Consider the following 113,904-nt stretch of genomic DNA (forward strand, 5'->3'; position numbering starts at 1 on the left):
CTCCAGCGCCGCCTCGGCGAGCAGCTCGCCCGGAGAGAGCTTGCCGTGGGTCTCCAGAGCCCAGGCCTCCTCGGCAGTGCAGTCGCCAGTGGAGGCTGGCCCGGTTGGGAAGTCCGTGGTGGACATCGTCAGTTCTCGGTGAGGGCGGCGGAGATGCCAGATGCAAACGCACGCGCCGTGAGGCCAATGCGGTCGTGGAAGCTGGCGCGCGACCGGTACTCGTAGGTCGGCAGGTCGTCGAACCGGCTCGAGCGGAGATCCTCGAAGCTGGAGATCCCGTCCACGAGGCCGAGCCCTAATGCCGCGTCCGCGGTCCAGACCCGTCCGGTGAAGAGTGCGGGATCGTCCCCAAGCTTGCCGGCGCGGAGCTCACGGACCTGGGTGGCGAAGATCTGCCCCATGTCCTCGACCAGGGCCTGGTTCAAGGCGTCCTGCTCGGGCGTGTTCACCGACCACGGGCTGTTGCCGCTCTTGAGGGGGCCGGAGGTGTAGACGCGTTCTCGCAGACCCAGTCGCTCAGCGAGCGTGGCTGCGTCCAGGTTGCGCATCACGGCGCCCAGCGAGCCCACCAAGGCATAGCGACTGGCGAATACCTCATCGGCATGGGCTGCGATCAGGTAGGCCGCAGACGCCCCAAGGCCGTCGACGACCGCCAGTACCGGGACGGCGCGGCCGTCGGCTCGGCACGCGGCGAGGGCAGACCCGATCTCATCGGCGTCAGCGGGGGAGCCGCCGGGCGAGTCGATCCGCATGACCACGGCAGTCGTGAGCTTCGACTCGCAGGCGCGGCGGATCAGGGGCACCACGCGATCGGCGCTACCGGACTGGCCGGAACCAATGACGCCCTCGATCGGGATGACCGCGACCACCTGGGTGGATGGCCCGCGGCTCCAGCCCAGAAGCGGGGCGTACAGCAGGACCCACATCGCGACCACGCCCACGGCCACCAGCAGGAAGCTCGCTCGCTTGATCGTCCGCCAGCGACGTTCGGACTGCTCTTTCTCGACGAGATGGGACGCCAGGCCGTCGAGGAAAGTCCGGGTGTCTCGTGCGAGGTCGACAACCGCGCGATCGCGTTCTGACATCGGTGCGGTATCCGGGTCCGTCCCGCTCTGTGGGGAATTCATAGGGCGCCATCGTCCAGTTCGGGTGGCTGCTCGAGCTTCTTCAGGCGCCGGGTCACGACCTTCAGCGCGTCGTCGACCTCGGTCAGCCTCAAGAGTGCCTCACGGATCTCTCGTGCCTTCAGCTCGTACTCCTTGACCAGTTCCTTGGACCAGGCAGGTGCCGGGCTCGTCAGCTTCGACAGGTCGTATCCAGACTCGCCCCGCTTCTTGCCTGAGACGTCGGATCCACCTACGAGCTTCCGCCCCCGGTAGTGCTGGTTCTGCCAGAGGATCTGGATCGAGCGGTTGTCGTTCCTCGCCCTGACCACGAGCGCGAGAGCGATGAAGGAGTCGCCTGCTGACAGCTGCAGCTCCGTCCGCTTGTCGCTGTACTCCTTGGCGAGTTGCTGAGCCTTCGACAAGGCCTGTTCTCGGATCGACTGCACGACGATGGCTGCCTCCTCGAACAGGTCGACTTCTTGGAGCTGAGATGGAGCGACGTCAAACATGGCGCTGTGCCCTTAAATATCTATAGGTCATTGGACCGCAATGACCGATAGCGTCAACGGATGTGCTGTGCCCTATATCTATAGGTCATAGCGTTCGATTCGCAAGTTCTGAGACCGTACTTATTCAAGCCCCGAAACTGGCTGTCCAACGTGGGCGGTGTTGAACACGTGTTCGACACGTGTTGAACACGTGTTCGACAAAAAGGGGCCCAGCCGAGGTGTCGGTGCCACCGGAGAGAGCCGTGTTGAACACGTGTTCGACACATCGCGGCGCGTGTTGATCACGTGTCCGACAATTTAGGGATTTTGTCGCACACGTGTTCGACACGAGACACGCAACCTAGCCGTATCGCGGGCAGGTTGCGCACCCAAGAGGAGTGGCGCGGCATCGATCATGGAGACCACTCCACCGAAGGATGTCTCACATGCTTTTCATGGGCCTGGACCTCGGATATTCGTCTGCAAAGCTAGCGTTCGGCTCAGGCCGAGATCCTGAAATCGTGCAGCTCCCCATCGGGGCTGCGCCTCTAGACCGTTGTGGTCTGTCGATCGACGGATCGGTCACTCGTGGTGGCGGGCATGAAGTGATGATCAATGGCGAGCAATGGCTGGCCGGTATCGATCCCTCCCGCATCTCGAACTTCGTGCAGTCGATGGACGAGAGCTACAGCAGCACGGATGAGTACAGGGCGCTGTTCTATGCAGCACTGGCTGAAGTGGGCAAGACCCACATCGACGTGCTTGTCACTGGGCTTCCCGTCTCCCACTACCGCAACCAGGCCCACAAAGATCAGTTGCTCCGTTTCATGGAGGGTCGACACCACGTGCGACCGGACCTGATCGTGACCGTGGCCAAGGCGATCGTGATTCCCCAGCCGGCAGGCGCATTCACGGCCAACCTGGTGGAGATGGCCAAGGGTCGGACCAAGCACACGATCACGGGCAACAGCTCGGTCCTCGTGGTGGATCCGGGTCACTACAGCCTCGACTGGTGCATGTTCTTGCACTCAATCCGGATCGATAGCTCGTTCTCCACCTCACAGGCAGGCGAGCGGGTCGTCCACGTCGCAGCCGAGCGTCTTTCTGAGAAGCACGGCATCAAGGTTCGGCCTGCCAGGCTGCAGGAAGCGGTGCTGACTTCGGCTGGCCCACTCCAGATCGGGAGCCATGAGATTGACTTCTGGCCAGCGCTGCACGAGGCAGCCAAAGAGATCGTGGAGTTCAACCTGCGCAAGATCCGAGCGAACATCCGTTCGGTGATGGACGAGCGCGGTATCGATCTGATCCTTGTCGCCGGCGGCGGCGCCGAGCTGTTCGCCAAGCCTCTAGCCGAGGCATTCCCAGAGGCAGAGGTCGTCAAGCTCAGCCAGTCGATCACGGCCAACGCCCGTGGGTTCTACGCGTACGCGACACAACAGGCCCAGGCTCCGAAGGTTGCTTGAGAATGGCGAGGTCGGAGCGAACAATTCGCACTCTCAGTTTTTCGTCCGGGCATCAGCTCGGGCCGGCCTTGGCCGCTATCGGTTTGCCGGAGGTTCCGAGCGTTCTCGAAATTCGTCAGTTGCTTGAGCTGGGTATCGCAGCAAAGAAGGCGGGCTTCCTCTGTGCACGAGGCAAGGACAATCAACTGACCCTTGTGCAATCGGTGGCTGCAGATCCAACACCGCGACTGACAGCCCCTGCGGCGATGCAACCTGTCACGGCACACGCATTGCATGAAACGCCACTGCCAGCGAGTGCGACGCAGGCTCCGGCGACTCATGCGGTGACGCAATGTGACACCGATCACGATTCGCAACCAGCGGCTCTTCAGACCGACGAAGAGCTGCCGATAAGCCGCGTTGACGCTATGCCTTCAGCCAGCCTTGGGACCAACCAAGGATCCGAGGGGGCTGACGTCGACGAGCTGGAAGAGGGTGCGGGGGATACGCAGCTCTTCGATGGCCGGACGCGCGATCTTCTGCGCCAGGTCATGCAGTTCGATGCGTCTTGAATTGGAACTGAAATTGGACGTTCAACTTGCATCACTGAGGATGCGTAGCAAGGGGCTCTAGGATGATTGGGGGAAGTCTGGGGCCGGTTTGCCCCACGAGCGTTCGACGAGACATCGTCGCGCTCAACCAAAAGTGGATCAGCCGCGAGTCTGATCTCGCACGCGACATCAATTTGGCGTCGCCGTCGCCTTACGTGGTCGAGGAACTGAGTCCACGGGTGATTGGTGACCGTCGTATCGCACTGGGTGTCGCTCGCGCGGGCGCGGTGTTGTTCCGTCCAGTGGATGAGGATCGAGTCGGCGCTGCGATACACGCCGTCCTGGAGGACGACGACGCCGATTCGCTGCACGTCCCCCTCTCACCGGCCAACGGTGCAGCCAACTTCGCGACCCAGTATTTCCAGTCGCTTCGCGAAGTCAGCCGTCAGGACCCAGTTCTGGCTGGTCTCATCTTCCGGGTAAAACCGTCAACGCTCCGTGTGCGGAACCTGAGCCTGGCACAGATCGCGAAGCTCACTCATACGCATGACATCCAGTTCCGGCCGATCCAGGCCGACGCGCTCTCCTCCCTGATGCAAGCCGGGCGCATGAAATCCCTCCGCCCGGAGCAACAGGCAACCCTGCGTGGCTGGACGTTGCTGGCGGATGAGACACCAGAGCTTCCAGCCATCGAACGTATCGCAGAGCCGGCGCTGGCCAGCAACCGGATCTCGCAGCTCTACAACATTCTCCTTCTCGGGTCGGTGGGCTGCCGCCCGCGGCTGATCCACACCCTGACCCACGCCCGTCGGGTCGAGATCCAGACCACGATGCAGCAGGCCGGGTACGACACCTCTGACCCGGGTGGTCGTCGGTACTCCCGCACGGCCTCGCTAATCGAGACGCCACGCGCGCATGTGATCTCCTCCCTTTTCCTGCGCAACTACATCCGCGCACGGGCTCTCTATGGTGTGCCCGAGGAATCGTCCGTGATTTCCCCGGATGCTTTCGCCCGCGCCATGCTGGCCTCGATGGCTGCAGACGTCGTCGACAACATCGACCCATACCTCGCACACATGACCGTCAGGCTCTATCACGAGCAAGAAGTGTCCATGCGACGCTGCACCAGTTGCCGCTCCCACTACCTGTGCTGCGACAACCCCGTGGAAGTTCGGGGCGAGGTCGTGACGGGCGACTGCCCGGTGTGCCGCGAGATCGAATCCATCCGCACGGGCTCCCCGGTCTTCCGACTCTCCGGTCGTCGCTCACGCCTGAGTGAAGTGGTCGCTGGCTTCGGCACGTAATCCAGTCAGTGTCCAACCTGCGCGTACGCCGCGCAGGTTGGACGCCTGAAAGCTCTTGAGGCCCGAGCATCATCTCGGGCATGAGGCGCAATCTAATCGCGGCGGCCACTGCCGTCATCGTGCTCGCAGGCCACACGGCCTACGCCCAGGACGCGTTCTATAAGCGTCGTACGGAGGGCTGGCATTTCTACGTCGATCCGGCGAAGGAAGAGCCTGCGTCGCCGGCGCCTGCGCCATTGCCACCGCAGCCCATGGATCCGCCGGGTCCGGAGGTGCTTTCGTCGGCGTGGCTGCGCGACAACCTGCCGGTCTTCCGCGACCGGGCGATCGACAACCCCACGCCCGAGAACGTCGAGGTACTGGCATACCTCCAGCGCCTGGCGGTGGATCGGTCCGAGCGCTTCTCCCAGATGTGGCAGCGAGTGGTCACCTCGAATCCGTCCCTGGATGAGACGGCGCGATCGCCGATCAGCTCTTTCCAGCAGGCTGCGGCACGAGAGCAGGTGAGCATCGCAAAGCAGGAGGTCATGGCCCGGATCGCCGATCGCGCCGGCATCTGGTACTTCTACATGTCGACGTGCCCGTACTGCGCCCGCCAGGAGCCGGTGCTCGAGCGCGTAGCTCGCAACTTCGGGCTGTCGATCCTTCCCATCAGCCTGGACGGCGGACCACCGCCCACCTGGCGCGACGTGGCGTTCGTCAGCAACGATGGCCATGCTCAGCAGCTGGGCGTGATGGTGACACCGACCCTGGTGGTGGCCGACACCGTCACCGGCGAGCTCCACAACCTCGCCGCAGGCCTGCGAACCGACCAGGAGATCGAGGAGCGCCTGCTCGAGGTCGCAGTGATGAACGGCTGGATCTCGGAAGACGACTACGAGCGCGCACGCCGCGGCGAGCCGAGACGCTTCATCAGTGATGGCTTCGCCAGCACGCAGGGCCTACCCGAGGATCCCGCGGTTTTGCTCGAGTTCCTTCGCAACGCATCGATCAATGGCACCGAAGGCGGCAACAGCACGCCGTGGGTGGTCGCACCGCCGTCTGGAGGCACGCAATGAAACTCCGTCCCCATGCCGTCCTGGTAGGCCTGGCCCTTGGGCTGGTGTCGACATCTGTGTCTGCCGACGCGGTCAACGAGCGCATGCGCCAGATGTTCGGCGCCCATACCAACGTGACCCGCCCAGGCGTGGTGGAAGGGGCGACGCGAGGGGTGATCACCGGCGGCAACGTGACCGTCCGCACCCCGATCCGGTCGATGTCGGGCTTCACCTTCGATCCGCCGAACATCTCGGCCGGTTGCGGCGGCATCGACCTCTACGGCGGCAACCTGAGCTTCCCGGACAAGGAGCAGTACGTCCAGATGGGTCGCGCCATCATCGGCAACATCGGCGGCGCAGCCTTCCGCATGGCGCTCAAGCAAACGTGCGAGCTGTGCGACTCGATCATGTCTTCGATCCAGGAGACAGTGAACATGCTCAACTTCGATGACATGTCGAGCTGTCAGATCGCGCAGCAAATGACCTCGGCCGCACGGAACAAGGAGAACCCCTTTTCCTTCGCCGCCGAGAGCGGGCAGAACGTGGCGGCCAGCTGGCGGGAAACCGCAGGCATGGCCAAGAGCAAGTTCGACGCCTACCGTGCCGGCCCGGGTGAGAAGTCGCCGGTGGGGGACGTCATTGCCGCGTCACCCGAGATGGCCAAGGCCCTGCAGGGCAATCTCGTATGGGACGCGATGCGCGAAACGGGCATCGTCGAATGGCTCGGCGACAACCGCACCGCGCGCGAGGAGGTGCTTTCTCTGTTGGGCACCGTGGTCGTGTGCGCGGAGGCCTCGTCCGAATGCCCGCAGACGACCGGCTCAGGCGACACCGGCGCCTTCACTTTCCAGCCGACGCTCACACTCAGCGAGTACGCAACGCTCGAAGCCGGCGCTTCGGAGGAGTACGACATCTACTCATGTGCGCAGGAGGAATGTCTGAAGCCGACTGTCGCGAAGCGACGGTTTGGAAAGACGGCGGCACAGCTGGTTGTTGATGCCTTCATCGGTACGCCAGACCAGTCCGGCCTGATTGAAAGGATCACACTTCCTGGCGATCAGGCAGTCGCCATGAGCGGTCTCGAGCGAACGATCGTTGCGTCAAACAACGCACTTGCCGCGATGGTGTTTCGTTGCGCGAAGTCCGGCGAACGAGGGATGGGTGAGGCCCGGTTCATCGTGGAGGCGATGGCGCCTCAGATCGCTGCAGAGTCCCTGCATCTCGCCCTCGTGCAGACCATTCAACAGGCTCGTCGCTACCTCACTGAGAACGGCCAGAACATCGGTGCAGGTCCCGCGATGGATCTTCTCGACAAAACACGAGCTGACCTTGACCGTCAGCTGGCCATGATCCAGACGCGAACCAAATCGAACGACATGGTTGCCAGGTCAGTCGAGCTTTGCTCCGGCTCCGCACTGGTCTCGCATCTCGGCCTGGGGGTCTGACCATGGAAATCCTGGTCATGGGCGACGGCAAGTTCGTATTCGCCGTGCTCAATGCCGTTGCCAGCGTCAACAGCTACGGCCAGCTTGGTGCGCTCGGCGGGATGCTCGGTCTGTTGCTCATGGTAATGCGCGGCATCATGACCCCTTCGGGGCCGTCGGTGAATCTCGCTCCAGTGCTGGCCTCCATCGTCATCTTCTGGGTCATGTTCATCCCTCGCGTGGATAGGGTGAGCGTCTCCGAAGTGATGCCGGCACCGGGTCAGGCGACGCCCAGGACTTTCGTCGTCGACAACGTCCCATTTGGCCTGGCGGCCACCGGTTACATGGTGTCGAACATCGGCATCAAGGTGACAGGCCTCTATGACACGATCATGGGCCGCGCCACAGACAACACCCGAGTGGGAACAGGCGGGCTCGGCCGGAACCTGATGCTGATCTCAGGCCTGCAGACGATGATCAACGATCCTCGATTTGCAGACACGGGCACTGGCACTGGCGAGTATTCGAACTATCGCCGGAACATGTTGGCCTTCATCCAGGATTGCGTCCTTCCTCCTGCGCAAAATGGCCATGTGCTGCTGAACACCGTTCTGCAGAGCCCCATCGAGGACGGGTTATTCGGTAGCGCATTTGGCGGCGATCTGAGGCCCACCCGCTGGGTGAGCGGCCCTCCTGGGGCGCTGGATTCTCAATACCTGACCTGCGCGGGAGCACAGTCACGGCTGGAAAGTGGCCTGTCAACCAACGCACTTCCGGCTGGATTCGACAATGCTGCGGAGGCTCGTGGTTCAGATATGCGGTCAGAAGAAATCATGGGCGCATTTGCATCGTACGCAGGCGAAGGTGGCCTCAATGCCCAGCGAATGATGGCGTCGCACATGGTGTCGTCCCTCGTGTCGGAAGCTGCGCTCCGCGGTTCGTTGAGCCCCCAGGACGCCCAGGCCGTCACGATGCTGGAGGAGGCCTCACTTCGGCGCAGCGTGTCGTGGGCGGCCGAGGAGAACCTGTTCATTCGCGTTGCCCGACCCATGCTGGGATTCTTCGAAGCACTGTTCTATGCCTTGGGTCCGATCATGGCCTTCGTGGTGATGCTCGGACCTGCCGGCTGGGGCCTGGTGGTCAAGTACATGATGCTGACCGTCTGGGTCGCGCTCTGGTTCCCAATGCTCAGCATCGCGAACCTCTACTCGAACATGCGCATGGAGGCCTACTTCGAACAGATCGGCAACCTGGCGAACACGTCCCCCCATCAGCTCGAGATGATCGCCAATGAGGCAATCAGCACGCTCGGCGCGACATCCGCGCTCGTTGCCGCGACACCAGCGCTGGCCATGTCGCTGATCTACGGCGGCGCCGTCTCGATGTCGCACCTGGCGGGTCGCCTGCAGCACAACGATGTGGTCGATGAAACCAAGATGACGCCGCAGGCTTCGACCATCGCGCCTGTGGTGCAGGGCGGTTCGTATGCGCAGGCCAATGATGCCCATGGCGTTGTCCGCACGGGGGCAGCGGGCATCACACTGGCGTCGGGTCAGGATCTAACTCGCTTGGCCTCGTCCACGCAAACCGAAGGCCATCGTCTGATGGCCTCAGGCTCGCAGGCTATCTACCAATCTGCCGAACTCCAGGCTGCGCTTCGCAGCGACTCTGGACATGCTTGGGCAACCAATGAGTCCAGTCAGTACAGCAACCAGTTCATGGAGCAGCTGCGCCGAGGCAGCGGAACGGATGCGGCGAAGGCGAATGCCTACAACTACTTGAACTCCCTGGACGAAGCGACACGGCGAAATGTCCTCCATAACGTTGGTACGAGAGGGTCCGCCTCGGTCAGCGTGCAGGGGGGGACACCGGGAGCCGGGGCGTTGGGTATCGGCGTCACAGGGCGGGTCACTGCCGAAGGCTCTGTCGGGTACAACGAGGTTTCCGATCAATCGAGTGGCCGGGGAACCACCAACTCCCATTCGCAGGCGGCTACCGCAACGCTGAGGGAAATGCTGTCGAAGGATACGGGCCTGCAGACCGCTGCTGCCGCGGCGGTTGGTGCTGAGTATCGCCAGCTTCGGTCCGAGAGCGGGTCGACCGGCATCTCTGCAGCGGATGGACAGCGGATGGAGACGGCTCTGAGCGAAATCTCTGAAGGCTCGCGGATGTATGCGCAGGGTTTGACGATGTCTAGTCGATCGGGGGTCATGTCCAATGTCGAAGTGTCGCAATTGGCAAGGAACATGCATGCCAACGGCGACTTCGGAACCTACGGCGCACGTGCTGCGGATATCGTCGCGGCGTCAGGTCTCGATGCTGCGTTGAAAAAAGAGGACTGGATCAACCGCCTCAACAACTCGAACGTCGTTGGTTCAAACGGGCAGGCCTACAGCAGGGAGCAAATCGCAGGACTAGCCTCGATCCTTACCTTGGTTCAAAACTCCGACACGATTGCGGCTTCCCAGATGGGCGCTGCTGCAGGTGTCGCTACGGATGTCCTGTCTCGCAACACTGCTCTCGGCGGGTTGGTAACTGGGGACGTACATGCCAACAGTGGTGTCGGAGGTAGGGCAGAAGATGCTACGGGTCTCTTGGATGGAACGTCGGGACTGTCCGGTGCCCCTGGTGTGAGCCGTGGTGGAATTTCAGGCCAAGTCGCTGGCTTGGGCGCGGCGGCAGATGCCACCTACAGCACGGTTCAAAATGAGGCCACCACTCGACTCGGAGAGCAGGGCGTAACTGGGGCCAGCCAGGTAAACATCGAGCAGCGATACGCGAACCAGTCGGGAGAGATTGATACTGTCTTTAGTCACCAACTCGAGTCCAATCCTGCCAAGGAGAACCTCGGGCGACTCCAACCGGAAGCCCCCCCAACCGCTCCCGTCCGAACATCCGCACCAACACTCGACGACGTCCGCCAGATGGAGATGCCTCAACCCACTCGGAACTGATCACACCGCCCCGTGCGGACGTACGAGCACGATCGCTCGAAATCTGGAGGAAGAGCTATGAACACCTACGACCGATACACCGATATGGCAGCTAGCCACAGTTCCACCTACAACATGGCACTCACGTTTTTCGTGATCCTCATGGCTGTGGCACTGGTGTTCGCACTGGCCACCGCTTTCAACAACCAGCGGCTGGAACGCGAGAAGCATAAGTTGGATGTTGAGCGGAAGCTCCAGAGCGCAGAGTCGTACGAGGCAAACGCTCGAGTTCGCATTACGAAGGCTGAGATGGGCACAAGCCAGGCACAGGCTTTGACCACCGCCGTTAGGATGGGAGTCGAGTCTGAACTGCGCACCGTAATGGACGACAGGGGCGTTGAGACGCTTGCCGGAAATGAGTACGAGTACGCGACGACGCCTGCCAACAGCAATACTGTTAACGACGCTGGGCTTGATGTCTACGCTGAGTGGCAGGATGCGATCTGCCGTACCGTCGAAGAAGTTGAAGACGAAGACAATCGACTTATCAGGGAAGCACTTTCCTGAGTTTCAACCTGCCTCGAAGGCAATTCAGACGGGGGGCCAATTGGCCCCCCGTTCTTTATAGTGAGTTGTAGTGGACGTGATGCAGGCGTATCCCGAGTTCTCCTGGTAGATTGGATCCACCATACTGAGACCTGTCGGCCATTGACGTCCGACATGGGATCAGTCAAACGGCCGAGCAAGCCATAGGAGCAGTCACCTGCTCAGCTTGATCATCGGAGAACGGCATCGCCCGCAAACCGGTCTCGCCTGCGAACGCTAGGGCACTAGATGCACCGGTAACGACACGGTTGCCTGTGACCCGCTCAGCCATCCGCGCATTGAATTCCCCGGTCCGCGGCTCTCCGCCGCAGATCCATGTTCTGCAGACGATGCTGGAAGTACAAGTGGACCACGTACTGCCGGAGGTTGCGCGCGTTAGCGCGATGACTCGCTTCCCCAATACGGCCCCGTCATGAACAGCCCTTCTTCGTCGACCTCAAACGCCGGATCACGACTGCGCTCGGGCTCGTCGAAGCACGTACTTGTCTCTGCATCGACGTCCTCCACCGGCCGGACCGTCGACAGAGCATCGGGCTCGGCCTGGGAGAAGATGTCGATGTCTACCGGCATCCCCTGTGCACGACCACGCCGGACAATGGGCTTGCGCATGTCCGCCATGAACTTCGCATGCGCCGCGTCATGGAGGCGTCCGACCTCTTCCAGCCATTCCTCGCTTTCCTTCAGACGCTTGTCCAAACGGTCGAAGCGGTCGCTGAACTCATGTCGCCGGGCAGGACGAAAGAACGTGATGTAGATCTGGTAGGCCAGTCCTACGAGAAGGACGGCGCCAAAGATATAGGCGTGGAGGATGGTCATTGCGTAGCTCCATAGCTGCGGCGACCTGAGTGGTCTCAGGACGTGAGTCTCGCTGGCTGAGACTCATCTCAAGCTCTATCAGCTTGCTTGCCGGACGAAAGTTAGAGACGGGCTTATTTTGCACCGTGGAGCCGCGGATGTTCGAAAGAGCGACGGGACGCACGCATCGGCGCCCGCTGGTCGGAGGAGCAGTGCGTAGGGCGGTGTCTCGAGAAGTTCGATAACCGCCCCCGGCCTCGTTGTCCTCAAACGGATAGCAAGCGTGGTCACCACGATGCCCCCGTGCTCTCAGTGGTCGCGACAGTGGTGAAGCACGATGGACGCCAGGAAGCTGCAGACCTAGGGCCTCCATATCGCCAGAGGATGCTCCCAGGCGGCTCTAGCCTGTGCGGGCACGACCATGCGCGTAACACGTCTCCACCGCAAGGTCACCTAGCCACACCGCCTCCTGCTCCAGCGCGAGTCCTTGCCTCTGCATGGAATCCATCAAGGCGTGCACGCGGTAACGCGCAGCGGTGCCCTTCAGGCCCTTCGCTGCGATCTCGAAATGCGTCAGCGTCTTTGACCAAACCTCAGCGGATCCGAAGCGTGCCAGCATTGCTTCCCATTCGGGCATGAGCCAGAACTCGACATCTTTGTTCACTCCCGTCCTGGACAGCCGGCTGAACTGGTGCAGCCCGACGCCGTCGTAGTCTGAGAACAGCACCAACCCATCGTGGCGCCGACTGGCTGACAACCAGGACAGGAGTCGGCCGTCGAGGATGCCGCCGTAGTACGCAACGCTTCCCTGGGCGTCAGTTGGCATCCAGGAGAGGTCGTCGAAGTTGGTCTGGTTCTCTACCAGCCACAAGCGTCCGCTCGTCCTCCAGCCATCTCCGGGCTCCACAGCCAGCGCTGCCGTGCCGGTGAGGTTGCAATGCGCCACGAGATCGAGCGTGGCGCCTTCTGCATTCGTCCAGAACGCGCCGCCGGCGGGGGCGGGGCGCATGAGCAGGTGGTAGATCGGCATCCGCTGCCGCCGTGCCTTCGAATCCCGCCTCGTGGCGATATTGCGAGTGCGCAGCGGCATCCCTTCCGGAACCTCATCGGGAAGCATCGGCCGAAGCTGCGTCAGGGTGAGATCGACGATCTCCCGCCGAGTGATCTGATACGCGCTGCCCGCACTCTTGACGATCCGCGCGATCGCGTTTGTGCGGACCTCGTAGGACTGCAACTCGGATCGCTGTGGGGGTGAGAAGCTGCTGACCGGGAGCTCGCCTCCTGCTGCGACAAGCTTTGCCAGGCTCGTGGCCAGGACGCGGGATGCTTTGCTCATGCAGGTTCCGGTGCCGGCGCCGGCACCGCTTCGGTTGCCTCGATCAACTGCCAGCGCTGCCGGCTGATCTGGCTGGCCTTGCCGACATTGTCGATCGGGATGCAGTATCTGGCAGTCGTCAGTGGGAGCGGGGAGGCAAAGATCAGCGCGAAGCCAAAGTCACGCGCCGCTTCGATAAGAGACCTCTGGTTCGCAGGATCCAGCGTGGCTGCCTCGTCGAGGTAACAAACCGCCTGTGCGGGACTGCGCTTGTCGCGCATGAGGTGCAGCATCGCCAGGCCGATCACGAGCTTGGCCATCAAGGTCGTGCCGAGTGAAGCGCTCGCCTCCAGGCCATCGAACGATTCAACGGCCTGGCCCTTCTTTGCGACCTTGAATTCCAGCCGGAACAGGTTCTCCAGCTTGAGACCATTGTTCTGCTGGCCCTCCTTGATCAGGATGGACTTCGCCCGATTGAGTGCATCGTCTCCAAGGACGCCCTTCTGATCGAACAGCGCCATGGACTCCCCATGGTCAGCGTGGTCAGCGGTCTCGCGCAGCTTGTCGATCGCGCCTACGAGCTCAGGCACCTCCACCAGTTCCAGCTTGAACACCGCCAGGTCGGACACACGGCGCTGGGAGATGAGCTTATTGAACTCGCGCATCTTCATGCGCATCTCGTCCAGGCTACGACGCAGGTCCACCAGCGCACTGGACACGTCGACCACCGCCAACCGTGCTGCTCTCTCCAGGGTCTCGGCCTCATGGGGCAGGGCACCCACGAAGTTGGCCATGCGCTGGATCTCAGCCTCGATCCCGGAGTCGCTCGTTCCCAGGAACTTGGTCAGTCCCCCGGCATGCGCCTCGCTGACGCCGGTCTTCAGGGAGGAGGTCAGCGCCTGAAGTGCCGAACAGTCGTTGATGTAGCCCTGCAGGGCAGTGGGAAGATCCCGAAGGGCGATGCGGATTCCTTGCACCCATTCGTTGTGGGGCAGGTGGGGGAGATTGTCATAGAGCGGCCCGGTGTCACGACGCCCGCCGCGCAGACGTTCCACCTCCGCGTTGTCGGTATCCAGTGCGCGGATCGCATTGGATATGCGGTCTTCCTCAGCACGCAGTTCTGCACCCGTGGCCTTGATCATCTCAAGCTTGCCGTCCAGCTCAACGAGATCCTGAAGCAGGGTTTGCAGCAGCTGCTTTCGCTCGACACTGGTGGCCATCAGGCTCTGGTATTCGTCGAACCTGATCAGCTGGCCCTCGACGTCCTTGATCTCCGCCTCCAGCGCCTTGCGACGTTGCACAGCCTTTTCCATGGACTGAGCGGTTTCCAACTCGGAACGCGACCTGGCCAAACGGTGTGTCATCTCCGACACCGATTGCTGCAGATCCTCCCGACTGGCGGGTGGAGGTGCGGGCGCGAGCGCGCCGGCGTCGATGTCCAGACCTGGCAGGCGGACGCGCTCACCGTCCAGCGTAGACGTGGTTGCCTTCGCGAAGATCTCCGGGTCGAGTCGGAATCCATCCGGCGGTAGGGTCAGCAGGGAGGGATGCGCCAGCCTTGCCAGCGTGCCAGCTCCCTCCGGACCGATTGCGTCCACGAGTTGCAGGTAGAGGTTGTCGTCAAACGACGCGAGCGCTGCTTGCGCATCGCCCAAGCGTGTCTCGACGTCGGTGATCTCGCGCTCGATGGCCGCGGGCGGCCTCGAAGTGGCATTGCCGATGCGCGTGACCAGCTGATCGCGGTCATCGGACACCGACGAGAGCCGTTGCTCAAGCAGGTCGCGCCGATCGATCAGTGCGAATTGGTCTGCCAGTTCAGCATGCCGGCGTTGCTCTTCTTCGATGGCTGCGATGCGTTTGGACATGCCATCCCGCTTGAGCGCCAGTTCTGCCTGCCTGCTGCCGTGAGTGTCGAGCTTCTCCCGGACCTCGTCGCGCTTCATTTCCTGAGCCGACCGATCGGTCTTGTAGTTGACGGTCCATTGCCGCAGAAGGTCGTCGACGATCGGCTTGTGAGCGAGCACCTTGCCTCGCAGGGTGAGCAGCTCGGCCAAGTCATCACCCAGACGCAGGACGTGCTCTCTCATCCGAACCGCCGCTTCGTACTGTGCGCGGTCAAGGTCCACCTGTTCGAAAGCGCGATCCCATGCCGCCTGGAAGTCGATGCCCGCATCGGTCAGTTCGTGCTTGAAGATCTCGAGCAGGAACCGCTTCACGTCGGCAGAGCTCAGCTTGTCCAGCCGCAGAGTCCGGGTCAGCACGGTCTGGAACACGCCCAAGTAGCTCGAATGCTCCAGCCGGAACAGGTTGAAGTTCGGCTCGTGGTCGGCGCGCTTCCGGTTGCGACCGTACAGCCCATCACTGAACTCGCCGGGACTGTACGTGTGGATGATGCGGCCCTTGGCGGCCATGTGTGCCCTGAGCTGCGGCTGCGCCACAAGACCACCACCCTCGGCGCGGAAGTCGTCCAGGTTCAGCGAGCCCTTGTAGGCGATGTACTCGTAGTCGTGGGCATGCCCCTTGCCGACGCAGCCGATCACCACCTCCCCATCTGGCAGCTGCAGCTGCGCAAGGACGTAGGAGGCATTGGTCGGGAAATAGAACCGCCGGCTGGCCTCTCGTGAGTGCTCACCGAAGTTCATTCTCGTGCCGTCTGCGATCAGGACGAACTGAAGGGCGTTGATCAGCGACGTCTTGCCGGCGTTGTTCGGCCCGACCAGAGAGCACGCATCGTCCAGCGGCAGCTCCGCGCGGGAATATTTGGCGCTGTTGAGCAGCCCTAAGCGCTGCAGTCCATTGAGGATCATGGTGCGTCGTCCTCGAGCACGGAGGCCGCGGCCTCGTCTTCGGCCGCCAGGGCTTCGAAGCAGTCGAGATAGCGCCAGGCCGCGGGCAACAATCGCCAGCGCCCCGGCCCGTCCTGGGCGGCGAACCCATACGACACTGCGCTGCCCATCGTGGCCACGAGTGCGTCGCTGGAGGCGAGGCCTTCGGCTTCGAGCATCGCCTGGCTTTCCTTCTGGACCTCCTCAAGGAGGGCGTTGTCGATGAGCCACTCATGGAACCGCGTCAGGCTCATGCCCTGGTCGGCCTTTCGCTCGAACAGCGCCAACATCAGCAACGCCAGTTTCCGAGTCTTGTTGGCCATATTCGCGGCCGGCTCCTCGGTGTGGAACCACGCGAATCCCCGCGGATCGATCTCGAGCTGGTATCCCAATAGCGCGAACAGTGACCTGTACGTGTCCTGCTCCCGATCAAGCTCATTCCACCAGGCCCCATCCTGCAGCCGATTGACGTGCCGGCCTCGATTCAGGGTCGCGAACAGGTCTCGGAGGTGATCCAGCTTGGCGAGTTGTTGCAGAGCACTCATTGGAGATCTTCCTTGGCGGGGCGCACCACGACAGGGTGGTGTCCGACGCGAATCGTTTTGAGATCCAGCCAGGACCGTGAATCAGACAGCTCGACAGCCTTGCCATCATCACGCTGGGCAAGAGCGTGGAACGCAGAGAGGATGGTCACGTCCTGCCAATCCGGATTGCGCTCGGACACCCAGGCCAGCAGGTCATCGGCGCCTCCGTCGGCCTCGAGCCCGGCACGCAGTGAGGCCAGGTCGACCACGTCCAGCGGCGCGCCGTCGTTGCCTTCGCTCTCCTCGGGGAACTCGATAATGGGTGGCTGGTAGTTCTTGGCCACCGCCATGAGATTGATCAACTCCGGTCCAGCCGTGATCTTGTGAAAGGCCTCGCGAACAGCGACAGGTAGGCGAGCGGTCGTAAGAACTCGCTTCGCCCCCTTTTTGCGGACCAGTCCCAAGACCGTGCCCACAGCTGCTGCGAGCGTCGAGTGCTCGCGGATCTCGTTGCGGAGCGGGAGGAGGGTGCTTGTGCAGTGCTGCATCACCTCTCGCCCGAGCCTGCGCAGCTCGCGGGCTTGATAGGCGGCATCTCTCAGGATGCGGGTCTCCGTCACCAGGTGCCCGTGGGTCGTGATGAGCACCTGGACCGCGGCATCAAGCGCGTCGCCGGCTGCAAGCAGGTGCTTGTGGAAGATCCCGCCCGGACCCGAGTCCATCATCGCCACCATAGGATCGACGTACTGGTCGTAGGCCTCCAGCACCTGGTGATAGCGCACGGCCAGCGGCAGGCTCGGATCCATCGCCTTGGCGCGCTCGGCGACCTCGAGGATGGCGTGACGGTCCTGATCCAGTTGAGTGCCGATGTCGTCGAACTGCTGCCACAGCTGCCTGGCCGCGGCGACCATCCCTGAGCGATTCACCTGCTCCGTAGCCTCCTGGAGGGTCGCCGTCGCGGCATGGATGCTGTCGATCCTCACCTTGATGATTCCAGACAACCCGAGATCGCGCTCGCGGGTGAGTCGCTGCACGTAGGTCAGGACGTCCGGATGTACGCGTCGGCGATCGGAGCGGGGCAGGCGCTGCACCAGACCCCTATCCGAGAGGTCCTGCAGCACGCCCGCGTGGTCGCCCGACGTTCGTGTGGGGAACGCCCGTGCGATGACGCGTTCGATCTCCTCGAGCTCGAAGGTGCCAACTTCACGGGAGTGCGCACACAGGCGCTCCATCACGTCCCAATGCTGGGCCAGTGCCGCCGTCATTGCCTTGGGGCTGTGTGTGGACATGGCTACTTCGGGTCCAGATGACGATCCATCTTGCTATACCGCTCTGGCACCGGAAGTCGAATGGGCGTCATCTTTAGGGGCGCTCGGAGTACATGTGCCGGGAGTGGCAAACCGAAATGGTCCGCCAGTGAATCACGGCTCATGCATCTCGAAAGCTAACGGAAGACGATCGCATCAGGTGAGACCTCGCACCGCGGACTTTTCCTGTCCCGCGACCCGTTTCACGGGGGGATCGCCCTGCACTACACTTAGGCAAGCGGTAGACCCGCACTCTCAATCGGACGGAACAGGGGTGATAGCGATGGCGCTGTTTAAGAGCAGGAGCGTTGATCCGACGCGAGCTGGCGTGGTGCCCTACGGTGGGCAGAAAAGTGGTGGCGGTCACGACCACAGAGGTAATCGGGGAGAAGATCGCACGCCTGCTCAGAAGGAAGGCGACAAGAAGCGCCGGAAGTCCTGATGCTCTGGAACCTCACTCCACGAGCAAGGAGCGCGCGATGAAGTGCCCACATTGTGATTCGCCGTCGGTCCGAAAGCATAGTGTTGCGAAAAAACCCTTTGCGATCACGGGGGGCGTGGCGGGTGCGTGCGGAGGCTGGGCAGGGGGCGTGGCGGGTGCAACTGCGGGCGCCAAGGCTGGACTTTCCTTGGGTAGATTCGCTGGCCCGAAAGGTATCGCGGTCGGTATCGCGGCAGGTGCAGTTATCGGGGGGGTGATGGGTGCCCTTGCCGGCGGCGCAGCCGGGGTCGCGACCGGAGCGGCGGCAGGAAGTGCCGTCGACGAGCATGTACTCGAAATCGATGAATACAAATGCGATCGCTGCAAGAAAACCTTTACCCGCTGAGGAACAATGCAAAACGGTGGCGGTTTAGATTTTGGCTTTCCAAGTACCCGTGGAGCTTCTTTTCAGCAACAGTTAGTCCAGATGCGTAATCCATAATAGGGGAAGCACATGAAGCAGTTCATCCTGTTTGGACTCCTCGCTTGCCTGGTCGCACCGACTGCAGTGGCGCGAGAGCCCGTCATCGATGTGTCCAAACCTCAAACGATCGATGTCTGGGACATGGCGTGGATGACATCACTGCCCCGGTCGGAATGGAATATGAAAGGGATCCTGGCCGCGGGGGTCAACGGAGGCCCAGGATCAATCGCATCGATCCAGTCAGCGGAGCTCAGGTCGCCATGATGGGCCACAACCAAAGCTTGGCGGCTGGGCGCTTCTACCCGGAGGATCACCAATTTATCCCCCCTGTTCTCGAGGGATATACCCATGTCAGGCGAGGGCAGGGGCAGTGGCTGCCGGCGTCTTCCCGCGGCATCTCCACCTGTGACCCTCGCTACATCGTCCTCGCTAAAGCCGGACGAAATGACGCACCCGACGCCGTTCCCAGCGACTGTCTGAGAATGGAAGGTCAAATCGTCGGCGGTCGACAGCTTGTCAACCCGGACGCTGTGGATGCCATGAATGCGGCGGCGAGCAGGGAAGAAGCAGTTGCCTCCTATCAGGAGCGCGTCAGTGTGCTCAGCGCAACCGACAAGTATTACTTTCGCGGGGAGGGTCATTGGGTAGGCGTCGAGGGTGGCGTCATGCTCAAGCTTTCAAAGCAAGCCTTTACGAACAATCTGGGCTTCCTGGCGGGTCCTAACGTCGTTACCCGCATCTACGGGGTGGGAACACACAGGGTTGACCCGGGCGACCTCGCGTTTTTCATTCCGTTGACCGCCGAGGAGATTTCGAGCCAGGCGGGTCCGAGCTGGAATGCCCGCGACAACTACTTCAATCAAAACTGGAGTGCTGTCTTCTATCGCGTCACGAGCGTGCGGCCTTGTCGCGGCGACATGTACCTCATCAATGTCGTCGTGGATGAAGTCCGATACCACTTGGGTCGGGATGCGAGCGCGCCGTACCGCTCATGGCTGCCGGGCAGCGAACACACCTTGCCGACCGGGGTTCCGAAGAGCGCCCGCGCCAGTAGTCCTGAAATGGCACCCGAGCAGTTCTGCACGACATAGCTCCAATCAGTACAGGCCGGCGTGCTTGACCGCAGGAGCACGCACAGCGCCCCGGGGGTGACGGATCCGGTAACGACGTGGATGCAATCAGGCGCCGCCGAAGGGTACTCGCCAGTGGAGGTCACGAATCGTGCTTCGAGGATCGACTGTCAGCCGAAGCCAAGCAAGCAATCGCGGGGTAGACCGCCTATTCGCAAGCGGCCTCGTATGCGGCTTCGCCCAGCGATTCCGGCAGTACGGGCTCCCGCTCAATCTCCCACGACTCGAGCGTCACTGAACCGACAACTGCCCCCGCAGCGTCCCGAGCGGCCATAGTCTTTGTCGACACTTCCCTTGCCCCGCAAAAATAGGTGTTGTGATTTGTCAGCTCAACGTAGCTTCCGTAATCCCCTAATTCCTGCGGTTGGGCGTGCAACATCCTGACCCACACTTGCACCTGCCCACGCTCAGAGACTTGGGTTTTCGTATCGAATTCGATAGAAACCATGTCATCTTCATAGACGGTCAACCATCTGCTCGGCGTTCTTTTGCCGGCTTCGTCAGCGTGTTTAGCAGCCCATTCGGCCGATTCCATTGCCGCTTTCGAGATCCCGTCTGGCTCGCCGCCAGGGGGGTTGGCAAAGGCATGGACAGGGAGAATTGCGCACAATCCAGTCATGAGCACCCAACGGAACATCGAGTTACCCTGCACGTGTCGTCTTTGCATTTGGTCCTAGCTCCAGTTTGAGACTTCCCAGTTGTCCCCTGCGCAGGCGTGGTCGACCCGAGTGTTCGTCATCGATATCCATGTGCCACCTTGAGCCATGCCAGGCAACCTGACAGTACCACCGGATTCCGCAGCGCGGCGGGCTCGATGCGTCAAAATGAAACGTGTTTCGGGAAGCCTTGGACGTGCGAAGATGGCGGGCTGGCGCCGCGTCAGCGCTTGAGCTTGCGGAGGGCATCGCGGCGGTTCTTTCCGGCTCGTGCGGCCAGTTCGCGCTCGGCGTAGCGGGCAGGCATCTGAGGGGTTTTCCATCGGCCTGCTTGCATGATGGCCGCCAGGTCCATGCCGGCCCTGGTCATGTCCTGGGCCGCACCCACGCGTGCGGAGTGACCCGATAGAGCCTTCGCGATCTCGTTTTTCTTGGAGACCCGCTCGTAGATACGGCTGACCTCGCGCACGTTGAGGGGGCGCGTGGTGTCGATCCGTTGCCCTTTGAACCGGGGCAGGGCGTGGAAGACAAAGGTGTTTTCCTGATCCCGATGTTCGTTCCACGCGCGAAGTAGGGTGGCGGTTTCCGGTGTCAGGTAGGTCATCTCACCCACACCTTCCTGATCCGTCTTCGACGAGTCCAACAGGTACGTCGCCCCACCTTCCTCGTCCACGTCGAACGTGATGTTCTCCCATAGCATCGCGACCATCTCCGAAGAACGCGCGAGCATGTCGTAGGCGCAGGCAACAAATGCCGCGTCGCGGATGGATCGGGCGTCGTCCGTGTTGATGCTCTCCCGCACCAGTTCCACCTCCTCGGTGTTGATGCTGGCTGCCTGGTGCTGGCGCTTGTTCAGCCGGTTGCGGCGCCGATCGCGCCACAAGTCTTTCCAGAGGTGCGTGTCAGTCGGGTTCGGGCACTGCCAGAACCTCGACGCTTCGCCAAGGGTGAACAGGATGTGCTCGAGGGATGCACGCTGGTAGCCGGCGTCAATAAGGGCGTCTATGAACTCGCTCAGGTCCTCGAAGCTGATCGGCATGGCCACGCGATCGCGCTGCGCGCAGAATGCCGCCCAGTGCCGCCAGTCGGAGCGCATGCCCCGCCGGCTGTTCTCGGCGTAGGGGTCGACGTTCTTTTCGAAGTGGACCTTTAAGGTCTCCACGGCGTTATCGATCTGCTCCTGTGTCAGCTCAACACGAAGGCCGGGGATCTGCACGGGGAGGTCGGATTGAAGGACAGGTCCATCCAAGGCGCCGGATGCGTCCGGGAGCTCACGAAGGGCCATCGCCAGCCCGGAGGTGGGCTCCAATTTGGCCTGGCCCGCCCGTGAGGGGAGGAAGGGTGATTTGGCCCTGCTGCGACGCTTCGCGGTCATATCAGGTCCCTGTACGGCGTCCCCAAGCTCTTGAGCTCGTCATAACGGTGCAGGCTCATCTTCTCCGGCCTGCGAAGGCGCAATGCCACCTTTGTTTTGGCCAGCCGCCGACTGGACTGCGCGAAGAAGTCATAGACGCATGTCCCGTCACGTTCGACATCCGCCCTCCTAACGACCCGCTCGACGTCGAAGGCCACATCGATGTCGCCAAGAACGGGGGCGTCCGTCAGATAGGACCCGAAGACAGCGAGCTTGCTCACCCGGTGCCAGTAGATGTGGGGGTTGGCTTCGATCTCCTGCACCTTTTGGAGTAACAGTGCGATGAGCTTGTCGGCCTCTGACCGCGGGATTCCATGATTGGGGTTCAGCCGAGATACGTGTAAAAATGCCCCATAGAATCTATTTTCCCTCGTAGATTCATTTGGTTGCCGGTTTTTTTTGGGTGCCCGATCCGTCAGCGCGATCGGGTCGCAGTTGCGTCATCAACTGCTCCAGCGTGGTCAAACGCACGCCGGCCCGCAACGCCTCGACCTCTGCCTGTTCGCGACGCTCCCGCTCCTTCGCCAGATCGGCGCGAGCGCTGTCCAGTTCGGCACGGACAGTCTCCAGTAGTTGGGCGTCCTGCGCCCAGCGCGCCTGCAAGGCCTGGTGCTCAGTCGCCGTAAGCCGCAGCGCATCCAGTTCCTGAAGTTGCGCGTCTGCGGCTTGCAGCGCTTGCGCCAGGTCACGCTCCAGGCGGGTGTGGCGCTCCAGCCACTGACTGTTATCGCGGTTGAGCTGCAACAGCTCGTGGTTCTTGACCATCAGCACCTCGTTGGCTTGGCGCAGGGCCACCTGCAGCTCCTGCACCTGGTGCTCGTGGCGGCGCTGCTCCTGCTCGCGCTGCTCTTTCATCGAGGTCCGGTAATGCTCCAGCGCCTCACGGGCGTGGGCATGCTTCTCTTCCAGCGATTTCGCATGGGCCTCGTGCTCGGCCACACGGGCGATCAGGCCGGCGATGCGTTCGCTGAGCTGCGCGACCTCCGTCACCTGTTCGGCCAAGGCCTGCTGGGTAGCGGCGTGCGTTGTCTTTTCCTCGTGCAAGGCGGTTTCAACGCGCTGGAGCTGGGCGCTCAGCGCTTCCGCTTCCTGCTGGGCACGCTCCAACGACTGGCTACGCTCATGCAGTTGCGCCTCGAAGCGCTGACGAGCCTCGGTGACGACCGCCTCGGCCTCCTCGTACAGGCGCCCGGAGAGCCGGCCGACCAGATCCTGCAAAGCATCGCTGACCGCGACCTTGGCGCCCAGGCCTTGCCCTTCCTCTTCCTCCAACTCCTTCAGATAGCGGTGGATCGTGGTCTTGGAACCGGTGTTGCCCAACGTCACCCGCACTGCGTCCACCGAGGGGTGCTTGCCCTGCGCCCGCAGCGTATCGCGGGCCTTCTGGATGTCGCTCTTGTACAGGCCGCCGCGTGCCATCGCGCTCTCCGACTATTTCGTAATGTATTACATACCACGACATTACATACCAATCAAGTTACGGAACGGGCAATAATTTGACCGTATTTTGAAGCGGGATAATAGTGGTTTATCCCGTGTCAGCCGCCTGAGGCCTGCACCAGGGGGGGCATTCAGTACGAAACTGGAATGTGCCGCCGCGTGCTAGCGCTCGGTAAGCGCTGCATTTTCCGTTTGTCAGAATCATGGCCGGCAGCGTGCTGACGAGAAGCAAAAGCGGTCAAGGGCGCGCAGGCTCTCTTCATGAGCCCTGCCGCGTCTAGCCAACGTGGGTTCGGTACGCCAACAGCCGCAGCGCATTGAAAACCACGAGCAAGGTGGATCCTTCGTGAATAGCGACTGCTGGTCCGATCCCCAAGCCCAAAATCGTTGCGGGCACGAGGAAGGCGACAATGCTCAGGCTGACGAACACGTTCTGACGGATCACCTTGCGCGTGTGACGGCTCAAGTCCACCGCAAATGGCAGGTGGCGGAGGTCATCGGCCATCAGCGCGACATCCGCAGTCTCCAGGGCGACATCGGAACCAGCGGCGCCCATCGCAATGCCGACCGTGGCGCTGGCCATCGCAGGCGCGTCGTTGACGCCGTCACCCACCATCGCGACCTTGTCCTGCGCGCGCAGCTTGCGGATGGCTTCCACCTTGTCCCCGGGCATCAGGTCGCCCCAGGCTTCATCAAGGCCAACTTCCGATGCAATCGCTTCCGCGACCCGTTGATGGTCGCCGGAGATCATGATCATGCGGGTGATTCCGAGTTCGCGTAGTTCCTTCAGCGCCTCCGACGCACCGTCGCGTGCAGTGTCGAGGAGGCCAATGGCGCCCAGATCGCGCTCCCCCTGCCTGACGACCATTGAGGTGCGTCCGGCGCTACGCAGTTGCGCGATGGCGGCCGCCGCGGACTCGCCCAGCGGTGCGACGCCGTCGGCGCCGAACATCTCGGCCTTGCCGATCCAGACCGTCTCGTTGTCGAAGGTGGCAGTGACGCCGCGTCCGATCAGATTCTCGAGCCCGCTGGCGGCCGGGATCTCGCGCCGACCCAGCCGCTCGCGGCCATCCCGGGCGATTGCTGCGGCCAGCGGATGGTCGCTGAGCGATTCGACTGCGGTCGCAACGATAAGCAGTTCCTCTTCCGTTACTCCGCCAACGGGGATCACATCGGTGATACGTGGACGCCCTTCGGTCAGGGTGCCCGTCTTGTCGAAGGCCATCGCGCTCAGCGAACCGAGTTCCTCCAAAGGCGCGCCGCCCTTGATCAGCACGCCGCCGCGGGCCGCGCGGGCAATGCCTGACAGCACCGCGCTGGGCGTGGCGATGGCCAGCGCGCAGGGACTGGCGGCCACCAGCACCGCCATCGCGCGGTAGAAGCTGTCCCGGAAGGGTTCGTCGACGACCACCCACGCGAACAACAGCAGGAAGGCCAACACAAGCACCGCAGGTACGAAGATGCGCTCGAACCGGTCGGTGAAGCGCTGGGTCGGCGACTTCCGCGTTTCGGCCTCGCTGACCATCTGGACCACTCGCGCCAAGGCCGAATCGGTGGACTTGCGCGTGACCTCGACCTCGATTGCGCCGCTGCCATTGATGGTCCCGGCGAACACCCGTGAGGCGGCATCGACGCTATCCGGCCGTGTGCGCGCGGTCGAGGGGTCGTCCACGGGCCGCTTGTCAACCGGGATGCTTTCGCCGGTCACCGGTGCCTGGTTCACGCTGGAGGTACCGAGTACGAGAAAGCCGTCGGCGGACAGGCGTTCGTTCGGCTTGATCAGGACGACATCGCCGACAACCAGTTCTTCAACTGCGATCTCCTGTATCCGGCCGTCGCGTCGTACGGTCGCGGTGGCCGGGGCGAGCTCAGACAAGGCCTCGATGGCGCGCTTCGCCCGGCCCATCGCATAGTGTTCGAGGGCGTGGCCCAAGCTGAACAGGAACAGTAACAACGCGCCTTCGGCCCACGACCCGATCGCCGCGGCACCGGCTGCGGCCACCAGCATCAACGTGTCGATCTCGAAGCGCTTCAGGCGCAGGTTGTCGATCGCCTCACGGAGCGTATAGAAGCCGCCGAAGAAGTATGCCGCCACGTAACAGACTAACGGCAGCCAGGCAGGCGCGCCGGCAAAGGACTTGTCCATCAGGAAGCCAGCGAGGAGCAAGCTGCCGCATACCAGCGAGAAGATCATCTCCGTGTTCGGCCCCAGCAGCCCCGCATGTGCGTGCGACTCCCCACCGGTGCCATGCAAATGGTCGTCGCCCTCACGGTGGACGTGGCGCGCCTCATCTTCTCCATGTGCATGTTGATCGTCATTCAGAGTCTTTACCGGGACAACCTGCATGCTGGCTAGCACGTTCAGGATGCGCGATTCGGACACCTCACGGCGGTCGAACTCGACATGGACGATGCCCGCCGCGCTGGCCTCGGCTTCGAGTACGCCCCCAAGCGACCTGAGCTGCTCGGCGACGGTGCGCGCACGACGCTGGTGGCCAATGCCCTTCACTTCCCACAGAGCATGACCGTAGCGTTCGCTGATCGCCGCGCCGGCACGCTCGACCATCTCGCGGATGCGGGCGAGTGGCACGACGTCCGGGTCATGGTGGACGCACAACTGCGTCGGCGTGCCGTCCGATCCCGCGCGCAAGTGCACCTGCACAATGCCATCGCGGCTTTCCAGGTCGTGAATCAGCCGCCTGACGCAGGCGTCGGACTCGTCCGGCACCTGCGGTAGCAGGATCTGCAGGTCGATGCGGAGCTTTCCGGTCATTGTTGTTCTCCCACGATTCGAGCGCTGGTGTCGCGCCTGCGCAAGCGTCTTGTGCATAGACCCGTCGGCAGGCCACGGCGGCATGGCCGAACTCTATCCATCGGATCGCTTGTTCTCGCGGACGCTCTGCAGGATCTCGATGCCGCCTTTGAACGCGACAGCAGCAATCAAGGCACCTGCCACCAGGTCCGGCCAGGACGACCCGAGCCAGAGCACCAGTACCCCGGCCACGACCACGCCGCCATTCGAAATGAAGTCGTTGAAGCTAAAGGTCTCGGCCGCCTTCATGTTCACGTCGTCGGAACGGAGGCGGCGCAGCAGCACCAGGCACCACAGATTGATGGCTCCGGCGACGAGCGCCAGTCCGATCATGACGGGGCCGAGCGGCTCGGCCCCATACATCCATCGCCGGACCACGTCCGCCAGCACCATACCCGCGAAGATCAACAGAAGGACCCCCGACACGTTCGCCGCTCCCCGCTTCCAGGTGGGGCGGCGCTCGAGGGCAAGGTAGCTCAGCAGATAGACGGCCGCATCCGAACCGTTGTCGAGGGCATTGGCGAGCAGCGCGCTGGAATCGGCCACCCAGCCTGCCACCCCCAGTCCTGCGAACAGCGCGAGGTTCCATAACAAGACCTGCCGCAGAACACTCCTTTGCCGGGCCAGATTCGGGGTCATGTCGCGTGCCGCTTCGGACGATGCGCGATGGCCCGCGCCGCGAAGGTGGGCAGCACCACCAGCGTCAGCACTGTCGCCGTGATCAACCCGCCGATGACGACGGTGGCCAGCGGCTTCTGCACTTCGGCGCCGGCACCGACCGCGATCGCCATTGGAATGAAGCCGACGATGGCCACCAGCGCCGTCGTGAGCACGGCGCGCAGACGGTTGGCGGCGCCGGTGGTCGCCGCTTCCAATGGCGCATCTCCAGCCTCGAGCCGCTCGCGGATGGCCTGCATCAGGACCAGACCGTTGAGCGTGGCAACACCGGAGACCGCGATGAAGCCCACCGCCGCCGTCACCGAGAACGGCATGCCGCGCACCAGCAGTGCCAGTACGCCTCCGACCAGTGCCAGGGGCACGCAGAGGAACACCAGCGCTGCCTCGCGGATCGACCCGAGTGCCATGTAGAGCAAGCTGCCAATCATCAGGAACACAATAGGGATCACCAGAGCCAAACGTGCTTCGGCACGCTGCAGGTTCTCGAACTGGCCACCCCAGTCCAAGTAGACGCCACTAGGCAAGGAAACGTCTGCAACGGCGGCCTGGGCTTCCTGGACGAAGCCGCCCAGATCCCGGCCACGCACGTTGGCCTGGACCACGATGCGGCGGCTGCCGTTGTTGCGACTGATCTGGTTGGGACCTTCGCTGACAGCGATGCGCGCGACCGAGGACAGCGGCACCACGGTGCCGTCGGGCGCGACCACCGGCAAGGCTGCGAGCTGCGCCGGATCGTTGCGTGCGTCCTCTTCAAGCCGTACAACCACGTCGAAGCGGCGATCGCCCTCGAAGATCTGGCCGGCCGCGGTGCCACCAACGCCGGTCGCCAGCGCCTCGCTGACGTCAGCCGCGCTCAGGCCGTACTGCGCCGCCGCCGCATGATCGACCCGCACGGTCAGCGTAGGCAAGCCAGAAACCTGTTCCACGCGAACGTCGGCCGCGCCGTCGATGCCGCGCAGATGGACCGAGATACGTTCTGCGACCGGCTGAAGGACGTCGAAGTCGTCGCCGTACACCATCACAGCAAGGTCGGTGCGCACGCCGGAAATCAGCTCGTTGAAGCGAAGTTCGATGGGTTGGCTGAACTCGAACGCATTGCCAATCTGTTTGTCGACAATGGACTCAAGTCGGCCGATCAGCGCTTCCTTGTCCACCGACCTGTCCGGCCACTCGGCTTTCGGCTTGAGCACGATCACGCTATCGGAGATGTTGACCGGCATCGGATCGATCGCGGCCTCCGCGGTGCCTGTCCGCGTGAAAATCGTCTCGACCTCCGGCTCGCCGGTGATGGCTTTCTCCAGCGAAAGTTGCATCGCCAGCGACTGCTCCAGCGAGGCGGAAGGCACCCGCAAGGCCTGCATCGCCAAGTTGCCCTCGTCGAGGGTCGGCATGAATTCCCGGCCCAACGAAGCGAATGCGGCGAAGCCGATGGCGAGCATGGCGACCGCCCCGATCAGCACGCGGCGCGGCCGCATCACCGCAGCGCGGATGACCGGTTCGGCCTTGCCGCGCACGAAACGGATGATTCGGGTCTCGTGTTCGCCGTCGTGCTTGCCTTCGTGGCTGTTGTCCTTTTCACGCGGCGGCGCTGCTGGCGCGGGCCGGGGCTTGGGATCACGCACGAACAGCGCGGCCATCGCCGGCACGAAGGTGAAAGAGAGGATGAACGCGCCGACCAGGGCCAGCATGAAGGTCGCGGCCATGGGCTGGAACGTTTTGCCCTCCACGCCCTCCAGCGTGAGGATCGGCGCGAACACCAGGAGGATGATGAGCTGACCAAACGCCGCCGGTCGCACCATCTTGCGTGCTGCCCGGATCGCCACGCCCACTCGCTCGCCTGCGGAAAGTGCGCGTCCCAGTTCGGCCCGTTTCTGGCCGAGCATGAGCAGGGTGGCCTCGATCACGATCACCGCACCGTCGACGAGGATGCCGAAGTCGAGTGCACCCAGGCTCATCAGATTGCCGCTGATCCCGAAGCGGTTCATCCCGATCACCGCGAACAGGAACGACAGCGGGATCACCAGTGCGGTGATCGCCGCCGCCCGTATGTTGCCCAGCAGCAAAAACAGCACCACGATGACGAGCAGTGCCCCTTCGGTCAGGTTCTTGGCTACCGTCCTGACCGTGGAATTGACCAGCACGCTCCGGTCGAGCACCGGCTCGGCGACGATGCCCGGGGGCAGTGAGCGGTTGACTTCGGTCAGGCGCTCCGCGGCCGCGAGTGCCACCGTGCGGCTGTTGCCGCCGGCGATCATCAACGCCGTCCCGAGCACCGCTTCGTGGCCGTCCCGCGTCGCGGCACCCAGCCGTGGCGCCTGTCCGATGCCGACGCTGGCCACGTCCGCGACGCGGATCACAAGGCCGTCGCGATTGGCGACCGGCGCCTGTGCCAGATCACCGACGGTCTGCGCCAGCGCATCTGCCCGAACGATCAGGCCTTCGCCAGCGCGCTGGACGATGCCCGCACCGGCCTGGACGTTGGCGCGTTCCAGCGCCTGAACCAGCTCGCCCAAGCCGATGCCGTAGGCCGCCAGCCGCTCGGCATTCGGGCGGACGGCGTATTCCTTGACGTAGCCGCCGATCGTATCGACACCGGCAAGGCCGGCGGTGGAGCGCATCTGCGGTGCGATGATCCAGTCCTGCACCGTGCGCAGGTAGGTTGCGCGCTCCTGTGCCGTCGCAAGCCGGTTGCCTTCCGGAGTCAGGTAGACCTCTTCGGCCTGCCAGCCAGGCTCGTTCGGCTTACTGACGTTCGCCGGGTCGAACGGCACGTAGTCCACCGTCCACATCAACACCTCGCCGAGGCCGGTGGTGACCGGCGACATCATCGGCGTCACGCCCTCGGGAAGATCCTCCTGCACCTCGCGCATGCGCTCGGCCACCTGCTGGCGCGCGAAGTAGATGTCGGTCTGGTCGGTGAAGATCGCCGTGACCTGCGAGAACCCGTTGCGCGAGAGCGAGCGCGTACTGGTCAGTCCGGGGATGCCCGCCAGCGCGGTTTCAAGCGGATAGGTGATCTGGCGTTCGATCTGGCCCGGGGCGAGCGCGGGCGCAATGGTGTTGATCTGCACCTGCCGGTTGGTGATGTCCGGAACCGCATCGACGGGCAGCCTGCCGAGCTGGAACAAGCCGTAGACAGCGATGACCGCCGCGGCGAAGACCACGGCCCATCGGAAGCGGACCGCTGTTTCGATAATGATCTTGAACATGTCGGGTCCTCAGTGGCCGTGTTCGGCCTCGCCCTTGGCGAGTTCGGCTTTCAGCAGGAACGCGTTGCTGCCAGCGACGCGCTCGTCGCCCGACAGCCCGTTGAGGATCTCGACGCGGTCGCCTGCGCGGCGGCCTGCGAGCACAGGGGTTACGCGGAAGCCTTTTTCATCGGTCACGAACACAACCGAGCGACCTTCCACCGTCTGCACGGCATCGACCGGCACGGTCAGCGTGTCGTCCTGGCCTGCCGCCACCACGACACCGGACACCGGTGAACCCGCTGGCGGCAGCGTCCCGGATTCAGGGCGTGCACGGATAATCGCCATGCCGCCCTGTTCGCGTACGTCGGCGGCCACGCCGATCACGACGGCGCTGAAGCTCTCCGTGGCCCCGGTAACTTCGATGCGCGCATCAGGCGCGATCTGCGCGGCGAGCGCGGGCGGCGCGGAAAAGACCAGTTCGGTCTGCGCAGGATCGGACACGTTCGCCACGAGGTCACCCGCGGCGACGAAGCCGCCTGGCGTCACCTGCACCGCGCCGACGATGCCGGCCACGGGAGTGGTGATGGTCACGCGGCCGCCTGCATCCGGTGAGCCGGCCGCGGCGACTTGGGCCGCGGCAGCCCGCGCAGCCGCATCGGCTGCCAGCGAGCGCGCGCGCGAGGCTTCGAGTTCCTGCCGTGCGACCACGCCCTGGGTGACCAAGGACTGGTCGCGCTGATACACCAACCGGGCCGCCTGGGCCTCCGCGCGTGCGGCATCGGCGCCTGCCCGCATGGTCGCCGCTTCGCCGCTGACGATCACGGCGAGCGGCTGGCCGGCGCGCACGGGGGTGCCAGGCGCCACGACGACGCGCTCAACGCGGCCGCCAACGGAGGCTGCAACGGCAGCCCGGGCGCCAACGGCGGACTCGACGCGACCGCTCAGGCGTGTCTCGCCGCCACCGCCGCGGCCCAAAGCCACGACCTGGATGCCCGACGCTTCGATCTGCGGTTGCGTGAGGACCACCAAGCCTTCTTCGCCCTCGGCCTCTTCATCGCCATGTTCGTCTTGGCCGCCACCGTCGACATGACCCGCAGGGCTGGGGCCAGCGTCCTGCCCGCCGGTGAGCTTCGCAATGCCGTAGCCTGCGAGGACGGCGAACAGGAGCGCCGCGGCGAACATCATCAGTCGCCTGGTATCGGTTCTCATCGGGAATCTCCAAACGGGGCGCGGCCTTCCAGGCGCGCCAGGTCGATTTCGGCACGGACGCGCGCGATCCGCGCGTCCACGGCGGCGTTGCGCGAGGCGATCAGCGCCGCACGTGTGCTGCGAAGTTCCAGCTGCGAGATACGGCCGGCCTCGAAGCCGATGCGGGACAGGCGATAGGCCTCTTCGGCGGCTGCGACGCCGTTGTCGGCGGCGCGCGTGCGGCTGCCGGACGCGGCAAGCGCCGCCACGGCGGCAAACCGGCCTGCTCGCGCTTCCTGCTGCTGCGCGATCAGTCGGGCTTCGGCGGCTCGCTCCTCAGCGTAGGCAGCGCGGATACCGCCCCGGTTGCGATCGAACAGCGGGACGGTCAGTTCGATGCCGACCGTGAACGCCTCATCGTCGGTGTCACGATATCGGCGCATGCCAAGAGAGGCGTTGACATCCGGGCGGGCGCGGCGCCTTTCGACCGTCACCAGCCGACCGGCGGTGACGAGTTCAGCCTGGGCGACCTGGACCGCCAACGGATCGGCGTCGCCTGCTTGCGGCGTCCCCGGCGCGCGATCAAGCAGGCTCGCGCCGATGGCCTGGACCGGCCGGTCGAGCAGGGCTATCGCCGACAGCCGCGCAAAGGCGGCGTCCCGAAGGGCGCTGGCCTCATCAACCGCAGCCCTGGCGGACGCGACCTCACTCTGCGCCTGGATGTCCCGCAGGGTGGCTTCACGCCCTTGTTCGACCATGGCGGCGACCCCGCGCGCATCCTGCTCGGTCAGGGAAAGGGCCTCGGCCGCGAGCTCGTGTCGCCGTGCCGCGGCTTCGGCCTCCGCGTAGACCAGCGCCACCTGAGCTGCGACCTGCCAGCGGACTTGTTCGCGTCGCAGGCCCGCAGCATCGGCGTCAGAGCGCGCCGCCTGGACCCGGGCGCTGCGCTGGCCGAACAGTTCGAGAGGTTGGTTGATCGACAGGGTCGTTTCGGCGTTGCCGATGCCGTTGTACGGACCGGTGCCGTAAACGTGCTCCATGTCGTACGCGATGGAGGGGTTGGGCAAGGCGCGCGCCTGGTCGGCGCGGGCGACGGCCGCGTCGTATCGGGCAACGGCCTCGAGCGATGACGGCAGTGCGTCGAGTCGAGCGATCAGATCTTCGTAGGTCGGGGCGGTATCGACGACCGGTTCGACCGCCAACGAGGGCGAGGCGAACAGCAAGGCAGTCACCAGCAACCCGACCGCCAGGAGCGGTCGGACAAGTTGCGTGAGCATGGGAACTCCAGAAGCAAAAGTTGACGTGGGAGCCCGTCATGACGGGCACGGCACGTCAGCTCTGCGGAGGTCTCATCGGTCCTTCGGACAGCGCAGATGCACGACCTGGGTCATGCTGTGCGTGCTGAACGACGTGCGCGGCGGGGTAAACAACGGCGGCACTGCCGAAGAAATTGGCTGTCGAATGATGGCAATGGTTGTGGACACAACCACCATGCGCGCTGTCCGGAGCGTCGCCCTCACCAGCCTCATCCTGGGGCGCTGGTCCAGCGTGATCGCTCGTTGCGTGAGTGTCGACTTCGAACGAGCAAACGAAAGCATCGGCCACAGGCACGATCACCATCACTGCGACAAGCAGCGCGGCGATAAAACCTCTCAGTCGGAGAAGGGGACGGTACATCTTTCGCAAAATATCAGGCTCGCGTATCCGGATACAATTACAACGCCGGTCGAAGACCTCAACCGACTGCAGGCCCGCCACTCTCTTCCTGGCACGACACGCATCTGGTGCCACGGAGTTCCTGCCGCGCACCGCGCATCACTCGGACGGCGGATCGCAGAAACAGCAGCAGCAAGGCGGAGGCGATTACCAGGTCCGGCCAGCCCGCCCCGAACACCCACACCGCAAAAGCCGCCAACAAGACCGCGCAGCCCTCATAGATATCGTTCCGGGAGCACTCCCAGGCGGAGGACAGGTTGATGTCGCCGTTTCGATGCGGGGTCAGCAGCCAGAGGCAGAATGCGTTGGCGGACAGGTTCAGCACCCCCGCCAGTCCCATCGCCTCGAATACAGGCACGCCGGGGTTCTTGAGCCGCCACGCGATCTGGGCCGCGACCGCAACTGCTGCGCCCAGGATCAGCAGCCCTTTGAGGAAGGCAACTTTGGCTTTGGTCTGCAGGGACGAGCCAACGACGGCCAGGCTGACCGCGTACGTGAGGGCATCGCCAAGGTTGTCCAGCCCACCTGACAGCAGTGAGGAAGAACGGCTGAACCAAGCCGCGCCCATCATCATGACGAAGGTGGCGAGATTGATGGCCAGCACGATTTTCAAGGTGCGTCGCTGTGAGGCTTGCATCGACGCCACATCCACGATATTTCCACAGTCGCCGCAATCAGACATCACCAACTCCGTTAGCCAATATCAAGACTTCAATCGCGATCAGCTCGATCGCATACACCGGTTGCGTCCACTAGCAGATCCAGTCCATTGGCGGCCAGGCCACAGGGTTAGGCAATCCTCCAGCCAATGAAGGCCATCGCGGCATTCGGCACCAGTGCAATCCACAGCGCGCCCTTTTCCCGGGATTCCCTGGTCTGGTGGCAGTGAGGGTCGACTCAGGGTAAAGTCCGTAGCCGCTACAGACTCAAGCGGGGTGCCCATGAAGATCAGCGAAGCCGCCGCCGCCAGCGGCTGCCACCTGGAAACCATCCGGTACTACGAGCGCGTGGGACTCATCCCATCGCCGAACAGGACCGGGAGCGGCTATCGCGCCTACACCCTGGCAGACGTGGAGCGGTTGCGGTTCGTCAGCCGCGGGCGCGAACTGGGTTTCAGCCTGGAGGAGATCCGCAGCCTGCTGCGCTTGAACGACGATCCGAAGCTGTCGTGCAGCGACGTCGATGCGCTGGCGCGCGTGCACTTGGCCGACATCCATCAGCGGATCGAGGCGCTGACCCGCATGGCGGGCGAACTGGAGCGAGTGATTGCCCAGTGCGCTGGCGGCGAGCGCGGAACATGCACCATCCTGGGGGCACTGCGGCACACGGGCCACGATGTGACTTCGTGCGCCGATCCGGGGTGCCGCCCATGACCTTGGAACGGTACCTAAAGGCCGCCGAACGCGAGAACACGCAGCGCAGCTACGCCTCGGCGCTGCGGCACTTCGAGGTCGAATGGGGCGGCCACCTGCCAGCCACGCCGGACAGCGTGGCCCGTTATCTGGCCGATCACGCCGCGCTGTTGGCGAACAACACGCTCCGACAGCGGCTAGCTGCGCTGGCGTCCTGGCATCGCGAGCACGGGTTCGTCGATCCCACCCGCGCGCCATTGGTGCGCAAAGTGCTCAAGGGCATCCAGACGGTGCACCCCTCGGTGGAGAAGCAGGCCGAGCCTTTACAACTGACCCGACTGACGCAGGTCGACGACTGGCTCCGCACTGCGATCTCGGTCGCCCGCGAACGCGGCGATCGCGCGGACGAACTGCGCCATCGCCGCGACCGATCCCTGATCCTGCTCGGCTTCTGGCGCGGCTTCCGCGGCGATGAACTGATCCGCGTGCAAGTCGAGTACTTGCACCTGGTCCCTGGCGAAGGGATGACCTGTTTCCTGTCGCGCAGCAAAGGCGACCGTCAGGCCTTGGGCACCACCTACAAGGTGCCGGCGCTATCGCGATTGTGCCCGGTGACTGCGATCGTGGATTGGACGACCACGGCCGCCCTGACGGAGGGGCGGCTGTTCCGCGGCATCGACCGCTGGGGGCGTGTGAGCGAGACGCCGCTGCACCCGAATAGCCTGATCCCGCTGCTGCGCCGCCTGCTGACCGCCGCCGGGCTTCCGGATGCGGAGGAGTACAGCAGCCACTCCCTGCGTCGCGGGTTCGCCGGTTGGGCCAACGCGAACGGCTGGGACGTGAAAGCATTGATGGAATACGTCGGCTGGCGCGACGTGCACTCGGCGATGCGCTACCTCGACGGCAGCGACCCATTTGCGCGCCATCGTATCGAGGCGAGCCTGCCGCCGCCTGCGTTACCTGCACCTTGACCAAATGAGGCTTCAATGGCGTCGATCGAACGGACCGCGTATCCCCAGTTCAAACGCAATCCCGTCGTCCGCGAATTGGTCGTCGCCTACACGCCCACCGACGCCGAACTGACCTTCATTGCCGACAATGCCCGGCAACCCGGCCATCGATTGATCTTGGCAATCTTGCTGAAATCTTTCCAGCGACTGGGCTATTTCCCCGCAATCGATGAAGTGCCCGCAGGGGTCATCCGGCACCTCCGCAATGCGCTGCGGTTCCGGGTCCAGATCAAGCCCGCCGACATCGCGCCGAACAAGCGCTACCGCTATTTCCAGCGGATCCGGGCCTATCTGCAGGTCCGGGCCTATGCCGACGGCGGCCTCGACGTGGCGGCCCGTGCCATCCATGAAGCCGCCGCCGTCATGGACAATCCGGCCGACCTGATCAATGTGGCGATCGAACAGCTCGTACGCGACCGGATCGAGTTGCCCGCGTTCTCCGCCCTGGATCGCCTGGCCCGCCGAGTTCGCACCCTGGTCAATGGCCGTTACTTCGCCCTCATCGACAAGCGGCTGACGGCGGACGAGAAGCAACGGCTGGACGATCTGCTGGTCGTCACCGACGCTCGCATCAAGAGCCCGCTGCAGGCCATCAAGCGGCTGCCGAAACGATCTTCTCTGCAGCACTTCCAGGAACTGCTCGACCACATCGCGGCGTTGGACGAGTTGGTCGGCAGCGAACGGCACCTGGCGGACGTGCCGGAACTCAAGCGCAAGCACTTCGCCGCCGAAGCCCGGGTACTGGACGCTGCCGAGTTGCGCGATTTCGGCCCGGCCAAACGACACGCGCTGCTGCTGTGCCTGATCCATCGCGCCCGGGTGCAGACCCGCGACGACCTAGCTGAGATGTTCATCAAACGCATGGGCAATCTCCACAACCGCGGCAAGGAGGAACTGGAGCGGCTGCGTGCGCGCTACCGCGAGAAGACCGAGGCCATCGTCGCCACGATGTCGGATGTGATCCAGGTGCTCGACCGTCACCCGGGCGACACCGACGCAGGACGGGAGATTCGCCGCCTGGTCAGCACGCGCGGGGGCGTCCAGACCCTGCAGGCTGACTGCGATGCCATCGCCGCCCACAGCGGCGACAACCACCTGCCGCTGCTGTGGCCGTTCTACAAGAGCCACCGCGCCACCATCCTGCGCATGGTGCGCATGCTGGACCTGGAATCCACCACCGAAGACCGTTCGTTGATCGACGCGATCGAGCTGATCCTGTCGCAGGAGCGTGCCCGCGGCGACTGGCTGGACGAACCGGTCGATCTGGCGTTCACGACCCAGCTCTGGCGAAAGACCATCACCCACCGCACCGAGCAGGGCGAGGAACGCATCCACCGCCGCCTGTTCGAGGTGTGCGTGTTCTCCTCACTGGCCAACGAACTGAAATCCGGCGACGTGGCCGTGCGCGGTTCGGAAACCTACGCCGATTACCGCGAGCAGTTGCTGCCCTGGGAGCAGTGCGAGCCGTTGCTGGACGACTACTGTCGCCAAGTGGGTTTACCGGCCTCCGCGGTGGGATTCGTCAATGCCTTGCAGTCCAAGCTGATGCAAGTCGCGGACCTGACGGATCAGGGTTACCTGGAGAACGGCCAGGTGATCATCGGCGACGACGGGTTTCCGGTGCTCAAGCGCCACAAGGCCAAGGACATGAGCAGCGGCGCTCGCGCCCTGGAGACCGCGATCCTCGACCGCCTGCGCGAGCGCAGTGTCATCGAGATCCTCTGTGACGTGGCGCACTGGACCCGCTGGCCGCGGCATTTCGGACCGCTGTCCGGGTCCGACACCAAGATCGACCAGCCCACCGAACGCTACGTGCTGACGGCGTTTACCTATGGTTGCAACCTCGGCCCGGCCCAGGCCGCACGGCATCTGCGAGACGCTGCGTCGGCGCACATGCTGTCGTTCGTCAATCGCCGTCACGTGGATGCGAACAAGCTGGCAGCGGCCTGCCGCGACATCATCAACAGTTACGCCGGCCTGCAGCTTCCCAAATTCTGGGGCGATGGCAAGCGCGCCGCGGCCGACGGCACCAAGTACGACCTGTACGACCAGAACCTGCTGGCGTCGTACCACATCCGTTATGGCGGCTACGGCGGCATTGCCTATCACCATGTGTCCGACACCTACGTGGCGCTCTTCAGTCACTTCATCCCGTGCGGCGTCTGGGAAGCGGTGTACATCATCGACGGGCTGCTGAAGAACACCTCCGACATCCAACCCGACACCGTCCATGCCGATACCCAGGGTCAGTCGCTGCCGGTATTCGGGCTGTCGCACTTGCTGGGCATCCAGCTGATGCCGCGCATCCGCAACTGGCGCGACTACCGGTTCTTCCGTCCGGACGAGGACAGCCGCTACGAGCACATCGATGCGCTGTTCCGGGAAGATGTGGACTGGGACCTGATCGAGACCCACTGGAAGGATCTGATGCAGGTCGTGCTATCGATCAAGTCCGGCAAGATCGCGGCCTCGACGCTGCTGCGCAAGCTGGGCAACTACAGCCGCAAGAACCGCCTGTACCAGGCCTTCCGGGCACTCGGTGCTGCGGTGCGCACGTTGTTCCTGCTGCAATACATTTCCGATCGCGAGCTACGCGAACAGATCACGGCCTCCACCAACAAGGTCGAAGCCTATAATGGGTTTTCGAAGTATTTCTTCTTCGGCGGAGAGGGTGTGATCGCCGATAACGACCCGCTCGAACAGGAGAAGGCGGTCAAGTACAACGACCTGGTCGCCAACGCCGTCATCTTTCATAACGTGGTCGAACAGACCCGCATCATCAAGACGCTGATGCGAGCGGGTTGGAAGATCACCCCGGAGGACGTGGCGGCGCTCAGTCCCTACGTGACCAGCCACGTGAAGCGGTTCGGCGATTACCTGATCGACGTGGACGCGCTTCCGGAACCGTACGAAATCGAGCTGGCCCTGGCGGCGTAGCGTGGGTCAACCGGTACTGCCACAGCAGGGACTATGTTGCTGGATGGGCGGGCACGGTACCGTGCCGTAGGAACAGAACACGCAGCAATCGCCTGTTTTCGGGCGCAGGAGCGTGTGGCAGGCCGAGCACTCGTAAAAGAATTGGCACGCCGTAGTGGGCATGGTTTCGGTCGCCTGGTGCCCGCATGTCGGGCACGTGAGCGTGCTTTGCAACTGCACCTCAGCCACCGTTCGCTTTCGCCTTTGCAGTGGCTGGAAAACCGGCGTCGGTGATGGCCTTCGCGATGGCGGCCGCGTTGGTGCGCTCGGCATCGAATGCCACCGTCACGGTGGCGGCTCGGGTGTCAATACGCTTCGCCGTCACGCCCGGCACTGTATCCAACGCCTTTTCGATCGTGATGCTGCACGCCGGGCAGGTCATGTTCTCCACCTGCAGGACGACCTGCTTAGGGGTAGCCGCCCAAGCCAAGCCCATCCATGCCGTGAATACCAAACTGAGAAGAATCTTGCGCATGTGGGACTCCTACAGGAACCAACCGATGTAGTAGGGAAAGAGCAGCAGCAGAGCGATCAGGCCGGTAGCGATCCATAGCCAGCGCCGGCGGCGTCGCAATCGCGAGGGATCGACGCAGGCGCCGTCGATGCGACAGCGCGAGGCCGGGCCATAGAGCATCCAGAACGCCCAGCCCAGGCACACCAACGTGGCCGCGCTGAACCACGGACGCCACGCGTCCAGGGCAGTGAGATTGGCGATCCAGGCACCGCTGATACCCAACAGGACCAGCACCAGGGGCACGACGCAACACACGGACGCGCCAATGGCCGCGACGGCGGCGCCCAAGAGGGCGGGCAGGGAGGACTGTGGGGGAGGTTGGACCATACCGGCATGATAATCTCCGTACCTAAGTACGGAGTCAAGCTGATGGCCACCCACGTAATGACAATCAGCCGGCTGGCCGCGGCCGCTGGTGTGCATGTCGAAACGGTCCGTTACTACCAGCGGCGAGGCCTGCTGCCGGAGCCTGAGCGCCCAATGGGCAGCGTCCGCCGGTACGGGCCCAACGAAGTCGGCCGACTTCAGTTCATTCGCAGAGCACAGGCGATGGGGTTCAGTCTCGACGAGATAGCGGGGCTGTTGGAGGTCAAAGGCCAACGCGCTTGCGAGCAGACTCGGCGGCTGACCGAACAGAAATTGGCCGAGGTACGGCGGCGTCTGGATGAGCTACGACAATTGGAAGTCGACCTTGAGCATTTGGTGGAGGAGTGTCGCCACGTGGTGACAGGCGCACCGTGCCCGACGCTCGATCTTCTGGCGCAACCGGCCGAGAAGAAAAATATCGGCTAAGTTATTACGACGAAAGAATTATTTGAGTTCTGTGGGGCATTTTTACGCGTATCTCGGCTGAACCCCATGATTGAGCGCCGCAGCGCCGATACGGATCAAGGGAAGCTCTGCTTTGAAGACGCCCGGCTCATTGGCGGCGCTGACCATGCCAGCGGCTTGTAACCGCGGGAGCAGCTCCGCCGCCGTGCGCGGGCACCCTAGCGCTGCGACAAGGTCCGCCGGCTTGAACTGCGGGTGGTCGGGGTCGCACCGGTCCAAGAGCTTTTGCACACCAGTTCTCAGCACCGTGGGCTCGAGACCGAACACCTGTCGGCCCGGTGTCAAGCGCATGCTGAGCCCGGCTTATCCGGGAGCCTGGACCAGACGACGTCGTAAACGAACGCGGCGAAGCGCTGAAGCTCCGTCTCCGTGCGCCCCGACGAGCGGTCGATTGCGGTATTGAGGGGTCCGCCTTCCAGGCGTAGATTCGAACCTGTCAGGCGATCGAACTCTGCAACGAGCGTATCGTCGGCTGTGCAGGCGCGGAGTAGATCGGCGAACGCCGCAGCGTCGGCCGGCGACTGGAACTGCAGCAGCGCTTGATGTTCCTGGGTGGTGTCGATTCCCATCCTGTTTGCTCCTCGGCGGCGACGTGGCCGCACTACGACCCCTTTAGCGGATCCAGCACTGGCTGGACGGACGGAATTCTATCCGTTTTTTCTACGTCCTACAGTATCCATTGTCAGACGTATCTGTATAACGTAATACGTAGCGTTTTACGCTTGCAAAAAAGGCCAAAAGCAGGTACGGTGGCGCCGTCAGCGCGGTCACGCGTTACGGGGAATCGTTCGGATGGGACGCGCCGCGTCTATACAGCAGGAAGAAGTCTGGGCCGTCATCGGCCGCCTGGTGCGCGCCGGGCGCACGCCGACCCATGTCTCGATCCGCCAGCTTCTGTCGAGCGACAAGCAGGACGGCAGCACGCGGGGCAGCCCGGTTGTCATCCAACGCTACCTCGACGAGTGGTGGTCGACGTACAGCGGTAGCATCAGCCAGCTCCTGGATGGCGTGCCCCCCGAACAGGCCATCGCGACCCATCGGATGGCGCAGCAGTTCGAGTCCTTCGCCAACGCGAATATGGAACGGATCCAGTCGGAATCCAAGCGCCAGCAGCAGGTTCTCGACGAACGGCAGGCCAGCCTGGATCACGTCGAGCAGGATCTTGCGCGGCGCGAACGTGATCTCGAGGTTCGCGAGCAGACCCAGCGAGACCACATCACCCACCTGGGGACGCGCCTGACCGAGGCCGAGGAGCGCGTGCACGCGCTCCAGCACCAGCTCCTCGAGGCCGCGCGCACCGGCACCGCGGCCCTGTCGCGTGCCGACGAACTCGAGCGCGAGCTCACTGCCAGCCGCGCGCGTCTGCAGGCGGAACTCCAGGCCGTACGCCAGGAACTCGCCGACCGGGACGGTGCCCTTGCCGCTGCGCACGAGGCCCTCGCCACACTTCGCGACCACACGCAGCAGGAGGCACGGGCCGCTGCCGAGAACCTGGCCAATGTCCAGCGGGCCCGCGGCGAGACCCAGGTGCGGCTCGAGGCGGCGTTGCAGGCCTTCGATGCCTTGCAGCAGGAGCGTGCGGCCGAACAGGCACGGCATCGGGACATTGAAGGCCAGCTTCGCCAGCAGCTTGCAGCGATCCGAGAGGAAGCCACCGCCGCGACAGACCGCCTCGCCGCGACCGAGAAGGCGCGCAACCGCCTGGACATGCAGTTGGAGCTCAACGCCAAGCTGCTCGCACGGGCGCAAGACGCCAAGTCCGAGGTGGAGGGCAAGCTCAAGGAGATGTCGAGCCACCTGGCCACGGCGCACGCCGAGATCGGCAAGCTCGCCGCGGCCGTGCGCGACGCAGCGGCGGCGAGACCGGCTGTCGAGAGTTCCGTTCCCCCTGCCCCTGGCGCTCCCTAACCCGCCACACGAGGTGCACGACGTGTTCGAGATCGACCACAAGCAACGCTGCGACCTCGGCCAGCTGCATGCCTTGGCCGGCGGCGCCCCCGCCCGTGCGCCCGCGGCCTTCCTCGATAGTGACGCCGGCCTGCGGGCCTACAGCGAGCTGGGTGTGGCAGCCGCGCCGCCCGGGACCTGGCACCCCCTGCCGATTGCCCTCGCCTACGCTGGATGGCTGGACCCGGCACTGGCGGCCCGCCTTGCACAGGCCACCAGCCAGCGGATCGCCTCCCTGCTGCCCGAATTCGCCGCGGCGCGGGCTCTGGCTGTCCAGTGCGGACTCGACGGCAACCAGGCCATCCTGTCGGCGGCTCGCGCGGTCCAACGCACCAGCGGCATCGATCCCGTCGCCCTGCTGGGCGTTGTCGGCCTGCGCTCGGACGATGTGCACTTCAGCGCGACCGAACTCGGCCGACATCTAGGACAGACGGCTCGCGAAGTGAACCAGCGCCTTGCCGAGTTGGGGCTACAACAGCGCGTGGGCGCCACTTGGTCGCCGACGCACGAGGGCCGTCAGCACGCCGTGGTCCTCGACGTCGGTAAACAGCACGGTGATGGCGCTCCCGTCACGCAGCTGCGCTGGCGTGTGTCCGTGCTCGGCTTGCTGCGACCGAACGATCTTTTGGCGACCGACAACGAGCGCAAGACAGGAACCTGAAAGAGCTTCACTGGACGAAACCGGGACGGACTAAGGAGAGACCATGGCCCTCATCAGGTGCCCCGAATGCAGTAGGGAAATCAGCGACAAGGCGCCGGCGTGCCCTCACTGCGGCCTACCGGCGGATGCGGAACATGTAGGCCGCGTACCTGCACACGCGTCGAGCGTGGCCCCTGTCGCCACACCTCCGCCCCATCAGCCGTCCAAGCAAGGGCTCACCAAGCAACCCCTCAGATGGCCGGAAATTCTGGTCGCCATCATGGCCGTCATGATCCTCGTCGCCGTCGTGGGCGCAATGATGACGGACAGCACACAAAGCGCTACGGCGCCTGCGACACAAACAGTTACACCTTCTCCCCCAGATCCGGCAGCCGAGCTGGCGAGCCTTGTGCGTGCCATCGATGACGAAGGGGCAAACAGACGCGCCCGGCTAGCGTCGGCCCGCCTTCTTGTCGCCCGCCATCCCACGGCGCCTGACCGCCAACGAGCTGAGGCGCTGATCGCCCAACTGGAGGCCGAGATTGTCGAAGAAAGCCGCGGCGCCCAGTGGAGCTACTTGACCCGCACGGACGACATGAGTGGTCGCCAATCCAAGTCGGCCCGGGTTCGCAGTACAAACAGCTTCCAGTTCGGCTTCCCGTACAACGAGCGCCAGCACGCGACACTGACGCTCCGGCGTCACCCTCGCCACGGGAATGACGTCATCTTCAGCATCGAGCACGGGCAGATCCTCTGCCACAGTTTCGACAGATGCCGTGTGCGAGTGCGCTTTGATGATGGTCCGATGAGGACCCTCACCGGGACGGAGCCAGCCGACAACAGCGCGGATACCGTGTTCATTCCGGGCTATAACGACTTCGTACAGCGCCTTGGGAAGGCGAAGACGGTCCGGATAGAAGTGGACATCTTCCAGGAAGGCGCGCTCGTTGCCGAATTCAATGTGGACGGTTTCAAGCACGACCGTCTCAGATAGCAGGTCTCAGGACAAAGGGTGCGATGTATACGGAACTCGGCGGACATCTCGGAGAGAGTGCGCGCTGCAGGTAACCGCCGCCCGCCCGGACGCCGGGCTGATGGCCGGCGTTCGGCGGGCGTGGCGTGGCATGGCTGGCGCACTCTGGCCGCGCGACGTTCGCATCCGACCGTCGCGGGCCAACGACTGGACCAGGTGAAACGCTACGACGACGGGCCATTAGTCGCGGCGCCGCTTTCCATTCCATCGACTGGCTAGGGCATCGCCGGCACCGGCGGCCCGTTGTCAGCGTCCGGAGAGGTACTCCTCGACGGCTGCTGCGGAGTTGCCGACGGCATCCACCGCTTCCTGCAGCTTCTCCTTGCTTACGCCGAACTTTTCGGACCAGTACCGCACTTCATGGTCTTGTCCCATTGCTACACGCGCACGGTCCTGGGGCCCTCGGTCATCGGTATTGTCTGCCATCGAAAGGTGCTCCGGTTGGTGGTGTGCGGACCGTACAAGGCACCTTGTTAGACAGGCGTGGTCAAGCGTTTGCTGCGAGTCACAGCGATTCGATCGAGGCCGACATGACGGAAGAATTTCCGCCCCTCCTGCACACCGCCGTCTCGGATGCGGCGCTGCGTTTGGGTCGCGCTCTCGACCTGATGGAGTGGCCCAATGGCGAATCCAACGGACCTGCCAACGAGCTCAACGCGCTCAGCAGCCCTTTTTCTCGCTAAAAGTTTTGAAACGGCTCCAACCCCGGACACCCCGGACACAGTGCTGTTTCACAGGGGTTTTTTGTGCAGTCCGGGGTTGTTTTTGCCACTTTGCAACCCCGGACCTCGGACTGCATTTCCCGGCTTTCTGCGTACCGGTTCGCATTAGAGAACCATCCTAGACGCCGCTGCCACCATCTCAACCCGCCGCCTGCACGCAACTTCACCCAGCCGCTTGCGCTTCATCCACGACCACGTCTGGGGCAATCGCTCCCGGTTCTTCTTCGCGTATCGCCATGCCGGCCAAACCCCAGGCAGCTTCAAGTCAATATCAGCGCCGTTCTCCAAGAGACGCAACGCTTTCTCGTCTTCGCCTTCTTGGCAGAGTTCGATCAGCCAAAGGGTGCGCTCGTGAATATCAACACCCACAGGCAGTACGCCGCAGAAGCGGTAGACAATCCAACGGATGAGTGCTTCTTTGGACTCGTTCCTGCTTATTGCGTCCAGCGTTTTCACGTTATCGAGCATGACCAAGTCGGCAACAATGAAATGTCCCACGAGGATTCTCATTGGCTCGTCCCAACCCAAAGATCCAAAGGCCTCCAAGGCTCGAGCTACCAGATCGGCGTTGGAAAGCGCTGGGGGCGGGGTATTCATAACCAAATTCCCTGCTGGCAGCTGCGCTTCATTCTTCATCGCCATCCTCCCCTTGGTCCGCGTACGCCCTGGCTACGTCATCCGCCCTTTCCTTCGTGCCGTGAACAACCCTTACGTCGTGCAGTTCGCACGCATTGCAGTAGGTCGGTCCTGCGCCGTCGTCGCTGGTGAATTCCCAGGCCTGGTCCTGGATGTTCCACATGGCCCAGACCATGATTTCCACGTCCTGGCTGCCGCAGTTTTCGCAGTAGTGAACGGACTTACTCATGGTCCACCTCCAGCACCTGGGCCACACGCACGAGTTCGCCGCGCAGCGTGCTGGCGACGTAGTAGCGAGTCCCCCTGGGGATGGTCAGGCATGCCACGTGCCCGTTCAGCGAAACATGGACGACCGGCTTTCCATCGGACTCGTCAAAGAACAACACCGAGAACCCCGCTGGCCGCCAGCGCCCGCGAAGTCCCCGCCCCCGCCGAGCATGTCGATGCCGATGGCCCCTATGTGTTCCGCGACGGCAGCGGCGTGCAGGCGCGCTGGATCTGCGAGGACAAGGTGATCTCCCGCCAGCTCGGCGATGGCGACGGCACGCTGCCGGTCGAATGCGGCTATCCACATCCGCTGGCGCTGCGTCCGCCGACGACGCCTGCGCTGGCGATCCCGCCGGCGGCGCCGCGCATCGTCGCGGTGTCGGACATCCACGGCCAGTACGACCTGCTGGTGCGGCTGCTGCGCGCGCACCGGGTCATCGACGCACAGGATCACTGGACGCTCGGCACCGACACGCTGGTGGTGGCCGGCGACGTGTTCGACCGCGGGCCGCAGGTGACCGAGGCGTTCTGGCTGCTGTACCGCCTGCAGCAGCAGGCCGCGGCCGCCGGTGGCGCGGTGCATTTCGTCCTCGGCAACCACGAGACGATTGTGTTGTACGACGACCTGCGTTACGTCAATCCCAAGTACCTGCGCAGCGCGCAGCTGCTGGGCCGCAGCTACCCCGAGCTGTATGCCGCCGACAGCGTGATCGGGCAGTGGCTGCGCACCCGCCCGGTGCTGCTGCGCGTCGGCGACACGCTGTTCCTGCATGGCGGCATCGCCCCCGAAGCGCTGCCACTGGCACTGGATCCGGCGCGCACCAATGCCGCCTACCAGGCCTCGCTGGGGCGCCCGCGCGCCGAGGTCAAGGCCGATCCGGGCACCGCGCCGCTGTATGACGGCAAGACCAGCCCGATCTGGTACCGCGGTTACTTCGACGGGCGCCTGGACACGCCTGGCGTGCAGGGCGTGCTCGATCAGCTCGGCCTGCAGCGCATCGTGGTCGGGCATACCTCGATGCCGCACGTCAGCACGTTCCATGACGGCCGCATCATCGCCATCGATGCCGACATAAAGGAAGGCAGCAATGCCGAGCTGCTGTTCATCGAGAACGGCGCGCTCAGCCGCGGCCTGCTCGATGGCTCTCGCGTTCCACTGGCGCAGGGTGTTATTGAGGAATCCACGCACTGAGCCGGCACCGGGCGTCGCATTTTGCGACAGGCCCGGCGCGCCGCACCCGGCACTTTTCCGTCACATATCACTCACACTCTCACTTGCGAACGCCGATCTCAGCAGGACATCCGGGGTTGACCGGCGAACAAGCGCAATCAGCGCACATTACACGTTTTTTCACGGATTGTTCACACCTCCGTCATCGCTTTTCGGATAACGGTACCCGGGCGCATCGCCGCACATCAGGAACTGTCGGGCGATGCGTTAACAGGCGGATGCAGACACCGCGACCGGCTTCGACCCGGCTTCGACCCGGTTGCGCGTGGTGCTTTTTTCTCCTTGGATCGGGCGATGAAACCACGAACACTTGCCATTGCGATGGCCCTTGCATTGGCACCCGGATGGGCCAGCGCACAGGATTCGGTAGCCACCCTGCGCGAAGAGATCACGCAGGTGCAGAACCATCTGCAGGCCTTGACCGAACGCCTCAACGCGCTGGAGCGCGGACAGGGCACCCAGGCACAGAGCGGTACCCCCGCGCCTGCGACAGCGCCACAAACGGCACCCGCCTCGTCCGTAGTCACCACCCCGCCGGCAGCCGCCGCCACATCGATCGCGCAGCTGTCCCCGTCGCGTTCGGCGGCCACCACGCAATCGGAGCTGCCGCCACGTGATTCGGTCGCCGACCCGTCCACCGCGGCATCCCGACCGGACAATGCGCCCTCTCCCACCGATCCGGAGCTGAAGGGTTTCTTCGCCATCCCCGGCACCGAGACCATGATCCGCCTGGGCGGTTACGCCAAGCTCGATGCGATCGCCGATGGCCGCGCCGCGGGCGACACCGAACAGTTCGTCACCTCCTCCATTCCGGTGGGCGGTCCGCACCGCGACGTCTCGCATTTCGACATGCACGCCAAGCAGACCCGCTTCAGCTTCGAAGCGCGTCGCCCGACCAGCCATGGCAACCTGCGCTTCTACCTGGAGAACGACTTCTTCGGCAGCAGCGACAGCTATCAGTTCCGCCTGCGCCATGCCTACGGACAGCTGGGCAACACCTACGCCGGCTATGGCTACTCCACCTTCATGGATGCCGACTCGCTGCCCGATACGCTGGATTTCGCCGGCCCCGGCGGCGCCGGCTACCTGCTGGTGGCCGGCATCCACCACAGCTTCGCGCTGGGCAAGGGCAACAGCCTGACCATCGCCGCCGAAGACCCGGATGCACAGCTGGCCAACACCGGCGATTCGGACATCAGTGCCGACCGCTTCCCCGACGTCAGCCTGGTCGCACGCATGGAGCGCAACTGGGGGCACCTGCAGCTGGGCGCGGTGGCGCGCAGCCTCGGCTACGACGACGACGGCCGCAGTGACCGCACCTTCGGCGGCGGCCTGCAGCTGAGCGGCTCGTTCGCCGTCGCCGAGCGCGACCTGCTGCTGTTCGGGCTGCTCGGCGGCAAGGGCATGGGCCGCTACACCGCCGACCTGACCGGTTCGGGCCTGGACGCGGCGATCAATGCCGACGGCCGGCTCATGGCACTGCCGCTGTACGGCGGCTTCTTCGGCTACACCCACTACTGGTCGGAGATGTGGCGCTCGAACCTGATCTACGGCGAACTGCACATGGACGACGCTGACGCGCTCGCCAGTGATGCATTCCGGCGCAGCCGCTATGGCGCGCTGAACCTGATCTGGAGCCCGGCGCCGTCCTGGACGATGGGCATGGAACTGCTCTATGGCCAACAGCAGCTGCAGGACGGACGCAGCGCCGACACCCTGCGCCTGCAGGGCAGCCTGCAATACAGCTTCATCAAGTAACCCAGGCCGCAGGCCGGACCCGCCCTCACCGCCCGGCCGCCAGCAACGCAATCCCACCCACGCCCTTCCCTTCCGGACAGACATCGGCAATGCCGGTGAAAGGAGACACCCATGGCAGGTCAGAAAAAAATCGGCGTAGTCGGCGCGACGTTCCTCGTCGCCGGCAACATGATGGGCTCGGGCGTGTTCCTGCTGCCCGCCAGCCTGGCCAAGATCGGCACCGCCTCGATCTGGGGCTGGCTGATCACCACCGCCGGCGCGCTGCTGCTCGCCTTCGTGTTCGCCAAGCTCGGCAAACTGGCCCCGCAGGCCGGCGGCCCCTACGCCTATGCACGCGACTGGTTCGGCCCGTACATGGGCTTCCAGACCAACACCATCTACTGGTTCGCCAACTGGATCGGCAACGTCGCCATCCCGATCGCGGCGGTCGGCTACTTCAGTTACTTCTTCCCGATCCTGTCCGACCCGATCCCGCGCTCCATCGCGGTGCTGGTGCTGGTATGGGCGTTGAGCTTCGCCAACGTGATCGGCCCGGCGTTCGTCACCCGCGTGCAGACCGTGACCACCAGCTTCGCGCTGATCCCGATCCTGGGTATCGCGATCTTCGGCTGGTTTTTCTTCGACCCGGCCATCTTCAAGGGCGCCTACAACGTCTCGGGTGAGTCCAACTTCGGCGCCATCTCCAGCGCCGCGGCACTGACGCTGTGGGCCTTCATCGGCGTGGAGTCGGCCTCGGTGACCGCCGGCGTGGTCGAGAACCCGGAGAAGAACGTCGCCCGCGCCACGCTGGCCGGCGTGTTCCTGGCGGCGGTGGCCTACATCGCCAGCTCCTCGGTGATCATGGGCATGGTGCCCAATGGCGAACTGCAGACCTCCGATGCGCCGTTCGCGCTGGCCGCGGCCAATGCCGTCGGTGGCTGGGGCGGTGCGCTGGTCAGCCTGTGTGCCTTCATCGGCGCTGCCGGCTCGCTGGGCGGCTGGATCCTGCTGACCGCACAGAGCGCCAAGGCAGCCTCCGATGACGGCCTGTTCCCGAGCATCTTCAGCAAGACCAACAAGGACGACGTACCGGTCAAGGGCGTGCTGATCGTGGCCGTGCTGATGACCCTGGCGGTGCTGGTCACTTCCACCTCGGAAACCGCGTCGGCGCAGTTCGACGTGATCACATCGACGGCGGTGGTGCTGACCCTGCTGCCCTACATCTACTCGTGCGTGGCCTGCTACTTCGTGGTCGAGCGCTCGCACACCCTGGTCCACACCGGTGCGTTCTGGACCCTGACCAGCCTGACCGTCGTTTACTGCCTGTGGGCGATCTACGGCTCGTCGGGAACCATCGTGCAGTACGCGTTCCTGTTCGTGCTGTTCATCACCGTGTTCTATCCCTTCTTCAGCGAGGAGCGCCGCCAGCAGCGGCAGCGCGCCCGCGAGGCCTCGGCGATCAGCGCCGGCGCCCAGCGTTCCTGAGTTAGACAAGGAGAATCAACGTGTACTTCAAGTCCCTGGACTACCCGGTCATTGTCATCGACAACGACTACGAATCGCCGCGCATCGGCGGCATCCTGATCCGCGCCCTGGTGGAAGAGCTGCGCAGCAACGACCAGCGCGTGCTGTGCGGCCTGACCCTGGACGATGCCCGCGCCGGCGCGCGCACCTACGTGGCCGCGTCGGCGGTGCTGATCTCCATCGACGGCACCGAGGAGAACGACGACCAGTTCCAGCAGCTGCTCGCGTTCCTGCGCGAGCAGAGCGCGCGCCGCGCCGACCTGCCGGTGTTCCTGTACGGCGAGCGCCGCACCATCGAGAAGGTGCCGAGCAAGCTGCTCAAGTACGTGCACGGCTACATCTTCCTGTTCGAGGACACCAAGAGCTTCATCGCCCGCCAGGTGATGCGTGCCGCCGACGACTACATGGCCAAGCTGCTGCCGCCGTTCTTCAAGGCGCTGATCCACCATTCCGCCGAGTCGAACTACTCCTGGCACACCCCCGGCCATGCCGGCGGCGTGGCCTTCACCAAGTCACCGGTGGGCCGTGCGCTGCACCAGTTCTACGGTGAGAACACGCTGCGCAGCGATCTTTCCGTCTCGGTGCCGGAACTGGGTTCGCTGCTCGACCACACCGGCCCGATCCGCGATGCCGAGGCCGAGGCGGCGCGCAACTTCGGCGCCGACCACACCTTCTTCGTCACCAACGGCACCTCCACCGCCAACAAGATCGTCTGGCACGGCACCGTGGCACGCGGCGACATCGTGTTCGTGGACCGCAACTGCCACAAGTCGCTGCTGCACTCGCTGATCATGACCGGTGGCATCCCGGTGTACTTCACCCCCAGCCGCAACGCCCACGGCATCATCGGCCCGATCAGCCTGGACCAGTTCTCCGGCGAGGGGCTGCAGAAGATGATCGCGGCCAACCCGCTCGCCAGCAAGGCGGCCAAGCCGGGGGGGAAGCCACGCATTGCGGTGGTCACCAACTCCACCTATGACGGCCTGTGCTACAACGCCGAGAAGATCGCCGACAACCTCGGCAGCGCCGTGGACTACCTGCACTTCGACGAGGCCTGGTACGCCTACGCCGCGTTCCATCCGTTCTACGAGAACCATTACGGCATGGCCAAGGGCAAGCCGCGCGAGCAGGACGCGATCATCTTCACCACCCATTCCACGCACAAGCTGCTGGCCGCGTTCTCGCAGGCATCGATGATCCACGTGCGCAACGCGGCCACCCGCGAGCTGGATGCGGAGCGGTTCAACGAATCGTTCATGATGCACACCTCCACCAGCCCGCATTACGGCATCATCGCCGCGTGCGACGTCGCCTCGAAGATGATGGAAGGCGAGGCCGGCCGCTCGCTGGTGCAGGAAATGCACGATGAAGCCGTCACCTTCCGCCGCGCCATGCTGCATGTCAGCCAGGACCTCGGCCGCGATAACTGGTGGTTCAAGGTATGGCAGCCGGACGGCGTGGAACGCAGCATCGGCCAGGCCGACAGCGACAAGCCGCTGACCACCTCGCGCCCGGACTGGTACCTGCGCCCGGACGCCCATTGGCATGGCTTCGACAACCTCGCCGACGACTATGTGCTGATCGATCCGGTCAAGGTCACGCTGCTCACGCCCGGCCTGGCGATGGACGGCACCATGGGCAAGCTGGGCATTCCCGCCGCGGTGTTGAGCAAGTTCCTGTGGACACGTGGCATCACCGTGGAGAAGACCAACCTGTACTCGGTGCTGTTCCTGTTCTCGATGGGCATCACCAAGGGCAAATGGAGCACCCTGGTCACCGAACTGCTGGCCTTCAAGGACCTCTACGACAGCAACGCACCGCTGACCCGCGCACTGCCGAGCCTGGTCGAGGAGCACCCGGTGGCCTATGCCGACTGGGGCCTGCGCGACCTGTGCGCCGCGCTGCACGCCTTCAACGACGAGTTCCGCGTCGCCGAAGTGATGCGCGAGATGTACGTGGACCTGCCCGAGCCGGTGATGACCCCGGCCGAAGCGTACAACCACCTGGTGCAGGGGCAGATCGAGCGCGTCGACATCGACCAGATCAGCGGCCGCGTCGCCGGCACCATGCTGGTGCCGTACCCGCCGGGCATCCCGACGATCATGCCGGGTGAACGTTTCGGCGCGCAGGACGAGCCGATCATCCAGTCGCTGCGCATCGCCCGCGAGCAGAACGCGCGCTTCCCGGGCTTCGAGTCCGACGTGCACGGCCTGATCATCGACAACAGCGGCGCGCAGCCCAGCTACAAGGTGGAAGTCCTGAAGCTGTAACGGCCGAAGCGGTACGGGTGAAGCGACAAGCTCCCTCCCCCCCTCCCCGCCCGCGGGGGAGGGGCCAAGGCGAAACACACGCCCGCTGCTGCAAGGCGTACGTCCTCCTGCTTCGTGGGGTTGCGAAGCGCGGCAGTGGCAGTGGTGGTGGTGATCGCCGTGGCCCTGGCCCTGGCCCTGGCCCTGGCGGTGATGATGGCCGGGCGCTCTCCCTTCTCCCGCCAAGCGGACGAAGGTGCCCGTCAGGGCGGATGAGGGTGCTTTGTGCTTTGTGCTTTGTGCTTTGTGCTTTGTGCTTTCGACCTCGGACCGGCCGCCGCCGGGCCCGGCGCTGCCGCCCGCCGGCGAAGCGGCTACGATGCGGGCGATGCCCGCCCTCCCCCTGCACTGACGGGAACCCACGGATGCACCACGACTCGCCCTGATGACCAGCACCCGCCAGGAGCAACGCGTACTGCAACTGTCGATCGCAGGGACCGTGCTGGTCGCTGCGATCGGTTTCTTTGGCGGCATGCTGGCCCGCTCGCAGGCCATCCTGTTCGACGGCATCTACAGCCTGGTCGACGTGGCCCTGACCCTGGTCGCACTGGCGGTGCTGCGGCTGATGAACAACGAGCAGAGCCCCCGCTTCCAGTACGGGCTCTGGCACCTGGAGCCGATGGTCGAGGCGCTGGGCGGCGCCATCCTCAGCCTGGCCTGCATCTATGCGATGGCCAATGCCGTCATCGGCTTCAGCGGTGGCGGCCACGAGACCCGGGTCGGCCCGGGCCTGGCGTGGGCCGCGCTGCTGGCGGTGGTCGACCTGGTCATGGCGGTATGGATCGGCCGCCATGCGCGCCGCCTGGAGTCCGGGCTGCTGGCGCTGGACGCGCGGGCCTGGCTGCTGACCGGGCTGATGAGCCTGGCGGTGGTGCTGTCCTTCGTCATCGCGCTGGCGCTGCGCGGCGGCAGCCACGCGCACTGGATCCCGTATCTGGACCCGCTGGTGCTGGCCGTCATCAGCCTGGCCGCGCTGCCGGTACCGCTGCGCGCGGCCTGGAAAGCCGCCCGCGAGGTGCTGCAGGTGGCGCCGAGCGAACTCGATGCGCAGGTGCAGACGGTGATGGAGCAGTTCGTCGCCGAGCATCGGTTTGAAGGTTTCACCAGCCATGTCGCCAAGATGGGCCGCATGCAGTTCATCGAGATCCACATCCTCACCCGGCCCGATACGCAGCTGGGCAGCATCGGCGACGTGGACCGCCTGCGCGATGAGATCGCCACACGGCTGGACGCACGCTCCGGCCGCTTCTGGCTGACCATCGACTTCACTTCCGATCCGGCCTGGACATGAGCACTACCGCACCACGGAAAATGGGCCTGACCATGGCCACCATGCTGGTCGCCGGCAACATGATCGGCACCGGGGTGTTCCTGCTGCCGGCCAACCTGGCCACGGTCGGCAGCATTTCCTCGGTCGGCTGGGTCATCGCCACCGCCGGCGCGATCGCGCTGGGGCTGGTGTTCGCCCGGCTTTCGCAGATCAACCCGCAGCCCGGCGGCCCGTATGCGTATGCCCGCGATACCTTCGGCAACTACGTCGGCTTTGTCAGCAACTACGCGTACTGGTTCGGCAACTGGATCGGCAATGTCGCCATCGCACTGGTGGTCACCGGCTACCTGAGCCACCTGTGGCCCTGGCTGGAGGGCATCTACCCGCGCCTGGGCTTCACCCTGGCGGTGATCTGGCTGCTGAGCCTGGCCAATGCCCGCGGCGCCCGCTGGTCGGCGCGTTGGAGACCGGCACGCTGCTGCTGGCGTTGATCCCGATCCTGAGCATCGCCATCGCCGGCTGGTGGTGGTTCGATGCGGACATGTTCATGGCCGGCTGGAACGTCAGCGGCATGGAGGACAGCGCGGCGATCTCGCGCAGCGCCTCGATCGCGCTGTGGGCGTTCATGGGCGTGGAGAGCGCGGCGGTATCGGCCGACGTCATCGACAACCCCAAACGCAACATCCCGCTGGCGACCCTGCTCGGGCTGGCGCTGGCGGCGGTGATCTACATCAGCTGCTCGCTGGTGATCATGGGCATGCTGCCGATGGAGGCACTGCGCGACTCCTCGGCACCGTTCGCCGATGTCGCCAAGCTGATGATCGGCCCCTGGGGCGTGGTGGTGATCGCGCTGTGCGCGATCTTCAAGTCGATCGGCGCGCTCGGCGGCTGGATGCTGCTGGTCGGGCAGTCCGCCAAGGCGGCGGCCGAGGATGGGCTGTTCCCGCGCGTGTTCTGCAAGGTCAACCGCCATGGCATGCCCGGCACCGGCCTGATGATCGTGGCGGTGCTGATGAGCGGCCTGCTGCTGGTGACCTCCTCGCCGACACTGGCCCGGCAGTTCGACCAGCTGACCAACATCGCGGTGCTGCTGACCATCATTCCCTACCTGTTCTCGGCCGGGGCCCTGGCCGCGACCACGCTGGAGCGCAATGAACGGGGCTGGCTGCGGGCCGGCTGCCTGCTCACCGCCGCCGCCGCGGTCGCCTACTGCCTGTATGCCCTGCTCGGCGCCGACGCCCAGCTGCTGGCCTACGCCACCGTGGCGATGCTGTTCAGCGCCGCGCTGTACCCGTTCTTCCGCAAGCGGATGCTGGAGACCGGCAGCGGCCGCTAGCGGCGCCAGCCCCCTCCCCTTCGTGCGCCGGCGGGCCAGCCCCTACAATGGCCCCTTTGTGGCAGCCCGCTGCCCGGCAATCGAAGTGGAATCCGCGTGACCGAGAAAAAGCCCGAACACACCCCGTTGATGAAGCAGTAGGGTGTAGGACCACTACTCGGGTGTGCTGACCCGCTCCCTGATCAGGGCCAGGATCGCCTCCCGCTCGGCAGGAGGCATGCGGCTGACCAGCAGGATCACTTCGGCCAGGACATTGTCCACGGCATGGAAATAGGCCACCGGCAGGCCCAGGGCCTCAGCGATCTTGGCCATGGTTTCCTGGTCGGGCTCATGCCGACCGGTCTCATACCGACTGACGCGCGGCGCGCCCGTATTCTGGTCGTCCAAGCCCAGCACCCTTCCCAAATCTGCCTGCGTCAAGCCAGCAGCCACCCGCGCCGCCCGAAGGCGACGGCCGAATAGCGTGGCGGGAGACTTGGGCTGCATGGGCGGACGACAGGAGGCGACCGCATAGCCTGACCCAAACCCCCGGTAAAGGTCATTTGCGATTATCGCAAAATGCATGCGACGATTCCCTCTGAGCTACTACCCAAGGGGGAACCATGAAATCAGTTGCTCTTACGCCCGTACTTCTTGTTTGCTTCCTGGCCGCTTGCGGCAAGCCCGAAACTGCCGCCTCCGCCTCACAGCCCGAAGGCAAACCAGACGCCCCGGTGGCCGGCCATACTCCTAAGCCCAAGGCAGCAAGGAACGTGCCGCTGGAGCAGTACGTCGAAGCCTCCAGTGGGCGCTCACTAAAGCCGACCCCAGCTTCCACTACTTCGCCGAAGCGTCTCTCGGCAATCGGAAGCGCATCGATCTCCTGGCCACCAACAGGCAAGTCTCGCTGGCGATCGAGGCGAAGAACTTCGGGCGCATCAACAGCCAGTCTGACAGCGCGTTGCGCGACCTCGAGCGCCTTCGCAAGGTGACACCCCGGTACTACGTTGGAAAGAGCACTCGCACGATTGAAGACTGGTGGGCGAACTCCGACCGATGGGGGCTGGTCCTGATCGCAAGCTTCCGAGGTGATGAGGTTCGCGATGCGTGGTTGGAACCCGATCCGGACATCGCAAAACAGATCATGGGTGGTTACAGGGAAGCGGCCGACAGACCGCGGGCAGATGGCTCTGGCTTCATGGCGCTTCGAGCCACGCCGGACATGCAACGGTTTGCTGCCCCTATCGAGTTGGGCCCACGATGGTCCGACACCGGTACTGGACACCTTCTCTGCGGAGCGATCAGTCTCGGCCTGAAGGTGTAGCGCCTGCATCGGGCGACTACCTGTCCTCTACCGCTCTGGTGCCCGAGAGCGTGCGACCCTGCGCGGACTGCGGAAAGCCCACAGTCCACGTGAATCCGTGGTCCTCGAGGTACTCAACCGCCGCGGCCGGCGTCACGTACCCGACCCGGCCCTCACGTCGGTGGATGGGCGGGTCGCCGAGTCGGATGCAACCGGCTTCACCAGGATCGCGTGCATAGGGCAGCAGACAGCTGACCTCCCAAGCACGCATCTCCTCGCCCCGATCAAGCTTCAGCCTCGATGCCGCCATGCGCAAGAGCCCCTCCACACGCGAGCCGGGCCAATCCACAAGCTCTGCGGGAGTCGCAAATTCCTTGGGAAACAGGTCGCCCGGGAATTCTTCGCCTCTCCCCTCATGGGCGAACAAACTGCGATGGAGAGCAGCGAGGCGCTCGATGGCAGCGGGGACCACGCTGTCCCAGACACCTGCACGCGCGTATCGGTCCAGGGGCTCAATGAGCCGCAGCAGCCCCCGCTCGACATCCTGATGCTCCAGGCCCTCGGATGATCCACTGGCTGTCCACCTCGCCATGAGGCAGAGCCGTTCGGTCATCAGCCGGATGTCCTGCGCGAACCAGCTAGTGGTCGAGCACATGGCGTTCTCGGAACCGTCGACAGCTCAGCTGCACCCAGCGGGCCCGGACCTCAACTCTCGCCCACGGCGGTCAAGACGCCGTTCGGCCAGAAGCTCGGTGCCACGCCAAAACGCACTCACGGCATCTCGCCAGCCGGAGCGGGCCTCGCGCCGGACGTAACGCCACAATCGGGGCCGTAGCGGAGCGAAATACAACCGCGGCCCCTCTGTCAGACCCTGGAGAAAGTCTTGCCATGCGGCGTTTGCGTACTGCATCTTCATCGGCGCACTCCTCGGTCAGCTCAGCATGCCATGCATGTCGTCAGCGTGGTCGGCTACGATCAACCACCCGGCGGCGTGGCGAGAATTGTCACCTACGCCCCAGGCTGCCAGTGTCCACAGTCGTGGCAGCGCCGGTACCCGCGTCGGCGCTGGGTTGGCCAAGTGATTGTCAATCGCCAGTTGCCCACCGTGACAGATCCTGGCTCAGCGTCTCGATGCCGGCCCACGGATCCTTCTTTCGCCGCTTGAGCCGCTTCGGCGCCTCGACGATGTCGAACTCCGCGCCGCTGTTGATGCGACTGAGTTCGGACCAGGCGATCGGCATGGCGACAGGCGCACCTTCGCGCGCGCGCAGCGAGTAGGACGCCACGGCCGTCGCTCCCCGCCCGTTACGCAGGTAGTCCACGAAGATCTTCCCTGGGCGCAGCTTCAAGGTGGATACCGCCAGGAAGCGCTTCGGTTGCGACTTGGCCAAGGCCTCTGCAAACCCACCGGCAAACGACTTCACCAGTCGCCACTCGCAGCCCGGGTTGAGCGGCACAACCACGTGCAGGCCCTTCCCTCCCGTGGTGCGGAGGAAGCTTTCCAGCTCCATCTTGGCCAGCAGCGCTCGCACGTCCTGGGCAGCCTTTTTGACTTCTGCGAACGGCACGTCCGGCCCGGGATCGAGGTCGAAGATCACCCGATCGGCGACGTCGGGGGCATCGGCGTGGGAGCCCCACGGATGGAACTCGAGGCCGTTGTACTGCACCAGCTCCATGAGGCCTTGGGCATCACGCACGACGAGGTAGTTCGCGTTCGGTCCGGATTCCTCCTTCAGCCGCACCAGATCGACCCGCTCGAGACCCGGCGTGTGATGCTTCTGGAAGAAGCATGGCTTGTCGGCTCCACTCGGACACCGGATCACGGACAGGGGCCGGCCGATCAGCCCAGGCAGCAGGTGGTCCATAACGGACTCGTAGTACGCGGCCACCTCGGCTTTCGTGATGCCCCGGTCGGGATAGATGACCTTGGTCGGGCTGGAGATCTTCACCGGCGGCAGCGCTGGCGCCGGCGGAGCCTGATCGCTATCCACCAGATCGCCCGGTTCCTTGTCCAGGCGGAGCGCCTTCAGGGAGGGCTGGCGCAAAACGCCCTGCTCGGAAATGCCGCGGATCAGCACTTCAGCGACGAACATCGGCTCGAACCAGGTTGCGGCCTTCAGGTCCGCTTCCTTGGTGCCTGGCAGGTGCACAGTGGGCGTCTTCCCGCCGGCAGACCCGATGCGCCTTTCGACCTCGCGCAGCTGCTTGTCGCTGAAGCCGCTGCCGACGCGCCCGACATAGACCCACCCATGCGTGGCGTCCGGCTTGGCCAGCAGCAGCGAGCCGATGCCCTTGCGCGCCCCCTTGCCCGGTGTGGACCCCACGACGGCGTATTCGTCGCTCTCCAGCCGCTTGGTCTTCTTCCAGTCGTCGCTGCGCCCGTGGTGGTAGGCGCCATCGGCCTTCTTGGAAATGATGCCCTCGAATTTCCGAGACGCCGCAAGCTCATATGCGGCCTGGCCCTGCTCGGGGATATGCGAGCTGTACGCCAGGTGTGCGGGTGGCGTGGCGAGAACCTTCTCGAGCAGAGCCTTGCGATCGACCAGCGGTACGCTGCCCAGGTCGTACCCGTCGAGGTGGATGAGGTCGAACAGCACGTAGGTCAGCGCTCCACTCTGCTCGCCGGAAAGCGTCGCCTGCAGCAGGTTGAAGTCCGCCACGGTGCCGGCGCCGGCGATCAGCTCACCATCGAGCGCAGCGTTCTTCAGTCCGAGCAGCTCAATGGCTGCGCGGATCTCGGGCACTTTGGCCGTCCACTCGATCGCGTTGCGCGACCAGAGCCGTACGACCCCATCGACCACGGTGGCGATGATCCGGTAGCCATCCCATTTCACCTCGTGGATCCATTTCGGACCAGCGGGTGGCTTGTCGCCCATCTTGGCCAGCTGGGGCTGGAACGCGACGTTCTTCAGTACCGCCTTCCTCGAGCCCGGGAGTGCAGCCGCATGCTTGCTCCAGTCACGTTTTCGACGGGTCGGCAGCGGCGGTGCCTTCAACTTCTTCTTCTCGGCCTTCCCACGGCCAGCCCGTTTCAGGTCTGCCTCTGGTGCTGGGGCGACGTCCGCCAACAGGTCATCGGCCTCAATGGTCGATGCATAGGCATCCGGCTCCTTGAAGAGGAGCCACTGCGGCTGCCTGGCCGGCTTACCTGACCGGACCAGATGCCACCCGCCTTTGAGCTTGTCGCCAAACAACTCGAAGCGAAGGTGCCCCTTGGCAAGCTGGGACTCCACGTCGTGCTTGGTCGCCCAGACGCCGCGATCAAACAGCGCGACGTGGCCACCGCCGTACTCCCCCTTGGGTATCTCCCCCTGGAACTCGGCGTAGTCGATCGGATGGTCCTCGACCTCCACCGCCATGCGCTTCACGGACGGGTCGAAACTCGGCCCTTTCGGTACCGCCCAGGATCTCAGGGCGTCCCCGACCTGCAACCGGAAATCGTAGTGCCGCCGAGAGGCATGGTGGAGCTGGACCACGAAGATCGCGCGCTCGGTCGTCGCGCGCTCGCCGGGCTGCGGCTCCCGGGTCTTATCGAACGACCGTTTCCGTCGGTACTCGGTCAAGCTCACGGCGTGCTCCTGTCAGGGCCGGTGCAAGGCTCGTCCAAGGTGGGCGAACAACGTGCGAAGCATCACTTCAGACGCCCCCCGGACGGACCGGATCGTCGCGGGTCAAGGACATCGCGGAGTTGCCGCTATTGCTCAGCATTCCTAAGCTGCAATGGATCTCGCCTGCGATATCCGTTCCTCGGCTTCGCGGGTGACCGGCGAACCCCCCAATTCAGGTGGGGTAGCATGGCGCGTTCCACGGGGGTTTGATTGTCCAGCTTCGACACCAAGGGCACGCCGACAGGCAGTGAGGGCGACCCCATCGTGGTCGCGGCGCTTCGCGATGCCGTGCGCGCGATGTGCATGCACGGCCAGACCCCGACCGAGATGCGGGAAGGCAGGCTCGCCCGCTCGTTCGCCTTGCTCTGCAAGCTCGATCCTCACCTGGGCATGCAGATGGAACCGGAGGTCACCTCGGCCAGCGCCGTGCCTATGATCCGGCCTGAAGCGACGAGCGAATCCCCCACCCTCCAGGCGATCAGGGTTCTCCTGGCTCTCCCCGACGCTTCGGCAAACCCATCCACGGGTGCGCTTGCGGACACGCTGATGGCGCTGGCCACGCCCGGCTATGGTTTCGACATCGCGTCTGCCTTCAGCAAGTTCGATCCGGAGACGCGATCGCTGGTGTGCCGGATTCTCGCCTTCTACGGCGCCCACGGCCCCGACGACGAACTGTTCGAGGTATGCAGCATCATCGTTAATGCCTGCCCTGACTTCCGGCAGCGAGCGCATGCAGCGCCGCTCTTTTCTCGCGCTCGCAGTCGGGTCGAGGAGCGCGTTCGGCTGCCCGGCCATCCTGTGAAGATCTCGAGCCTCTTCGCGGTCGCCCCGGGTGACTGGCATGCCCTGCTGACCCTTGCAGCGCAGATCGAAGTCGCGCTGCTGCCCGCGAGGGCCCTGCCGTCCCGCCTGGACGTGGACCCTGCACTGCCGTCCGACTTCGATGGGCGGGCGCACACGGAACGGGATGCCGCAGAGCTCGAGGCCTGGTGGGATGTGCCCTACGCACTGACGCAGCCCGACGGGTCGTTTCGCGTCCGATGCCTGGACGGGGGCACGCCATCTGGAAGCAGTGATTACGGCACGGCGCCCACGGTGGACGATGCCCTGTCGCTTGCCCGCGACGCCCTGTCGAGGGTCCAGCAGGGGCGCACCCAGCCCCGGATGGTCGAGCAGGACGGCATGGCGAGCATCGTCCTCGACAGCCAGCACCCGCAGATTGGCCTGCGCACACTCGTTGAGGCGATGCCGGCCGAGGCTGCTAGGTGCTTCCTCAGGGAATGGCAGGCCGCGTAGACCGGACCAGGATCGTCGAGACTGCGCCCTGGGCATGCCACCCGTCTCCCAGCTCGCTTCCATAGGGTGCAACGACACGGTCCAGCCAGATCCGCTCTGACCCGTCCTCACCGCGCTCTCGCCCGAGAATGCGCGCCGTTCGATAGCCAAGTCGCCCATGGGTGCGGACCACGACCGCATCTGTACCGATGGCGACCGTCAACTTCGACTCATGCCGCACGAAGCTGCTCCCGATACGTGCCCGCGTCCATGCCGGCGAGTTGGGCGAGGTCCTCGACGAAGGTTCCGAGGATCTTGTCGAGGTGCAGGAATTCGTCGTCGCTCCCGTCGTCGATGTAGTCCAGGACGGACCGGGCGCTGCCAACCTTCATCGACGTGACCTGGTGTTGGTAGCAATCGATCGACCCTTGCAGGACCGGCGTCACGACGACCACGTCCTCGGTCTGTTCGGGCCGGCACATACGCTTTGATCCCTGCCATTCCGTTGAGCCGCCCCACGATCGACAGGCGAAGATGCCCCTGCTTGCGCAGTACAGGTTATGGCCGCGCTCGATCGTCTGGATGCTGGCCACGAGGACGGGAACCGGTCCACTCATGAAGCGAGAACGAAGGTCTGCATTTCGGCGTGCAATGGACTGCCCACCGTGGAAGCCGAGCGCATCGATCCCCCGCTTGTGCAGCTCTCGGACGTACAGGTTCACCCCGAACGGCGAGTCCGCATAACAGATGCTCTTTCGTCCCTCCGCGGTCCATCCTTCCAGGCGGTCCAGCACGTATTCCTGCTTGCTGGTCAGCCCTGCATAGGTCGGAATCGACCGGAACAGCTCGCTGTCGCTCCTGTGCTGCGGCGTGTTGGATGCTCGAACGACAGCTGCGATTCGAGCCAGCAACATGACGGTGCTGGGCATGCGCTTGCTGTTGCCTATGGCCGACTCATACCACTGCTTGAACAGATCGGCGACCCGAAGGTAGTGCCGGAAATGGTCGCGCTTCCAGTCGAGCTCGACGTGCTCGAAGACGGGAACCGTGGCCTTGAAGTGTGACCGGACATCGGGCTCGGTCTCGACACGGCGCTTGATGAGCGGTGCCAACCATTCCCGAAGCTGAGGCGCGTTCTGGATCTTGGGCACCTGGCGCTTGGCACCCTTCTCGAGGCCGTCCGCCCATTCGCGAGTAACCCACTCCACGACGACGTGGCGCTCCTGGAACGCGTCGATCCCGCGTGCAGCAGCGGTCATCGAACTGAACAACCGCGGCTCAAGGAACGGGTTAAACCGGCCGTACGGCTGAAGCGCAGTGCCGTCCCCATACACCCATTGCAGAGGTGCAAGCAGGTCCTGCACGAAGTTCGGCTTGGGTGTCCCCGACATCGCGACTCGGCGCCGCGGCGAAAGCATCCAGATCGCGCGTGTCTGCGCGGTGGAATGGTGCCGCAATAGTTGAGCCTCGTCGCAGACGACCGTGCAGAACCGCCGACGCAGCAGACGTGCGTACGTGCGTCGCCCTGCCCCATGCACGATCGGTCGGCGCAGGGTTTCGTAGGCAATGATGTTGATCTTGCGCAGGTCCCTGCACTGCTCCGGCGTGCGGATCACCTGCCACAGTCCACTGTCGACGCCGGCGGTGTTGAGCTGGTCGATGAGCCCATCCACCAGGTAGCTGTCCACCGCGATGGCGTGGTGCTTGCCCGGCAGCATGGCGAGCGCGATTGACAGACGACCTTTCCCCAAGCCCATAGAATGTGCCGCGTAGAAGTGGCGACCCAGCAATCCCTCGACGAGGTCGGATTGCTGATACCCCCAACTCGCTACAGCCCCCGCGCCGCAGCGAGCCAGTTCTGCCCGGATTTGGCGAGCGTGGTCAGGCGCGGCCGCCTCCCTGCTCGGGTGAAGCTCTGACCATCCGTCCTCGGTGCGGGCTGCAGCTGCAGCCACGTCGAAATCCTCGAGCAGTTCGCGTTCGTCGACGTGCGCCTGATGCTGCCCGACCTGAAGCACATAGCCGCCTCCCGACGGCGTTACGTCGACTTCCTGCCCAGCTTGGATGATCGGGGAGCCCCACACGGACCGATCGAGCACGCGCTTGCACTTGGCCTTGGCCTTGCGCGCGGACGTGGCGTGCGTCCCCTGAATCCAGTGCCCAAACGGCCTGCGTGCGATCGCATGGGCGCGCATGCGCTTGCGAAAGTAGTTCACGAGCCCGGGATCCACGACGGGCGTGCCTCCCGCTTTGGAAATCTCAGCGATCACGCTGTCGAAGGCGGCCTGTGGGTCGTCCTGCATCAGCATGAGCTCGACATCGAGCCGACCCTGACCGGCATAGCGCACACGTTCCGGGTAGCGGTGACCCTCGAGCTCGTCGACTGGCTTGCGCAGGATCGCGTTGCGGACCTTCGCTTCCGTGAGTGCGCATCGGGTCTTGAGGTAGATCCAGCGACCACGATGGACAATCCGAACCGTCGTATCTCCCATGACGTCACCAGTGATCGCCGGTTGGCTGTCATCTTCCTCCCGGCTGAGCTTCATGGGCCGCTTGCGCAAATGCGTGGACAAGCTCCCGGCGATCTCGAAGTCCGGCAGGTCATCGTCCAGACCACGCAGCGCGACGCCCCGCGGTCCCCGCCCGTTGAACGGGCCGAACACGAGCAGTGACACCGCGACTTCGGTGCCTTCCTGACGGAAGCATCCGCGTGGAAGGTCAACCACCGCACGTAGACGCCCCTGGTAGCAATCCGGTGGATCCTCGGAGATGGTCCGGGCAAATCCGTCCGGCACCACGGCCACCACCACGGGACAGCACTCCAACGCCTGCTCGATGGCGTAGTCGTGGCTGCGCGCCTGGGTGTGCGGACCGTGGGCGCCCCACGTTGTGCATTCGTAAGGGGCCATCCCCGGCGAGCTGAGGCTGATGGAGAAGGGGGGATTGAGCAATCCGAGATCGTGGTGGCCCGGGGTGACGTCCTCCATGCCGGCACACAGCAGGTCGCACTGAAGGCCAGCCTCACGCGCGGCCTCGACCAGGCGCTCGATGCAGCGACCGTCGACATCCATGCCCGAGACCGTGTGCGTGCCAGGCGTGGCGAACTGGACGAGGCGCCCGGAACCGACTGCGTTGTCGAAGAGGTGGATGGTCCGCTCCACGCCCGCCATTGCCTGGCCTGCGATGCGCCACATGAGGGCTGCCACCGGCGTTGGGGTCCAGAACTGCCCCTCGTGCACCCTGCGCGCCGCCGCCAGCCCGGCAAGGCTTCCGGGGCGCTGTGCCTGCGACCCGCGACTCAGGAGACCGTCAAGCAAAGCAGCCCAGCTCATGCCGCGGCCTCGAGCGACAGGACGTCGGCGAGGTGTTCGCTGATGAACAGGTTCATCGTGTCGGCGACCGGCTTCGGCAAGTACAGCTTCGACGCCTGCTTGAAGGTCACGAGGGACGCGCCATGCGGCAGCTCGAACTTCTCCCGCGACTGGAAGCCCGAACGCATGGAGAGCTCCCGTAGCAGGCTCACAAGCACTGAGCCAACAGACACCATGTCGGAGCCGGTTTCCTTGAGCGCGTAGTCCAGCGCGCCGGCAAACTCGTGGGCGCTCTCGCAGACATATGTGTCGCGGGAACTGAAGCCACTGCGCTCGCTCACGCGGAAGTCGTCGATGAGAACGAAGCCCCGTACCACCTTTGGGGGTTGGAACGCCGGATTGCGGCCGTCACGCCACGCCGTGATCAGGCCGATGCCGCGGGCCAGTGCGCGTGCGGCGCCCCGGGAGGCTGTTGCCTTCTGGGTCACGGGGTCCGCTTTGGCGGCGAGGATCTTCCAGTACACTGATGGCTTGTAGGCAGGACGGCCCTTCTGAGCCCGCGCGTTGCTGGCCTCGTCCCACGCCTCAACCCGGTGGTGGTCGATCTCCGGCCTCCAGCCGTGCTGGCAAACGAAGGGTGCGAGCGGGGCCGACAACAGCCGACAGGCAATCGTTTCGACACGCTCGAAGTTCGCTTCAATGACCTGACGCGCACTTGGCGTGTTCAGCCGGATCTGTGAGGAGGCGTAGCCGCGCACCGCACGGCGAAGATCGGATTCGAACGCCTCGATCCGTGCCTCGAGTTCATCATGAAGACGAAGCTGTGACTCGTAGAGCGCGTCGAGCTCCGCGATCTCGGCGGGGATGTCGTCGTTGGTCATCGTGGTGCCCTGTTGCTGGTCACCACGAGACTCCACCACCGCCCCGCCGGCGAAAGTTGTCTCTACTCGCTGCCGGCGCGGTACCAGTCGATGCCCGGCTGCCTGGCAGTACCCGGCCGCCCACCACCATCCGGAGGTGGCGCCCCGGCCGGATGGATGCCGCCCGAGCGGGTGCGCGGCACGGAGATGTCACCACGGTTGAGCTGCTCGTCCAGCTCGGACAGGGCGGCTCTCCCCTCCTCCCGCACCGCTACCAGGACTTCGCGTACCTCGATGTCTCTGAGCGAATCCACCTCAAGACCGACATCGCGCTGCACCCGTTCGGCGACCCTCGCGGCTGTCTCGACTCTCCGCTCGGCCTGCTTCGAATGCCCACCGTGGACAGCCTCGGCATTTGCCACAGGGGCCGTGACGACACCCGGCGCGAGGAGCCGGTCCACCAGGCGCGCATCCTCCACCGACTCGGCTTCGTCGATCGGCTCGAGCGTTTGCCAGAACCCATAGCCCACGCTGCAGACCGCCGCCACGAACAGGATGGCCATCATCAGTCGGATCATGGTGTGCGGATCTCCACCTCCACGATGCGGTGCCCTTCGATGGTGGTGTAGCTGAAGTCTGAGGACAGTTCGAGGGTTACCCGGCCCGAGACGCCCCGCGGCGGCATGAGGGTCACCGTGCGGTAGCTCGTGTCACCACCACCCCACGTCAGGGTCTCCTGCCAGAAGCCCGCGACGTCAGGAGATCCGGACACCAGGGTCACCGTGGCCATCGCCGGACCGTTCTGTCCAACCCGGTTCACCTTGAGCGTAATCGGACGGCCGGCGTAACCGATCTCACTCCCGGCGCTGAAGCTGAGGCGCGGATCGCCGCGGTCCAGTTCACCGCTCTCCCGGTAATCGCGCGTCATGACGTCGGCGGCGATGCTGCCACGCGTGCCGCCGAAGTCCACGCCGGACAGGCGTTCCGACGTCCGCACGTCCACGGATTGGCGTTGTGCGCCACCCATGGAGCCCGACGAGCCCGAACCGGTGAATCCGCTCATGGCGTTCTCGGGATCATTGGCACGGTCGAAGACGCCGCCCTCGCTCATGTTCGCGATCAGGCCATTGAAGTTGATGGCGTTCCAATCCACACGGTCGATCTGGTCGATCGGAAGCCCATCGCAGTCGGGGCTGCTCGCGCTGCCATGCTGGAGCTGACCACCCGGCTCGGCACTGGCACGCAATGCCTTGCTCATCGGGGACTTGTAGCAGCAGTAGGACTCGCGACGCTTCAGGCATGCGCCAAGCACGCGCTGACTGCAGTAGGTGCCCGCGTAGCTGCACATGTCCACCTCTCGCTGGATGGCCAGGTCGAATTCCTCGTCCTTGCAGATCCAGCTGGGCGAGAGCGCAGGCTTGATCTCCTCCCGCGCCCGCGCCAGGAACTCGTCCCAGATCGACATCGTGACTGCATCGACCGTGCGGTTCGACCCGCCCATGACGTTGTCGCGCATCGAGGTGAACGGATTGGAGAGGCTGTCGTAGCCGGCGCCGCCCTGGGACCACTCACGGAAGCCACTCGTTCCACCCTGGGCTGCACCTTCGGCAGCCTGTCGATCCCGGCTCACCCGCTGGTAGATCGACCAGTAGAGGGCTTCGGCGTCCGTGTTGGTCTTGCCGCAGCAGTCCACGAGACCGGCATAGCCCTTCTGGCAACTCCATGCGTCACCCTTGAACATCCGCACCTGGTCGATGGCGTGTTGCTGCTCGGCGGTGAGCTGGCCAGTGCCGTCGTGGTTCGCGAGCGCTACCGCGTCGTAGGACATGTCGGTGACCATCGTCTCGGCCACCACCATGCGCGCCATCGCCTCCTGGATTGGCATGTATTCGCCCTCCTCCTCCAGAGGCTCCGTGCAGCTTCCATCCACGCACTGGATCGACGCATTGCAGCTGTTGCCCTGCATCACCATCGTCCGCGGCATCAGGACCGTTTCCTCGCAGCTGTACTGCTTGGAGGTCAGGGTGCATCGCCCGGTGACGTCGTCGCGCAGGATGCACTGGGTGCCCACCTCACGGCAGACGCCGCTGCGCTCAAGCGCGGCGCACGTCGACCCTTCCGCATCGTCGACATCGACCATCGTGCAGCTGTGCTGTCCACCCCGGTCATCCTCGATGCAGACCGGACACGTCGTGCGCGCACGCGCGGCGATGCACATGGACGGGGCGCCTGGGAACAGTGGCGTGACCCCGAAGGCGGCGAGTTCGGCAGCACCAATGGTGTGGCCCTCGATCTCGAACGGGCCTTCGGCTGTGCACTGCCATTCCTGCTCGCATGCGCCGCCGGCGGCCTCGAGGTCGCAGCGGTCGCTTCCCTCGAAATGCGCGGTCACCTGCACTTCCGAGCAGCTATCGGTACCGAAGGCTTTCCAGCCGCCAGGGCACCGGGCGTTGAGTGGGTCGTCCGGGAAGGCGTCGCGGGGATTGAGCTGCGTGGAGAACACCCAGCGACGCTCGCACGCATGCCGGGTCATGTTCTCGCCGTGGCCCACCGTGCAGCTTGCGCTGCGGGTCATCTTGGTTGGGACCGGCTCTCCACGCTGGACATCAACGGTGGTGCGGCAGTCCGCGAAGCTCTCCCCCAGGACGTCGCGCGCGGTTCCGTTGGTCATCGCCCACGATGGATCCACGGCGTACTGCCCGCGCGGGAGATTCGCGCTGTCCATGATGGCGCGCGCAGCTTCGCCCTGGGCGCCTTCGGCCCGCGCGTTCCTGTTGAACTGATCGATGCCCTGCTGCTCCAGCGCCTTGACGTCGTCGCCGGACGTGTTGCGCATCTGTTGCATGCCCTGCTGCGTGGCCCCCGGCAGGATCTCGCCGACGTCGAACACGACATCGCCATAGCGCACCTGGCCGGCGCCTTCGCGACCACCGCCCTCCTGGCTGTCGACCTGACGGACTGTCTGCTGGTGGGCCTGCAACAGATCGCGCGCAAACTCGCCATCCGTCCCGCTGTAGTACGGCTGCTGGGCATGAATCAGCCCGCTGGCGAACAAGGTGAGTACAGCGAATATCGTTCTATACACGGGACACCAAGATTCTTCCCCTTCTTTAAGGGATGTGAATGCAACACTCTTCATACGTGGACATAACCTGCACCCAGTCCTCGCCGGTGATCGGGACCTTTCGCCACTCCCGGGAGAGGATCGTGGCCGCGCCGGTCCAGTCGTTGCTGTTCGTCTGGGGCATCGGGTACATCACCTGCCAGCGATACTGTTGCTTCGGGAAGGTGGGATACGGATGCGATGAGCAGACAGCGCTGTCGCCGTAATGCAGCGACGCCAAGCCGCGCTTGTGCATCGTCGCCACCGCCCGCGTGCCGTTGAGGCTCGCGCCCTGCACCTGGCTACGCGTGTTGCTGTACCCGGTGAGCGGATAGTTGTTGCCCCACGAGCCCATGCACCAGAAGGCAAAGAGAAGGGGCTTGTAGGTACTGGCTGCCGCGGCATCGGCGATGCAGACGGCCTGCGCGACAGGGTTCGCGAACAACACCGCCTCTGGGTTGATCACCATCGACAGCTCGGCATCGCTGTGCGTCGGGTCGATCTCGGAGATCGACACCAGGTCTACGTCATAGCTGCTCGACGAGGTGCACAGGGCCGACGTGATCATGTCCAGGATGGCCGACACGGGGAACGTGTAGACGTGGGTCGAGTGATAGCCGGTCTCGTTGGCGTCCTCCTTCCGGCCGCCCCCGTGCATCAGACCCTGGACACCGCCGAGATCCACCTCGGTGCCGATGCTCGGAAAGCAACCGGGCTCACGCACCGTTTCGACAAGGTGCGTGGGCTTCCACATGCCGAACGAGATGCCCGGCGTCGGCGTCCCCATCAACAACGCACTTGGACAGGTGCACACCGGGCTGGCGATGTTCTCGGGCATGGTCCTGCCCCGCCCTGACCCTGCGATGCTGATCGGGAAGATGCAGCCCCAGCACAGGTCGCTGACGAACGACCCGCCGGTGAACGTCTTGGCGTCCGGACACGCGGCACGGGCCGAGGACGGCGCCGCAAGGCCCGCGGCCACCACCAGGAGCGCAGCGGCAGCGCGGGCAAGCCAGGCGCTCACCGTCGACGCGATCCGGACTGGCCCTTTCCTGCTGGACCGCGGTCCAGCAACTCTAGGCGGACGATGTTGATGTCTCGAGGGGCCTCGATCCCGATCTTGACCTGGCCACCCTCATCGCGGAGCAGATGCACGACGACATCCGGTCCGATCTTGATTCCTTCGCCTTCGCGGCGAGACAACACGAGCATGGTTGCTCCCTGGCGCCTTACGGCACTTGTTCGTGGATGTGGAAATGCAGGCCCTGCGCGGTGACCACCGTGGGCACTGACTCGATATGGAACGTGTTGCGGACTTCGGCTGGCAGGCTGAAGACCTTGGCGCCGACGCGGTCGGCCAGGCGTCCGAGCCCTTCCAGCCCATCCACCGAGCGCAGCTGGCTGGCCATGAGGGTCACCTTGCGGCCGGGGTGTGCCGCGACCAGCCGCTGTGCCCATGCAACCTGGGCTTCGTCAGCGGGGTCGAAGAACCCGAGGACGCTGCTGAAGGGGACCGCCTCGAGCGGATTGAAGCGATCGCCGGCACGGGCGATCACCGTGCCGTCGGGGGCCGCCATCGTCTCGCTGATCTCAAAGGTGGGATCGAGCGTGCGGACGCGGTCTTGGCGCGTGCGGGGCAATCCATGCAGCGGCGTGTTCTTCCAGAAGCGATCGAGTGCACCGGCGGCGGACTCTGTGAAATCGAGCTGGCTCGCCCGGGCCTTCATGGCTTCGATGATGTCTTCCTCGATCACCGGCACGGTCGGCCCGTATGCACCGAGGTTTCCCCGGCCGCCGGCGGCGATCTGGCTCTCGAGCCAGTCGGTGGAGGTGACACCAAGGACGAAGGCCACGAGCTGGCCGTTGTCGTCGTATCGCGCCAGCGCGGGGGCGTCCGCCACGCCCAGCGCGTTGAATGGCTCGGGGTCCAGTGTGATGTTGGGCACCTGGCGACCCTGGGTGGTCGAGGCGCGCAGATGCGGGGCCAGCCAGCTGTAGATCTCGGTGAGCTTCTGGCCTGGACGCAGACCCCGCAGGACGAGCACGACATCGGGCTGCTGCCGTGCGAGCTCGACCAGCGACGCGATCTCCGCGTCCGGCATGGACTGCGTAATGAACAGCCTGTAGCGGGGTTCACGCCACGCCTTCTCCTCGGCGGACGGAATCTCACCAGACGCCTCGAGTGCGGCGACCTGGCCCCCCGCCAGTTCCCGAGCGAGCTCGATGCCCGCCTCGAACTGCTCAACGCCGCGCAGACGGACCTGTTCGACCTCCACGGCGTAGGTCAGGTTGGCGCTCTCGATGACGGCTGGCAGGCTGTCCTCCAGGTCAGCGCCCACGAGGTCGCGGCGATTGGCTTCCACGTATTGCACCCGGCGCGCAATGTCGGCCTGGGTGACTGCCTCGCTGACCGTTTCGTCCCATTGGGATGCGCGGGCCCGCGCCTGTTCGGCGAGAGCCTCGACGTCGTCAGCCGGCGGCGCGCCGACAGCCAGGAACATGGCGATGGCGATTGCCTGTCCGGTCACCATAGCGGGCGCGCCCGAGCGACGAACTGCGATGCCTTGACCGGCCCGTAGTAGCGCGAGTCGTAGGAGAGAGGATTGGTCCCCGCCAGGAAGTACTCGTCGTCGGCAAGGACGTAGCGGTCCGTCCGTTCGAACTGGAGATCTGCGCCGGCCTGACGTAGGGCGGTCACGGCGGTGTCGGTGAATGGATACTCATTGCCATCCACGATTACCGAGAACGGTCCGGCAACCACCGTCGCCCCAGGGCCAGCGGCAACGAGCTTGGTGAACAGCGTGCCATCCGCATACAGCGGAACCCCCGCCGTGCGAAACGTCGCGATGGACCCCACAGCCGGTGCACCGTCCTGCATCGTGAGCAGGAAATACCGGTAGGGGTCCAGGCAGGCATGTTCGCTGCCATCGACCGCGAGCTTCCATGTGTCGGCCGCGATGCCAGCTGTCCAGAAGATCGCGGCACTGGCGCCCAGTGACAGAGCAAGGCGGCGCAGCACCGGGCGCGAGAGGCGGCGTCTCATGGCCCGATCTCGCGCCTGGGTGCCGCCGCGTCCAACTTGGGCGCCGCCACGTCGATGGAGGCTTCGGGCGGCGTGTAGATCACCATGGATCGGCTGAGCAGGATCGTGTCGCCGAGCCCCGCCCCCTCGACCATGCGCTCGATCTCACTGCTCACCTGAGCCGGGTCATAGCGGTCTGCGCCGTTGGAGATGGCCAGACGCACCAGACCCAGGTCGTCCACGACCGCGATGTCAGGGCGCTGCAGGAGCGCTGCCTCGACCTGGTCCTCGACGCGCTTCTCGATGATGAAGCCGACCGCCACGCTGATGACCGTCGCAAGCAGTGCGGTCGCGGCCGCGTCGCCGAGCCATGACAGTTTCCGAACAGGTGTCTTGGCCGCCTCGCTGCCCGTCTCGATCACTTGATCCTCCATCACGCCACCTCACGGCCACGGGGCACGGATGCCGCAGGCATCGCAATGGAATGCTCATTGCCTTCGCCGTATCGCTCCCGCACGATCTGGTTGACCGCCTCCTCGAGGCTCAGGCCGCGTTCGCGCAGGTTGCGGATCGCCACGACGTCCGGTGGGCTCGTCGAGAACATGACCTTCTCGAAGTTGTTGAGCACCAGGCGACCGATGCCGGTCCCGCGTGGGGTCATGCACATGATCTCGGCGTACTGCGCCGGCAAGGTGTGCACGGTCTTGAGCATGTTGTAGGCCCAGTCGCCGCCGGGCAGCCGCTTCGCGTCGCGAATCGCCTCGATCGAGTCTTCCTTCTGGCCCAGCAGGTAGAAGTGCGACGTGTTGTCAGCCATCGCACGACCACCCTTGCTGTCCCAGATGTCGAGCACGCTTTGCGTAATACAACCGATCGAGGCCCCGTGCTTCCGGAACTGCCGGTACGCCTTCTCAACGAACGTCGCTGTGTCATCGCCCGACAGCAGCTCCCACGCCTCGTCGATGAGCAGCATCTGCTTGCGCGTGCGGTCGCCGAGATAGACCTCCTTGCCGATGCGGTTCATCAGGGTGAGCAGCACGACACGCTGCAGGGCCGGCTTGGACTTCAGGTCGCCGAGTTCGATCACCACCATGTCGGCGTCGAAGTTCACGTTGCCCTTGCCATTGAAGTAATGGCCGTAGGTGCCGTCTGAGGTGAACGAGCGCAGCTGCATGGCCAGGTCGGTGATGTCCTGGCGGTCGGCGCTGGCCAACATGTCGCGGACATGATCGATCGTGGTCTGTTGCCCGGTGCGCGACCAACACTCCTCGATGACAGACTTCAGGTAGGACAGCTGGAACGTGGTCAGGTCGTTTCGCTGCGTGATCATGATCGCGAACAGCTCGGTGATCATGTCGACCTGGTCCTCGAAGTCGTACACACCCTCGAAGATCGGCAGCTTGATCTGGCTGCCCTTCTCGAACGAGATGTACTGACCGCCGTTGTTCTCGCACAGGTTTTTGTACGAGGCGCCCACGTCGATCACCCAGGCCTTGCCCCCGATGCTCGTGATCGCCTGGATAAGCGCCTGCGCGAACACCGACTTACCCCGGCCGGTGGCGGCCGAGATCATGAAGTTCATGCCGCCGTCCGTGTCCCATGGTGAGATCGGCTGGATCTGACCGTCGCGGGCGAACAGGGTGAGAACAGGCGTGCCGGTGCCCCGCCATGACCCCATGTAGGGGGCGAGACAGGTGGCGTGGATGCCCGCCATCGGGCGGTAGCGCTCGAGCGCCTGGCGCATGCTGGCGTCGCCGGCGAACGGCAGCATCTGGAAGAAGAACGGCACCACCATCGAGCTCTCGGGGAGCATGTGGTAGCCGAACTCGCGCCAGTACGACTGCGCGTTGGCCACCGCAGCAGTGGCGCGGCGCTCAGTGGCTTTCCGGTCTTCGACCGTATTGCCGTCGCCATGCACCAGCAGCGCCATGGAGATGTACGCCTTCACCGGGCGATCGCCGTCGCGCACCGGCCCGAGGATGGCTTGAAGGCTGTCGCGCTTCTCCTTGAAGTAGCGCACGTATTTCGAGATCGGCGTGGAGGCCTGGTGGTTGTTCCAGACCTCGCTGCGTTCGAGCTTGTCTGTATCCGCTTTCCGGTTGGGAAGCAGGATGTTCATCGTGATCAGGGTGTTCTCGCGGATGCCGCGAGCACCGTGCTCCGGATCGATCAGGTAGCGAAGGGCCAGCCCGAAGTACGGCATGTCCGGATAGCGCTTGGGAGACAGCACCCTCACCCGCGTGGATCCGTTGAGCCACAGGCCGTTCTCGTCCACGTCCACGGCGGACCCTGGATCAAGCACCTGGGTGCAGATCAGTTCGTTGGGGTCGTAGTCGACGAGGGGCGTTTTCTTCCAGGCGGCGGTCTGCCCCTGGTTGAGGATCGTTTCCATGATCCTGATGTAGTTGCGTGCCGTCAGGGTCTCGGCATAGACGCTCGCCGATTTCAGCGTCTGCATGAAGCTGGCACGCAGCTCGCGGGCGAGCTCCAGTGCGTGTTCGCTCGGCTCGACGCCCTTGAAGGGCATCTGCACGGTGATGATGAGCTGCGAGTTCCGCAGGCGCGCCCCGGACACAGGGTCATACGGCTGCAAGGCGCTGTTGCGAATGAACTTGACATGCTCCTGCGTGGATCGGCGCAGCAACGGGTTGCTAACCCCCGAGCGCAGGCTTTCATATGCGTCGGTGATCCCCACCATGTCCGGCGATGTGTAGCAGGCGACCTGGATCAGCGTGTCGTCGGGCCATGCGAGGCTCAACAGCAGGTTGAGCTTGCTGGCCGTGGAGTCATCCCCGCCCGAGAGCGGGGATGCCAACACACCAAAGGCCAGTTTGTCCGGGCACACCAGGAACAAGCCGCTGTCATCGTCGTAGGCATGCAGGACGCCCAACAGCTGCGCCAGTACCTCTGTCCTCTCCATGGTGTGTTGCCTCCTGCGCCGTTAGACCGGCATGCCGAGCGTGGCGCCGAACACGCGGAGGATGACGTCGGGGCCGTAATAGAACGCCACCGCCATGCCGATGCCGACGACGAAGCCCATGATCGATCCGCGCATGACGCCGCCGATCATCGCGATCGCGAATCCGGTGAGTGCGCCGATCTTGCCCAGCGGTCCCATCAGCAGGTTGCGCAGCCACTCCAGCAGACCCTCGAGGCCCAGCTCGTCAGTGCCCACGTCGGACGCCATCGCGATGGCCGGCATGGTGATCGCAAGGGCAAGCAGCACCCGTCCGATCGTCTTGTGGATCTTGCGGGCGTCCTTGCGGTCGGCCGTGTCTTCGAGGTTCTTCATGATCGCTCCTGGTTGATCAGTTGGTTGGGTACATCGCCCCATTCGGGTCGAAGCTGATGTGGCCGTCTGATTCGCGGATGTCCCCACCCACGGCCCAACGGCGGCTCACGATTTCGGTGTAGATGTGCCCTGGCTGATGCAGGTCGCCGGCTTCGTCGACCCACGGCGAAACCCAGATCCGCATGACCTGTGCGGGCATGCGCGCGACGGCGTTCGCATCGCTTGGCATGGGGGCGGGCGCAGGACCGGAAAGCGACAGCGCGGAGCTGTGGAAGGCGCCCAGGCCTTCCTGCACAGGCGCAGCCAATGAGAGCGAATTGCCCTGCACGGCGGCGGCGTGTGTGTTGGACGGGCGGGGCGAGCGGACCTGGGTGCGGGAGCCGGTGCGCGCAGGCGTGTCGGCCAGTGCCAACTGCGACGCGAAGCCCGCATTGGTCATGTCATAGACGGCCGGCGTGGAATGACAGCCGAAGCCCTGGTCCTGGTAGGGACAGGAGAAACCGCCACCACGGCTCGAGCAGGCAGAGACCGCGAGGACCGCGAGAGCCAGGACGGCCGCCGCCGAGGCTCGTTTCATGGGGTGAATGATCATGCAGTGATGCTAGGCGGGACCCCCACACGTTCCGCCCTGCAACCCCCACGCAATACAGCGAGGTTGCAGTTTTTGACTACGGAGCCTGCTGCTGGTCTGCCGCGGACTCGATCACTCGCGGCTGAAGCTCGGTGCCCTCAAGGAGAAGGAAGGACACCTCCCGGCCTGCAGCAATCTCCACCACCGGATACATGGCTTCCGCCTGCTCGAGAAAGTAGGACGCCACGCGGTCCAAGGCGGACGACGCGCCGCCACCGATGCCGCCGATCATCAGGTCACGCGACTCGGGCAGTTCATTGCGTCGGCCGAACCCACCCACGCTGTTGCCGCCGAAGGCCCGGCTGACGCCATCGGCTGTACCGGCAAGCATGGCCTTGGCAATGAGCGCACCCTGCTTGCTGACCACGGTTCCGCGTAGGCCCGTCTTACCATCGCTGCCGATGGCCGACATCTTGATTGGAATGTCGATGATCTGACCGTTGCGAAGGATCATCGAGAGGCGCTCCGCGCGCAGGTACGCACGTTCGGACGACAGATCGCCGAAGCCCGACGCCAGGACGAAGGCCTCGCGCACGTCGGACCGGTATCGCGAAGGCAGGATCGCATCGTGCTGCAGGCGAACGACCACCGGCACTGGCTGGCTCTGCGTGCCCCGGCCGGTCGGCGCGTCCAGGCCGTTGAGGAGGACGCCGGTCATGATCGAACCCGTCGGGAGGTACACGGGTGACGGCGGTGCCGGGCGGGCCACGGGAACGGACGCCGTGGCGCTGCCACGGACGACCTGCATTTTCGGGGCTGTCGGCGGCGGGACCTGCTGGCTGGACGTAGTGGGCCGCGGCGCAGGCTGCGGCGCCAGCCGTGGCTGGTTGTCCGCCGTGGGCCGTACGGGGTTCAACGTCGTTCCCACGGGGGCCGAGTACATCGGGCTGCCGGTGATCTGGTCACGGACATTGGCGAGCGCCTCGTCGGGACTGGCTGCCGGAGGTGGCGCCACCGGGTCAGCGGTTCCACTCGCCGGTTCCTCGGCTGGCGAACGACCGCCTCCTTGGGCCTGGAGCCTGCGAAGCTCGGTCAGCTCCTTGCGCAACTCACTGACTTCGCTGCTGACGGCATCAATGCCCATACCTTCCGTAGGCGCCTGGAGAAGGTTTCGGCCAGGCCGTTTCGAACCGCCGCCCTGGGACGTCTGCTTCTGTCGCGTGTCCGGGGTGGCCACGGAGACCACCACAAAGATGGTCAAGAGCAGGCCCGTCACGCCGAACATGACGGCCTTGCCCTTCGCCTTGGGCTCGAGGCCATCGAACCACTTGCGTGCCCGCTGCATGGCACCCGCGCTACTGGTCTTCATTGGATACCTCAGTCGATCAACGACGGGCGAACTGTCCCGGAGGCGGCGGACGACTTGCGCATGGCGATATAGAGCTCGGTCATCTGGCCGGGCATCAGCTCCACGTACGGCCATGCGGCAACGGCCAGCACCCGGTCAGAAGCACAGGCCGCCTCGTCGACCGACTGCGGAATGCTCGAGGTGTTGGTCAGGCGAGCGACGTAGACCACGACATCCACACCCGTGACGGTCTGGGCCGGATTCATCCGCAGGCCCGGCATCAAGCAGTCCGGGACTTCTCGCGGATTCGCCGTCTGGCTGAGTCCGTAGCCTGAGGGGACCTGGCCTTGCGCCAGCGTCTTGAACGTGTCGCGCAACATGGCCACGAAGTGGTCCGAAGTCTCATGCGCGCGCGCAAGACTGCTCGAAGACGCGGTCCTCCCGGGCTGCAGCCCTTCCATGTGCAAGGTGATGGACACCGCAGGCACCTCCCGTGGCAGAAGCGTCAGCACGAACGTGTTGTCCGGGTTGGCGTCGTCCTCGACGTACAGGGTCACCGGCCTGCTGCTGCTGGTGGTCACGAACACCATGCGGCCCTCGACGTCCACCGCGGTCAGCTCATTGGCAAAGCGGACCACCGGCACATCGAACGGTGTCAGGAAGCGATTCGGCTGTCCGCGTGCCACCTGCACCATCTCATTTCGGCCGCTGGCCAGACGCAGGACGCTGGGCGGCGGCCGAGACGCACTGGCTGACGGGGATGCTGTGACCCGATCCGGGATCTGATCACGGCCCTGCAGCACCTGGTCGCGAAGCTCCGTGGCCGCCATGAGCGCAGTGCCATGGTCCGCGGCGGGCGTGGGGGCCGATGCGTCTGCAGCCACGGGTGCGTTGACAGGGCGAACCGGCATACCAGGCACCTGGGCGAAGGCTGGGCCTACGAGCAACAGGGCGGCGAACGCCACGTTGAGGCGCACGATCATTCCTCACCCCGCTCGGCCGTACGGGAGTAGCGTCCCTCGTACACGTTGAAATCCGTGAGCTGCACACGGTAGTTGCTCGTCGAGAAGCCGAGCTCGTAGGTGCGCGTCTGCCGGCGCTCGTTGCCGCGCTGGCCACGCAGCACGATGTCGCCGGTGACCACCACCTTGTCGATGTGGGGCTCATACCGCACCACGTCGGGCGAGAACCCGAGGGTCACGCGGTCACGGGTGATGATCGCGATCTCGCTGTCAATCCACTCGCTGACGGTGTTGAACGCCCGGGGAGACAGCAGCTCCTGCAGCACGTCCTTGACGACCGGCGCCGTGCGCGGCGTCATGTTGCCGGTCAGGGTCACGAAGTACATGGCCCACGTCTCCTGCATCCTGCCATCCGCCTTGTTCTGGCTGATGGACGCTTCCTGCGTCAGTGTCGGAGGCACGGTGACGACCGTGCGCTCCATTCGCCACATGAACATCACCAGGGCCAGGATGGTCAGCGCCTGGACCAGCATGATCGGCCGCGCGGCCTTGTTCTCGGCGCGCGTGCCGCGCCAAGTCCTGAAGTACTCACTCATGTTCATTTCGGCAGAATCCTGCGGTGGTAGGCGTAGATGAATCCACGGCCCTTCATGGGCATCAGTCCCATCCAGTAAGCCTTGTGCAGGAGGTAGCCGTCCGGCTTGCCATCGCTGTAGCGCGAATACGCCCAGCCAAACGCGACGCCGATGATCATGAAAATGGTGAGCATGTCGGTCACGATGCCGACCATGCACATGCCGATGAAGGGAAGCACCTGTTCCTGAGTCCAGAACAGGAGACGCTCCTTGTCCTTGACGTGATGGGGGAACGGATACGACTTCATGCGGGGTCTCCTGGATGTTGCGAGGACGATACGGCCCACCCCTCGCCATTCAGGGCGCTAACCTCGGTCCAAAACCGGCAGGTTGCGACTCTGGAGAGCCCGTTGACCTCTGCATGATGGCTGCGACCTAACGCGGAGCCTCAGATGTCCCCCCAGCGCACCTCCAACCGTTCCTCCCCCACCCGTATCGCCGTCCACCTGGGATTCGGGGCCCTCGCACTTGCCACCAGTGCCGCAGCTTTCGCGTCCGACGGCGCCGTGCCCGGTTCCGAAGCGATCCTGGGAAGCGTCACCTCGCTCAATGCCCAGTCCAGCCTGGAAGCTGTACGTCCGTCGCCGGTGCCCGGCCTGATGGAGGTTCGCGCCGATGGCCAGATCCTCTACTTCACCGAGGACGGGCAGTACCTCGTGGCCGGCGACATCTACCGGGTGAGCGACCGCAGCAACGTCACCGAGACTTCGCGTGCGCGCGTGCGCGCCGAATTGCTGGCCACCAGCGACGCCTCCACGCATATCCGGTTCGGCGACGCCGAGGCCAAGCACACCGTTTACGTCTTCACCGACACCGATTGCGGCTATTGCCAGCGGTTCCACAGTGAAGTGCCCGCGCTCAATGCAGCCGGGATCGCCGTCGAGTACATCGCCTGGCCGCGCGGCGGTGCGCGCTCCCCTGCCATGCCCAAGATGACGTCGGCCTGGTGCGCAACGGATCGGGCCGAAAGCTACGCAGCGGTCATCGAAGGCAAGGCCATCTCGACGAAATCGTGCGATTCACCGATCATGGCCCACGTCGAACTGGGCAACCGCCTTGGCGTCCAGGGAACACCGGCGATCTACAGCCAGGACGGGCAGCAGCTCGGCGGCTATGTACCCGCCGCGCGCATCATCAACGCCCTCAAAGCCCCCTGATCCATGACTCGAACCGCGCCCAAGCTCCGATCGCACACCGCCTATCGGCTATTGGTTTGGGCGTGGCCGAGCCTGCTCCTGGCGTTTGCAGTCCCCGGCTGCCTTCTCCTGGTCGCCAGTGCCAACGTCGGCGGCGACGTCGTGCTGAGCGCCAAGGCCGTCGCGGCATTGCAGCAGCTCGGGCTCTGCGCACTGGCCGGCAGCATCGCCGGCCGGATTCTCTTTGCCCCGCCCCGCGCCGTGCGCCGCTTCATCAAGGGGCAGTACTACTCATAGCGCTCTCCGGGCTCGCCAAGGGCCTTAGCGCTTCCTGCAGCTCCATCTGGATCACCTGAGCACCGCGGTCGCCGTCCAGATCGATGCGTGGAATGCCCGCTGTGGCTGCAGCGGCGAGCAGTTCCTTCTCTCGCCAGTCATAGAGGAAGCGCCGATGTGATATCCGGCCGAGATCCTCCCCTTCCCTACCCCGCTGCCGCATACGGCTGATCGCGAGCTCGTAGGGCAGCACCAGACGGATAAGCGCGCGGCATGTCCCCAGGTGCGGCAAGACAGCCAAGTGGCCCACGTGGCGCGGGAATCCGTCGATGATGAGGACCGGCACTGCGCCGGCAGATGCACGCAGCCGTTCCACGATCCATCCGGGTTCCGCCAGTGCCTTGTCTGCAGGGTCCCGCGGCACACGCTCACCCGCGGCTTTCGCATCTCGCACAACCTCGCCGGCGCTGACATGAGGCAGACCCCAGGCGGCCGCTAAAAGGGCGGCCTGGGTGGTCTTGCCCGCTCCCGGCGGGCCCATGACGCAGTAGAGATCCATCAGCTCGCGTGCCGCCGCGCGCCTCCACCACCTCGGGCCTGCATCTGCTCGTTCAGCGCCTGCGCAACGGGTGCAAGTGCGAGATTCAGCGCGGCCTGATCGACCCGCATCTGGCGTGAGCACTGACGGATGAACAGCCCGACGACGTTGCCGAGATCGGCCGGCGTCAGCTGCACGAGACACACGTCACGGCCCTGCCCGACCGCGAACTTGATGGTGCCTGCGTACTGGCCCGTCTGTCGCTCGATCTCAAACCACTTATCGTTTTCGACGCCATGATTCTGGAACTTCACGTGGCTGATCTTGCCACAGAGCAGTAGCGTGACCTGCTGCAATTCGGCCGGCGTCAGCTGCAGGATGATCTTGTTCGACCAGTCATAAGTGCGCGCTTCGCGATCCTTCAGCCGGGCCGCCTCGATGTTGACCGTCGGCACGTTGCGCCGCGATGTCGTGGCTTCGATCGTCAGGGCTGCCTTTCCACCATGGACCTTCACCGAGTCCCACTGGGTCTCGACGGTGTTCTGATCCTGTTCCTGTGCCGGCGAGGGCTGACTCTGCTGTTGGGCACGACGCGCGTCCCCGATCTGGCGGACATTGGCAGCATCGTGGCGGCGCGGCGGCGGCATCGGGCGCTCGTACGCACGGTTCTGCTGCGCGCGCGTGGGCGCTTCATTGCGGGGGCCCGGCTCTGTGCGCTGCGACGTCGCGTCCGGCTGCGAGCCCTGACCCACGAGAGCGCGAAAGGCCTGCAAGCGCTTGGCGAGGGTCTGTGCCGCATTCTCGCGGCCACCGACAACGTCCGTGAGCAGCGCCCACCCGTCGCGGGCCTCGGAAATTGCGCGCAACGCCCTGGCGTCAAGCGGCATGGTGAAGCCGACCTCCTCGAGCTTCGCGGTCACGGCCGCGGCACAGTAGTTCGCGAGCGCGTACAGGTCGCCGGCGACCACCGCCGCACGAGCCTTTGCGCGCCACTCGCTCTTGGGGTCGCCGATGTAGGGGATGACTTCCTCGGCATCCTTGATGCCGGCCCGCGTTACCGCGTCGACAACCTCTTTGCGGCCGATCTCGGTGGCCATGCTCTTCTCCAGACTGTTGGGTGTCTGGGCAAGTAAGCCAGCGTTCGATCGCCACGAAAGTTAGTTGAGGGTTCGACCCAGCATTTCTGCAACTACTCGCTGCAAAGGAGCGCCAACGCGCTCGGCGGCCTTACGCAGGATGTCGAGTCGCGCCGATGCGACGTGCGGATCGGACCCCGGTGTCGTGAAGTCCACGAGCTCGAATTCGTCATCCGGCAGTTGCTCGAGCTGGACGATGTACTCGTGCGTGATGACCTTGGCCATGTCGCGCGCAGCTGCGCGGAGTCTGCCGATGTCGCACCCACCCTGCTCGATGGCGCGTAGCCCCGCGGAGATGGGATTGACGCGAATGCGGTGGCGATCGCTGCCGTCTTCGAACCAGGCCGTGGGGAGATCCATCATCTTGATCGGGTCGCCGCTTTCCATGATGGACGAGGCCATTGCCTGAGGCACAACGGTTGGGATGTAGGGGCAGTCGATCATTGTCTTGTTCCAGTTGCTCATGCTGAACTTTTAGCGCCCGGGCGCGCCGATCAAACTTAATCGCAGAACGTGAGACTGGCTCGGACCGCCTACAAGCGCGGAAGACAGTGCGAGGCTCGCAAAGAAGAAAGGCCCGCCAGCGGCGGGCCCTTCAAGTGCCACCGGATGGCTTGCACCATCCTTCGAATCGTCGGATAGCCGCCTCCAGAGCGTCTGAGTACGGTCCGTGGGACCACGCCTTTCCGGGCGACGTCACCCGGAATCGCCACGCCACAAACATGGCCTGGGCGATTCCGGGATCTGTCGCAAAACGCTCCCTCAACCACTGGGAGTAATTCACTGCATCGCCGACAAACCCGGCAGGTGGACAGAACGGCCCCCCGTTTCCGGGGGTCGTGTCCGTCTTGCTGAAATCAATGATGGGCATGGGCGCTACTCCACTCGTACCCCATCTCTTCCAGCATCTCCTTCACCCGCTCGCGCGTTCTGATCGCGAAGGGCTCTTGTCGAGCTGCTTCGGTTCCCAGGATCGCGTGAACGTCGTTCCAGTCGAGTTTCTTCCGGTCAGCTGGCACCTTGTAGGGCGGCAGCAGGATCGCAGCCTTGATGTTGGCCGCCTTGAGCCTGTCCACCAGGATCTTGGCTGCACGTTCGCCACGACCTTCGACCAGCTCGCCCTTCTGGTCCCGAACCAAGGGATCCTTGTCACCGGCAACGATCACGAGCTCGACCGTCCTCGGAATGACCAGGCTCTCCATGAGTCCAGCGGTTGTTGCTGCCCACGTCGGAAGACCGGTCATCGCGCGCCACGAAAGGGCTGTCTCGACACCTTCCGCCACACACAGCACGGTTCCCACTTCGTGGTCGAGCCGGACACAGCTGCCGTTGAAGACGGATGTCGATCGTGGAGACATGATCTTCTTCTGCTTCTCGACCGCCGCCTTTGCCCCTTCAGCCGTCAGGTAGAGCCTCTCGAGGGTGAGAGGCTCGCCGTTCGGCTGCCTGAGCAGCCTGAGCATCGCTGGGAACTCGCCGATATCGACGTTGTTCTCCCAATAGCTCACCGCCGGATGGAAGCGCAGGTCCTCGAGCGGACCCACCACCCGGTCAATCCCACGGGCCTTGAGGTAGGCCCTGGCGATTCCAGCGTCGCGGTCGAGGATCGAGACCGATTCCGACCAGAGCTTTCCCATCTCACGTGCCCGCCTGTCATCGCGACGGGCCACCTTCTGTGGATCTTCTTCTTTCGCGGGAGCAGCAACCACGCTGACAGCAGCTGGCTGCGATGCGACAAAGCCATTCCCATACTGCAGGCCGATCGCTGCGCCCACTTCCTTGATCGCCTTCACGTAGTCCCACCCGAACAACCACATCAACGTGGCAAATCCGTCCGGGTGATGCCCACAGGTGTTGCAGACCGATCCACCGGTCATCTGGAAGTCGTTGTGGACACGGAACGCGTCGCCGTTGCGCCCGCCATGGACGGGGCAAGGGCCGTGCTTTCGTGGTCCATCCTGGATCGCCCGAATCATCTGTTCACTCGTTCCAGCCAGTGCCAGGAGGATCGAGTCCCAGTTCATGTAGGCGCGCCGCTTGACCTCCTTCTGATACGTGTCGAATCGCTGCTTTCTCGCCTGGACATCAGGGGCACCGCGGCGACGCTCACTCGGACGCGCCGAAGCGCGTTGTACAAACCTCACCATGATCGAATCACCTTTTCGTTGGCGCCCTGGGGGCGGTTATTCAGATGCGCGGAAAGCTCCGCAATAGCTGGGCAGTGCCCGAAAAGGGATCACGCAAGGCTGCTCGTGGGAACGCCTCGACTGATGCCTCCTCGCGGGAGGGGGCTCTCCCCCTCCCGCACCGCGTCTTCATGCAGCCCGTTTGAACTGCTTACGTGTCAGTGATACCTCGAGCATTCCCAGAACCGCTGCCGGTAGCTCGTCGATGCTTTCGACCAGGCAACTGCTCTTGAACAAGCCAAGGTCTGCGAACGAACCGATCCCAACTGCGTGGACCTCAATACCGACGGCCTCGGCAGCAGCGATCATCGCGTCCGTGTGGGGCTCGTTGTCAGGCTTGCCGTCCGTCAGGACCATCAGGATCTTCCGGGGCTCACGGCGCTTCCATAGCTGTCGCATCGCCCAGGAAATCCCCTCCGCCATCGGTGTCGAACCGCACGCATAGAACGGCATGCGGTCGATATGCACTGATGGTTTCTGACCAATCGGAAACAGAACCCGATTGCTCGGAAAGAGACCCGCACCGACCTTCACGCCCGGAAGCGACGCCATAGCGTCTCCGATCGCATACACCGCGTTGCGCGCCGGCCCGATCTGGTGGGCCATCGAACCCGACCTGTCACACAGCAGATAGACGGCGGTCTCCACTCCCTTGTCGTCATCCTGGTGGATGAACATCCTTCGGTTGTACTGGTCAGACCGGTACGCCCTGCGGGAGTGGATGCGGCTGCCTCGAACGGCCTCGGTGGTGCGTGACATCGTCAGCGTCTGCATCAGTGCCCGAAGGCGTGCCTTCAGCTGGCGCGATGCCTTCGTCGCCTCATCCGGATTAAACCCCGCGTTCTTTGGGGCCATCTCGAAGTTGGTGGTGCCATCCACCGTTTCAGCGATCACCTTGTCCATTCCCTGGTCCAGGGCGGTGTCCTGCGCCTTCCTCAGTTCCTCGGACATGAGATCCCCAAGGTCCTGGCAGGAGACGCTGTCGGCTCTGAGCACCTTGTCGAATGCTTCAGATCGGCTTAGACCAGTGCCACGGCCTGAGCCATTACCAGCCTGGTCAGAGTCACCTCCGCTGGAGCTTCCATCTTGGTCACCGGCACCGCCGGCGCCACTCTGGTCCTCCGAACCGTCAGCATCGTCGCCGGGTTCCGCACCTTGGTCGGCGGACTGCCCTGCCCCATCATCCTGGCCTGGCTCGTCCTCCTCCTCTGCTTCAGCATCCTTCTGTGCCTCCTGCACAGCCTTCACGATCGCCTGTGCAAGGCAGTAAGCGTCAGCCGTGCTCAGCATGTCCATGCCATCGCTATCGAGCAGGATCTCCAGCCGTTCAACGAACGCTTCACCGAAGACCCCAACAATGGCGCCCCGCGACTGCTCTGCACGCTCCACGAACTCCTCGGACTGACGCAGGTGCCCGCGGAGGTAGTACAGCGTGTAGAGCGCAAGGAGCTGGTCCGGCTCGACGTCACTGGTAAGCACATCAAAGTGCCCCATGGATGCGAGCCGTTCCAACCCTCGATCGAGCTGCCCCCGTGTCCCCGGGAACGTCGCGATGAGGTCAAGCTCCATCCGAGGATCCTCGATGGCGTTGAGTAGCGACTTCAGGATTGGCGTTGCGGCCTCACGAATCTCCTTGAAGGAGCTGTATCGGATGTGCCCGACCTCGTGCGGGATGTAGCAATGCACCAGGTCAGCCAACGCTTCCACCACCTCGATGTCCTCATCGAACTGCGGGAGTGGGAGCGGGGGCAACGTGATCGTCACCCCGTCCGTGTAGGCAGTACGCGCACCAAAGCTGAACTTCACTTGGCACGCGCTGCCTTCGCACAACTGCTGGGCGAAGATCGGAATCGAGCCCATCATTGCTTTGGCCCGCCGGAGCGGGCTCATCTCAGTTTTCATCTGTCGTTTCCTTAGAAGACAGCCGCGACGCGGCTCGTGTTTTCCTCGTTGCGCGGCTGCTGTTGGGCTGGCTTCGCCACCTCCTCCACCGGCACGTCCTGTTCGAGCACCACGCTCGAAACCCCACCCTCGTCCACTGGCTGTTCGTCGTCCGAATCGGACAAGACACGAGCTTTCAGCAGTTCTTCGGGATCGGTCATCGAGCGCACCAGTGCACCCACGATCAGCGTGTCGGTCGTATCCAGCGGACCCTTGTGGGGAATGCCGGAGATCACCTTTTCCAACGCATCGGCAGTCGGGCCCACTCGGGGATCGAACATGCCAAAGCGCCGGAGCTTGCCGACCAGGTCACGGACCACGTTCACTGCCCGCTGCGTCACGGTTTCGCGGCCACTGAAGGACTCACGAAACAGCGTGTTTGCTGAACTGGTGATGTCGTCGATCAGTGCCGACGTCGCCGCCTTTCCAACTGCCTGGAAGCGCTTCTTGCCCTCTTCACTGTCTGCCGGCGTCAGGCGGTAGGTCGCATAGTCGAATTCGCATGCAGCTGCGACTTCGATGGCCGTGGGACGGTTGCGGCGGAGGAGCCACTCGAACCCCGGGTTGGCACGCTCCCATTGGGCGCAGAGCACGTCATACCCGTCGACCAGCTCGCGTCGTGCGTCATCAAACGCAATGCGACGCTTCTCGAGTTCCGCATGCACGTCGTCCTCGGCGTCCGGGCTCACAAGAAAGCCCATGCTGCTTCGGATACCCACCCGGGCCAGGTACCGATTGACGAACCGGCGCTGGCTCTCCAACTGGGTCAGGACCTTTGGATCAACAACACGCTTGGCCCCGTCCGAGACCAAGGCCTCGGGGGGTAGCCCACTTGCAGAAACGAGATCCTCGGCACGTCGGACTGAAACCCGACCACTCCAGATCCGCACTTCGGGGGTGAACACAACCACGCTCTCAAGAGCGGTGACATTCCTACTCATCTCAACGTCCTCTGGTAAGGCCGTGAGAGCACACCCTGCGGGTGTGCCCCGCAGGCAGTTGATGTCGGCGATATCGCCGTATGGAGGTCTTTCGACCAGAAAGCCTGAAAGGACTTTCTTCAGCCAGGTGGCTCAAGAAAGCCCTTTCCAATGGAAAGGGCAGCCCTGTTACAGGGTCAAAATACCGCTGGCATCACCGCGTGCCCGTCGGGGCGCACGAGAACCCCAGAGGGAATCGCCACACGCTTGAGATGAAACGCCTCAAGCAGTTCGTCCAGCCCATCCATCTGCGCCGTTGCGTAGAAGGGCGCTGGCTTCACCAGGTTGGTCATGTCGTCATAGACCTTGCCGCCGTGTCGTTCTGCCAGAACCGCCAGAACTGCGGCGGCCTTGCTCTCTGACGGCACGTTGGCGTTGATGGTGTCCAGCCGTAGCGGCCTGTCCTCCCCGGCCTTGCGCCGACTCCTGGACAGCTTCACCACGTTGGACCCGATCAGAAACGACCCATCCTGCTCAATGCACCAGTCCACACCGGACATGTTCCCGATGACGGTGTCGATGTCACCAGAGAGGTCTGTGTCAGCCTGGATCTTGAACTGCAAATGATCGATGTGCATGTCCCGCCTTGGCGGTAGGAACATGGTCTGACTGAACGTCGAATCCCAACCTGCATCCGCCAGATCGGAAAGCACTGCGGACGCACGATCGTCGACGAGCTCAGCCGTGCCTGTGCACTTCTCGACCTTCTTCTTCTTCCCGCTGCCGGCTACGGACCATGTGGTGACCTGGATCGTGTCGGGCGGAATCGCTTCGACAATCACCTGGAGTCGCTCGATCTGACTCGTACCTGGGATCTGCCGTTTGAAGTGCATCCGGTGCCCGTAGTACTGGTCCGTCATGCCGGCGCCCCGAAGTGCGACTCATACGTGGACCTCAAGGCACGCATCTCGGCATCGTTGCACCCACCCAGAACGCTCTTGAGAGCGAACAAGGCCGGGGGCTCGGACTTGAGATCCTTGAAGTACATCGTGCACTGCGCCCAATCGATCAGCTCGCGAGTGCCCATCGTGACCGCAGACTTCCCTGCGACATATGCCGACCGTACCGACGAAGCGAAGGCAACCATCACCTTGGCCGCGTCTTCGCCCATGCCCACCTTGTTGACCAGGATCTTCACCTCCTGCTCGATGGACGGGTACGAGACCTCCCCTTTCAGGAACCGCGACATCGTCGCCTGATCGAGAAGGTTCGCGTCCGGATAGCTGCCGGTCTCATCGCCGAAACCCATGGTGTTGTCTGTCGCAAAGACCAGAAAACCACGGGCCGCTCTGATCACTTCACCGTCGTCCGCTACATGAATGCCACGGTCGATGATGTCGTGCATCGCCACCAGGTCGGCCGGCTCCATGCGGGACGGCTCGTTGAGGATGACCGGGAAGCCCTTGAGCATCGCGACCTTCAGCGGGCCTGCCACCTGCACCCATCCACCCGTGCCGTCGGGCACGAGCTTGTCGATGAGATCAGACAGCGGGACACGCCGATTACACGTCAGCTGGACCACCGGCACACCCAACCTCGCAAAGAACTGTTCGGTCAGCGTCGTTTTGCCGGCACCCTTCGGGCCACCCCACCACACACCACGACGCGGGTCGTAGTCCTTCCTGCTCCACTCGCGGTTCCATGCATAGGACATCAGCTGGAACTGCGACTTGTCGAACACGAAGTCCTCATCGGCCATCGACACCGGGAGGAATGGATGGCCCGCGTAGCCCTTGTACCCAGGAAGCGTCATCGCATCCGGGGCCTTGTGGACGTCCGGCACCACATTGGCGAACGCCTGGTTGATCGGCGCATAGATAAGTGCATCAGACATGGTGCTTCTCCGTCATATTTGAAGGCTTGGCCTTCGATTTGATTTCCGCATTCGCGGTCGATTTCTTTCTGATTTCGTCCCGGACCCAATCCGGCGTCTGGAGCACGACCATCTCGATGAAGCTGTCCGGATGCGTGTAGCCGGCCATCACGAGCACATCCCGGAATGAAAACGGTTCGTTCGTGTCAGCCAACATCCAGGTCCAGTAGTCGAGCTGCTCGCTTCTGAGTTCCAGTGCCGGGAACTTGTTGAACCAGTCCTCGAAAAGCTCGAGGTGAAGACGGGCGATTGCCTCCAACGTCCACACGTGGTCGTTGGTGCTGTTCGGGTCTTCACGGAAGCGCCGTTTGAACGCGATCTTCCTCGCCCATTTCAGGCGGATCGCGATCTGTTCGGGGATGTCTTCCTTTCGGTCCGCGTCGCTCTTCCTGCGGAAGGTTCGTACCCGCTCGCGTTGCACGGGCGGTTCGGGTAGGTCAAACAGCCTGATCTGCTCAAGCATGAGGTGCCTCCTTTACGCACGAGGACACCCCATGCGGGGAAGTCCCCGCGAGGGCTGAAGTGATTCGGTCAGCGCTTGCGCGAGACCTTCCTTGCAAGACGTGCCTGGTTCCTTGCCGACGTCAAACTGAAGTCGGTTCGGCCCGTGGGCTGGTGCAGGGTCATGAGGTGGCGTACAAGCCACGCAACTGCGATTGGAAACATGGTGAACCTCGTTGTGAGAGGGACACCAATCCCCAAGGGGCGGTGCCCCGTTTGGGAGATGTCAGGCAGCCGGCCTGTTCGGATCGCCAGTGGCGATGATGAGTCGAATCTAACAGCGCCCCCCGCCCCTGCAATGGCGCAACCCGCCTCGCGTTGAGGGTGGTTGGGCGTTTGTCGGCTCAGGGCTTGCTGGCAATCTTCTGCAGCCTGGACTGCAGTACGTCCAGCCGCCGGTCGAACGCTTCGCGTCCCAGGTGGGCGTGGTTGAGCTCGATAGGCAGCGGCTCGGGGTCGGATCGAACACCAAGGAGGAACGCGCGGATGCACGTGACTCTGGTCCTGAAATTGCGGATAGCCGCTTCACGATCCTGGCGGAACAGGTCCTTCGTCTGCATGTGGGTCACCTCGATAACAAGGTGGCCAGTCCCAAGGGGACAGGCCCCCTGGGGAGTCCGGCAGCCGGCCGGTCGGGTCAGTGCGATAGCACTGGAAAAATCAGCTCACCGTCGCCGCTGCAGCGCGCTGGCCAGTCGAGAACAGGCTGGCCACCACTCGGCGCCGCCATGCTTCGCTCCTGGTCGAGCCGCCCACGTAACTGAGACGTCGATCGAGGGCGCGCATGCACAGTCCGATCAACCGCTTCGCTTCATCAGGTGTCCCATCCCAGACCCATTCCTCCGCTCGCAGGGCTCCCCCGGTTTCAGGAAGCACGTCGAGCGCAGGCATGGGGTCGTAGTGCAGTCGGAGCCGGGTCGGCTCACCGTCGTGGTCGTGCCTCGGCCAAATAGTGATCGCGGCCATGCCGTCGTGGGAACGCAGATGCAGCGCCCCATTCTCAATCCAGAACTTGATCAGATACTCGTTCGGCATAGCGTCCACTGTGGCTCGGTACGTTGAAGCCAGTCGCCCGCCCCGGTCAGGGGGCGGGCTCTGGTGTGTTGCTATGCCGCGAGCTTGATCACGGCTTCCTTCGCTTCTTCCGATGGGAAGGTGAACGCGTCCACCCGGCGCTGAGCACAGATGTCCAGGTAATCGCACTGGAGACAGGGCGTGTTCCATGCCATCCGGGGCGTCTTCGGGAAATCCCGATCGCGCACCCTTCTTGCAATGCCTTGAACCTTCAGCACGAACGCTTCCACGTCTTCATCGGACCGTGCCGGTACGTCCTGGATGGACTCGATGGAAGGCCCCTCACCGCGGTTCGTCTTGGGCACAGGGCGCTTGATCATCTCCCAGTACGCAAGCCTCTCAGGTGGAGGCAGACCGAGCTTCTCCTGGTATGCCGTGACGGCCACCTGGTACGCGGTCAGCTGCTCTCCCATCAACGAGAATCGGATGTCGGTTGCCCGAGCGGAACTCTTCTCGTCGATCAGCGTGAGCTGCCAGTCGCGGTTGTAGGCCATCAGGTCCAACTTGGTCACCAGCCTGACGTCCGCACCGATGTCCACGACGAGCTTGCGCTCGATCATGGGCTCACCATCGCGGTCCAATGCCACCGTCAGGCCTTCGCGCTCCCATGCCTCTGGGAACAGCTGCATGAGCCGCACCCCGGTTTCGCGAAGACCTTCGTCCGACGTCTTGCTGCTGTACTTCACGACGTTGTTGACCGTGAAGTCCGCCCAGCTTGCTTCGAACACAGGCACTGGATCGACGAACTCACCAGTCACAGTGCTTCGGCTGAACACGTCGATGGCGCTCGACAGCGCACCTCCAAAGCCCAAGGCAGCAGATCGCTCCTTGGTCCGGACCTTGAGAATCCTGTCCAGTTGGTAGGCACGCGGACAGTTCTCGTACGTCGCCACGCCCGATGGAGACATGTAGATCGTCTCCATCAGCCTTCACCCCGCTGCAGCTTCGTCAGGAACTGAGTTGCTTCGGCGCGAGTGCGCAAGACCGGAACCGTCTTGCCCATCAGCTTCGCCAACCGCTCGATCTGGATCTGCATCGCTTGCGGCGGAGCATCCGGGTCGTGCCCATCGCCCAGGTCAATCCTGCTCTGGCTCGATGGCTCTTGCGGCGCCGACGTGGTCGTTGTCGGTGCTGCCTGCTGCACTTCAGGCGCAGTGGTCTGCACCTGAGCGGAAGCCGTCGCCTCATTCTCGACGCCCGCAGGCGGTGTGGTGGACGAGTCAGCCGATTCCGCCGGCTTGACCTCGACCCGCTTCTGCTCCCGGGTAGGCACCGCATGGAGCTTGGCGCGTGGTACGTAACCGCCACCGCTTGGACCGGCGTTCCCGAACTTCGACTGGAGGCCAACCGCCTCGTAGAGCCGGGTCCGAGCGTTGGTCTCGCCCTTCTCCCATGCCGTCGGCCCGTCAATCGTCCACAGCGTAGAGGCCGTTGCGACCACGACGCCTTGCGGGTTCACCAGCTTGGCCAAAAACCGCGCTGTCGGGACGTACTGGGCAGCACGCTCGGCAAACGCATCCGAGAGCGGGACCAGGTCCAACTTCTCGAGCTCGGCGGTGATGGAGACTCCCCAACCTTTGAGGGGATCGAATACAGAAAGGAACGTCTGCGTCAGCTTCGCCAGCAGTACGTTGTTGCTGGAACTGCCATCGTCGCTGAACTTCTCGTACGTGTCGGTCGGGTTGAACTCAGTGCCATTGAACGGGCCGTTTTCGATCTTGAGCTGCATCGGGATGTCCTCTTAGAAAATGAGAAATCCCCCACAGCCATCCCCTTGCGGGTAGGCCCGCAGGGGACGGTATGGTTCAACTATCGATCGCTAGAATTGCACCTCAACACCGGCTTCGCGCTGCAGGGTTGCAGTCGCACGCGCAGGCTCGGCCTTACTTGCGACAGCTACTGCAGGCGCTTGCCTCGGTGGCTCCTGGCGCGCAGGTGCACCGCGGTTCGGTGCGGGCCGTTCCAGCACGGCCAGTGCCCGGCCGATTTCTTCTTCCTCGTCATCAACCTTGTCTGATGTGGTGTCTTCAAGGAACGACAAAACGTTGATCGTCTGCCCACGGATGAAGGTGGTATCGACCCCGTTGCTGTCCTTGTAGTTGCCCAGGTTGCCAGTGACGTGTGCCGTGACGCCCGTGCGCAGATGCTCGTGGAGAAACTTCTCCTCGGACTCTGTCTGCGGGTAATACATGACGCAGTGGTAGGTCACCTTCCGCTTCTCACCCTGGCCATGATTTGTCGCCAGCTTGATGATGAGAAGGTTTCCGGTACGACCTGGCACCAACTTGGCGTCACACGTCATACGACCCTTGATCGCAACAAAATTGATGTCCATTACTTCAGCTCCTGGATGAACTCGTAGATAAAGAGTGGGGCGTACATGATCGTGAGCAGGAACAAGGCAAACAGCGCCGCGCCCATTCCGATCAGTGCCCAGTGCAGCACCGGGTGCACCTCGCCGGGCATACGCCTGCGGCTCTTGACTGCCACGGGCTTGCGGCGGATTGCCATCGGTCGTGCGTTCTTGTTCAACATTACGGTCTCCGTTCGGTTGGAGACCCTGGAAAACGCTTCGCCCTGACGGGATCGCGATCCCGCAGGGTCTGATGTCCGGGATCGATCCCGGTATGTGCACTTGCGTGCGAGAACTGATGCGTGGGTTCAACGCTTCCCAAGCAGCCTCCCGAAGCTGCTTGGGAAGCCCGCCGAATGGCGGCGGCAATTGCCGGCATCCCCCGATGCGCTTCCCACGTGAGCTAAACCTCGTCTTCAATCAGCAGGTCACGCTGGACCAGGAACTCCTGGTGCGTGATCAGCCCGGCCTTGTAGGCGTACCTCAACGCAACGTCCAAGGATTGAACACTGAGGCTGCACCCCGACTTCGGAACCGGAACAGTCCGGCCTGAGGTCAGGTACAACTCATCGTGATTTGAATTCGTAGTCAGTAATGCCAGCACGGTCTTCTCCTAGATGGGGTGGCCCCCTCAAGACGGCTCTGAAAACCGGCTTGAAGGGGCCACCCCGGAGAAGGGGTGGCTCAAAAGCGAATCAGCGCGTAGCTGCTTCGATGGCGTTGTCCAGACGACAGACACGGGCACTGATCAGGCCGCCGCAGTCATCGGCGAAAGCCGGTTGCTGGACGTTGACGAGCTCCGGAGAGCTGTCAGGCGTCGCAACAAGGCCGGCGATCACGCCGAAAACAATCACTGCACCGAGAACGACAAACGGGTGCCGATACATCGGGGTAGGACGACGGGTCCAACCGTTGTGGGTGCGCTGCTTCATCTGTGACTCCGTTGGGCCGCCAGGTCCAGAGTTGAGGTGTGCATCTCGGTGGCGGGCCGGGATGCGTGGCATCCCAAAACGGAGAATTCCCATGCGGGAATCCCGCAGGGATAGGTTCGAACAACAGCAACTCGCCGGAGGCTCAGTGCGCTCCAGTCGAGACGTCGTCAGTAAAGGGTTGCGCCAGGCGTCCACGCCCAGAGGGGCACGAAACGATGCAAGGCGATGCGCACGAGGGCGCGATGCGGGAGAACGCTCCCAACGATCGGTGCGGAGCACCAAGATGGGGCCATCCTAGCAATCCTCGGAGCCGATTCAATCCCGCAACCACGCCGTTATGCAGCGAGGTTGGACCGTCTTTGGTGGACTTTGGGGTCAGATGATGGGGTCGCCCACAACCGTGGGTCGTGGGCCTGATCCCGCGCCACCGACATCATGGAGTGCCCCTTGATGACTGATTCCGCCACGGCGCAAGCCGACCTGACCGACGTGGGTAGCGCGCCGGTCTCCTCCGACACCCACACCGACGCCGGGGATGCGTCCCGAGCCCCGGCAGCTGCGCGCAAGCGACGCCACGACGTCGCTCGCGACCTCCTGAATTGGCGTCCGGATGACAACGTCACGATGCTGATGCGCGACGTGGAGCTCTACCACCCCTTCGTGTGCCGCAACTACAACCGCATCGGCATTCGTGCCCAGCTGACCCTGTTCATGCTGCAGCGCGTGCTGCCTAGCAACGCCCAGATGGTGGAGAAGTCCGAGGCGTTCACGAAGGAGTTCGACCGTCGCATCGGCGAGTTCGAGCAGCAGATCGAGGTCGATAGCCAGAACCTCATGGCCACCGCGCGGGAGAACGGCATCCGGTCGATCTCCACGAAGATGTCGACCAAGCCCGTCAGCGTCCAGGTTCCGATCTACACGCCTGGCATGGGCGCAATCCTGGGGCTGTTCACCAAGATTGACACCCTCCTGAGCAACGTCGACTACCTCTATTTGAACGCGGTCATCCCCACCGGCGCCCAGCAGAGCTACATCGACAAGTACCGCAAGCTCCTGTGGGCTGAGGTGCAGTTCCTCTCGGCCGCGTGGCTGCATGCCCGCCGCGCCTTGCGTGCAGTGCAGGGCGCCGACAAGGATGGCGCTGCCACTGTCCAGGCTGATGCCGAACAGGCCGACGCCGAGGCCGAACTCGCGACGGCGTGACCGCGCTCTCGCCTGCCCAACAGATGGCCGCGACACATCGCGGCCATCTTCTTGTGGCCGCCTGCCCGGGTGCAGGAAAGACGACAGTGCTCAAGTTCCGGGCGGAGAACCTCCTGCGCGACGCACCGGCGTCGCGCCTGGCCGCGGTGACCTTCACCTCTGAAGCCGCGACCTCCCTGCGTGAGCGGATCACGCGGCAGTACCCTGCGGCGAAGTCTCGCGTGCAGGCCGGCACCTTCCACAACCTTTGTGGGCAGCAGCTCAAGCGTGCCGGCAAGGAGATGGTCCTTCTCAACGAGGCCAAGTCCCTGCGCGAGATCGGGCACCTGCTCGACAAGTGCCCACACTCCCACGAAGGCATCACCGCTCAGGATGCCGCGGCGCAGATCCAGGAATGGCAGCGCGTGCTCGATGCCGATGTCCCTGCAGCCGGGGAGTCCGCTCTGGGCTGGGTCTATCACGAGTACACCCGTGGCAAAGCCGCTCGACGCGTGCGTGACTTCGGCGACCTGATCCTGCACGCCGTGTTGGGCATGCGCGCCGGCGATGTCGCCCCGCTGGATGTCGACTTCATGCTCGTGGACGAGTTCCAGGACACGGATGCGATGCAGCTCGAGTGGGTGCTCGCCCACGCCCGCAATGGCACGCAGGTGACCATCGTGGGTGACGACGACCAATCCATCTACGGCTGGCGCGGGTCGCTGGGCTACGAGGGCATGCTCCGCTTCCAGCGCGAGACAGACGCGACCCTGGTGACGCTCGATCGAACCTTCCGCTGCACCGTGCCGGTGCTCAAGCCGGCAGCAGTCCTGATCGGGCACAACCTGTCGCGCGTACCGAAGCAGCTGGTGACCTCCAACACGAAACCTGGCCAGGCCACCGTCAGAACCTTCGAGGACCGCGACGCAGAGGTATCCGCTCTGGTCACTGCCATCCTGGCCGACGGCGACTTCGGGCAGTGGGGCGTCATCGCACGCACAAACGCCCTGCTCGACGGAATTGAGGCGGCCCTCGCCCGCCCCGGCGTGCCGTACACGCGCTCTGGTGGTCGGTCCTTCTGGGATCAGAAAGCACCCTCGCTGCTGATGGGAATGGCTCAGTCACTGGCCAACAGGGACATGGAGGGAATTGGCGAGATGCTTCGCCACGCCCGGGTCCGACCGCAAACCCTCGAGGAGCTGTCGAGCACGCTGACCTTCGGCCGCCCCGGCTCGATGGACGGATTCGTCAGCGGTGGGTTGCCTCGGTCTACCTCCCGCAACGATCGCGTCGTGCTGCAGCACTTCCAGGAGCGCGCTCGAGATTGGATGAAGCTCTCCGGCTCGCCGACGGGGGTCCAACTGGCCTTGAACGGCATGGCCATGTCGATCCAGAAAATGTATCCCTGGAAGGGTGCGGAGTCCCAGGAGACTCCACGCCGACTCGCCCAGGCAGCCGCAAGCATCGGTCAGATGAATGGATCTCTGAGCCAGCGCCTGCGTGCCTTGGCTGCGAGCAAGAAGAAGACCGGCGGATCCGACAGCGTGAGTCTCCTGACGATGCATGCATCCAAGGGCCTGGAGTTCGAACGCGTCTGGATCGTCGGCGTCGAGGATGGGGTTCTGCCGTCCACGCGAGACGGTTCGGATATCGACGAGGAGCGTCGTCTGCTCTACGTGGGCATCACCCGGGCCATGACGGACGTCACGCTGTCGTATTCCCTGGAACGCGGTCCTTCCCGCTTCCTCAAAGAGGCCCGGCTCATCGGCAGCGACCTTCTGGCCACGAACATCCCTGGCATCTGAAACGCCAGGTGGCCCCATAGCCACCTGGTCCGTCACTTGGAATACGGCCTTCGATGCCCCTCAGGCCCGTTTCATGAAGTTGGCCATCGCGGCATAGATCAGGTAGCCGGTCAGCAGCAGCATCGCCGGTGCAAACATCGGGTGCAGCACCAGCGGCGCGGTGATGACGACGATCAGCAGCAACGGCACCGCCGTGAGCGCGAGCACCGCGACGTGCTGGCGCGTTGCACTCGAGATCTCGAAGGTGTGCTTGCGTCGCTGGCGCTGCGTCCAGCCGTCGATGACCCAAGGCACGACGAACAACGGCGCGATCGGCGCCCATATCAACATCGTCGATGCGCGGGTGAACGTCGACCACACCAACGTCCACCATGACCGCAGTCGTCGTTCGAACCAGCCGAACACCGGTTGGCCGAAGTCCTGATCCAGACCTTCGCTGCGCTCAATCTCTGCCTGCGACGGAATGAACATGTCGAACGAGTGGGCCATCACCTCGGTTTCGACGAAGACCTTGTTGAACCAGTCCGTCGCCCGAACCTCGGAGCGGGTCACCGCCTCGTCGGAAAAATACTGCCGATTGATCTGTGACTCTCGCTCAACCATGCGGTTGAGATACGCCTCACCCACCAACGCCATGTAGAGCGCCAGGTAGGCGCCGGCGATCATCAGCACCTTGTACCAGTTGGAACCGAACATCACTCAACCTCGTCGCTACCGAACAGATCCACCATCAGGGCATGCGGCGGAAACACCGCGAATGCCAGGTCGAGATCGAGGGACATGTGCCCTCCATCCGGGTACATGCGCGAGAGGAGGAGGACCCTGTTGGCAGCCATGCCGTCGGTATCGGCGCGGCCACGATCCGACCGGACGTCGCAGTCGACATGGCAGCCACGCGCCAGAAGCGCGCACATCGGCTCGCCGTCTGTGATCGTCCACGGCTGGCCGTCCACCTGGACGTTGAGATGGGTGATGTACGGGGCGTTGTAGAGAAGCCCGGCAACGAACACTGACTTCGCGGCCGACGCCGTGAGCGTCCAGCGTTCCGGAGCGGTGTCGAGCCAGGAGAACGCATCTACGAGACACTCTGCAGCAGCTGGGCCGCCCGTGCCTCGAACAACAGGCAAGCGGATGCGATCGCCCACCATCCAGCAAAATCGTTCGGTGATCTGCCGGAGGTCCGGCCATTGCCGGAACACCTCGCTTGCGAGAAAAGCGACTTGGATTGCGTGGAGCTGGTGGTCGAGAAATGCCGCCGGTGAGCTGTACCGTTGGAACAGACGGCTCATGGCTCGTGCGCCCCTTTCGGTCCCCTGTATTCCTATATTGGACCACAACGCCTAGCCCTGCGTACGGGTGAGAATGGGGGCGCGCCATTTCACCACCCGCCCCCCCGACACCTTGGCGATACCCTCGAGGTCTGGAAGGGACCCAAGCATGTCGGGAGGCATCAGGGGCTTGTCCTCGCGCTCGAGCTTCTCCGCAACCGAACCGCGGAAGTTCAATGGCATGTCGGCGTTCGTGCCCGACGCCTGGGTAATCCCAACCGACGAGATGCTGACTTCTCCGAGCTGGCGCGAGATGTACTCCTGCGTGCCGAAGTCGTTGACGCGCAGTGCAATCAGGTTGTTGGTGTTGCCAAGCGCCTGGTAGGCGTGGTCCTGGGTGCCGAGCCTGACGACCAGGTCGGAGATCGTCTGCGTGGCGAGGTACATCGTGACGCCGGCGCCGCGGCCCTTGTTGAGCAGCTGGATCAGCGGCGCGTTGGCGATCTCGTTCACTTCGTCGACGAAGACCGCGATCTTGGGCGCCCGGCCTTCGTCGTCGCCGAAGTTGTACCGGTGGCCCGCGACTGCCGTGATGTCCGACAGGAACAGTGCACCGATACAGGACGCGACCATGGAGTCCGACAGGGAGTCGAGGCCGATGTATGCGCAACGTCCCGACTGGGTGATCTTCTTGAAATTGGTGATCGGCCGCGGGTCGGACGGATCCTCGTAGTCGGGCGACAACAAGCTTCCCATCTCTCCCGAGGTGAGCATGATGAGAACCGGCATCAGCGAGGTGACCATCTTCCCGAAGTGGGTGCTGTCGTGCTCGAAGCTCGAGATCAAGCCTTCCACCGTCGGGTTCGGGTGATAGGCCACGATGTGGTCGCGGTAGTACTGGATCAGCTCACTCGCACGCCCTTCCTCGCCCTTGTTCTGGGCCTTGTTCGTATATGCCTTCGACTCGGCTATCCAGCCCTGCGGATTCTCGTTGCCGTTCGGAAGCCGTCCAGGGCGGACGTTTTCGAAGTGCGTCTCGAGCACCTTGATGAGCAGGCCCGTCATGCCGTTCTCCAGGAGCCGGCGCAGCAGCACGAGCGAGGGTCGCGCATGCACAAAGAGCAGCGCTTCGGACAGCTTGTTGAGCGCCATCATCGAGAACGCGGTGAACGGGTCGGAGTTGGATTCCGACGCGATCAGGCTTGCAATCCGAGTGGCCAGTTCGGTTGGCCGGGTGAAGTTGGCCAGCGGATCGATGCGCGAGCAGCGTTCCGGGAACGCCGGATGGAAGTAGACGACGTCCTCGTCCTTCAGCTCCCGCGCACCGTCCCGCGCCGCCTCGTGCATCCCGCTGTCACCCTTCGGGTCGAGGATGATCACGCAGTATCCGGCGGCGATGTACTGCGCAATCAGGAGGTCGAACAGGCGGGTCTTGCCGGAGCCGGTCGTCCCGATGATGAAGGTATGCACTCCCGCATGCGCGAACGGCATCCGGATGGGCTCTTCCTCATTGATGCCCAGGCCGTGGATCCAGCGGTCACCCACGTGGCTCGCGTCACGCGACACGATGTTCTGCATCCCGTGCATCTTCAGCGTGTACGCCATCTGCGCGTAGTCCTGCGTCCAGGCAAACCCGAAGCCCAGGACCAGTGTGTCCGGCTCCTCCTTCGCCAGCTCGACGAGCTCCTGGCGAGTGATGAAGGTCTTTCCCGACCCGTCCATCGCGCGTGCGCGAGCCCAGAGCTCCACGACGGGCCTGAGTCGCAGCAACGCCATGACCAGGCAGAAAGCCGCGAAGCCCAAGAACAGAGGGGCCGGGTAGTTCGAGAGGAAGTAGATCAGCAAGGAGACGACAGCCGACACCGTCCAGACCAGCACCGCGGACCATTCGTATGCTGGACGGAACGGATCCTCGTAGCGGATCAACGCACTCATGCCACCGCCTCTGCGCGTCGGCGCATCCGCTCCGCAATCCACGCTGGACGTTCGTAGTTCGGGTTCAGGCGCACAGCCTTGATCTCCTTGATGAGCATGCTGTCGGGCATCTTGAACAGCAACGCCGGGTTGTCCTTGGTCGTAAGTGCAGTCAGGAGCGGCCCGGCGCGCACCTTCCCCTCGGTGACCATGTAACGCAGCACCTGCCTCAGGCATTCGGGATCGTCCGGTTTGAACTCCGGATCGGATGTCTGCAGTTGCTCGACGCCCAAGACCACGGTGGCGTTGATGTCGGCGATCAGCTCGGGGGTCAGCTCGGTGATGAGGTTGCAGGCCACGGTGCGCGGGCCAGGCAGGCGTTGCGGGGTCTCCTGGCTCCCTGTGCTTCCCCGCGCAGGCTTCTGGCTGGTCGCGGGCTGCCCTGACTGGAACGTTCCCTTCGGCGCCTGCGCACCCACGGCCGGGACGTCGAGGGCCTTGCGACGGATTGGCTTCGACGCCTTCGCGCTCTGCGGCGCAGCGGGTTCAGACGGTACCGACGACTGAGCCGCTCCAGACTGTGCACGACCCCGCCCGGCGCCAGGCGTGTCGGCCGACCCATTCGTCTGGCCAACGCGCCGCTCCGCCTGCCGTGCACGTGCTTGCCCCGGCGCGGGATCGGGGTGCATGCGAGCGCCGTGCGACCCGGTCTCACTGGGTGCGTGTCCGTCATGGACCGCAGCATTGCTGCCCTCGGTCGCGGTCGCATCGGCAGCAGCCGCATCTGGGGCTGGTCGGGTGCGGACTTCCAGGACCTCGGGATGATCCTGTCGCAGTGCCTCCCATGCCTGGCCGATGAGGCCGGCGAACAGGATGCACTTGCGCCGCCGTCCATCGGGGAACGTCCGGTCGACCACCATCCGGTCCGAGCCCGTTTCGGCGAAGACCCACCGCGCATCCACTGCTCCATCGAGGATGTCTTCCGGCGGCATGCCCAGCCCGCTGAAAGACGTGGGGTACGCGATCGCCAGGCCGTCGGGTGTGTCGTAGTAGTCGGTCCCGTACGTCAGGCTGCCCTTGAAGATGCTGCGCAGGACTTCCGCGACGGCCGCGCCGCATAGCGACGTGGAATTGATCTTCTTGATGAGGTCCTTGAGGTCCGTCTGCGGCTTTCGGCCGTCGGCCTCGCGCTGATACGTGCGCTCACGCGCGACGTCGCGGCGATTGCGGCGGTCCTCGACAACGACCGCTTCGTCTTGCTTCTCGCTGACGTCGGCAGCGACCGTTTCTCCGTGGTTGGCGTCGTTGGCGTCCCCACCGGTTGGCGCGGCATCGGGATCTCCTGTCCCTTGCATCGCCCCTGTGGCCGGTTCGGGGAGCGCCGGCGCCGCATCAGCCACCGTGACCTCGTCTGCCATGCGGCGGGCATCGGCATCGGTGATGAACGGAGAAGTCACCTTCCCAGGGTGCGCCGGCGGAGGTTGGGCGACGCCGAAGATGTGCGCTTCCTCGGTGAACTTGAGCACCTTCATCGGCGCTGAGACATCGACCCGGTCCGCGCGCTTCAGCTCCACCCGCAGATCCCAGGTCAGCGACCGCTGTGGTCCCTCTGACGTCTCTGCAGCGCAGGGCTCGATGAACCCGGTGTCTGCCAACAGCTCAGCGATCTCGTTGCGGCTGGCGGGCAGGGACGGGATGTCCTCGCGGCGAAGGTCAGCGATGACCGCCTCGATGATCGCGGGGTAGACCCCGTAGATGCCCTCGGTAGTCGACCAGAGGGGCGCACCAGGCCGGTTCGACTTGATGCGGTTGGTCTCCACGAGCTGTCGCAGCCGGCCAACGACCAGCGCGGCCGCGCTCGTCGACGCCCCGGTGCCGGTGGCTTGGGTCCGCAGCGCCATGCGCTTGAGGTCTGCCTCGACCGACAGGCTGTCCGCCTTGGACACCACCATCGACATCACGTTGCTGGCGCTGGCGACGTTGGACACAGCTGTTACGAGATAGCCCATGACCTCGTGGGTCGGCTCATCGCTCAACCAGGTGAGCAGCTCTGGCCCCAGGATCTCGCGCATCACCGCGGTACCGACAGGCTTGTGCCGCTCATGGCGCTTCCCCGACCGCCAGTAGATCCGGTAGTGGGTCAGGTTGTGCTTGACGAGCCAGGCATACAGGTCGCCGGCGTGGGCAGGCCAGGTGATCGTGCGATCGGCATCCGTCGCACCGCAATCGACGAGAGGTTTGCCCAGGTCATGCAGCAGGCCACCGAACATTGTGGCCACACGCCACCGAACCTCGTAGCGATGACGCGTGGAGGGCGGCTGGTCGATGCCCACATGACGGCCTTCGGCCATGCGCGCCGCATGCAGTGCGACTTCCAGCCCGTGACGCAGCAACCCGCCCGGTCCGGAGTGATGGTGGTTCTCGCTTGCGGGCAACAGGTGCACCCACGCTGCATATCGCAGCAGCGCGGGCATGATCAGTTCGTTGAACCGCGCACCTGCGAGTGGGCTCATCGTCCGCAGGCGCTGCACCAGGTCGTCCTGGGTCTGGAGCAACTCCTCCGGGGTCGCGGCCATCAGCGCGGCGCCGTGCTCGGGCCACCTTGGCACGGGTTGACCGGCACGCTCCGGAAAGCCTGGTGTCACGACCCGCTTGTAGGCACCCACGCCGTACTCGATCTCGTGGGCGGGATCGTCCTCGTTGGCCTTCGACATGCTCTCCGGCGGCGGAAGGAGCAGCAATGGCTTCGATGGCTCTGCAGAGCCGAACAGCCTTCGGATGATCGAACGGACCAGGTTGCGCATGGCACCAGTATTCAGCGAGGTGCACCAGACCCCGGCCTGCAACCTGCTGGCGATCAGTCGAGGTTGCGCACCTGGCACAAACGGGAACGGCGCCATGTAGGCGCCGTCCGGGTGGGCCTTTACCAGTCAGAGGTTGGCGTAATGTCCGCGCTGGACCTGCCTGCGCTCCAGCAGGCCAGCGTGCCGGATCCACACGTTGGCCCGAGCGAGGTCCTGCCGGACGCCCAGACCCTGCTGGTACATGTAGCCGATGTTCCTGGCGGCGACGACATGGCCCTTCTCGGCAGCATCCCGGAACAGGCCCATGGCTCGATCACGGTCGATAGCTACGCCCTGCCCCTGCAGCAACAGCATGCCGAGGTTGTTCATGGCGTCTGCGCTACCGGCACGCACGGCGCGGGTGAAGTGCTTCGCAGCCTGCGCCGCATCGCCGTTGCGATAGGCCTCGAGGCCACGGTCGTTCTCGCTCAGACGGATCCGCTCGGCCCTGGTCGGACGAGAGGCAGGCTCGGCCTGCACATAGGTCGGGTTGGCGGCAGGCTCAGCGACGGGCGCTTCTACCGTCGCGGCCTGAGCAGCGTCCGGCATGGAGGCTCCACTCGGGACGAGCGGGAGCGGGGTCCGGGGGGCCGTAATCGGTGCAGAATGGGCCTGGGGCTGCACGTAGGCCGCCTGGATCACCGCGGGGGCGGGAGCACGGTTCGGTGCGGACGCCGCGCCCTGTCCGGACATGATTTCCATCTGCTGCCGCAGCTGCTCGATCTGCGCCATCAATGCGCGGTTGTTGCGCTCGAGCTCCTCCAGCAGCTGCGGCGCCGACTGGCCACCTGACGTCGCGGTCACGGTTGGCTGCGTGTTCGCAGGGGCGGCGGCCACATAGGACGGCACAGAGGCCTGCACGGGCATAGGCGAAGCAACAGGGGCTGCCGCCACCGGTCGCGGGGGTGCCGTCAGTCTGGCCACGAGGTCCGCGGCACCACGGGCGCCTGCGTTGGCCGCGCGTGTTGCCCAAGCACGGGCCGTGGCCAGGTCTTGCCGCAGCACCTTGCCGCTCTGGTAGTTCTCCGCCAGTGCCATCATGGCGTCGGCGTTGCCAGCGTCGGCAGCCTGCGCCAGATAGCGGCGCCCTTCCGGGCGGTCCTTCGACAGATCGTGGAGGCCGATGGCAAGTGCCGCCTGGACGTGTCCGTTCGTCGCCGCGTGGCGTAGCCAAGCCTCACCGATCGTCTCGTTGCGCGTGAAGTCCACGCCCTTGTAGAAGCGCTCACCGAGCAGGTATGCCGCATCGACACTGCCGCCGTGGGTGGCCGCGTGCTCGAGGAGAACCAAAGCGCGATCAAGGCTGGTGGTCCGGTCCTGCCCGCGCTCACTGCGCGACTGGCTCAGGTAGAGACGGCCAAGCTCGACCTGCGACGGGACGTAGCCGATGACGGCACTGCTCTTGAAGTGCTCGATGGCCGTCTGCATGGCGATGGGGCCGCCTTGCGTCATGTAGTGCCGACCCAGCGCGTGGTGCGCACGGGCGACATGCTCCTCTGGCCGTCCAAGGCGGATCACGGCCTCCAGGTACATGAGGCCCTCGATCGGCTTACCTCGCGCCAGAAGCTGCGCGCCAGCATCGATCATGGCCGCCGTGTCCCCGGCGTCTGCGCGGGCGATGACGTCGGCAAACCCGCCGGCATGTGCGTGCGCGGTGGCGCCGGCCAGCAGTGCAGCCAAGGTCAGTGAGAGAGCAGTTTTTTTCATGCCAGGAGATCCGAGTAGAAACGCGTCCTGGCGACTCTACCGGCCACTCCTGCTTCCCCAACCGGCCAACCCCCGTCTCAAACCGGCGTGGTTGCGATATCGGCTGCCGCAAGAGCAGCTACCACAACCTGGTAGCTGCTCCTTCCGTCGGTGCTTCAACTACCCCTGGAGGCAAGGTGCTTATACAGCTTGTATACGCCGAATCCAGCTGCGGTGCCGGCCACTGGGGCTGCCGCGACTACGGCCAAGCCAGCGACCATCCCACCCCCGACGATGCTGCCGACGGCCGCCAGCCCGGACGTCAGGGCCGCTGCACCTGCAGTCCCTGCGGACGCGCCGGCCATCACTCCCGCGACCGCTGACGTTGCGCCGGCCACGGCACCACCACCTGCAGACAACGCTGCAGCACCTTCAGATTGACGAGTCTTCTTTGACATGTGTTCCCCCTGTTGTGGAATCGGGAAATTAGTCAATCAGCATCGTTATGTGAACTAGGTCTCCCATTGGAGACGCCGCTGACCGGGACAGTCTGACCGCAGGCCTCGAGCCAGACTTTCTCCATCGGCTCAACGTGTTCGAGGGTGACGGCCGATCCGAACAGGATTCCGCCGTCCGACCCGGACTGCCGTCGCCCTTTCATCGACAGGTCGCCGAAACCGCGCAACTTGAGATCCAGCTCGGCTACCTCGTGACCGTCCTTGCAGGCCAGGAAGGCGTCCAGCTTGGACACCTGGTCATCGTTCAATGCCACCGGGCAGTAGAGGTCGCACCACCCTTCGCCGCCCTTTCGGGCGACCCTCCCTCGTAGCTGGTGGATCTGCGACAACCCCATGCGCTCAGGGCCGACGATCACGACACGCTGCAGGTCAGGGATTGTGATGCCCACTTCGACGACCGTGGTCGACACCAGGATTCGCGCCCGCTTCTGGCGCATATCGTCCAGCACGGTCTGCTTCGTTTCATCGTTGGCCGTCGCGTCCAGCCATCGGACCAGGCCTGGGAACATCTTCTCCCACCCCTGGTGGCTGGTATCGACTGCCCGAAGGACGTCGGTCTGCTCGCGGGCCTCGCGCATCGGATACACGACGAGCACCTGCCCGCCGGCATGTACGTGCGCGCGGAGCTCGGCAAACAACGGGCGACGGTTCTCGGCATCCCACCGTCGCGTGTGGACCGTGCGCGGCGTGTGCGGCTTGCGGATCTGCGACACACCCAGCGCCCCGTAGCGCGCAAGGGCCATCGTGCGGGGGATGCACGTTGCCGTGGCCGTCAGCATGTGGGCGCCAAAGCCGGTGAGCGCTTCGCGTTGGTCGGTCGAGAACTTCTGTTCTTCGTCGACAGCCACGAGCGCGAGCTCTCCGACGTTGCGATGCAGTAGCGCGGTTGTTCCGATGAGGTGGCGGTAGCCCGTGAGATCCTTGTCGCGATGCTCGCCGGTGATGAATTCAGCCGGGAGGTCAGGGAACCAGCTGCGGAATTCGGCGTGCAGCTGTGATGCCAGAGCCGTGTTGGGTGCCATCAAGGCCACCCTGTTCGATGGATCGGCGTCGAGTGTAGCCGCCACGGCGACGAGGATCGGCCCGCTCTTTCCCAACCCCACGTCGGCGGTGAGCAGGCGCTTCATGGCCACCGGGCGTGCCATGTCTGCCGCGATCTCCTCGACCACCTGGACCTGTTCTGCTGTCGGCGTGTAGGGCAGCTGCGACAGGCGCGCCTTGCGGGTCGCCAGTGCCACCGGCCGCACGCGGGCGCGTGACACGACGTGGTCATGCGCATGCATCAGGCCGACGAACGCCGCAACCCGATGGAGCGCTTCGCGCGCCAGGCAGGCCATCGTCGGCGAGGCCGGCATGTGGACCTCGCCGATCACCTGCTCGAGGGACCACCCAGGCGCGCCGGCCGCGGTCATCACTGTCTCGATCGGCACATGGGCACCGATCGCCGCGCGGAGCTGCCCGGCGGCGACCTGCAGCTGCACCGGTAGCGCCTCGTGAATCTTCTCCCGCACCTTGTCGGGCGGCATGTAGTTGGGCTTGCCCGGATAGCGCGGGCGCACCCGCCCGGCCCACTGTCGATCGACCCGTTCCACCAGCCGCAGACTGAACTCCTCCTTGAACCAGCTGGGCTGGACGACGAAGAGCGCACCCTGCCTGGAGGCCTCCAGCACCAGCGCCCACTCCTTGGTGTCGCCGAAGGCAACGGCGAACGTTCGCCCGCCGTGGTCATCCTGGACTTCGGCGCGTGTGCGCGGCACGGAGCCGTAGAAGTGACGAACCATGCCGACCACCCGCAGGTGGATCAGGGCACGATCCGCGCTGGACGCCACATCGTGCAGGCTCGCCACCGGCTGGGTGAAGTCGTCGTACCCCGCCGGCATCAGGAACGGGATCTGGAAGCCGTGCTCGATCCCGAACGATGCAAGCCGCCCCACGCGATCGAACGCGGTTGGCTCCCGAGGCTCGGTGGCCTTCTTCCTCGCAGTCTTTCGGGGCTTGGCCTTGGGCCTGGCTGTGGCGGTTGTCATCCTTCGAGCGTACCCACCAACGACGGTGGGCAAACTTACATGGGCCGTGCCCGAATCAAGTTCGCAACCTGCACCGTTTGCGCTGTGGTTTCCGGTCCAGCGCGGACGATGCCGTTGGTACCGTCAGCGTCATCCCCTGCACCCGGTACATGACATGCAAAACCACCGCACCACGCTGGCCGATCTTAGCGGCGTCCTCGGCAAGCCGGCTGGCACCCTGTATTCCAGCGGATCGGTGATGGCCAGGTTCTCCTGCCATCCGACCGACCTTGACCGGGCGCTGGACTCTGTCGAGGCAACGGTCGAGTTTCGTGCCGACCTCCCAGGGGATGCAGGACTGAGCGCTGTCCGCGTGGGGTGGATCAATAACACGCGCTTCCATGCCGAAGCGATCCTTGCAGCCGCGAACGATCACTGCCGGGTGCGGATCTTCAACCCGCCTGAAGCCGGCACTGACTCACCGCAGGCCTTCGCCGCGTTGAACGAGATGGCGGATTCGGTGTTCGCGCTGAAGGACGACCCCGACACCGCGATCATTGCCTACCTGTCGTATCGGCTGCGAACCTCACCCCAGCGCGCCCCTTTGCTTGCGGCCAACGTGACGCAGCTTGTGGCGGACTACCTCAGCGGAACCGCGGCTCGCGGGCCGTAATGCGCGTACCAATGTAGCGTGTTCACACAGCAAAAAGCCCCGGATTCCGGGGCTTTTGCCTTATACATCAATCATTTAGAACGGTTGTACACACATCCGTCCTTGTCTCGCCGCTTCGAAATTCTTCTGAGAAGCTTCTATACCACTCTATCTAAGCATTTTTCCGCCAATCTTCTTTAATCTTTTTCTTCTTTTTGGTAGATATACGGCCAGTTGAGACAGTCTTTTGGCTCTTCTTCTCTGGTTGCTCGGCTTCGTAGCTATGGCCCGGCCCGCTGCGTAAGCGATCCCCGTACAGCGTGAGGACTGCTCCCATCACGGCCCGTCCTGAAGCGCCTGATAGGCGGATCGACTCGGGTTCACCCCCGTTTTCACGGACACTTACGAGAAGGCCGATGCAGGCCCTGAGGAGTGTTCATGTCGAAGCGAAGGAAGTTCAGTGCGGAGTTCAAGCGCGGTGCTGTTGAGCAGGCAAGCCAGCCGGGCGTCAGCTGCGCCCAGGTGGCCCGGGAGCTGGGGATTCGCGACACCCTGCTGACCCGCTGGAAGCGGGAGGCGCAGAGCCAGGGCAAGGTGGCCTTCGGTGGCACCGGGACGCCCCGGGACGAGGAGCTGGCCGGGCTCAAGCGCGAGTTGGCCCGGGTGAAGAAGGAACGCGATTTTTTGCGAGAAGCGGCGACGTTCTTTGCCAAGGGATCGTCCTGAGGTATCAGGCGATCGAACGTTGCCGCGATGAATTTCCGGTTCGGCTGATGTGCCGCTGCCTGCGGGTGTCGGCCAGTGGTTACTACGACTGGAGCAAGCGCCTCCCAAGCCCCCGTCAGCTCGACAACCAGCGTCTGCTCGGCCGGATCCGTGAGCTGCACGAAGACAGCCGGGGCACGCTGGGCGCCGGTCGGATGCAGGAAGATCTGGCCGATGCCGGCGAACCCGTCAGCCTGAACCGGGTGGCGCGCCTGATGGCTGAAGATGGCCTGCAGGGCTGGCCGCGGCCGAAGCGGCGTGGCCAGCGTGGCCGGCCCGCGCTGACGCCACCGGGTGTGCGCAATCTGCTGGAGCGGGACTTCACCGCGCTGGAGCCGGAGACCAAGTGGGTCACCGACATCACCGAGATCAAGACCCGGCAGGCCAAGCTGTACCTGTGCATCGTGCTGGACCTGTTCGACCAGCGCGTGGTGGGCTGGTCGATGCACCACCGGCAGGATCGGCAGATGGTGATCCGGGCCGTGCAGATGGCGGTCTGGCAGCGCCAAGGCAGACATCCGCTGATCCTGCACTCCGACCGTGGCAGCCAGTTCCGAAGCGGCGACTACCAGCGTTACCTGGCGGCCAACGCATTGGTGTGCTCGATGAGCGCGGTGGGCCACTGCGGCGACAACGCGGCGTGCGAAGGCTTCTTCGGGCTGCTCAAGCGCGAGCGGGTCTACCGCATGACGTATCCGACACTCGATGCCGCCAGGGCTGATGTGTTCGAATACATCGAGCGATTCCACAACCCGAGGATGCGGCGAAGACTCGCCAGGCAGGATCAGAAGCTCTCAACCCTTTCACAACCGTCCGTGATTTCGGGGTAGAACCCCAGGCCAGCCAGATGGTGCCGAACTGGATGACGCTCAACCACAGGGCGAAGACCTGCAGGATGGTCCAGATCACCCAAAACGCGACGACAGCGCCTCTAGCTCTACCGCTGAGAGCGATTGAGAAAAAGATGATGGCCTGCCAGACAAGTACCGCAAATTCCATCCGCTTCCCCGTGCGGTCAATCCATTGAACAGATATCCGAGCAATTTATGGATCCGCTGATTACTCTAAGTTGCGCGCCGACCAATGGCTGGACACCGCTCGCCCACAGATCACGTGCCAACTCTCTCTGGGGGCCAAGTCGTCGCCAAGGCCCAGATACTTACGTTGACATGCCCCGGTTTAGCCACTCGTCTGGTGGAGCAAAATGGCATATGTCGGCGTTGTATATATTGTGGCCGCGGACTTGGTAGCCAGGGTGGACCCAATCGCCATCACTATAGAACTGAGCCACTTCAAGGAAACGTTGACTCTCTATACCGCCTAGCATCCACATCGCTTGCCGCCGGAACTTATAGGTGAGAAAGAAGAACTGTTCTACAGGTTCATGGGCATGCTAGGCAGTGATCTGCATGGTATAGCCAGATCGCGGAGCGTCCTTTCCGCTTCACCGTCTTCACACCGACGCCTACACTTCGTCCTAAGACGAAGTCGGCTTTCACAGCCGCATCCTCCACTATCCACCGGAAATCATTGCAACCTCGATGCTTGAGCCAACGGTTGAATGTCATTTCCCCCAGCTCGCCAACCCATCTCCCATCGGTGTCTCGCTCTGGATAGATGTTGCCATATTGCTGATCGCGCTTGGCGCGCAATTGCCTGGCGGCGACCTCGACACTCTGCGGGATAGATACGCTCAACCATCCATTGGCATGAACTTGGAGTGCCATTCTCAATAGGGCCCCAAGAACCGTTCGCCGTTGAAGTGCATCATGTGGGTTGGGGCGTCGGCTACCCAAACTTCCGTCTCCCACGCGATGTCGGCCAAGTACTTACGCATGGTTGCCCTGTCTGAGAAGGCGGAGACTAGAACCAGCCCCGCGGTCGATTGACCGAATAGCGCGTGGAGTTCGCCGTACCGTTTACCGTCCACTGGCCCATGCGAGCTCGCCGCTTCAATAAGTAGCAACCAATTACGTCGTGCGTCGTAAAGGACGACATCCGGCATCTTCCCGTGCTTGTCAACGACTACCCCAAGACCTTCAAGTGTCTCACGGTCGAAGAAACCCACCTTGTTGCCAGTATCGCCGGCATAGATGAGATGAGCACCAGGAGCGAAGTGGCCGCCGAACACCTCCACAACTGCCTTAATCAGCTGGCTGTGCTCACCTGGCGACAAGAGCAGTTCGCCCCCCTCGGGCAGAACCACCGGCACTTGCTTGAGTTCTCGGGCCCGTGCGTATTGCGCCGCCAAAGATTGGCGTTTAGCGCGATACGTGGCAAGGTTGGCCTCCCAAGCCGCCGTCCCGTAGCAGCGAATTAGTTCCAACGCCTCGGGCACGATCTGGTACACCGCCTTCGGGCTGTTTACCGGCCTGTCTGGCTCATCTGGGTTGTACAGCGCCAAGCCGCCGTCAACGAATTGATGCATAGACTGGCGACGGAAGGTCTCGCGAGTATTGGGCTTGTAGTCCCGCCCGTAGTGTTCTCTCGCGAAGTCCATGATCGGTGTAATGCCGATCAGGCCCGCGCCTGCGTCGCTCCATGGGTCGTCAGGCTTCATTCCAAGCAAAGCCAATAGACATAGCGCCGAGCGGTCGTTGAGCTGCGCTCGCGGGAATCCCAGTGCGGCCAGAATCTGCGTGGCCTGATCAATCCGTTGTTGCGACAAGAGCAAGTCCCCTGTTTCGATGTCAATTTCCTCTTGAGTGAGCAACGGATGGTGCCGTGCCCACGCCCCCAATCGCTCCAAACGCTCCCGCGTCGGATAGCGAATGTTCTTCAGATCTGTGGCGTTGACTTGGGTATGCCCCGAAAAGCGACGGAGATGCTCGTCCAGCGCCGCAGAGTTCAAATATACGAACAGGCCCCATGCCAAGTCCTCGCTCAGGCCGCATTTCCCATCGTGGTAGACGTTCAGATGGTTCTCGAAGCCGATGACCTCCGGATTGCCTAGCGCGTCAGGGTCCACCAATGATGCAACTACGCGGCGCCGCTCTTCCTTACTGGAGAATCGGCGTACGACAACGTATCGGCCGGCAGGCCACAATGATCTTTCAACTTCGGGATGCCGAGCAATAGCGTTGGGCTTCTTGCCAGCCACAGGCCAAGTAGTGTGTTGGCCGGTGAAATGTTGCGGATAGAGGAGAGGAACTGTGCCAGGCTCAGGTCGGTAGCGGAGGTGTTCCTTAGCCCGGAAGTCGACGATCGGTCCGGTGGACACGCCAATCCCGAGGTCTCTGATGGTGGCGGTGATATTGGGCGACTCCTCCAGTGCATCCTGACTACCGTCGGGCACATGAACGAAAACGTCTGGGTCGTTTGGCTTTACTACCTCCGAGAATGCGTGTGTCTGCTGCCGGATGTCGTCAAAGGTGTCGTCGGTGGAGTGGCTAACAACCACTTCCCCCTGTGTGGCTCCTCTTTCCAGCAACACGATGATGTTCTCTTGGAGCACTTCGTCGTCGCGGAACGCCTTGTTGCGCGAATCGAAAAGGTGAATTCGTCGCAGTGCTGCACGTTCGAGGATAAACCGTCTGAACGGCTTGTAGTACGGCCCGTTAGCGAAGCTGCGAGGAATGATGGCCACAAGCTGGCCACCTGGCGACATTTGTGCCAGCGCCAATCCCACAAAGGCGGAGTAAAGGTTTACGGTTTCTAGGCCTGCACGCCGGGCTTGCTGGCGGGCATCGCTTTCCGTGCCTATCTTCTTATAAGGCGGATTGAGGATGGCGTGGCTGTACGGTGCTTCACCACGCTCTATCGAGTCGGCGGCTTGCGCCAGGTAATCGCCGTGGTTGACTACCACCTCAACACCGTCTTTGGTGTAGCGTGCAAGTGTTTCCTGAAGGTGTGCCCTCAGCCGATCGTCCATTTCGTGGGCATGTACGGTCATACGGCCCCGCCCAAGTTCTCCGGCCTTCCAGCGATCGAGAGTGGCGCAAGTGAGGGCACCGAGCCCAGCGCCGGCATCTAGGAGTCGTAGCTCTCCGTCTTGAGGCTTAAACAGTCCCGCCATGAACGAGGCAACACTGGCGGGGGTCATGAATTGCCCCATCGCAGACTTATGCTCACGGGGAGTGGCGCCGTGGACTTCTCGGCGCTGGATTTCTGCATGTGTCAACAAATCGGTAAAGCTCCGAGGATGGAGGCTGCAAGGATAGATTCAGTGGGTCTCTTTAGCTGAGATGACTGACGCTTGGGCATTCCCAGTTGACAACGCAATGAAATCAAGCGGCTTGCTCCACCAGCTCGTAGTACGGGTGTCGTTTGTCGTCCAGGATGGCGAACAGAGCTGGCAGGTCGTTCGGGTCCGGGTTGAGCCATGCCTCGACGTGCTCAGGCTTTATGTTGACGATCGTCCGGTCATGTCCCTGGGCGGCAACTTCCGGCTCAGGCTCATCGGTGATGGCAGCGAAGGACCACAGGTCTGGCCCCTGGCCCCTCGGGTCGACCCAGCGGGAGTACAGGCAGGCGATGTACATCGTCTCACCGGTGCGGGGCCGGAACTGGATTTCCTTGCTGCCGCCCTTGCCGTCGTCGACGTTCTCGTAGAACGTCTCGGCAAGCATCAGGGCGTGCGTGTGGCCGAACTGCGCCCTCCAGAACCTGTCGAGGTTGTCGCGCCTAGCGTTGTACTTGCCCGACACCTGCCCGGTCCGGGTGCGGTCCGTGGAAGGATCCATCCCGCAAGGACGGCAGTGATAGCGCATGGGCCGCACCACCTTGCGCCCGTTCTCCACGTACAGCACGGGGGCGTACCAATCCGGAAAGATCCGGTTGTCTCGCGCCGGCTCGAGTGAAGTGCGCTTAGCGTCCTCAATCCAGCGTTCGAGCTGCTTGATCTTGTTGCCGGCGATCCGCTGCTCGTTGGCCGCGGTCTTCGTCGGCTTGGTGGCCAGCTTGGCCTCCGCGGCATCCAAGCGCTCCTTCTGTCGAGCCAGCTCAGGAACGCTTTCTTCAAGCCTGCGAGAGTTGTACTGGGCGATGAGGTCCTGGATCTGCCGCTCGACTGGACTGGCAGGCCGCAGGAAGTTGCGGTCCATGCCCTTGGGGATTCTCGGTCCGTCCGACGTCTTTTGCCTGACCCGATAGGCCTCATCGCGGCCCAAGTACAGCTCCCAGAACGCCTTGATGTCGATGTCGGCACCGAAGGTGGCGACGTAGGAGTCGTACAGCGTCCAGGCCTCCGCCGAATAGCACATGCTCAGCCCTTTTCGAAGTCCACGCCTGCCACGTACCTGCCGTGCTCGGCCAGCATTGCGTTGATACGCCTCATGACGTGCTCACAATGCTGGCCTGCGTTGTCTTCGATGTGGTCGGCTTGACCAGCGAACTCCGCCCAGAAGTCGCCCGGTTCGGGGTTGTCCTCAATCATCTGGGGGAGTGAGGCGGCCAGCTCGTCGAGCCGGGCATCCAAGGTTTCAGGTCGGACATGGCAGCGCACGGGGGAGGAAGACCCCATCTTAGCCAGCCCGCTGGAGGCTGTGGATCCTGACCCGTTCAGGCAATTACTAACTGACAGCTACCGGCGAGCTGGCGTAGCCTCTGCCCCCCGCGAAACACTCCCCGCGGAAGGATGCCTTCCTGTGCTGGCCCGCCAACTGCCTGATCCGCCGACACTTATCGGCCCGCTGACCGACTTCTCCCGCCTGCCGCTGCCTGCGCTGCGCCAGCGAGTGGCGTGCGGTTTCCCGTCCCCCTCAGAGGATTTCTTCACCGAAGAAGACCGCCTGGACCTCAACCAGAAGTTGGTCGCGAACCCTGCAGCCACGTTCATGGCTTGGGCGGACACGGGCGGGAGCATGGTCGACTTCGGAATCCACGACGGAGACCTGCTGGTCATCGACCGCTCGGTGCGCCCCCGCAACGGCCACACCGTTTTGGTGCTGTGGGAGGGCGGGTTCATGGTCAAGAAGCTGGAGATCCGGGGCGGCCGGATCCGACTGCTGGCCAGCCGCGGCGTGGCCCCTATTGAGGTAGGCGAAGGCGTGGAACTCGATGTCTGGGGAGTGGTCCGCTGGTCCCTGACCAAGCACGTCTGAGGCCCTGCCCAAACATCCATCAGGCCGGCGACTTCTTCGCTCGGGACCTCTTCGGCTTACTTGCCGGCAGCAACGAAATGAGGTGCTCGTAGCGCTCGAGCTATTTCTTCCTGTCGCCCCTGTCGCCTTGACCCGACTTGGCGTCCGTCTTGGACGACTTACGCACGTCCTGGGACAGCGACCGGCTGACGTCGTCGACCTCTTTGAACTGGCCTTTCTCGTCGCGCCTGACGTCCCGCTTGTCGCCCGAGGTCGGCTCGATCGCGCTTGCTCATCACAGCACTCCTGCATGGGGAGTCCTATGCTCCGTCCAGGGCCCATGAAAGGACCGCGAAAGGTGGATAGGTTCGTGGAGCTAGCGACCCAGTCCTGCCCCTGGTGTGGGCAACCCACAGACCGGCCAGCTCCCCACACCCCACGGGAGGACTTCGAGCACTTCCTTGCCTACTCAGGTTGGGCCGGCGAGGACGAGGCGACGAAGGCGAAGCTGTGGAAGGCCTGGCGACACGCCCGATCGCCGAAGGTGGTGGAGGAGCTGGTCATCGAAGCCCCCGGCCAGGGTGGCGGCCCACCCTCGGCCCTGGAGTTCTGGGACCCCTACGGCGCCCGGGTAGAGTTGGGACCATGGCAGCCGCGGGAGTTCGGCCGCTGGCAGCTTCGGCTGCCGCTGCGCCCCCTGGTACGGACTTATGCCCCAGAGGAAACGTCAACGCCCCAGAAGGGGCGCTGACGGCTTATCGGCGCTATGGGAGGTGGGGCTCCCGGCCTCTTCGGAGGCAATGGACCGCCCAGCCTTTTGCAGACACCCGCAGGCCATAATTCATGGCTACAGCAGAGGTGTTCATGAGCAGCAAGCGATACACGGATGAGTTCAGGGCGGAGGCGGTGAAGCAGGTGCTCGAGCGGG

At 64.1% G+C, this 113,904-nt stretch carries 100 protein-coding genes and 2 pseudogenes (1 of these 102 only partly in view); 31 read left to right on the forward strand and 71 right to left on the reverse strand.

What is annotated here, in order from left to right; genetic code table 11:
• The 3 genes in view from LDO11_RS08810 to mobI are tightly spaced (at most 38 nt apart) and all read right to left on the reverse strand, a layout consistent with a single transcriptional unit that may run on beyond the window.
• A protein-coding gene (locus LDO11_RS08810; protein WP_232141213.1) for a hypothetical protein crosses the window boundary here: on the reverse strand, positions 1–126 show its 5' portion. It extends 198 nt beyond the left edge of the window; only the first 126 of its 324 coding nucleotides appear in the window; it begins with the start codon at positions 124–126; its stop codon lies off the left edge, out of view.
• 2 nt (positions 127–128) lie between these two features.
• Positions 129–1,085, reverse strand: a complete 957-nt coding sequence (locus tag LDO11_RS08815) for a S49 family peptidase (RefSeq protein WP_232141214.1) — start codon at positions 1,083–1,085, stop codon at positions 129–131.
• Positions 1,086–1,123: 38 nt separating this feature from the next.
• The gene (gene mobI / locus LDO11_RS08820; RefSeq protein ID WP_232141215.1) at positions 1,124–1,615 is read right to left on the reverse strand and encodes a conjugative transfer protein MobI(A/C); all 492 of its coding nucleotides are present in this window, start codon (positions 1,613–1,615) and stop codon (positions 1,124–1,126) included.
• Positions 1,616–2,040: 425 nt separating this feature from the next.
• On the opposite strand from mobI, the gene LDO11_RS08825 reads away from it, so the two are divergent.
• The 7 genes from LDO11_RS08825 (at position 2,041) to LDO11_RS08855 (ending at position 10,852) form a co-directional block, all read left to right on the forward strand.
• Positions 2,041–3,057, forward strand: a complete 1,017-nt coding sequence (locus LDO11_RS08825; RefSeq protein ID WP_232141216.1) for a ParM/StbA family protein — start codon at positions 2,041–2,043, stop codon at positions 3,055–3,057.
• Positions 3,058–3,125: 68 nt separating this feature from the next.
• A complete protein-coding gene (locus tag LDO11_RS08830; RefSeq protein ID WP_232141217.1) occupies positions 3,126–3,608 on the forward strand; it encodes a hypothetical protein in 483 nt (160 codons plus the stop codon).
• Positions 3,609–3,670: 62 nt separating this feature from the next.
• Positions 3,671–4,891 carry a hypothetical protein gene (locus LDO11_RS08835; protein WP_232141218.1) on the forward strand — a complete coding sequence of 407 codons (1,221 nt, stop codon included), beginning with the start codon at positions 3,671–3,673 and terminating at the stop codon, positions 4,889–4,891.
• Positions 4,892–4,971: 80 nt separating this feature from the next.
• Positions 4,972–5,949: a conjugal transfer protein TraF gene (traF, locus tag LDO11_RS08840; protein ID WP_232141219.1), complete on the forward strand. Its 978-nt coding sequence runs from the start codon at positions 4,972–4,974 to the stop codon at positions 5,947–5,949.
• Positions 5,946–7,373 carry a conjugal transfer protein TraH gene (locus LDO11_RS08845; RefSeq protein ID WP_232141220.1) on the forward strand — a complete coding sequence of 476 codons (1,428 nt, stop codon included), beginning with the start codon at positions 5,946–5,948 and terminating at the stop codon, positions 7,371–7,373. Before traF ends, LDO11_RS08845 begins: the two co-directional genes overlap by 4 nt.
• A 2-nt stretch (positions 7,374–7,375) precedes the next feature.
• Positions 7,376–10,306 (forward strand): conjugal transfer protein TraG N-terminal domain-containing protein, encoded by a 2,931-nt coding sequence (locus LDO11_RS08850; RefSeq protein ID WP_232141221.1) that lies wholly within the window; start codon positions 7,376–7,378, stop codon positions 10,304–10,306.
• A gap of 57 nt (positions 10,307–10,363) precedes the next feature.
• Positions 10,364–10,852: a hypothetical protein gene (locus LDO11_RS08855; RefSeq protein WP_232141222.1), complete on the forward strand. Its 489-nt coding sequence runs from the start codon at positions 10,364–10,366 to the stop codon at positions 10,850–10,852.
• Between the two features lie 414 nt (positions 10,853–11,266).
• Here the strand turns inward: LDO11_RS08855 and LDO11_RS08860 are convergent, their stop codons facing one another.
• From LDO11_RS08860 to LDO11_RS08880, 5 genes are all read right to left on the reverse strand, one after another.
• Positions 11,267–11,707 carry a hypothetical protein gene (locus LDO11_RS08860; protein ID WP_232141223.1) on the reverse strand — a complete coding sequence of 147 codons (441 nt, stop codon included), beginning with the start codon at positions 11,705–11,707 and terminating at the stop codon, positions 11,267–11,269.
• A 379-nt stretch (positions 11,708–12,086) separates the two neighbouring features.
• Positions 12,087–13,022, reverse strand: coding sequence for a hypothetical protein (locus tag LDO11_RS08865; protein WP_232141224.1), 936 nt, complete (start codon positions 13,020–13,022; stop codon positions 12,087–12,089).
• On the reverse strand, positions 13,019–15,808 hold the full coding sequence (locus LDO11_RS08870) for an Mks condensin complex protein MksF (RefSeq protein WP_232141225.1): 2,790 nt from the start codon (positions 15,806–15,808) through the stop codon (positions 13,019–13,021). Before LDO11_RS08870 ends, LDO11_RS08865 begins: the two co-directional genes overlap by 4 nt.
• Positions 15,805–16,371, reverse strand: coding sequence for a DUF4194 domain-containing protein (locus LDO11_RS08875; protein ID WP_232141226.1), 567 nt, complete (start codon positions 16,369–16,371; stop codon positions 15,805–15,807). The genes LDO11_RS08870 and LDO11_RS08875 overlap by 4 nt, the downstream gene beginning before the upstream one ends.
• Complete coding sequence (locus LDO11_RS08880; protein ID WP_232141227.1) at positions 16,368–17,639, reverse strand: MksB family condensin complex protein; 1,272 nt, start codon at positions 17,637–17,639, stop codon at positions 16,368–16,370. The genes LDO11_RS08875 and LDO11_RS08880 overlap by 4 nt, the downstream gene beginning before the upstream one ends.
• A gap of 953 nt (positions 17,640–18,592) precedes the next feature.
• Here LDO11_RS08880 and LDO11_RS08885 point away from each other — a divergent pair.
• Both LDO11_RS08885 and LDO11_RS08890 read left to right on the forward strand, forming a co-directional pair.
• Positions 18,593–18,826: a hypothetical protein gene (locus LDO11_RS08885; RefSeq protein WP_232141228.1), complete on the forward strand. Its 234-nt coding sequence runs from the start codon at positions 18,593–18,595 to the stop codon at positions 18,824–18,826.
• On the forward strand, positions 18,823–19,653 hold the full coding sequence (locus LDO11_RS08890; RefSeq protein ID WP_232141229.1) for a hypothetical protein: 831 nt from the start codon (positions 18,823–18,825) through the stop codon (positions 19,651–19,653). The genes LDO11_RS08885 and LDO11_RS08890 overlap by 4 nt, the downstream gene beginning before the upstream one ends.
• Before the next feature lie 187 nt (positions 19,654–19,840).
• Here the strand turns inward: LDO11_RS08890 and LDO11_RS08895 are convergent, their stop codons facing one another.
• From LDO11_RS08895 to LDO11_RS08940, 10 genes are all read right to left on the reverse strand, one after another.
• Complete coding sequence (locus LDO11_RS08895) at positions 19,841–20,227, reverse strand: surface-adhesin E family protein (RefSeq protein WP_232141230.1); 387 nt, start codon at positions 20,225–20,227, stop codon at positions 19,841–19,843.
• A 344-nt stretch (positions 20,228–20,571) separates the two neighbouring features.
• Positions 20,572–21,723, reverse strand: coding sequence for a tyrosine-type recombinase/integrase (locus LDO11_RS08900; protein ID WP_232141231.1), 1,152 nt, complete (start codon positions 21,721–21,723; stop codon positions 20,572–20,574).
• On the reverse strand, positions 21,720–21,983 hold the full coding sequence (locus LDO11_RS08905) for a hypothetical protein (RefSeq protein ID WP_232141232.1): 264 nt from the start codon (positions 21,981–21,983) through the stop codon (positions 21,720–21,722). Before LDO11_RS08905 ends, LDO11_RS08900 begins: the two co-directional genes overlap by 4 nt.
• A 157-nt stretch (positions 21,984–22,140) precedes the next feature.
• Positions 22,141–23,181, reverse strand: coding sequence for a DNA-binding protein (locus LDO11_RS08910; protein WP_232141233.1), 1,041 nt, complete (start codon positions 23,179–23,181; stop codon positions 22,141–22,143).
• Positions 23,182–23,479: 298 nt separating this feature from the next.
• Positions 23,480–25,975: a heavy metal translocating P-type ATPase gene (locus LDO11_RS08915; protein ID WP_232141234.1), complete on the reverse strand. Its 2,496-nt coding sequence runs from the start codon at positions 25,973–25,975 to the stop codon at positions 23,480–23,482.
• A gap of 93 nt (positions 25,976–26,068) precedes the next feature.
• A complete protein-coding gene (locus LDO11_RS08920) occupies positions 26,069–26,653 on the reverse strand; it encodes a cation efflux transmembrane domain-containing protein (RefSeq protein WP_191122637.1) in 585 nt (194 codons plus the stop codon).
• Positions 26,650–29,901, reverse strand: coding sequence for an efflux RND transporter permease subunit (locus LDO11_RS08925; protein ID WP_232141235.1), 3,252 nt, complete (start codon positions 29,899–29,901; stop codon positions 26,650–26,652). The genes LDO11_RS08920 and LDO11_RS08925 overlap by 4 nt, the downstream gene beginning before the upstream one ends.
• Positions 29,902–29,910: 9 nt before the next feature.
• Entirely contained in the window at positions 29,911–31,092 is a 1,182-nt protein-coding gene (locus tag LDO11_RS08930; protein ID WP_232141236.1) for an efflux RND transporter periplasmic adaptor subunit, read from the reverse strand.
• Entirely contained in the window at positions 31,089–32,348 is a 1,260-nt protein-coding gene (locus LDO11_RS08935; RefSeq protein ID WP_232141237.1) for a TolC family protein, read from the reverse strand. The genes LDO11_RS08930 and LDO11_RS08935 overlap by 4 nt, the downstream gene beginning before the upstream one ends.
• A 458-nt stretch (positions 32,349–32,806) precedes the next feature.
• A complete protein-coding gene (locus LDO11_RS08940; protein ID WP_232141238.1) occupies positions 32,807–33,469 on the reverse strand; it encodes a cation efflux transmembrane domain-containing protein in 663 nt (220 codons plus the stop codon).
• Between the two features lie 259 nt (positions 33,470–33,728).
• Between LDO11_RS08940 and LDO11_RS08945 the strand changes: the two genes are divergently transcribed.
• The 3 genes and pseudogenes from LDO11_RS08945 to LDO11_RS08955 all read left to right on the forward strand — a co-directional run bounded on the left by LDO11_RS08945 (position 33,729) and on the right by LDO11_RS08955 (position 38,086).
• Positions 33,729–34,160, forward strand: coding sequence for a MerR family transcriptional regulator (locus tag LDO11_RS08945; protein ID WP_144817111.1), 432 nt, complete (start codon positions 33,729–33,731; stop codon positions 34,158–34,160).
• A pseudogene (locus LDO11_RS08950) lies at positions 34,157–35,107 on the forward strand (site-specific integrase); the annotation flags it as partial. The gene LDO11_RS08945 and the pseudogene LDO11_RS08950, both read left to right, overlap by 4 nt.
• 18 nt (positions 35,108–35,125) lie before the next feature.
• The gene (locus LDO11_RS08955; RefSeq protein WP_232141239.1) at positions 35,126–38,086 is read left to right on the forward strand and encodes a Tn3 family transposase; all 2,961 of its coding nucleotides are present in this window, start codon (positions 35,126–35,128) and stop codon (positions 38,084–38,086) included.
• A 6-nt stretch (positions 38,087–38,092) separates the two neighbouring features.
• On the opposite strand, the gene LDO11_RS08960 is transcribed toward LDO11_RS08955, so the two are convergent.
• From LDO11_RS08960 to LDO11_RS08970, 3 genes are read right to left on the reverse strand one after another with little or no spacing between them, the layout of a single operon-like run.
• Positions 38,093–38,398 carry a GDCCVxC domain-containing (seleno)protein gene (locus LDO11_RS08960; protein ID WP_425480060.1) on the reverse strand — a complete coding sequence of 102 codons (306 nt, stop codon included), beginning with the start codon at positions 38,396–38,398 and terminating at the stop codon, positions 38,093–38,095.
• Positions 38,307–38,600 (reverse strand): heavy-metal-associated domain-containing protein, encoded by a 294-nt coding sequence (locus LDO11_RS08965; protein ID WP_096209249.1) that lies wholly within the window; start codon positions 38,598–38,600, stop codon positions 38,307–38,309. Before LDO11_RS08965 ends, LDO11_RS08960 begins: the two co-directional genes overlap by 92 nt.
• A gap of 9 nt (positions 38,601–38,609) precedes the next feature.
• Positions 38,610–39,062 carry a mercuric transporter MerT family protein gene (locus LDO11_RS08970; RefSeq protein ID WP_338419429.1) on the reverse strand — a complete coding sequence of 151 codons (453 nt, stop codon included), beginning with the start codon at positions 39,060–39,062 and terminating at the stop codon, positions 38,610–38,612.
• Here LDO11_RS08970 and LDO11_RS08975 point away from each other — a divergent pair.
• Positions 39,009–39,431, forward strand: coding sequence for a MerR family transcriptional regulator (locus LDO11_RS08975; RefSeq protein ID WP_133322067.1), 423 nt, complete (start codon positions 39,009–39,011; stop codon positions 39,429–39,431). The two genes, LDO11_RS08970 and LDO11_RS08975, sit on opposite strands and share 54 nt — an antisense overlap.
• Positions 39,432–39,751: 320 nt before the next feature.
• Here the strand turns inward: LDO11_RS08975 and LDO11_RS08980 are convergent, their stop codons facing one another.
• Positions 39,752–40,039 (reverse strand): hypothetical protein, encoded by a 288-nt coding sequence (locus LDO11_RS08980; RefSeq protein WP_232141240.1) that lies wholly within the window; start codon positions 40,037–40,039, stop codon positions 39,752–39,754.
• A gap of 223 nt (positions 40,040–40,262) precedes the next feature.
• On the opposite strand from LDO11_RS08980, the gene LDO11_RS08985 reads away from it, so the two are divergent.
• From LDO11_RS08985 to LDO11_RS08995, 3 genes are all read left to right on the forward strand, one after another.
• On the forward strand, positions 40,263–41,378 hold the full coding sequence (locus LDO11_RS08985) for a DNA-binding protein (protein ID WP_232141241.1): 1,116 nt from the start codon (positions 40,263–40,265) through the stop codon (positions 41,376–41,378).
• A gap of 22 nt (positions 41,379–41,400) precedes the next feature.
• Entirely contained in the window at positions 41,401–42,078 is a 678-nt protein-coding gene (locus LDO11_RS08990) for a hypothetical protein (RefSeq protein WP_232141242.1), read from the forward strand.
• Between the two features lie 259 nt (positions 42,079–42,337).
• Positions 42,338–43,051 (forward strand): hypothetical protein, encoded by a 714-nt coding sequence (locus tag LDO11_RS08995; RefSeq protein WP_232141243.1) that lies wholly within the window; start codon positions 42,338–42,340, stop codon positions 43,049–43,051.
• A 285-nt stretch (positions 43,052–43,336) separates the two neighbouring features.
• Here LDO11_RS08995 and LDO11_RS09000 read toward each other — a convergent pair whose 3' ends face one another.
• The 3 genes from LDO11_RS09000 to LDO11_RS09010 all read right to left on the reverse strand — a co-directional run bounded on the left by LDO11_RS09000 (position 43,337) and on the right by LDO11_RS09010 (position 44,677).
• Positions 43,337–43,516 (reverse strand): DUF3606 domain-containing protein, encoded by a 180-nt coding sequence (locus LDO11_RS09000; RefSeq protein ID WP_232141244.1) that lies wholly within the window; start codon positions 43,514–43,516, stop codon positions 43,337–43,339.
• A 401-nt stretch (positions 43,517–43,917) separates the two neighbouring features.
• Positions 43,918–44,448, reverse strand: coding sequence for a hypothetical protein (locus LDO11_RS09005; protein WP_232141245.1), 531 nt, complete (start codon positions 44,446–44,448; stop codon positions 43,918–43,920).
• The gene (locus LDO11_RS09010) at positions 44,438–44,677 is read right to left on the reverse strand and encodes a hypothetical protein (RefSeq protein ID WP_232141246.1); all 240 of its coding nucleotides are present in this window, start codon (positions 44,675–44,677) and stop codon (positions 44,438–44,440) included. Before LDO11_RS09010 ends, LDO11_RS09005 begins: the two co-directional genes overlap by 11 nt.
• Before the next feature lie 180 nt (positions 44,678–44,857).
• Here LDO11_RS09010 and LDO11_RS09015 point away from each other — a divergent pair.
• The 7 genes and pseudogenes from LDO11_RS09015 to LDO11_RS09040 form a co-directional block, all read left to right on the forward strand.
• Positions 44,858–45,907: pseudogene (locus tag LDO11_RS09015) on the forward strand (metallophosphoesterase); the annotation flags it as partial.
• Positions 45,908–46,240: 333 nt separating this feature from the next.
• On the forward strand, positions 46,241–47,704 hold the full coding sequence (locus LDO11_RS09020) for a DcaP family trimeric outer membrane transporter (RefSeq protein ID WP_232141247.1): 1,464 nt from the start codon (positions 46,241–46,243) through the stop codon (positions 47,702–47,704).
• A 111-nt stretch (positions 47,705–47,815) separates the two neighbouring features.
• Positions 47,816–49,168: an arginine/agmatine antiporter gene (gene adiC, locus LDO11_RS09025; protein WP_232141248.1), complete on the forward strand. Its 1,353-nt coding sequence runs from the start codon at positions 47,816–47,818 to the stop codon at positions 49,166–49,168.
• A 20-nt stretch (positions 49,169–49,188) separates the two neighbouring features.
• Complete coding sequence (locus LDO11_RS09030) at positions 49,189–51,477, forward strand: Orn/Lys/Arg family decarboxylase (RefSeq protein ID WP_232141249.1); 2,289 nt, start codon at positions 49,189–49,191, stop codon at positions 51,475–51,477.
• Between the two features lie 424 nt (positions 51,478–51,901).
• Positions 51,902–52,807, forward strand: a complete 906-nt coding sequence (locus tag LDO11_RS09035) for a cation diffusion facilitator family transporter (RefSeq protein ID WP_232141250.1) — start codon at positions 51,902–51,904, stop codon at positions 52,805–52,807.
• Positions 52,804–53,277 carry an amino acid permease gene (locus LDO11_RS15725; RefSeq protein WP_255683378.1) on the forward strand — a complete coding sequence of 158 codons (474 nt, stop codon included), beginning with the start codon at positions 52,804–52,806 and terminating at the stop codon, positions 53,275–53,277. The genes LDO11_RS09035 and LDO11_RS15725 overlap by 4 nt, the downstream gene beginning before the upstream one ends.
• Positions 53,247–54,122, forward strand: coding sequence for an amino acid permease (locus LDO11_RS09040; protein WP_255683379.1), 876 nt, complete (start codon positions 53,247–53,249; stop codon positions 54,120–54,122). Before LDO11_RS15725 ends, LDO11_RS09040 begins: the two co-directional genes overlap by 31 nt.
• A gap of 153 nt (positions 54,123–54,275) precedes the next feature.
• On the opposite strand, the gene LDO11_RS09045 is transcribed toward LDO11_RS09040, so the two are convergent.
• The 3 genes from LDO11_RS09045 to ligD form a co-directional block, all read right to left on the reverse strand.
• Complete coding sequence (locus tag LDO11_RS09045) at positions 54,276–54,686, reverse strand: helix-turn-helix domain-containing protein (RefSeq protein ID WP_306760625.1); 411 nt, start codon at positions 54,684–54,686, stop codon at positions 54,276–54,278.
• A gap of 755 nt (positions 54,687–55,441) precedes the next feature.
• On the reverse strand, positions 55,442–56,059 hold the full coding sequence (locus LDO11_RS09050) for a hypothetical protein (protein ID WP_232141251.1): 618 nt from the start codon (positions 56,057–56,059) through the stop codon (positions 55,442–55,444).
• A gap of 430 nt (positions 56,060–56,489) precedes the next feature.
• Positions 56,490–58,973: a DNA ligase D gene (ligD, locus tag LDO11_RS09055; protein WP_232141252.1), complete on the reverse strand. Its 2,484-nt coding sequence runs from the start codon at positions 58,971–58,973 to the stop codon at positions 56,490–56,492.
• A gap of 249 nt (positions 58,974–59,222) precedes the next feature.
• Between ligD and LDO11_RS09060 the strand changes: the two genes are divergently transcribed.
• Positions 59,223–60,308 carry a hypothetical protein gene (locus tag LDO11_RS09060; protein WP_232141253.1) on the forward strand — a complete coding sequence of 362 codons (1,086 nt, stop codon included), beginning with the start codon at positions 59,223–59,225 and terminating at the stop codon, positions 60,306–60,308.
• Positions 60,309–60,517: 209 nt separating this feature from the next.
• Here the strand turns inward: LDO11_RS09060 and LDO11_RS09065 are convergent, their stop codons facing one another.
• The 16 genes from LDO11_RS09065 to traL all read right to left on the reverse strand — a co-directional run bounded on the left by LDO11_RS09065 (position 60,518) and on the right by traL (position 77,639).
• On the reverse strand, positions 60,518–63,619 hold the full coding sequence (locus LDO11_RS09065) for an SNF2-related protein (RefSeq protein ID WP_232141254.1): 3,102 nt from the start codon (positions 63,617–63,619) through the stop codon (positions 60,518–60,520).
• Complete coding sequence (locus tag LDO11_RS09070) at positions 63,616–64,479, reverse strand: hypothetical protein (protein WP_232141255.1); 864 nt, start codon at positions 64,477–64,479, stop codon at positions 63,616–63,618. Before LDO11_RS09070 ends, LDO11_RS09065 begins: the two co-directional genes overlap by 4 nt.
• Positions 64,480–64,541: 62 nt before the next feature.
• A complete protein-coding gene (locus LDO11_RS09075; RefSeq protein ID WP_232141256.1) occupies positions 64,542–65,036 on the reverse strand; it encodes a hypothetical protein in 495 nt (164 codons plus the stop codon).
• Positions 65,033–67,513 carry a conjugal transfer protein TraN gene (traN, locus tag LDO11_RS09080; RefSeq protein WP_232141257.1) on the reverse strand — a complete coding sequence of 827 codons (2,481 nt, stop codon included), beginning with the start codon at positions 67,511–67,513 and terminating at the stop codon, positions 65,033–65,035. Before traN ends, LDO11_RS09075 begins: the two co-directional genes overlap by 4 nt.
• Positions 67,514–67,568: 55 nt before the next feature.
• Positions 67,569–68,585 (reverse strand): TraU family protein, encoded by a 1,017-nt coding sequence (locus tag LDO11_RS09085; RefSeq protein ID WP_232141258.1) that lies wholly within the window; start codon positions 68,583–68,585, stop codon positions 67,569–67,571.
• The gene (locus tag LDO11_RS09090; protein WP_232141259.1) at positions 68,582–68,773 is read right to left on the reverse strand and encodes a carbon storage regulator; all 192 of its coding nucleotides are present in this window, start codon (positions 68,771–68,773) and stop codon (positions 68,582–68,584) included. The genes LDO11_RS09085 and LDO11_RS09090 overlap by 4 nt, the downstream gene beginning before the upstream one ends.
• 17 nt (positions 68,774–68,790) lie before the next feature.
• Positions 68,791–70,092 carry a TrbC family F-type conjugative pilus assembly protein gene (locus tag LDO11_RS09095; RefSeq protein ID WP_232141260.1) on the reverse strand — a complete coding sequence of 434 codons (1,302 nt, stop codon included), beginning with the start codon at positions 70,090–70,092 and terminating at the stop codon, positions 68,791–68,793.
• Positions 70,086–70,604: a S26 family signal peptidase gene (locus tag LDO11_RS09100; RefSeq protein WP_232141261.1), complete on the reverse strand. Its 519-nt coding sequence runs from the start codon at positions 70,602–70,604 to the stop codon at positions 70,086–70,088. Before LDO11_RS09100 ends, LDO11_RS09095 begins: the two co-directional genes overlap by 7 nt.
• On the reverse strand, positions 70,601–71,017 hold the full coding sequence (locus LDO11_RS09105) for a hypothetical protein (RefSeq protein WP_232141262.1): 417 nt from the start codon (positions 71,015–71,017) through the stop codon (positions 70,601–70,603). The genes LDO11_RS09100 and LDO11_RS09105 overlap by 4 nt, the downstream gene beginning before the upstream one ends.
• Positions 71,017–73,503, reverse strand: coding sequence for a TraC family protein (locus LDO11_RS09110; protein WP_232141263.1), 2,487 nt, complete (start codon positions 73,501–73,503; stop codon positions 71,017–71,019). The genes LDO11_RS09105 and LDO11_RS09110 overlap by 1 nt, the downstream gene beginning before the upstream one ends.
• Before the next feature lie 21 nt (positions 73,504–73,524).
• Positions 73,525–73,875: a TraA family conjugative transfer protein gene (gene traA, locus LDO11_RS09115; protein WP_232141264.1), complete on the reverse strand. Its 351-nt coding sequence runs from the start codon at positions 73,873–73,875 to the stop codon at positions 73,525–73,527.
• 16 nt (positions 73,876–73,891) lie between these two features.
• Positions 73,892–74,452: a TraV family lipoprotein gene (locus LDO11_RS09120; RefSeq protein ID WP_232141265.1), complete on the reverse strand. Its 561-nt coding sequence runs from the start codon at positions 74,450–74,452 to the stop codon at positions 73,892–73,894.
• A gap of 91 nt (positions 74,453–74,543) precedes the next feature.
• Positions 74,544–75,815, reverse strand: a complete 1,272-nt coding sequence (locus LDO11_RS09125) for a TraB/VirB10 family protein (protein WP_232141266.1) — start codon at positions 75,813–75,815, stop codon at positions 74,544–74,546.
• An 8-nt stretch (positions 75,816–75,823) separates the two neighbouring features.
• A complete protein-coding gene (locus LDO11_RS09130; RefSeq protein ID WP_232141267.1) occupies positions 75,824–76,777 on the reverse strand; it encodes a TraK domain-containing protein in 954 nt (317 codons plus the stop codon).
• Positions 76,774–77,352, reverse strand: coding sequence for a TraE/TraK family type IV conjugative transfer system protein (locus LDO11_RS09135; protein ID WP_232141268.1), 579 nt, complete (start codon positions 77,350–77,352; stop codon positions 76,774–76,776). The genes LDO11_RS09130 and LDO11_RS09135 overlap by 4 nt, the downstream gene beginning before the upstream one ends.
• Before the next feature lie 2 nt (positions 77,353–77,354).
• Positions 77,355–77,639: a type IV conjugative transfer system protein TraL gene (gene traL, locus LDO11_RS09140; protein ID WP_232141269.1), complete on the reverse strand. Its 285-nt coding sequence runs from the start codon at positions 77,637–77,639 to the stop codon at positions 77,355–77,357.
• 144 nt (positions 77,640–77,783) lie between these two features.
• Here traL and LDO11_RS09145 point away from each other — a divergent pair, with 144 nt between their 5' ends.
• The gene (locus LDO11_RS09145) at positions 77,784–78,548 is read left to right on the forward strand and encodes a DsbC family protein (protein ID WP_232141270.1); all 765 of its coding nucleotides are present in this window, start codon (positions 77,784–77,786) and stop codon (positions 78,546–78,548) included.
• Between the two features lie 3 nt (positions 78,549–78,551).
• Positions 78,552–78,824 carry a hypothetical protein gene (locus LDO11_RS09150; protein WP_232141271.1) on the forward strand — a complete coding sequence of 91 codons (273 nt, stop codon included), beginning with the start codon at positions 78,552–78,554 and terminating at the stop codon, positions 78,822–78,824.
• On the opposite strand, the gene LDO11_RS09155 is transcribed toward LDO11_RS09150, so the two are convergent.
• From LDO11_RS09155 to LDO11_RS09235, 17 genes are all read right to left on the reverse strand, one after another.
• Positions 78,802–79,362 carry an AAA family ATPase gene (locus tag LDO11_RS09155; protein WP_232141272.1) on the reverse strand — a complete coding sequence of 187 codons (561 nt, stop codon included), beginning with the start codon at positions 79,360–79,362 and terminating at the stop codon, positions 78,802–78,804. The genes LDO11_RS09150 and LDO11_RS09155 overlap by 23 nt on opposite strands.
• Positions 79,362–80,438, reverse strand: a complete 1,077-nt coding sequence (locus tag LDO11_RS09160; protein ID WP_232141273.1) for a hypothetical protein — start codon at positions 80,436–80,438, stop codon at positions 79,362–79,364. The genes LDO11_RS09155 and LDO11_RS09160 overlap by 1 nt, the downstream gene beginning before the upstream one ends.
• A 60-nt stretch (positions 80,439–80,498) precedes the next feature.
• Positions 80,499–80,942: a hypothetical protein gene (locus LDO11_RS09165; protein WP_232141274.1), complete on the reverse strand. Its 444-nt coding sequence runs from the start codon at positions 80,940–80,942 to the stop codon at positions 80,499–80,501.
• Positions 80,943–81,334: 392 nt separating this feature from the next.
• A complete protein-coding gene (locus LDO11_RS09170) occupies positions 81,335–82,501 on the reverse strand; it encodes a DUF7146 domain-containing protein (RefSeq protein WP_232141275.1) in 1,167 nt (388 codons plus the stop codon).
• A 291-nt stretch (positions 82,502–82,792) separates the two neighbouring features.
• On the reverse strand, positions 82,793–84,565 hold the full coding sequence (locus LDO11_RS09175; RefSeq protein WP_232141276.1) for a vWA domain-containing protein: 1,773 nt from the start codon (positions 84,563–84,565) through the stop codon (positions 82,793–82,795).
• An 11-nt stretch (positions 84,566–84,576) separates the two neighbouring features.
• Entirely contained in the window at positions 84,577–85,545 is a 969-nt protein-coding gene (locus LDO11_RS09180; protein ID WP_232141277.1) for a DUF3150 domain-containing protein, read from the reverse strand.
• 176 nt (positions 85,546–85,721) lie between these two features.
• Positions 85,722–86,444 carry a hypothetical protein gene (locus LDO11_RS09185; RefSeq protein ID WP_232141278.1) on the reverse strand — a complete coding sequence of 241 codons (723 nt, stop codon included), beginning with the start codon at positions 86,442–86,444 and terminating at the stop codon, positions 85,722–85,724.
• Positions 86,441–87,418, reverse strand: coding sequence for an AAA family ATPase (locus LDO11_RS09190; protein ID WP_232141279.1), 978 nt, complete (start codon positions 87,416–87,418; stop codon positions 86,441–86,443). Before LDO11_RS09190 ends, LDO11_RS09185 begins: the two co-directional genes overlap by 4 nt.
• On the reverse strand, positions 87,411–87,920 hold the full coding sequence (locus LDO11_RS09195; RefSeq protein WP_232141280.1) for a hypothetical protein: 510 nt from the start codon (positions 87,918–87,920) through the stop codon (positions 87,411–87,413). Before LDO11_RS09195 ends, LDO11_RS09190 begins: the two co-directional genes overlap by 8 nt.
• 382 nt (positions 87,921–88,302) lie before the next feature.
• On the reverse strand, positions 88,303–88,518 hold the full coding sequence (locus LDO11_RS09200; RefSeq protein ID WP_232141281.1) for a hypothetical protein: 216 nt from the start codon (positions 88,516–88,518) through the stop codon (positions 88,303–88,305).
• Positions 88,519–88,618: 100 nt separating this feature from the next.
• Positions 88,619–89,002: a hypothetical protein gene (locus tag LDO11_RS09205; RefSeq protein WP_232141282.1), complete on the reverse strand. Its 384-nt coding sequence runs from the start codon at positions 89,000–89,002 to the stop codon at positions 88,619–88,621.
• 62 nt (positions 89,003–89,064) lie between these two features.
• Entirely contained in the window at positions 89,065–89,955 is an 891-nt protein-coding gene (locus LDO11_RS09210; RefSeq protein WP_232141283.1) for a PD-(D/E)XK nuclease family protein, read from the reverse strand.
• Positions 89,955–90,761 (reverse strand): potassium-transporting ATPase subunit C, encoded by an 807-nt coding sequence (locus LDO11_RS09215; protein ID WP_232141284.1) that lies wholly within the window; start codon positions 90,759–90,761, stop codon positions 89,955–89,957. Before LDO11_RS09215 ends, LDO11_RS09210 begins: the two co-directional genes overlap by 1 nt.
• 90 nt (positions 90,762–90,851) lie before the next feature.
• Positions 90,852–91,367, reverse strand: a complete 516-nt coding sequence (locus tag LDO11_RS09220) for a hypothetical protein (protein ID WP_232141285.1) — start codon at positions 91,365–91,367, stop codon at positions 90,852–90,854.
• Positions 91,367–91,567, reverse strand: a complete 201-nt coding sequence (locus LDO11_RS09225; RefSeq protein WP_232141286.1) for a hypothetical protein — start codon at positions 91,565–91,567, stop codon at positions 91,367–91,369. The genes LDO11_RS09220 and LDO11_RS09225 overlap by 1 nt, the downstream gene beginning before the upstream one ends.
• Before the next feature lie 221 nt (positions 91,568–91,788).
• Entirely contained in the window at positions 91,789–91,989 is a 201-nt protein-coding gene (locus LDO11_RS09230) for a hypothetical protein (protein ID WP_232141287.1), read from the reverse strand.
• 91 nt (positions 91,990–92,080) lie between these two features.
• On the reverse strand, positions 92,081–92,317 hold the full coding sequence (locus tag LDO11_RS09235; RefSeq protein ID WP_232141288.1) for a hypothetical protein: 237 nt from the start codon (positions 92,315–92,317) through the stop codon (positions 92,081–92,083).
• A gap of 450 nt (positions 92,318–92,767) precedes the next feature.
• On the opposite strand from LDO11_RS09235, the gene LDO11_RS09240 reads away from it, so the two are divergent.
• Together LDO11_RS09240 and LDO11_RS15850 are read left to right on the forward strand one after the other, a co-directional pair.
• Entirely contained in the window at positions 92,768–93,520 is a 753-nt protein-coding gene (locus tag LDO11_RS09240) for a hypothetical protein (RefSeq protein ID WP_232141289.1), read from the forward strand.
• Positions 93,517–95,304, forward strand: coding sequence for an ATP-dependent helicase (locus LDO11_RS15850; RefSeq protein WP_232141290.1), 1,788 nt, complete (start codon positions 93,517–93,519; stop codon positions 95,302–95,304). Before LDO11_RS09240 ends, LDO11_RS15850 begins: the two co-directional genes overlap by 4 nt.
• Before the next feature lie 60 nt (positions 95,305–95,364).
• Here LDO11_RS15850 and LDO11_RS09250 read toward each other — a convergent pair whose 3' ends face one another.
• From LDO11_RS09250 to LDO11_RS09275, 6 genes are all read right to left on the reverse strand, one after another.
• Entirely contained in the window at positions 95,365–96,000 is a 636-nt protein-coding gene (locus tag LDO11_RS09250) for an IncC plasmid conjugative DNA transfer DtrJ family protein (RefSeq protein WP_232141291.1), read from the reverse strand.
• A complete protein-coding gene (locus LDO11_RS09255) occupies positions 96,000–96,593 on the reverse strand; it encodes a hypothetical protein (RefSeq protein ID WP_232141292.1) in 594 nt (197 codons plus the stop codon). The genes LDO11_RS09250 and LDO11_RS09255 overlap by 1 nt, the downstream gene beginning before the upstream one ends.
• Positions 96,594–96,644: 51 nt before the next feature.
• On the reverse strand, positions 96,645–98,507 hold the full coding sequence (gene traD, locus LDO11_RS09260) for a conjugative transfer system coupling protein TraD (RefSeq protein WP_232141293.1): 1,863 nt from the start codon (positions 98,505–98,507) through the stop codon (positions 96,645–96,647).
• Positions 98,504–101,290: a MobH family relaxase gene (gene mobH, locus LDO11_RS09265; RefSeq protein WP_232141294.1), complete on the reverse strand. Its 2,787-nt coding sequence runs from the start codon at positions 101,288–101,290 to the stop codon at positions 98,504–98,506. Before mobH ends, traD begins: the two co-directional genes overlap by 4 nt.
• A gap of 126 nt (positions 101,291–101,416) precedes the next feature.
• A complete protein-coding gene (locus LDO11_RS09270; RefSeq protein WP_232141295.1) occupies positions 101,417–103,036 on the reverse strand; it encodes a hypothetical protein in 1,620 nt (539 codons plus the stop codon).
• A 469-nt stretch (positions 103,037–103,505) separates the two neighbouring features.
• Complete coding sequence (locus LDO11_RS09275) at positions 103,506–105,560, reverse strand: helicase-related protein (RefSeq protein WP_232141296.1); 2,055 nt, start codon at positions 105,558–105,560, stop codon at positions 103,506–103,508.
• A 154-nt stretch (positions 105,561–105,714) separates the two neighbouring features.
• On the opposite strand from LDO11_RS09275, the gene LDO11_RS09280 reads away from it, so the two are divergent.
• Entirely contained in the window at positions 105,715–106,212 is a 498-nt protein-coding gene (locus LDO11_RS09280; protein WP_232141297.1) for a hypothetical protein, read from the forward strand.
• 151 nt (positions 106,213–106,363) lie between these two features.
• Here LDO11_RS09280 and LDO11_RS09285 read toward each other — a convergent pair whose 3' ends face one another.
• On the reverse strand, positions 106,364–106,528 hold the full coding sequence (locus LDO11_RS09285; RefSeq protein WP_232141298.1) for a hypothetical protein: 165 nt from the start codon (positions 106,526–106,528) through the stop codon (positions 106,364–106,366).
• Positions 106,529–106,629: 101 nt separating this feature from the next.
• On the opposite strand from LDO11_RS09285, the gene LDO11_RS09290 reads away from it, so the two are divergent.
• Positions 106,630–107,786 (forward strand): IS3 family transposase gene (locus tag LDO11_RS09290; RefSeq protein ID WP_232141299.1). Its coding sequence is split into 2 segments (ribosomal slippage): positions 106,630–106,870 and positions 106,870–107,786, totalling 1,158 coding nucleotides; the frame shifts between segments, so codons are not numbered across the junction.
• 899 nt (positions 107,787–108,685) lie between these two features.
• Here LDO11_RS09290 and LDO11_RS09295 read toward each other — a convergent pair.
• From LDO11_RS09295 to LDO11_RS09305, 3 genes are all read right to left on the reverse strand, one after another.
• Complete coding sequence (locus LDO11_RS09295) at positions 108,686–111,079, reverse strand: BsuBI/PstI family type II restriction endonuclease (protein WP_343226119.1); 2,394 nt, start codon at positions 111,077–111,079, stop codon at positions 108,686–108,688.
• Positions 111,080–111,182: 103 nt separating this feature from the next.
• Positions 111,183–112,157 (reverse strand): SOS response-associated peptidase family protein, encoded by a 975-nt coding sequence (locus LDO11_RS09300; RefSeq protein WP_232141300.1) that lies wholly within the window; start codon positions 112,155–112,157, stop codon positions 111,183–111,185.
• A gap of 2 nt (positions 112,158–112,159) precedes the next feature.
• Positions 112,160–112,372 (reverse strand): hypothetical protein, encoded by a 213-nt coding sequence (locus LDO11_RS09305; RefSeq protein ID WP_232141301.1) that lies wholly within the window; start codon positions 112,370–112,372, stop codon positions 112,160–112,162.
• A 169-nt stretch (positions 112,373–112,541) separates the two neighbouring features.
• Here LDO11_RS09305 and LDO11_RS09310 point away from each other — a divergent pair, with 169 nt between their 5' ends.
• The gene (locus tag LDO11_RS09310; protein ID WP_232141302.1) at positions 112,542–112,997 is read left to right on the forward strand and encodes a LexA family protein; all 456 of its coding nucleotides are present in this window, start codon (positions 112,542–112,544) and stop codon (positions 112,995–112,997) included.
• The last annotated feature ends 907 nt before the right edge of the window (positions 112,998–113,904 follow it).

It is taken from the genome of Alterluteimonas muca (assembly GCF_021191595.1).
Classification (GTDB): domain Bacteria; phylum Pseudomonadota; class Gammaproteobacteria; order Xanthomonadales; family Xanthomonadaceae; genus Luteimonas; species Luteimonas muca.

What these genes read in the sequence shown, in the direction of transcription:
- LDO11_RS08815 (WP_232141214.1), bottom strand. Translation starts at nt 1,085, where the DNA reads ATGTCAGAACGCGATCGCGCGGTTGTCGACCTCGCACGAGACACCCGG.
- mobI (WP_232141215.1), bottom strand. Translation starts at nt 1,615, where the DNA reads ATGTTTGACGTCGCTCCATCTCAGCTCCAAGAAGTCGACCTGTTCGAG.
- LDO11_RS08825 (WP_232141216.1), top strand. Translation starts at nt 2,041, where the DNA reads ATGCTTTTCATGGGCCTGGACCTCGGATATTCGTCTGCAAAGCTAGCG.
- LDO11_RS08835 (WP_232141218.1), top strand. Translation starts at nt 3,671, where the DNA reads ATGATTGGGGGAAGTCTGGGGCCGGTTTGCCCCACGAGCGTTCGACGA.
- traF (WP_232141219.1), top strand. Translation starts at nt 4,972, where the DNA reads ATGAGGCGCAATCTAATCGCGGCGGCCACTGCCGTCATCGTGCTCGCA.
- LDO11_RS08845 (WP_232141220.1), top strand. Translation starts at nt 5,946, where the DNA reads ATGAAACTCCGTCCCCATGCCGTCCTGGTAGGCCTGGCCCTTGGGCTG.
- LDO11_RS08850 (WP_232141221.1), top strand. Translation starts at nt 7,376, where the DNA reads ATGGAAATCCTGGTCATGGGCGACGGCAAGTTCGTATTCGCCGTGCTC.
- LDO11_RS08855 (WP_232141222.1), top strand. Translation starts at nt 10,364, where the DNA reads ATGAACACCTACGACCGATACACCGATATGGCAGCTAGCCACAGTTCC.
- LDO11_RS08860 (WP_232141223.1), bottom strand. Translation starts at nt 11,707, where the DNA reads ATGACCATCCTCCACGCCTATATCTTTGGCGCCGTCCTTCTCGTAGGA.
- LDO11_RS08865 (WP_232141224.1), bottom strand. Translation starts at nt 13,022, where the DNA reads ATGAGCAAAGCATCCCGCGTCCTGGCCACGAGCCTGGCAAAGCTTGTC.
- LDO11_RS08870 (WP_232141225.1), bottom strand. Translation starts at nt 15,808, where the DNA reads ATGATCCTCAATGGACTGCAGCGCTTAGGGCTGCTCAACAGCGCCAAA.
- LDO11_RS08875 (WP_232141226.1), bottom strand. Translation starts at nt 16,371, where the DNA reads ATGAGTGCTCTGCAACAACTCGCCAAGCTGGATCACCTCCGAGACCTG.
- LDO11_RS08880 (WP_232141227.1), bottom strand. Translation starts at nt 17,639, where the DNA reads ATGTCCACACACAGCCCCAAGGCAATGACGGCGGCACTGGCCCAGCAT.
- LDO11_RS08885 (WP_232141228.1), top strand. Translation starts at nt 18,593, where the DNA reads ATGAAGCAGTTCATCCTGTTTGGACTCCTCGCTTGCCTGGTCGCACCG.
- LDO11_RS08890 (WP_232141229.1), top strand. Translation starts at nt 18,823, where the DNA reads ATGATGGGCCACAACCAAAGCTTGGCGGCTGGGCGCTTCTACCCGGAG.
- LDO11_RS08895 (WP_232141230.1), bottom strand. Translation starts at nt 20,227, where the DNA reads ATGGAATCGGCCGAATGGGCTGCTAAACACGCTGACGAAGCCGGCAAA.
- LDO11_RS08900 (WP_232141231.1), bottom strand. Translation starts at nt 21,723, where the DNA reads ATGACCGCGAAGCGTCGCAGCAGGGCCAAATCACCCTTCCTCCCCTCA.
- LDO11_RS08910 (WP_232141233.1), bottom strand. Translation starts at nt 23,181, where the DNA reads ATGGCACGCGGCGGCCTGTACAAGAGCGACATCCAGAAGGCCCGCGAT.
- LDO11_RS08915 (WP_232141234.1), bottom strand. Translation starts at nt 25,975, where the DNA reads ATGACCGGAAAGCTCCGCATCGACCTGCAGATCCTGCTACCGCAGGTG.
- LDO11_RS08920 (WP_191122637.1), bottom strand. Translation starts at nt 26,653, where the DNA reads ATGACCCCGAATCTGGCCCGGCAAAGGAGTGTTCTGCGGCAGGTCTTG.
- LDO11_RS08925 (WP_232141235.1), bottom strand. Translation starts at nt 29,901, where the DNA reads ATGTTCAAGATCATTATCGAAACAGCGGTCCGCTTCCGATGGGCCGTG.
- LDO11_RS08930 (WP_232141236.1), bottom strand. Translation starts at nt 31,092, where the DNA reads ATGAGAACCGATACCAGGCGACTGATGATGTTCGCCGCGGCGCTCCTG.
- LDO11_RS08935 (WP_232141237.1), bottom strand. Translation starts at nt 32,348, where the DNA reads ATGCTCACGCAACTTGTCCGACCGCTCCTGGCGGTCGGGTTGCTGGTG.
- LDO11_RS08940 (WP_232141238.1), bottom strand. Translation starts at nt 33,469, where the DNA reads ATGTCTGATTGCGGCGACTGTGGAAATATCGTGGATGTGGCGTCGATG.
- LDO11_RS08945 (WP_144817111.1), top strand. Translation starts at nt 33,729, where the DNA reads ATGAAGATCAGCGAAGCCGCCGCCGCCAGCGGCTGCCACCTGGAAACC.
- LDO11_RS08955 (WP_232141239.1), top strand. Translation starts at nt 35,126, where the DNA reads ATGGCGTCGATCGAACGGACCGCGTATCCCCAGTTCAAACGCAATCCC.
- LDO11_RS08960 (WP_425480060.1), bottom strand. Translation starts at nt 38,398, where the DNA reads ATGCCGAGCGCACCAACGCGGCCGCCATCGCGAAGGCCATCACCGACG.
- LDO11_RS08965 (WP_096209249.1), bottom strand. Translation starts at nt 38,600, where the DNA reads ATGCGCAAGATTCTTCTCAGTTTGGTATTCACGGCATGGATGGGCTTG.
- LDO11_RS08975 (WP_133322067.1), top strand. Translation starts at nt 39,009, where the DNA reads ATGGCCACCCACGTAATGACAATCAGCCGGCTGGCCGCGGCCGCTGGT.
- LDO11_RS08970 (WP_338419429.1), bottom strand. Translation starts at nt 39,062, where the DNA reads ATGCACACCAGCGGCCGCGGCCAGCCGGCTGATTGTCATTACGTGGGT.
- LDO11_RS08980 (WP_232141240.1), bottom strand. Translation starts at nt 40,039, where the DNA reads ATGGGAATCGACACCACCCAGGAACATCAAGCGCTGCTGCAGTTCCAG.
- LDO11_RS08985 (WP_232141241.1), top strand. Translation starts at nt 40,263, where the DNA reads ATGGGACGCGCCGCGTCTATACAGCAGGAAGAAGTCTGGGCCGTCATC.
- LDO11_RS08995 (WP_232141243.1), top strand. Translation starts at nt 42,338, where the DNA reads ATGGCCGTCATGATCCTCGTCGCCGTCGTGGGCGCAATGATGACGGAC.
- LDO11_RS09000 (WP_232141244.1), bottom strand. Translation starts at nt 43,516, where the DNA reads ATGGCAGACAATACCGATGACCGAGGGCCCCAGGACCGTGCGCGTGTA.
- LDO11_RS09005 (WP_232141245.1), bottom strand. Translation starts at nt 44,448, where the DNA reads ATGAAGAATGAAGCGCAGCTGCCAGCAGGGAATTTGGTTATGAATACC.
- LDO11_RS09010 (WP_232141246.1), bottom strand. Translation starts at nt 44,677, where the DNA reads ATGAGTAAGTCCGTTCACTACTGCGAAAACTGCGGCAGCCAGGACGTG.
- LDO11_RS09020 (WP_232141247.1), top strand. Translation starts at nt 46,241, where the DNA reads ATGAAACCACGAACACTTGCCATTGCGATGGCCCTTGCATTGGCACCC.
- adiC (WP_232141248.1), top strand. Translation starts at nt 47,816, where the DNA reads ATGGCAGGTCAGAAAAAAATCGGCGTAGTCGGCGCGACGTTCCTCGTC.
- LDO11_RS09035 (WP_232141250.1), top strand. Translation starts at nt 51,902, where the DNA reads ATGACCAGCACCCGCCAGGAGCAACGCGTACTGCAACTGTCGATCGCA.
- LDO11_RS15725 (WP_255683378.1), top strand. Translation starts at nt 52,804, where the DNA reads ATGAGCACTACCGCACCACGGAAAATGGGCCTGACCATGGCCACCATG.
- LDO11_RS09045 (WP_306760625.1), bottom strand. Translation starts at nt 54,686, where the DNA reads ATGCATTTTGCGATAATCGCAAATGACCTTTACCGGGGGTTTGGGTCA.
- LDO11_RS09050 (WP_232141251.1), bottom strand. Translation starts at nt 56,059, where the DNA reads ATGTGCTCGACCACTAGCTGGTTCGCGCAGGACATCCGGCTGATGACC.
- LDO11_RS09065 (WP_232141254.1), bottom strand. Translation starts at nt 63,619, where the DNA reads ATGAGCTGGGCTGCTTTGCTTGACGGTCTCCTGAGTCGCGGGTCGCAG.
- LDO11_RS09070 (WP_232141255.1), bottom strand. Translation starts at nt 64,479, where the DNA reads ATGACCAACGACGACATCCCCGCCGAGATCGCGGAGCTCGACGCGCTC.
- LDO11_RS09075 (WP_232141256.1), bottom strand. Translation starts at nt 65,036, where the DNA reads ATGATCCGACTGATGATGGCCATCCTGTTCGTGGCGGCGGTCTGCAGC.
- LDO11_RS09090 (WP_232141259.1), bottom strand. Translation starts at nt 68,773, where the DNA reads ATGCTCGTGTTGTCTCGCCGCGAAGGCGAAGGAATCAAGATCGGACCG.
- LDO11_RS09095 (WP_232141260.1), bottom strand. Translation starts at nt 70,092, where the DNA reads ATGGTGACCGGACAGGCAATCGCCATCGCCATGTTCCTGGCTGTCGGC.
- LDO11_RS09100 (WP_232141261.1), bottom strand. Translation starts at nt 70,604, where the DNA reads ATGAGACGCCGCCTCTCGCGCCCGGTGCTGCGCCGCCTTGCTCTGTCA.
- LDO11_RS09105 (WP_232141262.1), bottom strand. Translation starts at nt 71,017, where the DNA reads ATGGAGGATCAAGTGATCGAGACGGGCAGCGAGGCGGCCAAGACACCT.
- LDO11_RS09110 (WP_232141263.1), bottom strand. Translation starts at nt 73,503, where the DNA reads ATGGAGAGGACAGAGGTACTGGCGCAGCTGTTGGGCGTCCTGCATGCC.
- traA (WP_232141264.1), bottom strand. Translation starts at nt 73,875, where the DNA reads ATGAAGAACCTCGAAGACACGGCCGACCGCAAGGACGCCCGCAAGATC.
- LDO11_RS09120 (WP_232141265.1), bottom strand. Translation starts at nt 74,452, where the DNA reads ATGAAACGAGCCTCGGCGGCGGCCGTCCTGGCTCTCGCGGTCCTCGCG.
- LDO11_RS09125 (WP_232141266.1), bottom strand. Translation starts at nt 75,815, where the DNA reads ATGAAGACCAGTAGCGCGGGTGCCATGCAGCGGGCACGCAAGTGGTTC.
- LDO11_RS09130 (WP_232141267.1), bottom strand. Translation starts at nt 76,777, where the DNA reads ATGATCGTGCGCCTCAACGTGGCGTTCGCCGCCCTGTTGCTCGTAGGC.
- LDO11_RS09135 (WP_232141268.1), bottom strand. Translation starts at nt 77,352, where the DNA reads ATGAGTGAGTACTTCAGGACTTGGCGCGGCACGCGCGCCGAGAACAAG.
- traL (WP_232141269.1), bottom strand. Translation starts at nt 77,639, where the DNA reads ATGAAGTCGTATCCGTTCCCCCATCACGTCAAGGACAAGGAGCGTCTC.
- LDO11_RS09145 (WP_232141270.1), top strand. Translation starts at nt 77,784, where the DNA reads ATGTCCCCCCAGCGCACCTCCAACCGTTCCTCCCCCACCCGTATCGCC.
- LDO11_RS09150 (WP_232141271.1), top strand. Translation starts at nt 78,552, where the DNA reads ATGACTCGAACCGCGCCCAAGCTCCGATCGCACACCGCCTATCGGCTA.
- LDO11_RS09155 (WP_232141272.1), bottom strand. Translation starts at nt 79,362, where the DNA reads ATGGATCTCTACTGCGTCATGGGCCCGCCGGGAGCGGGCAAGACCACC.
- LDO11_RS09160 (WP_232141273.1), bottom strand. Translation starts at nt 80,438, where the DNA reads ATGGCCACCGAGATCGGCCGCAAAGAGGTTGTCGACGCGGTAACGCGG.
- LDO11_RS09165 (WP_232141274.1), bottom strand. Translation starts at nt 80,942, where the DNA reads ATGAGCAACTGGAACAAGACAATGATCGACTGCCCCTACATCCCAACC.
- LDO11_RS09170 (WP_232141275.1), bottom strand. Translation starts at nt 82,501, where the DNA reads ATGAACTGGGACTCGATCCTCCTGGCACTGGCTGGAACGAGTGAACAG.
- LDO11_RS09175 (WP_232141276.1), bottom strand. Translation starts at nt 84,565, where the DNA reads ATGAAAACTGAGATGAGCCCGCTCCGGCGGGCCAAAGCAATGATGGGC.
- LDO11_RS09180 (WP_232141277.1), bottom strand. Translation starts at nt 85,545, where the DNA reads ATGAGTAGGAATGTCACCGCTCTTGAGAGCGTGGTTGTGTTCACCCCC.
- LDO11_RS09185 (WP_232141278.1), bottom strand. Translation starts at nt 86,444, where the DNA reads ATGACGGACCAGTACTACGGGCACCGGATGCACTTCAAACGGCAGATC.
- LDO11_RS09190 (WP_232141279.1), bottom strand. Translation starts at nt 87,418, where the DNA reads ATGTCTGATGCACTTATCTATGCGCCGATCAACCAGGCGTTCGCCAAT.
- LDO11_RS09195 (WP_232141280.1), bottom strand. Translation starts at nt 87,920, where the DNA reads ATGCTTGAGCAGATCAGGCTGTTTGACCTACCCGAACCGCCCGTGCAA.
- LDO11_RS09200 (WP_232141281.1), bottom strand. Translation starts at nt 88,518, where the DNA reads ATGCAGACGAAGGACCTGTTCCGCCAGGATCGTGAAGCGGCTATCCGC.
- LDO11_RS09210 (WP_232141283.1), bottom strand. Translation starts at nt 89,955, where the DNA reads ATGGAGACGATCTACATGTCTCCATCGGGCGTGGCGACGTACGAGAAC.
- LDO11_RS09215 (WP_232141284.1), bottom strand. Translation starts at nt 90,761, where the DNA reads ATGCAGCTCAAGATCGAAAACGGCCCGTTCAATGGCACTGAGTTCAAC.
- LDO11_RS09220 (WP_232141285.1), bottom strand. Translation starts at nt 91,367, where the DNA reads ATGGACATCAATTTTGTTGCGATCAAGGGTCGTATGACGTGTGACGCC.
- LDO11_RS09225 (WP_232141286.1), bottom strand. Translation starts at nt 91,567, where the DNA reads ATGTTGAACAAGAACGCACGACCGATGGCAATCCGCCGCAAGCCCGTG.
- LDO11_RS09235 (WP_232141288.1), bottom strand. Translation starts at nt 92,317, where the DNA reads ATGAAGCAGCGCACCCACAACGGTTGGACCCGTCGTCCTACCCCGATG.
- LDO11_RS09240 (WP_232141289.1), top strand. Translation starts at nt 92,768, where the DNA reads ATGACTGATTCCGCCACGGCGCAAGCCGACCTGACCGACGTGGGTAGC.
- LDO11_RS09250 (WP_232141291.1), bottom strand. Translation starts at nt 96,000, where the DNA reads ATGTTCGGTTCCAACTGGTACAAGGTGCTGATGATCGCCGGCGCCTAC.
- LDO11_RS09255 (WP_232141292.1), bottom strand. Translation starts at nt 96,593, where the DNA reads ATGAGCCGTCTGTTCCAACGGTACAGCTCACCGGCGGCATTTCTCGAC.
- traD (WP_232141293.1), bottom strand. Translation starts at nt 98,507, where the DNA reads ATGAGTGCGTTGATCCGCTACGAGGATCCGTTCCGTCCAGCATACGAA.
- mobH (WP_232141294.1), bottom strand. Translation starts at nt 101,290, where the DNA reads ATGCGCAACCTGGTCCGTTCGATCATCCGAAGGCTGTTCGGCTCTGCA.
- LDO11_RS09270 (WP_232141295.1), bottom strand. Translation starts at nt 103,036, where the DNA reads ATGAAAAAAACTGCTCTCTCACTGACCTTGGCTGCACTGCTGGCCGGC.
- LDO11_RS09275 (WP_232141296.1), bottom strand. Translation starts at nt 105,560, where the DNA reads ATGACAACCGCCACAGCCAGGCCCAAGGCCAAGCCCCGAAAGACTGCG.
- LDO11_RS09280 (WP_232141297.1), top strand. Translation starts at nt 105,715, where the DNA reads ATGCAAAACCACCGCACCACGCTGGCCGATCTTAGCGGCGTCCTCGGC.
- LDO11_RS09285 (WP_232141298.1), bottom strand. Translation starts at nt 106,528, where the DNA reads ATGGGAGCAGTCCTCACGCTGTACGGGGATCGCTTACGCAGCGGGCCG.
- LDO11_RS09300 (WP_232141300.1), bottom strand. Translation starts at nt 112,157, where the DNA reads ATGTGCTATTCGGCGGAGGCCTGGACGCTGTACGACTCCTACGTCGCC.